We start from the raw sequence: 111,200 nt of genomic DNA, 5'->3' as shown, positions 1-111,200 counted from the left end.
GACCGTGCAGTACAAGTCCGGCACCCGCAAGCACATCGAGGACGACCTCGGGTACGAGATCGTCGCCAACTTCGGCGACCAGTACTCGGACCTGGACGGCGGTTACGCGAACCGCACGTACAAGCTGCCGAACCCGACGTACTTCGTGTCGTAGTCGTAGCGTCGTAGTCGCAGCCGGGAAAGACGGCAACCCTTTCCTGCCACGGTGGCGACTGGGAGACAGAAACGGGCCGGGGCGGCCCCTCCGGCCCGTTTCGCTCCCTCGTCGATCACGTCCAGCGCGTTCAGCACGTCACGGACGTCAAGGAAAGGAACGGCCAGTGCGCTTCAGCACCGGACGCCACCGCAGGACGCGTACCCTCTCGATCGCCGCGGCGGTGGCCGTCGCCGCGGGGGCGGGAGGCGTCTACCTCGGCCTGTCGAACGGCGGTGCCCAGGCCGCCACCAGCACGGTCACCGTCTCCACCACGGCGCAACTGCAGTCGGCCGTCGCGAACGCCACCGCCGGCACCGTCATCCAGGTGCGCGCGGGCACCTACTACCCGACCGCCACCCTGAAGTCGACCGTCAGCGGCACGAGTTCGAACCGCATCACGCTCAAGGCCTACAGCGGCGAGAAGGTGAGGATCGACGGCTCCAAGCTGCCCGCCGGCCAGTGGCTCACCGGGATCTACGGCAGCTACTGGACCGTCCAGGACCTCACCTTCCAGAACTCCCCGGCCCAGGGCTTCGTGGTCACCTCGTCCACGGGCGGGATCTTCAAGAACCTCGTCACCGCGGACAACGGGGACTCCGGGTTCACGCTGCGCGGCGACAACACCGTGAACAACCTCGTCCAGAACCTGGACAGTTACGGCAACTACGACAAGGCCGGGCACGGGCAGAACGCCGACGGCATCGCCATCAAGTTCGGCTCGGGCACGGGCAACAAGGTGACCGGCGCGCGTCTGTACAACAACTCGGACGACGGTCTCGACCTGTGGCAGTTCTCGTCGCCCGTCCGGGTCGAGCACAGCTGGGCCTTCGGCAACGGGAAGAACCGGTGGAACGACTCCGCGTTCGAGGGCAACGGCAACGGGTTCAAGCTGGGCGGCGGGGGCGTCGCCGTCGCACATGTCGTCAACGACGACGCGGCCTGGGACAACACGCTCAACGGGTTCACCGAGAACTCCAACACCGGGGCGATCGTCCTGAACCGCAACACCGCCTACGCGAACGCCCAGGCCGGGTTCTTCTTCGAGACCGGCAAGGCGCGGCTGGCGCGGAACCTCGCGGTGGGCAACGGGGGCGGGGCGGACAAGCTGGGGTCCAGGGCGGTGTCCGCCGCGAACAGCTGGGACGGCGGGGTGAGTGTGCCGACGTTCAAGTCGACGACCGCGACGACCGCGTATGCGGCGAGGACGGCGAGTGGGGCGTTGCCGGTGACGGTGTTTCTGACCACCGGGTCGGCGACGATCGGATCCACCATGGACTGACGGGTGCGTCGCGGGCTGCGCGGCCCGTCGTTGCTGGTCGCGCAGTTCCCCGCGCCCCGGAAGGGGCGCGGATGTCCCGTCGGTCTCAGGAGTCGCCCTCACCGTTTGTGTGCGTCGCGAAGTTCCCGGTCACCGCGTACTGCTTGCCGGCCGCCGTGCCGGTGATCGTGTAGGTGTCGTTCTTCGCGTCGCGGCCGCCCTGCTGGTGGTTGTACTGGCCCGCGAACACCCACTCGCCGACGGCGACCTTGCTGTCCGGCTTGAGGGTCCATGTGTAGACGAGGAAGCCGTTCTGCTCGGCGACCGACTGGGTGAAGTCGGTCTCCGGCAGGGAGCGCCAGGCGCCGGCGTCGGTCACTCCGCCCGTCTGGGCCACCTTCAGCCGCACCGTGAGCGCCGTCAGCTGTCCGGAGGTCTTCAGGGTCACGTCGGACTGGGCCCAGAAGTCGTTGCTGTGCGGGTCCACCGAGCCGTCCGACCAGAGCGGGCCGTCCGTCTCGCCCTTCGCGACGGGTGCCGCGGGGGTGGCGGAGGCCTTCGGGGTCGACGAGGGCGTCGCACTCGCCTTGGGGGAGGCGGCCTTCGAGGGGGCGCCGGAAGCCGGCGGGGCGGCCGGGCGGGACGGCGGGCGGCTGGTCGCGTCCGGGGACGACAAGGGCGTCGGCGACACCGCGACCGTCTTCTCGGTGGGCGGGTCCTTCACGGCCGAGGCGACCGCGTAGCCGCCGACCCCGAGGACCGCGGCGACCGCCGCCGTGGCACTGACCACCCGGACCCAGCCGAACACGGGGGGAAGGGTGGCGCGATGGTTCGGGCGGGCCTGCGCGGCCATGCCCCGCTCGACCCGGGCCAGGATGCGGGCGCGGTCGGGTTCGTGCGCCTCGGCCGCCTCGTGCAGCCGGGCGCGCAGCTCGTCGTGCACGTCCTGCTGCCTCATCGGTTCCTTCCTCCGCTCTCGCCGGTCCGCGGTGCCATCGCCGCGTGCACCCTCTGCGGAACACCCTGGGACTCGCCGAGCAGCCGCTGCAGCTCCGCCATGCCCTTCGACGTCTGGCTCTTAACGGTACCCACCGAGATCCCCAGGGCGAGCGCGGTGTCCTTCTCCGACAGGTCGAACGCGTGCCGGAGTACCACGCACGCCCGCTTGCGGAACGGCAGGCGGGCCAGCGCCCCCTGGACGTCGACCACTCCGGCGACGTCCGGGTTCTCGGTGGTCTCCTCGCGGTGCGACCAGAACAGGGCGATCCGGCGCCGCTCGCGCACGGCGCTGCGGATGCGGGTGCGGGCCAGGTTGGCGACGACGCCCCGCGCGTAGGCCACCGGGTGGTCGGCGGCCCGGACCCGGTCCCAGCGGTGCCACAGCGCCAGCAGGGCGTCGGCGGCCAGATCGTCGGCGGCGTCCGCCTCACCGGTCAACAGGTGGGCGAGACGCGCGAGTTCGGCGTAGTGGCGTTCGAAGAAGGCATGGAACTCCACGGAGGCGGCGTCGTCGACGACTGTGCCCACGGGTGACCTCTTCTGTGAGGGATTCTGTGTCATGTAGATGACATGCGATGGCTTGCGCGTATCCGGAGGAACGTTCCGGCGAGATCCGGAGCGTAGCAGTGATCATTTCGTGTGCGTCGTACGGGGGTTCGATGTGTCCGGTGCGAAGGGTCGGACGCGGTGTGGTCCACCGAACCACACCGAGCCCGATTCCGTAACACGGGGAAAACCTGAAACAGGTTCGGCGCGGGAACAATCCAGCCAGCATCCGCACACGCAAGCTCAGGGGACGAGGAGTTCGACCATGTCCGAGACGCAGAAGGCGGCCCCGCCGCAGGGGTCCGCGCCACCTGCCGGGAACGGCGTCGACCGGTTCTTCAGGATCTCCGAACGGGGCTCCACCTTCGGCCGGGAGATACGCGGCGGCTTCGCCACGTTCTTCACCATGGCCTACATCCTTGTCCTGAACCCCATCATCCTCGGCAGCGCCAAGGACAAGTTCGGACACAGCCTCGACACGGGCCAACTCGTCACCGCCACCGCGCTGGTGGCCTGCGTGATGACGATCATCATGGGTGTCGGGGGCAACCTCCCTCTCGCCATCGCGGCCGGACTCGGCCTCAACGCCGTCGTGGCCTTCCAGCTGGCGCCGCTGATGAGCTGGCCCGACGCGATGGGCCTGGTCGTCCTCGAAGGCCTGCTGATCTGCGTGCTCGTGCTGACCGGCCTGCGCGAGGCGATCATGAACGCCATCCCGCAGCAGCTGAAGCAGGCGATCGGCGTCGGCATCGGCCTGTTCATCGCGTTCATCGGCTTCGTCGACGCGGGCTTCGTCAGCCGGATCCCGGACGTCGCGGACACCACCGTGCCGGTGCAGCTGGGTGCCGTCGGCCGGCTCACCGGCTGGCCCGTGCTCGTCTTCTGTGTTGGCGTGCTCCTGACCATCGCGCTGGTCGCGCGGAAGGTGAAGGGCGCGATCCTGATCAGCATCGTCACGATGACCCTGGTGGCGATCGTCATCAACTCCGCCGCCGACATCAAGAGCTGGGGCCTGACCACGCCGAAGGTCCCCGACAAGGTCGTGGCCGCCCCCGACTTCGGGCTCATCGGTCACTTCAGCCTGTTCGGCGGCTTCGCCAAGGCCGGTGTCCTCACCGCCGTACTGCTCGTCTTCACCCTGATCCTGTCCGACTTCTTCGACGCCATGGGCACGATCGTCGGCATCAGCGCGGAGGCCGGGCTGCTCGACGAGCAGGGGCAGGTGCCGGGCATCGGGCGGGTGCTCTTCATCGACGGCGCGGCGGCGGTGGCCGGCGGCCTCGGCTCGGCCTCCTCCAACACGGCGTACATCGAGTCGGCGGCGGGGGTGGGGGAGGGCGCCCGCACCGGGTTCGCCAACCTGGTCACCGGCGGCCTGTTCGGTCTCGCCCTCTTCCTCACGCCGCTGCTGACCATCGTCCCGCTCCAGGCGGCGGCGCCCGCGCTGATCGCCGTGGGCTTCCTGATGATGACCCACGTCAAGCACATCGACTGGGACAGGTACGAGATCGCCATCCCGGCGTTCCTGACGATCGCCGCGATGCCGTTCACCTACTCCATCACGGACGGCATCGGGGCGGGGTTCCTGGCGTACGTCGTGATCAAGGCGGTGCTGGGGAAGGCGAAGGAGGTCAACTGGCTGTTGTGGGCCGTCTCGGCGCTGTTCCTGGTGTACTTCGCGATCGATCCGGTGGAGCAGGTGCTGGGGGTGAAGTAGGGGGAGGGGCGCGAGGGCGCGTCGCCGGCCACGGGTTCGTCGTGGCTGGTCGCGCCCACGCGGCGGTAGCCGCGAATCGGCTACCGCCCCGCGCCCCTTGCGGGGCGCTTCGGTTCGGGGCGCTTACTTGAGCGCCGCCTCCATCATCGCCTTCGCCACCGGCGCCGCCAGCCCGTTGCCGCTGACCTCCGACCGGGCCGCGTCCGACTGCTCGACCAGGACCGCCACCGCGACCTCCTTGCCGTTGCTGTCGGACTTGCCGTACGACGTGAACCAGGCGTACGGCGTCTTGCTGTTGTTCTCGCCGTGCTGGGCCGTGCCCGTCTTGCCGCCCACCGTCACGCCGTCGATGAGCGCGTTCGTGCCCGTGCCCTCCTTGACGACCGTCTCCATCGCGGACTGCAACTGCTCCGCGGTCGAGGAGCTGACGATCTCCGTGCTGCTCGCGTCGTCGTCGTAGTTCTTCAGCACGTCACCGCCGCTGTCGGTGATCTGCGAGACCATATGCGGCGAGACCAGCTTGCCGCCGTTGGCTATGGCGGCCGACACCATGGCCATCTGGAGCGGGGTCGCCGTGACGTCGAACTGGCCGATGCCGGACAGGCCGGTCTGGGCCTTGTCCATGTCCGACGGGTAGACGCTGGCGTAGGCCCGCACCGGCACGTCCTGCTTGGCGTCGTTGAAGCCGAACTTCTCCGCCATCGCCCTGACCTTGTCCTGGCCGAGGTCGACGGCCATCTTGCCGAAGACGTTGTTGCAGGAGTAGCGCAGGGCCGTGCGGATCGAGGCGTCCTTGCAGGGCGCCGAGGCGCTCTCGTTCTTCAGCGGGGTGGTCGTGCCGGGCAGGGTGTAGGGGTTGGGGCTGTCGGTCCTGTCGTCGACGTTCGCGTAGAGGCCGTCCTCCAGGGCCGCCGCCGCGACCACCAGCTTGAACGTCGAGCCCGGCGGCAGCGGCTGGCGCAGCGCCCGGTTGGTGAGCGGCTTGTCGCTGTCGGCGTTCAGCTTCTTCCAGGCCGTGCCGGCGGTGTTCGCGTCGGTGAGCGCCGAGGGGTCGTACGACGGGGTCGACACGGCCGCGAGGATCTTGCCGGTCTTCGGGTCGATCGCGACCGCCCCGCCCTTCTTGCCGCCGAGGGCCTGGTACGCCGCCTTCTGGACGGCCGGGTCGATCGTCGTGATCACGTTGCCCGGTTCGGCGCGCTGGTCGGTGACCGTGTCCATCACCGTCCGGAGCCGGCTGTCGGTGCCGTTGAGCAGGTCCTGGTACACGCCTTCCAGCAGGGTCGGGGCGTAGGCCTGCGAGGCGTAGCCCGTCACCGCCGCGTACAGCTTGCCGTTCGTGTAGGTGCGCTTGTACTTGAGGTCGCTGTTGCCCAGTGTCTGTGCCGAGCCGGTGATCGAGTCACCGGCCACGATGATGTTCCCCAGTGGTTGTGAGTACGTCTCTATGGCGTTGCGCCGATTGTTCGTGTCGTCCGCGAGAGCCTGACCGTCGTAGAACTGCACCCATGTCGCCCTGACCAGCAGGGTGACCACGAGCAGCAGTGCGAAGACGGACGCCCGCCTGATCGTCTTGTTCATCCCGCTCAGACAGACGAGCGAAGACGGGACCTCGTTCCCGTACGGCGGGATTTCTCATCGTCCGCTCATGCGGCCCGGACGGGGTCCGCTCGCCTGTGCCGTCCGGGCCGTCCGGGCCGTCCGGGCCGTCCGGGCCGTCCGGGCCGTCTGTGTCGGCTGTGCCGTCCGGGCCCCGGCCGGGTCAGAGCCGTCGCGTCGCCAGCGTCAGGCGGTCCCGGGCGTCGAACAGGGCGTCCTTGATCATCTGCTCGTGGGCGGGGGTGAGGCGGGCCACCGGCACCGAGCAGCTGATCGCGTCGCGGGCCGGGGTGCGGTACGGGATCGCGACGCCGAAGCAGCGCAGCCCGAGCGTGTTCTCCTCGCGGTCGATCGCGAAGCCCTGCTCGCGGATCTGGTGCAGCTCCTCGACGAGCTTCTCGCGGTCCGTGATGGTGTGCTCGGTCAGCGCCGGGAGCGTCTCCGGCAGCAGCTTGCGGACCTGCTCGTCGGTGTGGGTGGCGAGCAGCGCCTTGCCGAGCGAGGTGGAGTGCGCGGGCAGCCGGCGGCCGACCCGGGTGAAGGGGCGCAGGTAGTGCTGCGACTGGCGGGTGGCCAGGTAGACCACGTTCGTGCCGTCGAGGCGCGCCAGGTGGATGGTCTCCGTGGTGTCGTCGGAGAGCCGGTCCAGGGTCGGGCGGGCCGCCGCGACCACCTCGTCGCCGTCGATGTACGACGTGCCGACCAGCAGCGCCCGCACCCCGATGCCGTACCGGGTGCCGGTCGCGTCCGTCTCCACCCAGCCCAGCTCCACCAGCGTGCGCAGCAGCATGTAGAGGCTGGACTTGGGATACCCGACGGCCTCCTGGACGGCCGCGAGGGAGTGCATACCGGGCCGGCCCGCGAAGTACTCCAGCAACTCCACGGTCCGTACCGCGGACTTGACCTGTGCCCCGCCGCCTGTCTCGCCTGCCGACATCGCCCTTGACCCCTTCGTTGGACGAGAAACCGAGGTTATAGTCTCCAACAGCATATTCATCATCAGAGACAGCGTTCAGTATATCGAACGCTCCTGGTGAATGACCCGGATATGACCCGGATACTGCGGCAGAACGCAACTCATGGAGGGACCCGCGGTGGCAGCAGCACCAGTCTGGAGCGTCGACCCGCGCACCGGGAAGCAGCGTGAACAGGTTGCGGTGGAGGCCACAGCGGAGGAGGTCGACGCCGTCGTCACGGCCGCGCACGCCGTCCGCGGCTCCCTCGCCGACCGCACGGTCCGCGCGGCCTTCCTGCGCTCGGCCGCCGCCGGGCTCGACTCGGCCAAGGACCGGCTGGTCGAGGCCGCCGACGCGGAGACCGCGCTCGGCCCGGTCCGGCTGACCGGGGAACTCGCCCGTACCGTCTACCAGCTGCGGGCCTTCGCGGACATCGTCGACGAGGGCGCCTTCCTCGACGTCATCATCAACCACCCCGACGCCACCGCCACCCCGCCCGTCCCGGACCTGCGCCGCTACAAGGTCCCGCTGGGCGTCGTCGCCGTCTACTCCGCCTCCAACTTCCCCTTCGCTTTCTCCGTCGCCGGCGGCGACACCGCGAGCGCGCTGGCCGCGGGCAACCCGGTGGTCGTCAAGGCCCACCCCGACCACCCGGCCCTGTCCGAGCTGGTCGCCAAGGTGCTGCGGCTGGCCGCGGCCGAGCACGGCATCCCGGAGGCCGTCGTCGGTCTCGTGCACGGCTTCCAGGCCGGCATCGAGCTGATCGGGCACCCGCTGGTCGCCGCGGCCGGTTTCACCGGTTCCATCCGGGGCGGCCGCGCGCTCTTCGACGCGGCCGCCGCGCGGCCGGTGCCGATCCCCTTCCACGGCGAGCTGGGCTCCCTGAACCCGGTCCTCGTCACGGAGGCCGCGGCCACCGAGCGGGCCGAGGAGATCGGTAACGGGCTCGCCGGGTCGATGACCCTCGGCGTCGGGCAGTTCTGCGTGAAGCCGGGCCTGGTGCTGGTGCCGGCCGGCGCCGCCGGTGACGGCCTGGTCAAGTCCCTCACGGACGCGGTCAGCAACACCGACGCGGGCGTGCTGCTCGACCACCGGATGCGGGACAACTTCGTCGCCGGGGTCGCCGAGCGCGCCGGGCTCCCCGACGTGGAGAGCCCGGTGACGCCGGGGGCGGGCGGCGAGCACACCGTGAGCGCCGGGTTCCTGACGGTGCCGGCGGCCAGCCTGGCCGAGGAGGGGGCCCATGACCTGCTCCTGGAGGAGTGCTTCGGGCCGGTGACCGTGGTGGTCCGCTACGAGGACCGGGGCGAGGCGACGGCGGTGCTGTCGCGGCTGCCGGGGAACCTCACGGCGACGGTGCACGTCTCTGCCGAGGAGGCCGCGGGGGAGGGGCTCGGGGCGGAGATCCTCGCCGAGCTGACGCCGCTGGCGGGCCGTGTCCTGGTGAACGGGTGGCCGACCGGGGTCGCCGTGGCCCCGGCGCAGCATCATGGCGGGCCGTACCCGGCGACCACCTCCACGTCCACTTCCGTGGGCGGTACCGCCATCGAGCGGTGGCTGCGGCCGGTGGCGTATCAGGGGGCGCCCGCTGCTCTGCTCCCGGCGGAGTTGAAGGACGACAATCCCCTGGGGCTTCCCCGGCGGTTCAACGGGGTGCTGGAGCGGTAGCGCCGTGGGGGTGCGGGGTGCGTCGCGGGGTGCCGGTTCGCTGTGGCTGGTCGCGCAGTTCCTCCCCCAGCCTTCGGCCGGGGGTACCCCCAGCGCCCCTTCAAGTTGGCCTCCCCTGACCACGTCGAAAAGTTCTGCTGACACAATCCGACCATGGACGTCGAACTTCCCGAACTTCCTTTCCCCCTCCGTACCTACGGGCCCGACGGGCACTGGTTCCATGAGGACGGGGTGCTCACCGGGTGGGCCGGGGCCCGGCAGGACCGGTTCGTGTCGCCCACCGGGGAGGCACTGGATCCCGCCTCGGACGCGCCCCGGCTGCTCGGGGCGCCCGAGGGGGACTTCCAGCTGATCGCCCGGGTCACCGTCGGGTTCGGTGCCGCCTTCGACGCCGGTGTGCTGTACGTCCACGTCGGCGACCGGGCCTGGGCCAAGCTCTGCCTGGAGAACTCCCCGGACGTGCCCACCGTCTGCACGGTGGTCACCCGGGGGCACTCCGACGACTCCAACGCCTTCACGGTGGAGGGCAGTTCGGTCTGGCTGCGGATCAGCCGGACCGGGCGGGCGCTCGCCTTCCACGCCTCCCGGGACGGCAAGAAGTGGGTCTTCGTCCGGCTGTTCACCCTGGGCGGCGAGAAGGAGACGGAGGGCGCGCTGGTCGGCTTCATGACCCAGTCGCCGATGGGGGAGGGGTGCGTGGTCACGTACGACCACATCGAGTTCAGGCCCGACTGGCCGGCCGACCTGCGCGACGGAAGCTGAGGAAGAGCGGAAACGGAACCGGCACGGACGCGGGCACGTCCTCCGTTGCGTGATCAGTGACCGTGAGAAGAGTGCCCGCGTGATCCGTACGGCGCTGTCCGCCGAGGCGGAGACCATCGCCGCGCTGCACCACCGGGCCCGGTCGACGTACTACCCGGACGGACTCCCGGACGACGGCGTCGACTGGACGGCCGCCTGGCGCGGCGCCGTCGAGCGGCCGGACGGGCAGGTGCTGTGCGTGGTGGAAGCGGGGGAGATCATCGGGGTCGCCTCCTTCCGCACCCCGGAGGGCGCCGCCGCTGAAACGGTCAAGCTGTTCCAGTTCCATGTCGACCCCGACCGCTGGCGGGCCGGTGTCGGCACCGCCCTGCACGCCGCCTGTCTGGAGCAGTGGCGCGCCGACCGCAGGCGGACCGCCGTGCTGGACGTGCACGTCGACAACGGGCGGGCCCAGGCCTTCTACGCCCGCCAGGGCTGGGTGCCGGACCCGGAGAACCCGCCGGCCGAAGGTGATCACCACGTGTTCCTGCGATACGCGGTGGACGGGGAATGACGCGGGCTGTTTGAAGGTTCAGGTAGTTGAAGACCTCTTATGACTACCTGGAGAGCCGACAACATGCGCGTCGAGATCTGGTCCGATATCGCTTGCCCCTGGTGCTATGTCGGAAAGGCGCGCTTCGAGAAGGCGCTCGCCGCCTTCCCGCACCGTGACGACGTCGAGGTCGTGCACCGCTCCTTCGAGCTGGACCCCGGCCGCGCCAAGGACGACGTCCAGCCGGTGCTCGCCATGCTCAGCAAGAAGTACGGCATGAGCCAGGCCCAGGCCCAGGCGGGCGAGGAGAACCTGGGCGCGCAGGCCGCCGCCGAGGGTCTCGAGTACCTGACCCGGGGCCGTGACCACGGCAACACCTTCGACATGCACCGGCTGCTGCACTTCGCCAAGGAGCAGGGCCGCCAGGACGAGCTGATCCAGATCCTGTACCGGGCGAACTTCGCCGAGGAGCGGTCCCTCTTCAGCGAGGGCGAGGACCGGCTCGTGGAGCTGGCCGTGGAGGCCGGGCTGGACGCGGCGGCCGTGCGCGCGGTGCTCGCCGACCCGTCCCGCTACGCCGACGAGGTCCGCGCCGACGAGCGCGAGGCCGCCGAGCTCGGTGCGAACGGGGTGCCGTTCTTCGTCCTCGACCGGAAGTACGGGGTCTCGGGGGCGCAGCCCGCCGAGGTGTTCACGCAGGCGCTCAGCCAGGCCTGGGGCGCGCGTTCCCCGCTGAAGCTGATCGACGAGGGCGGCGCGGAGGCCTGCGGGCCGGACGGGTGCGCGGTGCCGCAGCACTGAGAAGGTCCAGGTCGGGGGCGTCGTATAAGCGTCGCTTGGTGGATCCGCGTAGCAATCCGCAATGGACGGGGGGTCCCCCGGGCCGCAGAGTGGACGCATGGAGACCACGGAGACGTTCGAGAGCCTCGTCCGCGCCGAGTTCGCCCCGAAGACCACCTACCTCAACACCGCCAGCAACAGCCTGCTGCCCGCCCGTACCGTGGCCGCCCTGCACCGGGCGGCGCTGCTGCGGGCCGAGGGCCGGCCCCTGACCTCGCTGTACGAGGACGTGGAGGCGTGCCGGGCCGCCTACGCCCGGCTCGCCGGCGTTCCGGCGAGCCGGGTCGCGGCGGGCGCCTCGGTCGCCGCGCACTCCGGGGTCATCGCCGCCGCGCTGCCCGCCGGCGCCGAAGTGCTCACCGCGGAGGACGACTTCACCTCCGTACTGAACCCGTTCCACGTCCGCGGCGACCTCAAGGTCCGCGCGGTGCCGCTGGAGCGCATCGCCGAGTCCGTCCGTCCGGACACCGCCCTCGTCGCGGTCAGCGCGGTCCAGTCGGCGGACGGCCGGCTCGCCGACCTGCCGGCGCTGCGCGAGGCCGCCCGCGCGCACGGGGCCCGTACCTACGTCGACTTCTCCCAGGCCGCCGGCTGGCTGCCGATGGACGCCGACGCGTACGACTTCACCGCGTCCGTCTCCTTCAAGTGGCTGCTCGGCCCGCACGGCGTGGCCTTCCTCGTGCTCCCCGAGGACTTCGGCGGGCTGACCCCGCTGCTCGCGGGCTGGGTCGCGGGCGAGGAGCCGTGGGACAGCTGCTACGGCCCGGTCGCCGAACTCGCCCACTCCGCACGGCGGTTCGACCTCACCCACGCCCTGTTCACGTTCGCCGGCCTGCGCCGTTCGCTCGACCTGATCGAGGAACTCGGCCCGGCCGCCGTGCACGCCCACGACGTGGGCCTCGCCGACCGGTTCCGGGCCGGGCTCGCGGCCCTCGGGCACCAGCCGGTGCCGGCCCCCGGCTCGGCGATCGTCTCGGTCCCCGGACTCGGCGGCCGCCAGCCCGAACTGAGCCGGGCCGGCATCGAGGTCTCCAACCGCGCGGGCAACCTGCGCGCGGCCTTCCACCTCTTCAACACCCCCACCGACGTGGACCGCCTGCTCGACGCCCTGGCGGGCTGACCGGGCCGTTCCGGCCGTTCCGGCCGTTCCGGCCGGTCAGGTCCGTGCCGTGGGGCGGGAACACAGGTTGGCCTCGACCCGGCCGAGCAGGGCGAGCAGCTGCTCGCGCTCGGCCGGGTCCAGACCGGCGAGGCTCTCCTCCTCCAGCGCGGTCCACACCCGCTCCACCTCGGTCAGCAGCCGGGCGCCGGACTCGGTGGCCTCCACCAGCACCGCGCGCCGGTCCGCCGGGTCCGGCAGCCGCCGTACCCGGCCGGCCTGCTCCAGCCGCTGCAGCATCTTGGTCACCGTGGAGGGGTCCAGGCCGAGCATCCTTATCAGGTCCGACTGCCGGGCCGGGCCGTTCTCCCACAGGTGCATCATCACCAGCTCCTGGCCCGGATAGAGGCCGAGCCCGCGCAGCAGCCCGGCGGCGGCGGTGCGGTGCAGCCGCGCCACGCGGCTCAGGGCGTGGCTGACCGGACCGCCCTGGGCGGCCGCGGGCAGCGCACAGCCGCGTCCGGCCGCGTGCGCCGCCGGTTCCTCGGTGGCCTCCATCGTCGCTCCCGCACCTCTCCGACTTCCGGGTAACCGTCCTCGAAGCCTACTCAGGCCCGGCCGCCGGGACCCGGCCCGGGGGATTTGATTGGTCGGCCAATCGTTCAGGTAGAGTGGCCCGCGACGCTTTACTTGGCCGACCAATGAAATGATCCCTGGAGACGCCGTGACCACTGCCTTCGACCCGATCGACCTCCCCGGCCACCGCCTGGCCAACCGCATCGCCATGGCCCCGATGACCCTCCCCCACGCTCGAATTCACTCGCGCGGGGGGACCCCCATCGCGCCGGGCTGGGCGGTCTGCCCACCGCGCTCATGGCGGAGTACTACGGCCAGCGCGCCTCGGCCGGCCTGATCGTGACCGAGGGCATCCAGCCGTCGGCGGTCGGCCAGGGCTACCCCGACACCCCCGGCCTGCACACCGCCGCCTGGCGCACGGTCACCGACGCCGTGCACGCCGCCGGCGGCGTGATCTTCGCCCAGCTCATGCACACCGGCCGGGTCGGCCACCCCGACCTGCTCCCGGACGGGCTGGTCAACGTCGCGCCCTCCGCGGTCACCGCCCGCGGGCAGGTGTACACCCACGAGGGCCCGAAGGACTTCGTCGAGCCGCGCGCGCTGACCGACGGCGAGGTCCACGCCACCGTCGCCGAGTACGCGGCGGCCGCCCGCGCCGCCGTCGAGGCCGGCTTCGACGGCGTGGAACTGCACGGTGCCAACGGCTACCTGATCCACCAGTTCCTGGCCCCGGGCAGCAACCGGCGCACCGACGAGTGGGGCGGCTCCCCGGCCGCCCGCACCCGGTTCGCGGTGGCGGCCGTCAAGGCGGTGGCGGAGGCCGTCGGCGCCGAGCGCACCGCACTGCGGCTGTCCCCGGGCAACCCGTTCAACGACATCGACGAACCCGAGCCGGAGCCGGCGTACACGGCGCTGGTCGACGCGGTGGAGCCGCTGGGCCTGGCCTATCTGCACGTGATGGAGGTGCCGGGCACCCGCGAGCTGACCACCGCGCTGCGCAAGCGGTTCAGCGGGGCGTTCGTCCTCAACCCGGCGACCGAGGGGCCCACCGGACCGGCGGACCTCGCCCTCGTCGAGGACGGCACGGCCGACGTCGTCTCCTACGGCCAGCTCTTCCTCGCCAACCCCGACCTCCCGGCCCGGCTCCGGGCCGGCGGCCCGTTCAACACCGCGAACCCGGCCACGTTCTACGGCGGCGGGGCCGAGGGGTACACGGACTACCCGGCGCTGTGACACGGCTCAGGGGCCGTCACGGCGGACGTGACGGCCCCTGGCCGGGTGCTCGCGCTCACCGCACGGGCGTGAAGTCCCGTGCCCCGATGAACTCCGGCCTGCGTACCGGTGCCGCGAACGGTTCGACCGCCGGGTTCTCCACGCTGTTGAACACGATGAAGACGTTGCTGCGCGGGAACGGCGTGATGTTGTCGCCGGAGCCGTGCATGCAGTTGCAGTCGAACCAGGTCGCCGAGCCGGGCCTGCCGGTGAACAGCCTGATGCCGTGCCGCGCGGCCAGTTCCGTCAGCGCCTCGTCCGAGGGGGTGCCCGCGTCCTGCATCTGCAGCGACTTCCTGTAGTTGTCCTCGGGCGTGGCGCCGGCGCAGCCCAGGAACGTCCGGTGCGAGCCCGGCATGATCATCAGACCGCCGTTGGTGTCGTGGTTCTCGGTCAGGGCGATCGAGACGGACACCGTGCGCATGTTCGGCAGGCCGTCCTCGGCGTGCCAGGTCTCGAAGTCCGAGTGCCAGTAGAAGCCGCCGGCCCCGAACCCCGGCTTGACGTTGATCCGGGACTGGTGGACGTACACGTCCGAGCCGAGGATCTGCCGGGCCCGGCCGACCACCCGCTCGTCGTGCACCAGGTTCGCGAACACCTCGCTGATCCGGTGCACCTCGAAGACGGACCGGATCTCCTCGGACCTCGGCTCGACGACGGAGCGTTCGTCGGCCCGGATCTCCGGGTCGGTGATCAGACGTTCCAGTTCCCGCCGGTACACGGCGACCTCGTCGTCCCCGATGAGCTGGTCGACGGTGAGGAAGCCGTCCCGTTCGAACGCCGCCAGCAGGTCCGCGGGTATCGGTCCGGCCGCACCGGGCGCCGACCAGACGACCGGGTCCCTGCGGGGTACGGAGACCTCGGCCGGGCCACGGCTCGGGTACAGGTCGGTGATCGTGGTCATGGTCAGCCCTCCTCCGTCAGCAGGGGATAGACGCCGTTCTCGTCGTGGTCCTCCCGGCCGGTGACCGGCGGGTTGAACACGCAGAGGCAGCGGAAGTCCGCCTTGACGCGCAGCGTGTGCCGCTCGTGCCCGTCGAGGAGGTACATGGTGCCGGGCGTGATCGTGTACGACGTCCCGGTCTCACGGTCGGTCAGTTCGGCCTCGCCCTCGACGCAGACCACGGCCTCGATGTGGTTGGCGTACCACATCCGCGTCTCCGTGCCCGCGTACAGGATCGTCTCGTGCAGCGAGAAGCCGACCCGCTCCTTCGCGAGGACGATGCGTTTGCTCTCCCAGGTCCCGGACGCGGACCTCACGTGCCGGTCGGTGCCTTCGATTTCCTTGAACGAACGGACGATCACGGTTCTGCGACGCCTCCTTGTGTGTCAGACGGTTTCGCGGACGGCCCGGGCGAGGACGCTCAGCCCTTCGTCCAGTTCGTCCGGGGTGACGGTCAGGGCGGGCAGCAGCTTGACGACCTCGCTCTCCGGCCCCGACGTCTCGATGAGCAGCCCGAGTTCGAAGGCCCGCGCGGCGATCCGCCCGGCCCGCGCCTTCTCGTGGAACTCCAGGCCCCACACCAGGCCCCGCCCCCGGTACTCGCGCACGTCGGCGAGGTTCTCCTCGACGATCGCGATGAGCCCCTGCTCGACCTGCTCGCCCTTGGCCCGGGTCTGCTTCTCCATCGCCGGGCCGTCGGCCCAGTAGCTCTCCAGGGCGGCGGTCGCGGTGACGAAGGCGGGGTTGTTGCCGCGGAAGGTGCCGTTGTGCTCGCCCGGCTCCCACACGTCCAGTTCGGGCCGGAACAGGCACAGCGACATGGGCAGCCCGTAGCCGCTGATGGACTTGGACACGGTCACGATGTCCGGGACGATCCCCGACTCCTCGAACGAGAAGAAGGCGCCGGTGCGTCCGCAGCCCATCTGGATGTCGTCGACGATCAGCAGCATGTCCTGCCGCTCGCAGAGCGCCTTGAGGGCGCGCAGCCACTCGGGCCGGGCGACGTTGATGCCGCCCTCGCCCTGCACGGTCTCCACGATCACCGCGGCCGGCTTGTTGAGCCCGGACCCCTGGTCCTCAAGGAGCCGCTCGAACCAGAGGAAGTCCGGGACGGTCCCCTCGAAGTAGTTGTCGAACGGCATCGGCGTCCCGTGCACCAGCGGGATCCCGGCCCCGGCCCGCTTGAAGGCGTTGCCGGTGACCGCGAGCGACCCGAGGGACATCCCGTGGAAGGCGTTGGTGAACGACACGATCGCCTCGCGCCCCTTCACCTTCCGGGCCAGCTTGAGCGCCGACTCGACGGCGTTCGTCCCCGTCGGCCCCGGGAACATGACCTTGTACGGCAGCTCGCGCGGCCGCAGCACCAGGTCCCGGAACGTCTCCAGGAACGACCGCTTGGCCGTGGTCGACATGTCGAGGCCGTGGGTGACCCCGTCGCGTTCCAGATAGTCGAGCAACGCCCGTTTCAGTACGGGGTTGTTGTGGCCGTAGTTGAGCGATCCGGCGCCGGCGAAGAAGTCGAGGTACTCGTGGCCGTCCTCGTCGTGCATACGGCTGCCCCGGGCCCGGTCGAACACGGTCGGCCAGCCGCGGCAGTAGCTGCGGACCTCCGACTCCAGGGTCTCGAAGACGCCGAGGTCGGGCTGGGTGATGGTCACGGGGGCTCCTCAGTGCGATGTGGGGGTCAAGGGGCCGATGCGGTACAGGACTTCGGGGTCGTGCGGACCGTCGGGGAACTCGCCGGCCTCGAACAGCACCGTGCGCTCGACGGCGGCGCCGTGCCGGGCGGCGTACGAGGTGAACAGGCGCTCGGAGGCGGTGTTGCCGGGCGTGACGGTGGTCTCGACGGCGGTGAGCGGCCGGTCGGCCGCCACCCGTGCCGTGAGCCCGTCCAGCAGTCGTGCCGCGATGCCGCGTCCGCGCTGCGCGGCGTCCACGGCCACCTGCCAGACGAGCAGCGTGTCCGGCCGGTCCGGCCGGGTGTACCCGGTCACGAAACCGACCGGCTCGCCGTCCGCGCCACGCGCCACCGCCGAGGTGCCGGCGAAATCCCGGCACCACAGCAGATAGCTGTACGAGGAGTTCAGATCGAGGCTTCCGGAATCCTTGGCGATACGCCAGAGAGCGGCACCGTCGGTCACCAGCGGGCGGTCGACGATCAGGTCTGCTTGTGGGGCAGTCATGTGCATCGAATTTAGCGAGGCAAATGCAAAAATGCACGGCAGGTGGATTTGGGGGCTCCGCCTACCGTGCCTGTATGTGCCGATATGACCCACCGCAAAGCGGGCATATAGCCCTGTTATGTGGAGTGGGTCACAGGGTTGAAACCCGGATGAAATTCCCCCGGTTTAGCTCTGCAAAAAGCGGGCAGGAGAACCCGGGAAAGCCGTCGGAAGAAAGGGAATTCGAAATCGCTCTGAATTCGGCTATCGCCAGACGGATTCCACGGCCTGCCGGGCGCCCGCCGGGTCCACCGTCAGCCCCCGCTTCGCCAGCCCCGCGCCGAGCGCCGCCAGACTCGACCGGACGGCACCGGCCGTCGCGTCCACCCCGTAGTGGTTGACCCGGACCATCTCCCCGGCCAGCGCGCCCCCGCCCGCGGCCAGCGGCAGCGTGGGGTCGTCCGCCAGCGCCTCGGCGACCAGCTCCGACGCCACCGCCTCCGACGGCACCCGCAGTGTCGTGGCGACCGGCGCCGCGTCGGACTCCGCGTACACGTACGGCTCCAGACCGCCGCCCAGGGCCACCGCCCCGGCCCGGGTGGCCAGCGCGGCCGTGCGGTGCCGGGCCATCACGGCGTCCAGGCCGGCCGCCTCGATCCGCTCCACGCACGCCTCCAGCGCCAGCATCTCCAGCTGTGCCGGAGCGTGCAGCAGCACCTTGCGGCCGCCGTCGACCCAGCGCTCCTTCCAGTCCAGCAGGGAGAGGTAGGAGCGGCGCGGGGCGTGCGGGTTCGCCGCCATCCGGGCCCACGCCCGCTCGCTCACCGAGACCGCCGAGACGCCGGCCGGACCGCCCATCGCCTTCTGCGCCCCGATCACGCACAGGTCCACGCCCCACGCGTCCGGCAGCACCGGCTCGGCCCCGACCGAGGCGACCGCGTCCAGGTAGAAGAGGGCGCCGTGCGCCCGTACCGCCTCGCCGATCTCCGCGACCGGGTTGGTGTTGCCGGTCGCGGCCTCCGCGTGCACCAGGGACACGAAGTCGATCTCCGGGTGCGCGGCGAACGCCTCCCGGACCTGTCCGGCCGTCACCGCCGTGTGGAACGGCACCGCGAGGTCGATCACCGTCGCCCCGCAGTCCCGCAGCCAGTTCCCGAAGGTCTGCCCGTACGGGCCGGTGATCACGTTCAGTGCGGTCGTCCCCGGCCCGGCCGTGGCCCTGATCGCGCCCTCCAGCGGCAGCAGCGCCTCGCCCTGCATGATCACGACGTCCTGGCGGGTGTCCAGCAGCCGGGCCACCCGGTCCTCGATCGCGGCGAAGCGGGCGGCGGTCAGCGGGGGCAGGTCGAGGAAGGGGTGGGTCACGGCGGTGCGCTCCTCAGTCACGGACAGGTGGATCAAGACGAGCGTAACTGTCACCCGACCACCCCTGAGACCGGCGACTTCTTAGGCCGGACGGCGGCTCGGCCATCGGTTTGGTTTGAGGAACCCAAACATCTCCTTATAATCGGAACCCGCAGAATCGGAATCCAAAGCTCCCTCACAGTTTCGCGGGGAGCCCGCACAGACCCACGGGAGGTCTCGTGACCACGCTCCTCGGGCGCCGCCGGGCTCGCGCCCTGGCCGCCGCCACCGCCGCGGCCGGGCTGGCCCTCGTGGCCGGCTGCACGTCGAGCGGCAACGGCTCCAGCGCCTCCAGGACGGCCGCCGGCGGGGTCGTCCTCGTCAAGGCCGGGCAGCTCACCACCTGCACCCACCTGCCCTACCCGCCGTTCCAGTCGGAGATCGACGGCAAGGTGCAGGGCTTCGACGTGTCGATGATCGACCTGGTCGCCAAGGACCTCGGCGTGAAGCAGCAGATCCTCGACACGCCGTTCGAGAACTTCAAGACCGGCGCCTTCCTCAACTCCGGCGAGTGCGACCTGGCCGCCGCCGGCATGACCATCACCGCCGAGCGCAAGAAGAACGTCGACTTCTCCGCCCCGTACTTCGACGCCACCCAGGCCCTGCTCGTCGACAGGAACAGCGGCATCACCTCGCTCGCCGACGCCAAGGCCAAGAAGGTCCAGCTCGGCGCCCAGGCGCAGACCACCGGCGAGGACTACGTCAGGAAGCAGGGCTTCGACCCGGTCTCCTTCGAGTCCTCCGACGCCGTCCTCAACGGCCTGCGCACCGGCCAGGTCAAGGCCGTCGTCATCGACTACCCGGTGGTCCAGGGCTGGCTCAAGGACAAGGCCAACGCGGACGCCTTCCAGGTCGCCGGCAACATCAACACCGGTGAGCAGTACGGCTTCACGGTGAAGAAGGGCAACACCAAGCTCCTCGCCGCCGTAGACAAGGCGATCGCCGACGCCAAGGCCGACGGCACGTACAAGAAGCTGTACGAGAAGTGGATCGGCCCCTACGACGCCTCGGCCGCGTCCCCCGCCGCCTCATGACCGCAGGCACCGGCACCGGACTCCAGCCCCGCCGGAAGGGGCTGTCCCGGCGGCAGAAACGCAGGCTGTCGCGCGGGGTCCAGTACGTCGTCTTCGTCGGCGCCGTGGTCGCGTTCGCGGCCGGCGCCGACTGGGGGCGGCTGCAGAACCAGTTCGCCCAGTGGGACATCGCCAGGCAGATGTTCCCGGACGTCATCACGCTGGCGCTGAAGAACACCGTGCTCTACACGCTGTCCGGCTTCGTCGTCGGACTGGCCCTCGGCATGGTGATAGCGCTCATGCGGCTGTCGTCGGTCGGGCCCTACCGCTGGCTGGCCGGCGTCTACATCGAGATCTTCCGCGGCCTGCCCGCCCTGCTGATCTTCATCTTCATCGGCGTCGCCGTCCCGCTCGCCTTCCCCGGCACCGAGATCGTCGGCGGCACCTACGGCAAGGTGGCCCTCGCCCTCGGCCTGGTCGCCGCCGCCTACATGGCCGAGACGATCCGCGCCGGGATCCAGGCCGTCCCCAAGGGGCAGCTGGAAGCGGCCCGTTCGCTGGGCTTCTCCCCGGCCCGCGCGATGGTCTCCATCGTCATCCCGCAGGCGTTCCGCATCATCCTCCCGCCGCTGACCAACGAACTGGTCCTGCTCTTCAAGGACTCCTCCCTGGTCCTCTTCCTCGGCGTCACCCTGGAGGAGCGCGAACTGTCCAAGTACGGCCGCGACCTGGCCAGTACGACCGCCAACTCCACGCCGATCCTCGTCGCCGGCCTGTGCTACCTGCTGGTCACGATCCCGCTCGGCTTCGTCGTGCGCCGCATGGAGGCGAAGGCCCAGGAGGCCGTCCGATGAGCCGACCCGAGATCGAGGTGAAGGGCCTGCACAAGTCCTTCGGCGACAACGAGGTGCTGCGCGGCATCGACCTGGAGATCGGCCAGGGCGAGGTCGTCTGCGTGATCGGCCCGTCGGGCTCCGGCAAGTCGACCCTCCTGCGCTGCGTCAACCTCCTTGAGGAACCCACCCAGGGGCAGGTGTTCGTCGGCGGCACCGAGTTGACGGACCCCGACGTCGACATCGACGCCGTGCGCCGCCGGATCGGCATGGTCTTCCAGCAGTTCAACCTGTTCCCGCACCTCACGGTCACCGAGAACCTCACCCTGCCGCAGCGCCGGGTGCTCCGGCGGGACAAGGCGACGGCAGCGAAGACGGCCGCGGAGAACCTGGCCCGCGTCGGCCTCTCCGAGAAGGCGGACGCCTACCCCGCCTCCCTCTCCGGCGGCCAGCAGCAACGGGTGGCGATCGCCCGCTCGCTCTCCATGGGCCCCGAGGTGATGCTCTTCGACGAGCCCACGTCCGCCCTCGACCCGGAGCTGGTCGGGGACGTCCTGGCGGTGATGCGGATGCTGGCGCGGGAGGGCATGACCATGATGGTGGTCACCCACGAAATGACCTTCGCCCGCGAGGTCGCCGACCGGGTGGTCTTCATGGACGGGGGAGTCGTGGTCGAGGACGGCACACCGGACCAGGTCATCGGCAACCCGCGGAACGAGCGCACCCGCCATTTCCTGTCACGGCTGCTGGATCCGGCGATGGCGGACGTGGAGGAGGACGGAGCTCCTTAGGCCGCGCCCGCTGGAACGCGCCCCAGAGGGCCGCGGGGCTGTATTCGATAGGCGGCTGCCGCCGCGTGGGCGCGACCAGCCACGACGCACCGCCACCCGACGAACTATCGTGCGTCCCATGACCGATCAAGCGGTGCTGCACGTAAAGGGACGGATCCTCGTCGGCCCCGACGACGTCCGCGACGAACTGTGGGTCCTCGGCGGGCGGATCTCCTACGACCGCCCCTTCGGCCTCCAGGACGTCCGCACCGTCGAGGGCTGGGCCCTCCCCGGCCTGGTCGACGCGCACTGCCACGTCGGCCTCGGCCCGCACGGCCCCGTGGACGCGGCGACGGCCGAGAAACAGGCCCTCACCGACCGCGAGGCCGGCACCCTCCTCATCCGGGACGCCGGGTCGCCCTCCGACACCCGCTGGGTCGACGACCGCGACGACCTCCCGAAGATCATCCGGGCCGGCCGGCACATCGCCCGCACCCGCCGCTACATAAGGAACTTCGCCCACGAGATCGAGCCGGCCGACCTGGTCGCCCACGTCGCCCAGGAGGCCCGGCGCGGCGACGGCTGGGTCAAGCTGGTCGGCGACTGGATCGACCGCGACCTCGGCGACCTCGCCCCCAGCTGGCCCCGGGACGCCGTCGAGGCGGCCATCGCCGAGGCCCACCGGCTCGGCGCCCGGGTCACCGCCCACTGCTTCGCCGAGAACTCGCTCACCGACCTCGTCGAGGCCGGCATCGACTGCATCGAGCACGCCACGGGCCTGACGGAGGACCTGATCCCCCTCTTCGCCTCCCGGGGCGTCGCGATCGTCCCCACCCTCGTCAACATCGCCACCTTCCCGGACCTGGCGGCGGGCGGCGAGGCCAAGTTCCCGCGCTGGTCGGACCATATGCGCCGGCTGTACGAGCGCCGCTACGACACGGTCCGGGCCGCCTACGACGCCGGGATCCCGGTGTACGTCGGCACCGACGCCGGCGGCAGCCTGGCCCACGGCCTGGTCGCGGGCGAGGTCGCCGAGCTGGTGACCGCCGGGATCCCGCCCCTGGACGCGCTCTCGGCGACCACCTGGGCGGCCCGCGCCTGGCTCGGCAGGCCCGGCCTCGAGGAGGGCGCGCCGGCGGACCTGGTGGTGTACGAGAGCGACCCGCGCGCGGACGTACGCGTTCTCGCGTCCCCCCGGAGAGTGGTGCTGAACGGGCAGGTCGTGGAGTAAGGGAACTCCTGTGCCGACCGACTCGAACAGGTTCACGGAAAGTCCACTATTGAGTGAAGTAACGCAGGATTGCCGCCCGTTCACCCACAGTGCGTAATTCTTGGCGGGTCCCGAGCAAGTTTCCTCTGGGGGTCCCACCACCTTGAACAGCTACACGTTCCGTATGCCCGCACGCCGTCTCGCGACCCTCGCGACGGCCACGGCCCTGGCCGCCGGTCCCGCGGCCCTGGCCGGCGCGGGCACCGCACACGCGACCACCGGCCACGGTCGCGCGAGCGCGGTCGTCCTGCGTACCGGGCTCGACGTCTCCCTTCTCGACAAGACCGTGAACGTCCCGCTCGCGGTCTCCCTGAACGAGGTCCACGCACCGCGGAGCGCCGACCGGACGGCGCTCACCGCCACGCTCGACGGAGTCGACGGCGGCAAGCCGTTCAACGTCCTCGGCGCGGACGTCGCCGCGGCGAAGGCGACGGTCTCCGCCGACCGCGCCGAGGCCTCCGTCCACCTCGCCCACGCCCGGCTGCACCTGCCTGGTCTGCCCCTGCTGTCCCTCGTCGAACTCGACACGGTCACGTCCAGGGCCACCTGCGAGGCCGGCAGGCGGCCGGAGGCCTCCGCCAACGTGGTCGGCGCCGTCACCGTGCTCGGCAAGCGCGTGACGCTGAGCGCGGGCGGCCCCACCGACGTCAGGGTCCCCGGCGTCGGCGAGGTCCGCCTCGACCTGTCCGAGCGCGAGACGACCTCGACCACGGCGGCGGCCACCGCCCTCGAACTCAAGGTCTCCATCAACCCGCTGAAGCTCAACGTGGCCGAGGTGGAGGGAACCCTGACCCTGGCGAAGGCGACGTGCCAGACGCCGCCCGACCCCGCGGCAGCCCCGGCCGATCCCGCCGACCCTGCCGACCCTGCCGACCCGACCGGTTCCGCCGGTTCTGCCGACCCGACCGGTTCCGCCGATCCCGCGGACCCGGCCGACCCGGTGTCCGACGTGAAGGTCCAGGGCGCCCCGGCGAAGGAGACGAAGCTGGCGGAGACGGGCGGGAGTTCGGTGACGCCGTACGTCGTGGGAGGAGCGCTGGCGCTGGTTCTGGCCGGTGGAGGAGCGGTGACGGTGGCCCGGCGCCGACGCTGACGCCCTGCTTCCAGGGGCGCGGGGCGGTAGTCGATCCGCGGCTACCGCCGTGCGGCCGCGACCAGCCAGGACGTACCCGCAGTCGGCAGTCGCATGACGGCCCGCGGTTCCCGCGCCTCACGCGCGGATGAACATCAACGCCTGATCGAGCGCCAGCAGGAACCGGTTCACCGTCACCCGGTCCCGCACCGCGATCCGCACCCACTCCTCGTCAAGGCCGGGAAACGTGTCCCCCCGCCGCACCGCGTACCCCAGCACCCGCAGCTGCCGCCGCACGGCCGCCGCCCCCGCCACCCGGACGAGCACGAACGGCCCCTCCGCGGGCCCGGCCACCCGGACCCCCTCCGGCGCGAACTCCTCAAGGCCCGCCACCAGATGGGCCCGGTCGGCGGCGACGCGGTGTGCCGCGTGCGCCGCCTCCGCCAGCGCGCGCGGTGCCACGCACGCCTCGGCCGCCGCCAGGGCCGGCGTGGACACCGGCCACAACGGCTGCGCCCGCTCCAGCTCGGCGATGATCTCCGGCGCGGCCAGCACGTACCCGATCCGCAGCCCGGCCAGCCCCCACGTCTTCGTGAGACTGCGCAGCACCACGAGACCCGGTACGTCGGTCCGCCCGGCCAGCGCCTCCCGCTCGCCCGGCACCGCGTCCATGAACGCCTCGTCGACCACCAGCGTCCGCCCGGGACGCGCGAGCCGGGCGATCGCCTCCGCCGGATGCAGCACCGACGTCGGGTTGGTCGGATTGCCGATCACCACCAGGTCGGCGTCCTCCGGGACGGCCGCCGGATCCAGCCGGAACCCGTCCGCCTCCCGCAGCAGCACCCGGTCCACGGTGTGCCCGGCGTCCCGCAGCGCCGCCTCCGGCTCGGTGAACTGCGGGTGCACCACCACCGGCCGGCGCACTTTCAGCGCCCGCGCCAGCAGGACGAACGCCTCCGCGGCGCCCGCCGTCAGCAGCACCCGCTCCACCGGCAGCCCGTGCCGGGCCGCGACCGCCGCCCGCGCCGCCCGCCCGTCCGGGTAGGCGGCGAGCCCGCCCAGCGACTCGGCTATCCGCTCCCGCAGCCAGACCGGGGGAGTGCCGGTGCGCACGTTGACCGCGAGGTCGACGAGGGCCGGACCGCCGTCCCGGACCTCGGCGTCCCCGTGGTGCCGCAGATCGTGCCCGCCCGGGGAAACCGCTGCCCCTTCGGGGTCTCTGTCGCCTCCGGGGCCGCCGGAGCCGTCCTCAGTGCGCATGCGCGTGCCCGCCATGATGATGGTGTCCGTGTCCGTGGTGGTGGCCGTCGTCGTCCGGGTGGAAGTGCGGCTGCTGCGGCAGCCCGACCTTGTCCTCGAAGCCGGGCAGCGCGATCCGGTACACGCACGAGTCGCAGTTCATCCGCAGATCACCCTCGACCGCCTCCCGGTACCGCTCCATCACCAGGTCGAGCAGTTCCGGCTCGGGCCCGATGACGTCCGCCGAACGCACTTCGGTCTCCGGGTGCGCGGCCGCCCACCCCTCGGTCTGCTGCCGCACCCGGTCCGGCAGGATCCCGGTGAAGAGAAAGTACGGCAGGACGACGATCCGGCGCGCCCCCAGTTTCAGACACCGGTCGAGCCCGCTCGGCACGTCCGGCGCGGCCAGCGACACGAACGCCGTCTCCACGCCCGCGTACCCGCGCCCCTCCCACAGCAGCCGGGCCGCCTTGTGCACCTCGGCGTTGGCGTCGGGGTCCGTCGAACCCCGGCCCACCAGCAGCACCGTCACGTCGGCGCGGTCCAGCGCGGCCCGCGAGGAACCGCCCAGCGCCTCGTCCAGGCGCCGTTCGAGGACCGACAGCAGGGCGGGGTGCGGCCCGAGCGGACGGCCGTAGGTGTACGAGATCCCCGGGTGCCGCTCCTTCTCCCGGGCCAGCGCGGCCGGAATGTCGCCCTTGGCGTGTCCGGCGGAGACCAGCATCAGCGGTACGGCGGCGAACCGCCGCACGCCCTGCTCCACCAGTTGGCCGACGGCGTCGCCGAGCGGCGGCGGGGACAGCTCGATGAAGCCGCCCGCGACGGGCAGTTCGGGGTGGCGGCGCCCCAGCTCGCGGACGAAGTCGCGGAACGCCTCGGCCCCGGCTTCGTCCCGGGTGCCGTGGCCGGCGATGAGCAGGGCGGGCGGGGTGGTCACAGGGTCTCCTCGGAAGTGGGGTGGTACAGCAGGGCGTTGAGCGCGGCGGCGGCGACCGCCGAGCCGCCCTTCTCGGACACGTTGCTCACGGCGGGCAGCCCGCTCTCCCGCAACGCGGCCTTGGACTCGACGGCGCCGACGAAGCCGACGGGCAGACCGATGACGAGCACGGGGGCGGCGTCCAGCGTCAGCAGCTCCTCCAGCGCGGTCGGCGCGTTGCCGATCACCCACAGGGCGCCGGGCCCCACCTGCTCGTAGGCGAGCCGGATCGCGTGGGCCGACCGGGTCAGGCCCGGCCCGGCCTCGGCGTCCCGCAGCCGGCACACCGTCTCCCGGCGGGTGATCCCGGCGCCGACCATCTCGACGTCCACGACGACCGGCGCCCCGGCGTGCAGCGCCGCATGGGCCTTCACCAGGTCGCTCTCGTCGGTCACCAGGTCGGCCGCGTACTCCAGGTCGGCCGCGGAGTGGACGACCCGCTCCACGACGGCCCGGGTCAGCGGCGGGAAGTGCGAGGTGTCCAGGCGGGCGCGCAGCCGCCGGTAGGACTCCTCCTCGATGGGATGGACGACCCGGTTCACCTGACCTCCTCCGAAGCGCTCTCCTGCCAGCGGTAGCCGCGCGGGGTGACCATGCGCCCGGCGATGTTCCGGGTCGCCGTGTTGCCCACGGTCACGACGGTCATCATGTCGACCCACGCCGGGTCCAGCGCGCCCAGGGTGGTCAGGCGGCTCGACTCGTCGGCGCGCGAGGCGTTGCGCACGACACCGACGGGCGTGGCCGGTTCGCGGTGCTCCGCCAGGATCGCGAGCGCCTTGGGCAGCTGCCAGTCGCGGCCCCGGGAACGCGGGTTGTAGAACGTCACGACGATGTCCGCCTCGGCCGCCGCGCGCACCCGGCGCTCGATGACCTCCCACGGTGTGTGCAGGTCGGACAGGCTGATCGAGATGTGGTCGTGGCCGAGCGGCGCGCCCAGGATCGCCCCGGCCGCGAGCGCCGCCGTGACGCCCGGCACGCCGATCACGTCGATGTCGTCGGAGGCCTCGGCGAGCGCGGGGGAGGCCATCGCGTACACGCCGGCGTCCCCGCTGCCGATCAGCGCGACGGCATGCCCGGCGCGCGCCTCGGCGACCGCGGTACGCGCCCGCTCCTCCTCTGCGCCGAGCCCCGACTCCAGGATCCGGGTGCCGGGCCGCAGCAGGTCACGGATCTGGTCGACGTACTGGTCGAGGCCGACGAGCACGGACGCGCGGCGGAGTTCGGCCAGGGCACGCGGGGTGAGCAGGTCACGGGCACCGGGACCGAGCCCGACGACCGCGAGCCGCCCGCGCGCGGGACGCCGTACGACGGCACAGGTCGCCATGGCCGGCCGCCCGTCCGCCCGCTGCGACTTCCGCTTGGGGACGAGGAGGTCGCCGCCCCGCGCGAGCGCCGCCGCCTCGGCGACCGAGGGCGTGCCGACGGCGGCGAGCGGAGCGTCCGACGGGTTCGGGACCGGGACCCCCGCCAGCTCCTCGGCGGAGTACGTCACCAGCGGGACCCCGAGCCGCGCGGCCGCCGCGACGATCCCGGGCTCCCCGGCCTTGGCGTCGACGGTGGCGAGTTCGGCGATGCTGCGGGGCGACAGTCCCGCGTCCCGCAACGCCGCCTCGACGAGGCCGAGCACCTCGTCGACGGGGGCGTCCTTCGAGGCGCCCACGCCGACGACCAGGGACGGCGGCCGCAACAGCACCTCGTTCCCGGCGGGTTCGACCGCGCGGTCGGTCAGCCGGACGGCGAAGGCACCCTCCCCGGACAGCGGCAGCGGGGGCAGCGGCCACGCCGACTCGGCGTGCAGCGCGACCGGTTCGCCGTCCAGCAGGGCCCGCGACACGGCCGCCACCGAGCCCTCGACGGGGAAGCCGAGGGTGTCGAGCCCGGGCAGCCCGACCGCGTCGGTCGCGGTGGTCACCACCGGCTGCGCGGCCAGCAACTCACCCACCTCCCGGGCGAGTTCGTTCGCACCGCCCCCGTGTCCCCCGACCAGCGACACGGCGAACCGCCCGCCCTCGTCGACGCACACCACACCCGGGTCGGTCGCCTTCTCGCCCAGCAGCGGCGCGATCAGCCGCACCACCGCACCCGTGGCCAGGAAACACACCAGCTGCTCGCACTCCGCGAACGCGAGCCGTACGGCGTCCTTGACGGGACCGTCGTACACCCGCGTGCGGTCCGGCCACGCCGCGGCCAGCCGGTCGCGTGCCGCCGCCCCCGCCGCGGTGGCGGAAATCAGGCCGATCACTGGGCAACTCCTTCTTGGGACAAGGGGGTTCGTGTTCCCCAGAGCAGGAACACGGGATTGGTCGCCGCCAGCCGGGTCACATCACCCGGCAGCGGCGCGAGACGCGACGACTGCAGCAGCACCCCGTCGCAGGAGAACCCGGCACCGGTGAGCGCCGCACGCACCGCCGGCACCCGGTCCAGGGCGGCCATCGCGACCACCACGGTCCGCCGGGCGCGCGCGGCGCAGGCACCGACGATCGCGGGCAGGTCGGTCCCGCCCCCGCCGATGAACACGGCGTCGGGATCGGGGAGTCCGGCCAGGGCGTCCGGTGCCATGTCACACACCACGTCCACGTACACCCCGTGCGCCCGCGCGTTGGCCGCGATCCGCGCCGCCCCGTCCGCCGCCTTCTCCACGGCGACGACGGCCGCGCCGAGCCGGGCGCACTCCACCGCAACCGACCCGGACCCAGCGCCGACGTCCCAGACCAGGTCGCCGAGCCGGGGCCCGAGCCGGGCCAGGGCCAGCGCCCGCACCTCGAACTTGGTGATCATCGAGTCGCGGTGTGCGAACGCGTCCTCGCCGAGGGCCCACCCGGCGGGTTCCGCCCGGCCGCCCGCCACCGTCCGCACGGCACCGAGCGCCCGTGCCTCGTCGAGGCAGAGCACCACGCTGACGTCCGTTCCCCAGTCCCGGGCGGCGGCCTCGGCGGGCGTGACCCGCTCGACGCGCTCCCGCGCGGAGCCGAGCGCCGAGGCGACGACGAGCACGCGCGCACCGGCCGCGTGCGCCACCGCGGCCGCGTGCGCCACCGCGGGCGGGGACGCCGACGCGGACGTTGCCTCCGGCGTGGACACGGCCTCCGGCGTCGACGTTGCCTCCGGCGTGGACGTTGCATCCGGCGTGGACACGGCCTCCGGCGTCGGCGTTGCCTCCGGCGTGGACGTTGCCTCCGGTGTGGGCATGGCCCCCGGCGTGGGCATGGCCCCCGGTATGCCGAAGGCGTGCCGCAGTGCCGCTCCCAGCTCCGCAGGACCCGCCCCCGGCCCCGTCAGCACGGCGACCTTCGGATGCGCCCGGCAGGCGTTGACCGCCGTCCGCAGCTCGCGCCCGTGCGCGCTCACCACCACCGCGTCGTCCCAGGGCAGCCCGACCCGCGCGAAGGCGGCGGCGACCGACGACACCTCGGCCCGCACGTCCAGCCGCTCCGCGCCGAACCGCTCGGCCAGCACCCGCACGATCCCGAAGAACCCGGGATCCCCCGAGGCCAGCACGGTCACCGGAAGGTCCTTGGCGACGTACTCCCCGATGGTGTCGAGGGCGGGGGCCAGCGGCCCGAGGACGATCCGCTCGGCCCCTTCCGGCAGCCGGACGGCGTCCAGGTGCCGCCGCCCGCCGACGACCAGCGCGGCACCGGCCAGCGCCTCCGGCGCCACGGACGCGCCCGCGCCCGTGCCAGTCCCCGTCCCCGTACCGACGACCGTGATCATGTACTGGCCCCCCGCTCGCGCAGCTCCCGCCGCGCCTCGGGGTCGGCCTTGCGGAAGCCGTGGAAGTGGCCGGGGTGGTAGAGGTGCGAGCGGGTGCCGTGGGCGGCGAGGGCCGGGCCGACCAGGAAGAGGGTGTGCTTCCAGAGCTTGTGCTCCTTGACCGTCTCCTCCAGCGTCTCGATCGTGCACCGCACGACCAGCTCCTCCGGCCAGGTCGCCTGATAGGCGACGACGACCGGGGTGGACGTCGGGTAGCCGCCCTCCAGCAGCTCGCGCACCAGCTGCCCGCTGCGCGCGGCGGAGAGGAAGACCGCCATCGTCGTCCCGTGCCGGGCGAACTCCCGCACCTCCTCCCCGGGCGGCATCGGCGTCTTGCCGCCGCCCAGCCGGGTCAGTACGACGGACTGCGCCACCTCGGGAATGGTCAGCTCGCGCTGGGCCAGCGCGGCCACGGCGGAGAAGGAGGAGACACCGGGCACGATCTCGACCTCGATGCCGATCCCGGCGCACCGGTCGACCTGCTCCTGCGTACCGCCCCAGAGCGCCGGGTCCCCGGAGTGGATCCGGGCCACCCGCAGCCCCTGCGCCCGCGCCCGCTCGTAGACGGCGACGACGTCTTCGAGGGACATCGTCGCGGAATCGAGCACCTCCGCGTCCTCGCGGGCGTGCTGGAGGACCTCCGCCTGGACCAGGCTCGCGGCCCAGATCACGACGTCGGCCTCGGCGATCGCGCGCGCGGCCCGGAACGTCAGCAGATCGGCGGCGCCGGGGCCGGCACCGACGAAGGTCACCTTGCCGGCGGGAGCGGCACCGGAGGCGGTGTCGGCGGCAGCGGCAGAGGCGGCGGCATCGGCCATGAAAATTCGGTCCTCTCTGGACAAAGGGTGTTACTGGTGGTGCTGGATGTGCGCTGGGGCGGGTCGATCGGATAGCAAGGGCACATGGCGGTCTTCGTCGCGCTCGGCGCGTTCCTGATGACGCTGGCCGGCGGCTGGACGGCACAGCGTGTGACCGACCGTCGTCACCTGGTCCTGGGCCTGGCCGGCGGTCTGATGCTCGGGGTGGTCGGCCTCGACCTGCTGCCGGAGGCGCTGCGCGCGGCCGGCCGCGAGGTCTTCGGCGTACCGGCCGCCCTGCTCCTGTTCGTGGCCGGCTTCCTGCTGGCCCATCTGGTGGAGCGGACGCTGGCCCTGCGCCAGGCCGCGCACGGTGCCGACGAGCACGGCCACCGGGCGCCGGAGGTGGGCCTGACGGCGGCCGGCGCGATGGTCGGCCACAGCGCGATGGACGGCGTGGCGATCGGCGCGGCCTTCCAGGTGGGCGGCGGCATGGGCGCGGCGGTCGCGCTCGCGGTCATCGCGCACGACTTCGCGGACGGCTTCAACACGTTCACGATCACGAGCCTGTACGGCAACGCGCGCCGCCGGGCGATAGCGATGCTGGTCGCCGACGCCTGCGCACCGGTCCTCGGCGCCCTCTCCACGATCTTCTTCACCATCCCGGAGGCCCTGCTCGGCGGCTATCTCGGCCTGTTCGGCGGCGTCCTGCTCTACCTGGCCGCCGCCGAGATCCTCCCCGAGGCCCACCACGAGCACCCGGCCCGCTCGACGCTGCTGTGCACGGTCGCCGGCGCGGCCTTCATCTGGCTGGTGGTGGGCATCTCCAGCTGACGCCCGACCGCTCACAGCTTCCCGCCTCTGCCACCGTCCCGGCGCGGGGGCGCGATGAGCGTGGAAAGGTACGGCAACGGGGAGCCGTCGAGCTCGGCGGCGGGCCGGATCGACTCCTCCTCCAGCCCCAGCGCCGACCCCCACACGGCGTCGTCCAGCCGCCCGGTCTCCCGCAGCGCCGCCACGACCGCCCCGGCCTGCCGCCCGAACTTGTACGCCACGACCGTCCCCGGCCCGCCCAGCGCGTCCTTGAGCACCTCGGCCCCCGCCGTCACCGGCACCAGCGTCAACGGCTCGGTCCCCTCGGTGAGCACGGCCCCGGACCGGGCGGCGAGATCCTGCATGGCGGTGATCCCGGGCACGGTCTCCACGACCACGTCCGGCACGAGCTCGGCGATGGTCTGCGTGAGATACGTGAACGTCGAATAGACGTTCGGGTCCCCGATGGTGGCAAAGGCGACGGCCCCGTGCTCCCGCAGCAACTCGGCCACCCTGGCCCCCGCCGCGTCCCAGGCGGCCTCCCGCCGGCCCCGGTCACTGCGCTCGTTCAGCGCGAAGACGACCCGTACGACCTTCTCCGCGCCGACGTAGTGCAGCACGGTGGCCTCGGCCCGCCCCCGCTCACCGCTGTCCATGACAGGCACCACGACGACATCGGCCGCGCGCAGGGCATTGACCCCCTTCACGGTCACCAGCTCCGGGTCACCGGGCCCCACCCCGACTCCGATCAACCTGCTGCTCATGACGTCCGGCACCTCTCCACGAACCTCCGGGCCACACCGGGCTCGGACGCCCAGTGCGTGTGCAGATAACTCGCGTGCACACCCCGCTGTACAAAACCTTCGACCCGCGGCCGGGGCGCACGCACCCCCCACGCGGGAGCCGCCCCCGCCCCCGGCTCCACCACGGTCCGGTGGAACTCGTGCCCGCGCATCCGCGTCCCGGCGACCGCCAGCACACTGTCACTCACGGCAACCGCGTCCCGGTACCCCAGCGTGAGCCGCTCCGACATGCGCGCGCTCGTGTCGAGCACCCCGCACATGGGCAGCCCGTCGAGCTCCCGGCCCAGATACAGCAGCCCCGCACACTCGGCGGCCACCGGCCCACCGCGCGCCACGAGAGCGGCGACGTCCTTCCGCAGCGCCTCGTTGGCCGACAACTCGCTCCCGTACACCTCGGGAAACCCGCCCCCGATGACCAACCCGCGCGTCCCGTCGGGCAGTTGCTCGTCCCGCAGCGGATCGAACACGACGACTTCGGCCCCGGCAGCGGCAAGCAACTCGGCATGCTCGGCGTAGGAGAAGGTGAACGCGGCCCCACCGGCAACGGCGACGCGCACCCTCTCCAGCCCGCCCGACACCCCCTCCACTCCGGCCTGCACCTCCTCCAGCCCGGCCCGCACCCCCTCCAGCCGGGCCCGCACCCTCTCCAGCCCGTCCGGCGTTTGAGGACGAGGCCCTTCGGGCCGATGCGGGGGTCCGGGGGCGGCAGCCCCCGAAGGCGGGGTCGAAGGGGCAGCGGCCCCTGGTGATGGGACGGGTAGGGGCGGCGGGGGCGAGGAACCCACGGCCTCAGCCGCATCCCACGCCGCCGCCCCCGGCACCGCCCCGGCCCCCCGCGCCAGCCCCATCAGCGCCTCCAGGTCACACCCGTCGGCGACCTGCGCGGCCATCGCCGCCACGGCGGCCACCGCCGCCCCCCGCCGCTCCGCCACCGGCACCAACCCCAGATGCCGCGACGGCGTATCCACCTGCGCCACCCGCCGCAGCACCCCGAACACCTGCACCCCGGTAGCGTCCAGCGCCTCCCGCAGCAACTCCTCGTGCCGGTCCGACCCCACCTTGTTCAGGATCACGCCCCCGACCCGTACCTCCGGATCCCACGACGCGAACCCGTGCACCAGCGCCGCCACCGACCGCGACTGCGACGACGCGTCCACGACCAGCACCACCGGCGCCCGCAACAGCTTCGCGACATGAGCGGTGGACGCCAGCTCCCCTTCCCCCGCGGCCCCGTCGTACAGCCCCATCACACCCTCGACGACGGCCAGGTCGCAGCCGCGCGCGCCGTGCGCGAACAGCGGCCCGACCAGCTCCGGCCCGCACAGGTACGCGTCGAGGTTCCGCCCCACCCGCCCGGTCGCGAGCGCGTGGTACCCGGGGTCGATGTAGTCCGGCCCGACCTTGTGCGGGGACACGGCGAGCCCCCGCGCGGCGAACGCGGCCATCAGCCCCGTGGCGACGGTGGTCTTGCCGCTGCCCGAGGAGGGTGCGGCGACGACCAGCCGGGGCACGGACGAGGACATCACCACTCGATGCCCCTCTGCCCCTTCTGCCCCGCGTCCATCGGGTGCTTGACCTTGGACATGTCGGTGACGAGGTCGGCGAACTCGACGAGCTTCTCGGGCGCGTTCCGCCCGGTGATCACGACATGCTGGGTCCCGGGCCGGTTCCGCAGCACGTCGACGACCTCGTCCGTGTCGACCCACCCCCAGTGCATCGGGTACGCGAACTCGTCCAGCACGTACAGCTGGTACGTCTCGGCGGCGAGGTCCCGCTTGACCTGCTCCCAGCCCTCCCGGGCCTTCTCCTCGTTGTCCATCTGCGCGTCGCGCTGGACCCAGGACCAGCCCTCGCCCATCTTGTGCCAGTCGACGGAGCCGCCCTCGCCGGAGGCGCCCAGCACCCGCAGCGCGTTCTCCTCGCCGACCTTCCACTTCGCCGACTTGACGAACTGGAACACCCCGATGGGCCACCCCTGGTTCCAGGCCCGCAGCGCGAGCCCGAACGCGGCGGTGGACTTGCCCTTCCCGATCCCCGTGTGCACCACGACGAGCGGCCGGTTGCGCCGCTGCCGGGTCGTCAGACCGTCGTCGGGCACGACACTCGGCTGTCCCTGCGGCATTACGCGGCCCTCCTCGAACGACCCTGAACGTTCTGAACGTCCTTCACCAGCCCGGCGATCGAGTCCGCCCGCAGTTCGTCGAGCGTCACCGCCGTACCGCCCAGCTCGCCCGCCAGCTGCCCGGCGAGCCCCAGCCGCACCGGCCCCGACTCGCAGTCCACGACCACGGAGGCGACCCCCTCGGCCGCGAACAGCCGGGCCGCCCGGCCGGCGAGCGCGACGGGCTCAGGGCCGCCGGTGGCCCGCCCGTCCGTCACGACCACGACCAGCGCCCGCCGCGCCGGATCCCGCAACCGCTCCACCCGCAGCACGTCGTGCGCCTTGAGCAGCCCGGCCGCGAGCGGCGTACGACCGCCGGTCGGCAGCGACTCCAGCCGAGCCGCCGCCGCGTCCACCGACGAGGTCGGCGGCAGCGCCACATCGGCGGCCGAGCCCCGGAAGGTCACCAGCCCCACCTTGTCCCGCCGCTGGTACGCGTCGAGCAGCAGCGACAGCACGGCACCCTTCACGGCGCTCATCCGCTGCCGGGCCGCCATCGACCCGGACGCGTCGACCACGAACAGCACGAGGTTCCCCTCGCGGCCCTCCCGGGTCGCCTGCCGCAGATCGTCCCGCCGGACCACGAGCCCCGGCCCGGACCGCCCGCGCGCCCGCTGGTGCGGGGCGGCGGCCTGCACGGTCGCCGCCAGGTGCAGCTTGGTCAGGGCACCCCGCGGCCGTCGCGCACCCGTCGTACGGCCGTGCTCGGTGCGCGCCCGGGACCGCCGCCCGGCGGCACCCTCGCCGATCCCCGGCACGCTCAGCGCCTTGGTGCGAAAGGGCTCGGACGCCCGCGCCGGAGCCTGCTCGCCCGAAGCGCCGCCGGAGGTCTGCGGTTCGCCGTCCTCCCCGGCCTCGGGCCGCGCACCGGCGTCCCCGCCCTGCGGTCCGCCGTCGTCGGGCGCAGGCTGCCCGCCGCCCCCGCCGGGACCCTCCGGACCGGGATCGTCGTCGCCCTCCCCGGAGAACTCCTCAAGCGTCTGGTCCAGCTTGTCCTCGTCGAGTCCCGGCGCGTCGAAGGGGTTGCGGCGCCTGCGGTGCGGCAGCGCGAGCAGCGCCGCCCGGCGCACGTCCTCCGCCAGCACCTCGGTCCGTCCCGCCCACGCGGCCAGCGCGGTCGCCGTCCGGGCCATCACGATGTCGGCGCGCATCCCGTCGACCTCGAAGGCCGCGCAGGTCGCCGCGATCTGCCGCAGCGCCCCGTCGCCCAGCCGCACCGACGGCAGCAACTCCCGTGCCGCCACGATCCGCTGCCGTACGGCGGCCTCGTCGCCGGCCCAGCGCGCCGCGAAACCCGCCGGATCGTCGTCGTACGCGAGCCGCCGCCGTACGACCTCCACCCGCTGGTCGGGTTCGCGGGACGCGGCCACCTCGACGGTGAGGCCGAACCGGTCGAGCAACTGCGGGCGCAGCTCGCCCTCTTCCGGGTTCATCGTCCCGACGAGCAGGAAGCGCGCCGCGTGCCGCACCGACACGCCCTCGCGCTCGACGTACGACGCGCCCATCGCGGCCGCGTCGAGGAGCAGGTCGACCAGGTGGTCGTGGAGGAGGTTGACCTCGTCGACGTAGAGGATGCCCCGGTGCGCGTCGGCCAGCAGGCCTGGCTCGAAGGCCTTCACGCCCTCCGCCAGCGCGCGTTCTATGTCGAGGGCGCCGACCAGCCGGTCCTCGGAGGCACCGACCGGCAGCTCGACCATCCGTGACGGACGGGACTCGAAGGCGCCGGGCTCGTGCGGGCCGTCCGGGCAGGCCGGGTCCGGGGCGGCCGGGTCGCAGGAGAAACGGCAGCCGGCGACGACGTCCACGGCCGGCAGCAGCGCCGAGAGGGCGCGTACCGCGGTCGACTTGGCGGTGCCCTTCTCGCCGCGCACCAGCACCCCGCCGACCGCCGGCGACACGGCGTTCAGCAGCAGCGCGAGCCGCAGGTCGTCCTGGCCGACCACGGCCGTAAAGGGGAAGGGGGTACTCACTGGTCGTCGCCCTCCAAGTCGCCTTCCAGCTCCAGGTAGGTGGCCCGCAGCCGCTCCAGGGTGTCCGCGTCCGGCTCGGCCCACAGGCCCCGGTCGGCGGCCTCCAGGAGCCGTTCGGTGATGCCGCGCAGCGCCCACGGGTTGGACTTCTTCATGAAGTCCCGGTTCTCCGCGTCGAAGACGTACTCCGCGCTGAGCTTCTCGTACATCCAGTCGTCCACGACCCCGGCGGTGGCGTCGTAGCCGAAGAGGTAGTCGACGGTCGCCGCCATCTCGAAGGCGCCCTTGTAGCTGTGCCGGCGCATGGCCGCCATCCAACGGGGGTTCACCACCCGGGCCCGGAAGACCCGGTGCGTCTCCTCGCCGAGCGTGCGGGTCCTCACCTGGTCCGGCGTGGCCGAATCACCCACGTACGCCTCGGGGTTGGTGCCGGTCAGATGGCGGACCATGGCGACCATGCCGCCGTGGTACTGGAAGTAGTCGTCGGCGTCGACGAGGTCGTGCTCGCGGGTGTCCACGTTCTTCGCGGCGACCGCGATCCGCCGGAACGCGGTCTCCATGTCCCCGCGCGCCGCCCGCCCGTCGAGCCCGCGCCCGTAGGCGTAGCCGCCCCACACCGCGTACACCTCGGCGAGGTCGGCGTCGGAGCGCCAGTTGCGGGCGTCGATCAGCGGCAGCAGCCCGGCGCCGTACGCCCCCGGCTTGGAGCCGAAGATCCGGGCGGTCGCGCGCCGCCGGTCGCCGTGTCCGGCGGTGTCCTCGTCGGCGTGCGCCCGTACGTAGTTGGACTCCGCCGGCTCGTCCAGCTCGGCGACCGTGCGCACCGCGTCGTCGATCAGCCCGACCACGTGCGGGAACGCGTCCCGGAAGAAGCCGGAGATGCGGACCGTGACGTCGATGCGCGGCCGGCCCAGCTCGCCGAGCGGGATCACCTCGAAGCCGGTCACGCGCCGCGACGCGTCGTCCCAGACCGGACGGCAGCCAAGGAGCGCCAGGATCTCGGCGATGTCGTCGCCCTGGGTGCGCATCGCGGAGGTGCCCCACACCGTCAGGCCGACGGACTTCGGGTAGGCGCCGGTGTCGCTCAGATACCGCTGGACCAGCGAGTCCGCGAGCGACTGGCCGACCTCCCAACTCAGCCGGGAGGGAATGGCCTTGGGGTCGACCGAGTAGAAGTTCCGGCCAGTCGGCAGGACGTTGACCAGGCCGCGCGTCGGCGATCCGGACGGGCCGGCCGGGACGTAACCGCCGTGCAGGGCCTTGAGGATGTGCCCGATCTCGTCCGTGGTCCGCGCGAGCCGCGGCACCACCTCGGTGCAGGCGAACTCCAACACGGCGACCGCGTCCGGGAGTTCGGTGCCGAGAACCTCCCGCACCAGCGTGCGGCTGTCGGCGGCCGCCCAGTCCCGCTCCTCCATGCCCTCCGCGACCCGGCGGCACAGCTGCTCCAGCAGGTCGATCGCGTCGGCGGCGGTGCGCGCCGGGCCCTCGACGAGATCCGTCAGCTCCACCGGCACCTTCACCGGCGCGCCCGGCTCCGCGAGCAACTCCTTCTCGACCAGACCGAAATGCGCGGCGAAGGCGGCGCGCAGCCCCGGCAGCGCGTTCGCCTGCCCGCCCCACACCTGGGAGGCGCGCAGCACGGCCAGCACCAGGTTCACCCGCGGCTCGCCGACCGGCCCGCCGCCGAGGATGTGCAGGCCGTCGCGGATCTGCACGTCCTTGATCTCGCACAGGTAGCCGTCGATGTGCATGACGAACGAGTCGAAGTCGTCGTCCCCGGGCTGCTCGTCCACGTGCAGGTCGTGGTGGAGCTCGGCCGCCTTGACCAGCGTCCAGATCTGGGCACGGACGGCCGGCGCCTTCGTCGGGTCCAGGTCCGACACCAGCGCGTACTCGTCGAGCAGCTGCTCCAGCTTGGCCAGGTCGCCGTAGGTGTCGGCGCGGGCCATCGGCGGCACCAGGTGGTCGACCACGGTGGCGTGCCCGCGCCGCTTGGCCTGGGTGCCCTCACCGGGGTCGTTGACGATGAACGGGTAGATCAGAGGGAGTTCGCCGAGGACCGCGTCCGGCGCGCAGCCGGCGCTCAGCCCGAGCCCCTTGCCCGGCAGCCACTCCATCGTGCCGTGCTTGCCCATGTGCACGACCGCGTCGGCGCCGAAACTGTTCTCCAGCCACCGGTAGGCGGCCATGTAGTGGTGCGACGGCGGCATGTCCGGGTCGTGGTAGATGGCGATCGGGTTCTCGCCGAAACCGCGCGGCGGCTGGATCATCACCACGACGTTCCCGAACTGGAGGGAGGCCAGCACGACGTCGTCGCCGTCGACGTACAGCGAGCCCGGCGGCTCACCCCACGCCTCGGTCATCCCGTCCCGCAGCTCCGGGTCGAGCTTCTCGAACCACGCCCGGTAGTCCGCGAGCGGCACCCGCGCGGGCGCGGCGGCCAGCTGCTCCTCGGTGAGCCATTCGACGTCGTGGCCGCCGGCGTTGATGAGCCGGTGGATCAACTCGTCGCCGTTGTCGGGGTGTCCGTCGACCACGTACCCGGCGTCCCGCAGCGCGTCCAGCACCCGCACCGCCGACGCGGGCGTGTCGAGGCCCACCGCGTTGCCGACCCGGGAGTGCTTGGTCGGGTACGCGGTGAAGACCAGCGCGATCCTCTTCTCCGCGTTCGGCTTGTGCCGCAGCCGCGCGTGCCGTACGGCGATCCCGGCGACGCGTCCGGCCCGCTCGGGGTCGGCGACGTACACCGGGACGTCGTCAGGACCCTGCTCCTTGAAGGAGAACGGGACCGTGATCAGCCGTCCGTCGAACTCCGGGATCGCGACCTGCATCGCCGCGTCCATGGGGGAGAGGGCGGCGTCGGACTCGTCCCAGGCCTGCCGGGAGGAGGTCAGGCAGAGGCCCTGCAGCACCGGCACGTCGAGGTCGGCGAGTGCCCCGATGTCCCAGGCCTCCTCGTCGCCGCCGGCCGAGGCCTGCGAGGCGTGCGTGCCGCCGGCCGCCAGGACGGTCGCGACCAGTGTGTCGGCCCCGGCGAGGAGCTCGTACAGCCCGGGGTCCGCCCCGCGCAGCGAACCGCAGTACACCGGAAGGGCGTTGGCGCCGCGCGCCTCGATCGCGTCGCACAGGGTGTCCACGAAGCCGGTGTTGCCGCTGAGTTCGTGGGCCCGGTAGAAGAGCACCCCGACGGTCGGCCGGCCGCTCTCCCGGGTACGGGAGCCATGGACGCCGTACTCGGGCATCTTCTGCGGCTCGGTGAACCCCTCACCGGTCAGCAGCACGGTGTCGGACAGGAACCGGGCCAGCTCGGTGAGGTTGCCGGGGCCGCCCTCGACCAGGTACCGGAGCGCCTCGGCGACCACGCCCGCCGGCACCGACGACTCGGCCATCAGCTCGGCGTCCGGCACCGTCTCGCCGCCGAGCAGCACGGTCGGGATCCCGGCGGCCTTCAGGGCCGCGAGCCCGTCCTCCCAGGCCCGCTTGCCGCCGAGCAGCCGTACGACGGCGATGTCCGCGCCCTCGACGAGCGCCGGCAGCTCCGCCGTCACGTCGACGCGCGCCGGATTGCCGATCCGGTAGCCGGCACCGGAGGCGGCCCGGGCCGCCAGCAGATCGGTGTCTGCGGTCGACAACAACAACACAGTGCTCATGCGGGCGCTCCCGGTGGAATGAAAGGCAGTCCTTGCGGCGCGCCCGACTCGATGAGCCGCCAGAGCGCGTCCGTGTCCGCGTGCTGTTCGATCAGGTCGCCGAGCCGGTCGAGCTGCTCCTCGCGCAGCGCGGCGAACGAGGTGTCGGGGGCCGGCACGAACCGGCGGCCCGCGGCGGCCGCCACCTCGCGCAGGAAGGCCCGGCGGAAACCGTCCGACTCCAGGGAGCCGTGCCAGTGCGTGCCCCAGGTCTGCCCGACCCGGCAGCCGTCCAGGAAGGGCTCGCCGCCGGTCACCTCACCGACGCCGTGATGGATCTCGTACCCCTCGACCCGCTCGCCGAGGGCCTCGCCGACGGGCCGGGTGAGGGTCTTCTCGCGGGCGAACCGGACGCGCACGGGCAGCACACCGAGCCCCGCCACATGTCCGCGCCGGCTCTCGACGTCGTCCTCGATGTGCTCGCCGAGGATCTGGAAGCCGCCGCAGATGCCGAGCACGGGCCGCTGTTCGGCGGCCCGGCGCCGCAGCGCGTCCGCGAGCCCCCGCTTGCGCAGCCACTCCAGGGCCCGGACCGTCCCCCGGGTCCCCGGGATCACGACCAGGTCGGCGTCGGCGAGCTCCTCCGGCCGGTCCACGAACCGCACCACGACGCCGGGTTCGGCGGCCAGCGCGTCCACGTCCGTGAAGTTGGACATCAGCGGGATCGCGCAGACGGCGACCCGGAGCACGTCCTCCCCGACGGGCGGGGCGGTGTTCGACTCCCGGACGGTCCCGCGCGGGGACACCCTCCCCCACGCTCGGCTTCGCTCGCGCGGGGGGACCCCCATCCCGTCCTCCTCGTCGATGCCGAGGCCGTGCCGGAAGGGGAGGACGCCGTAGGTGGGCCGCCCGGTGAGCCCGTGCAGCATGTCGAGGCCCGGCTCCAGCAGGGAGACGTCCCCGCGGAACTTGTTGACGAGGAACCCGGCGACCAGGGCCTGGTCCTCCGGCGAGAGCAGCGCGACGGTCCCGAAGAAGGAGGCGAAGACGCCCCCGCGGTCGATGTCCCCGACCACGAGCACGGGCAGCCCGGCGTTCCGGGCGATCCCCATGTTCACGATGTCGGTCCGGCGCAGGTTGATCTCCGCCGGACTGCCGGCCCCCTCACAGATCACCGCGTCATACGTGCCCCGCAACTCGGCGAGACAGTCGAGCACGGTGCCGAGCAGCTTCTGCTGCCGTCCGCCGTGGTAGCCCCGCGCGCTCAGCTCACCGACCGGCTTGCCGAGCAGCACGACCTGACTGCTCTGCTCGCCGCCGGGCTTGAGCAGCACGGGGTTCATGAGCGCGGTCGGCTCCACCCGGCAGGCCTGCGCCTGCATGGCCTGCGCCCGGCCGATCTCGGCACCCTCGCGCGTGACGAAGGAGTTGAGGGACATGTTCTGCGCCTTGAACGGCGCGACCTTCACACCCTGCCGCACCAGCCACCGGCAGACACCCGCGGTGACGACGCTCTTCCCGGCGTCGGAGGTGGTACCGGCCACGAGGAGACCACCGTTGTTCATGACGCCCTTCCCGGGAGCGCTCCGCGCAGCAGGGCACCCGCCGCGCTCACCCCCAACGCCAGCCACCCCACCCGCCGCGACAACCGCACCGCCCGTTCGATGTCCGCGACCTGCACAGTCCGCCCCTCCCCGTTCAGCACCGGCCGGTGCTCGACCCGCCCGCCATACGACAGCGTCCCCCCGAGCCGTACCCCCAACGCCCCGGCGAACGACGCCTCCACCGGCCCCGCGTTGGGACTCGGATGCTTCACCGCGTCGGTCCGCCAGGCCCGTACCGCTCCCCTGGTGTCACTTCCGGCCACGGCGGCCAGGACGGCGGTGAGCCGCGCTCCCGGCCACCCGGCCACGTCGTCCAGCCGCGCCGAGGCCCACCCGAACCGCCGGTACCGGGCGGACCGGTGTCCCACCATCGCGTCCAGGGTGTTGACGGCCCGGAACCCCACCAGCCCGGGGACGCCGGCCACGGCCCCCCAGACCAGCGCCCCCACGACTGCATCGCTGGTGTTCTCGGCGACGGACTCCACGACCGCCCGGGCGATCCCGTCCGCGTCCAGGGCCTGCGGATCCCGGCCGCACAGATGCGGCAACCGGGCGCGGGCCGCCTCGACATCACCCGCCGCGAGGGCCCGCCCGATGCCGCGGGCCTCGCGCGCGAGCGAAGTGCCCCCGACGACGGCCCAGGTGGCGGCCGCGGTGAGTGCGACGGACGCGGCGGCGGACGGCCGTACGGCCCGCTCGGCCGCGGCGCCCAGCGCCACGGCGCCGCCGGCGCACACGGCGGTGTGCAGCGCGCCCCACCCGCGGTGGTCCCGCCACAGCACCCGCTCCACGGCCCCGGCGGCCCGCCCGAACACGGCGACCGGATGCCCCCGGCGCGGATCGCCGAGCAGCAGATCACCGAGAAGGCCGGCGGCGGCACCGTACGCGAAGACGCGATCGGCACCCATCGGCTCAGCCGGCCGCGGGGTCGGGGACGGGCCGGGTACTCAACCTCGTTCGGCAGCCGCGCATGGCGTTATGTCCTCACTCAGGGTGTCCGCGCCCTGGTTCGACGAGACCGGCGGTGGGAGTTCCTGGCTTCCGGGGATTGCTACCCCGGTGACAGTGGCGGGACCGCGCCGGATTCACACCGGCTTCCTCCCTTGCCGCGGTACATGGCTCCGGAAGTCCACCACGCCCCCGGAAGACCCGTCAACTTGCCTTTGACCTGCGAGGGGAGTGTGTGGGAAGGCCCACACCGGTTGCCCAGCGGGGCCCGTGGGGCATGCGGAAGGCTCCTCTCCGTACGGACGGAGAGGAGCCTTCGAGGCGCCGACGAGGCCCTTTGCGGCGGACCTTGTGGTGTCAGGCCTTCGCCACGATCAGATGGATGCCCCATGCCACGGCGGCCGCACAGGCGGCGAAGCAGAGGTAGGCGGCCGTCACGGCCAGGACCGCGGAGTCGCCCTGGGCGGCGGCGCGTTCGCGGGCGGACAGGCCCTTGATGCCGAGGGTGAAGAGGGCCACCAGGCCCACGGTGGCCACGAGGCTGACGCCGAAGACGGAGCCGATGGCTGCCCAGTCGATGTTCATGTCGGTGCTTCCTCGGGGTCAGACGGTGGCGGCCGGGTCGGTCGCGGGAGCGGCCGGGGCGGAGGCGGGGGCGGGGATGGTGGCGGTCAGGCCGTCCGTGACGGTGACCGGGGCCGGGCCCGCGGGCGGCGGGGTCACGGCGGCGATCGCCGTGGTGACCACGCCGGCCGGCTCCTCGGTGCCGAGGACGTTGCTGCTGTCCACGACCTCGCGGCGGGAGAGCTTCCAGATCGCGGCGCAGGCGGCCACGAGGAAGACGGCGACGGCGGCCGTGCCCCAGTCGCCGAGGTCCGTCACGGACTCGGCGAGCGCGCCGACCAGCGCGGCGGCCGGGAGCGTGAGCACCCAGGCGATCATCATGCGGGTCGCGGTGGACCAGCGGACCGTGCCGCCCTTGCGGCCGAGGCCCGCGCCCATCACGGAGCCGGAGACGACGTGCGTGGTGGAGAGCGAGAAACCGAGGTGCGAGGAGGCCAGGATGGCGGTGGCCGCGCTGGTCTGGGCGGCGAAGCCCTGCTGCGGGCGGAGGTCGGTCAGGCCCGTGCCCATGGTGCGGATGATCCGCCAGCCGCCGATGTAGGTGCCGAGCGCGATGGCGAGGCCGGCGGAGAGGATGACCCAGGTGGGAGGGTTCGAGCCGGGGGCGATGGCACCGCCCGCGATCAGCGCGAGGGTGATGATGCCCATCGTCTTCTGTGCGTCGTTGGTGCCGTGCGCGAGCGAGACCAGGCCGGCGGAGGCGATCTGGCCGGCGCGGTAGCCCTTGCGGGTGGCCTCGTCCTCGGCGTTCTTCGAGAGCGTGTAGGAGAGGCGGGTGGAGAGTGCCGCCGCGAGGCCCGCGACGACCGGGGCGGCGACCGCCGGGAGCAGGACCTTGGTGACGAGCACGTCGCCGTGGACCGCGCCGAGGCCGGCGGAGGCGACGGTGGCGCCGATCAGACCGCCCATGAGGGCGTGCGAGGAACTGGAGGGCAGGCCCACCAGCCAGGTCACGAGGTTCCAGAGGATGGCGCCGACGAGGGCCGCGAAGATGACCTCGGGACGAATGCCGTTCTCGTCGACGAGACCCTTGGAGATCGTGTTGGCGACCTCCACCGAGAGGAAGGCGCCCACCAGGTTGAGCGCGGCGGACATGGTCACCGCGATCTTGGGCTTGAGCGCACCGGTCGAGATGGTGGTGGCCATCGCGTTGGCGGTGTCGTGGAAACCGTTCGTGAAATCAAACGCGAGTGCGGTGACTACCACAATCGCGAGGATCAGCGAGAAGTTTTCCATTTACCCAGGCAATCTTTCGAGGTCATTGGCTGTTGGACCGTAGGCAACCTGGATGAACGGAAGGTGAACTGGGGCGGTCATGGGGGTGTATGGGATCGACTTCGGGGTGGCCCCGGACGGGGTGGGGCGTGGCCGCCGTCCCGGTTCCGGTCCGGCGGCCCGGTCGCCCCTTGGCTAGAGGCCCATGGCGAACGACTTCAGCCGTCCCGCGGACCCGTTGAAGAGATTCTGGTCACCCGGCAGGCTGCCGCTGTTGTCGTACTGCCAGAAGGTCCACGACGACCATCCGGCCGGCAGCGTCCCGGCGTCCGCCGAGCCGTGGCGGGCGATCCACAGCGCGTGATCGGCGGCGAAGGCGCTGCTGCCGCCGGTGCAGAGGTTCCACCAGTTCGTGGTCGTGTAGATCACCGGCCGCCGGCCGGTCTCCCGCTTCAGCTCGTCACTGAAGGACCTGATCCAGTCGACCATCCGGGAGTTGCTCAGCCCGTAGCACTTGTGCTTCTTGTCGTACGGGTTGTACTCGACGTCGAGCGCGGGCGGCAGCGTCCAGCCGTCCGCCGTCCAGGTGCCGCCGTGGCTCACGAAGTACGCGGCCTGCCGGGCGCCCGACGACTTGTCCGGCAGGGCGAAGTGGTACGCGCCCCGCCTGATGCCCGCCTTGCGCGAGCCGTCGTACTGCTGGTCGAAGTAGGGGTTGCGGTAGGTGGTGGACTCGGTGGCCTTGATGTAGACGAACCTGGCGCCCTTCGCCCTGGCGCCCGGCCAGTCGACGTTCTTCTGGTGCGAGGAGACGTCGTGCCCCTTCGGCAGGCTCGCCGCGGAGGCCGGTGTGCCGGCGAGCGCGGTGGCGGTGCCCATGAGGGCGAGCGCCGCCGCGGACGCCGCGAGGGCGCGGACGCGGACGCGGTGGCGGGACGGCGTAATGCGGTCACGGGCCATGTTTCCCCCCGGAATGGCAACGTGTACGAAAAATCGTCCAGAGATTATTGGAAGATCGGCGTATCCTCGGCGATCTTCGGCCAAGCCAGGAAATGGAACTCTTTGCGGCGGTTTGCGCTCTACTGGATTCGGGACGTACGGCCTAAAGTGCCCTGCCGTGCAGGCCGGTTGGGGCCCCGCCTGACAGGATCGGGCCATGGCTGAGCAGCGGCGGGACGAGCGTGACGGACGGGATGGACGGGCCGGCGCACAAGGTGTGTCGGAGCCGCGAAGGCGGGATGTACGCGCGGAGGAGGCGGATGCCTGGCGCGAACTCGTCGCCACCGCCCGCCGCACCGTCGCCGACGGACTGGTCGTCGGCACCTCCGGCAACGTCTCGGTCCGCGTCGGCGACACCGTGCTGGTCACGCCCTCGGGCGTCCCGTACGACCGGCTCGGTCCGGACGACGTGACGGGCGTGGACCTCGCCGGCCGCCAGGTCCTCGGCACCCTGGTCCCGACCAGCGAACTGCCGATGCACCTCGCGGTCTACGGCAGCACCGGCGCCGGGGCCGTCGTCCACACCCACGCCGTCCACGCGACGGCCGTCTCCACGCTCGTCCCCGAGCTGCCGGCGATCCACTACATGTCCGCCGCCCTCGGCGGCGCGGTCCGGGTTGCCCCGTATGCGGCGTACGGCACCGACGAGTTGGCCGAGAACATGCTCCGCGCCCTGGCCGACCGCTCCGGCTGCCTCCTCCAGAACCACGGCACGATCACCTACGGCGCCACCCTGACCCAGGCCTACGACCGCACCGCCCAGCTGGAGTGGATGTGCCGCCTGTGGCTGACGGCGTCCGCGGTGCCCGGCCTGACCCCGAGCCTGCTCTCCCCGGAACAGCTGGCGGAGGCGGGCGAGCGGCTCCGCGGCTACGGGCAGCAGGAGAAGTGAACCGGGGCCGGCCCGCCGCCCCCGCCTCCACTGGCCGCCGCCCCGCTCCGCCCCGACACTGGACAGGTGCGCCCAGTCAAAGTCACGGCCGCTGCCGTCGGTGCCGTACTCGCCGCCGGTGCGGCCGGCGTGGCCGCGGGGCGGTTCGCCAGTGACGCCGCGCTGAAGGCACCGCCCGGCCGGCCACTGCCCACCGAACCCCGGCTCACCGTGCACGGCACCGCGGCCGGCCGCATCACCCTCACCCGCGACCTCGCCTCACTGCGCCCCGGCACCTACGGGCTGGCCGGCGACGGTTCGCACGCGGTCGTCGGCGCCGTCCTGGAGTCCGCCGCGAACACCCCCGACACCGTCGTACGGCGGCTGGAGCGGGTGACCCACGGCACCTTCGAGACCGGCGACAGGGCCTGGCTCACCGCCAACGTCCACATCGGCAACCCGGGCACCGCCCTCGGCCTGGAGTACGCCGACATCGACCTGCCCGGCGAACTCGGCCCGCTGCCCGCCTGGTTCGTGCCCGGCCACCGCGACACCTGGGTGATCGCGGTGCACGGCCTCGGCACCACCCGCGAGCACCCCATGAACGTCATGGCGTTCCTGCACGCCCGTCGCCTGCCGGTCCTCGCCCTCGCCTACCGCGGCGACCTCGGCGCCCCGCGCCCCCCGGACGGCCTGAACCACCTCGGCGAGAGCGAGTGGCGCGACCTGGACGCGGCGATCCGCTACGCCGTCCGCTACGGCGCCCGCCGCGTCGTCCTGCACGGCTGGTCCACCGGCGCCACCATGGCGCTGCGCGCCGCCGCCCACTCGGCACTGCGCGAGCGGATCTCCGGCCTCGTCCTGGACTCCCCGGTGCTCAGCTGGGAGGCCACCCTGCGCGCCCTCGCCCAGGCCCGGCACATCCCCGAGCACCTGCTGCCGCTCGCGGTACGCGCCGCCCAGGGCCGCGCCGGGCTGCACGCCGACCACGCCGCCGACCCCGCCGACCCGGGACAGCCCACCGTGCCCACCCTGATCGTGCACGGCCCGGACGACACCGTGGCCCCCTGGGTGTTTTCCCGCCGGCTCGCCGAGCGCCGCCCCGACCTGGTGGCCCTGCACACCGTCCCGGACGCCCCGCACGGCGCGATGTGGAACGCCGGCCCGGAGGAGTACGACGAGCGACTGCGCCGGTTCCTCACGCCCCTGATGTGATGCGCTCCGGCGCGTGCGCCCCCGGACGGGCACGCCCCGGCATCCGACGGCACCCCGGATCGGCACCCCCGGCCGACACCTCCCATGGGCCGGTGTGATTCTTCCCGCACCCGCCGGTCCTTCCCCTCCCCGTCCCCGGCCGCCCTCCGTCCCAAGCCGGAAACCCCGGTTCCGGCCGGTTCCGGAGGTTCCGTTTAACGCCGTACCACTGGCCTGAACATGTCTCTTCGCCTCCTCTCGCACCCCGTGCGTTGGCCAGCCCCGTCGCCCGCCGTGACATTCCGTTTGGGTTTTCGGACCGTCAACCGGAAGACTGCACCCGTGACGTCCCGTATCCCGCGCGACTCAAGGCTTCGACTCGTCCGAACGCGACCCCTGGCCGCCGCCCCCCGAGCGATGAACCAGCGGCCCGCGCGCCGCCCCGCACCCCGCCCGCCCGAGGGCACCCCGGCCCCCGCCGAGCTGGCCAGAATGGCTCGCTCCGGGCTGGCCGGCGCGGCCCGCGTCGCCCACTGGGCGGACACCGCCCTCGGGCCCGGCAGCGACGGCGCGACCGCCGACGGCAAGGCCACCCTCTCCGACGCGTCCGCCGAACGCGCTTCCGACGACCTGGGCCTGACCGCCGCTCAGGTCCGCGCCGACTGGGACACCGCCCGCCTCGCCGGCCTGGTCGAGGTGCACGGCGACAGCGCACGCCCCGGCTGGCGCCTGCGCGCCTGGGACCGCGACGACAGCGCCGTGCTGCGCGGCTGGGTCGCCCTCTTCGACGCCTGGTCGCTGGCCCACCCGGAGCCCGCCGAGTTCGAGCCCGCCGCCGTCGCCGAGGTCGTCTCGGCCATGCCCCAGGTGCTCTCCTTCCTCCAGCTGTCCGCCGGTCCCGTCCCGGTCGAGCAGCTCCTGGACCTGCTGGGACAGCGGGTCACCGAACTGCGCACCGAACGCTGCGAGGTCCCCTACGACACCGAGAACGGCACCGGGACCGCCAGGCCCCTCGCCGCCGTGCGCTCCGCCGACGCCGACCCGGCGGAGCACGCCCAGGCGGAGGACCCGGCCCCCGCCGACGAGGCCGAGCTCGCCCCCCTCCTCGACTGGTCCCTGCACGCCCTCGCCTCCGTGGGCGCGCTGACCTACGGCGACGGCCAGGCCACCCTCACCCCGCTGGGCAGCTGGGCGGTCTGGGTCAAGCTGGAGCAGATCTGCGTCGCCGCGCAGAGCCCTGCCGGCAACATCGAGGTCGCCGCCGAGGAGATGCTGCGCGGCTGCGCCCAGCTGCGCCCCAACGCGGCCCGCGCCGAGTACCGCGCCTGGCTCGCCGCCCGCCCCGTCGGCGGTGCCGTCACCGAACTCGTCGACGCCGCCCGCGGCGAGGACGCCCTGCTGCGCGGCCTCGCCTTCGAGGCGCTGCGCGTCGTCGGCGCCCCCGCCGAACCGGACGTCCGCGCGGTCGTCGACGAGCCGACCCTGCGGCCCTACGCCCTGCTGTGGCTGGCCGAGCACGACGGGGTCGACCCCGAGGACGCCCACGAGGTGCTCACCCGGGAAGAGGCCACCTGGCTCTGGGTGGACACGGCCGCCGCGGTCGCCGACCACGGCGAGGCCCCGCTGCTCGTCCGCCACCTGGAGTCGGCGCTGCAGCCCACCGTCCCCGCGCTGCTCGACGAGGTGCGCGCCGTCGGCCACCCCCGTACCGTGCAGGTCCTGGTCGCGCTCGCCGCCGCCCACCCCGACCCGGCGCTGGCCAAGGCCGTCCGCCGGGCCGCCTTCCAGGTGCACACCGGCGGCTGAACGCTCCGCCGGCAGCGCCCCGACCCGCTCTGCCGTCCGTCGGCCGCGGCGCCGTCGTGGGCTCAGCCGGCTATCTCCGGGGCGTACGTGCCGAAGCTCCAGATGTTGCCCTCGACGTCCCGGGCCATGTAGTCCCGCGAACCGTAGTCCTGGTCGGTCGGGGGCATCAGGATCTCGGCGCCGTGGTCGACGGCGCGCTGGTGGTGTGCGTCGACGTCGTCCACGACGATGTACACCCCGGTCGGGCCGCCGCCCTCCATCGCCGCGTCGAACCGGCCGCCGCGGCCCCTGGAGCCGAGCATGACCGCGCCGTTGCCCTGCACCAGCTCGGCGTGGAGCACCATGCCGTCCTCGCCCTCGTACACCGACAGCTCGGTGAAGCCGAAAGCCTCCGTCAGCTGCTTGATCGCCGCCTTCGCGTCCGTGTACAGCAGCGACGGATAGATGCTCGGCCGCCCGCCACTCGTGCCCGCCATCCCGATCACTCCCTCGTGTGCCGGTCCCCCCGAAAGCCGTCGTTCCGGCCTGGTCCCCAGTCTCGCACCCGGCACTGACAACGCCCCCGGACCGTACCGTCGTTGCAGGTCAGCCGCTCATCGGAAGGTGTTGCAGCGCGCCATGTCGCCGGTCCGGTACCCCTGGTAGAACCACTGCTGCCGCTGCTCGGCCGACCCGTGCGTCCACGTCTCCGGCGTCACCCGTCCCTGGAACCGCTCCTGGATCCGGTCGTCGCCCACGGCCGCCGCCGCGTCCAGCCCGTCCTGGATGTCCGCGGCCGTCAGGCTGGTGATCAGCGGCCGGCCGGTCGACTCGTCCTTCGTGGTCGTGGCGTGGTGCGCCCACACCCCGGCGTAGCAGTCGGCCTGCAGCTCCACCCGCACCGAATTGCTGTTCACCCCGGTCATGTTGGACTGCGACCTGCTCAACGTGCCCATCAGGTCCTGCACATGGTGCCCGTACTCGTGCGCCACGACGTACGCCTGGGCGAACGGCCCGCCGCTCGCGCCGAACTTGGACCGCAGCTCGTCGAAGAAGCCGAGGTCCAGATAGACCCTCCGGTCGCCGGGGCAGTAGAACGGCCCCACCGCCGAGGTCGCCGTCCCGCACGCGGTGCCGACCCGCCCGGTGAAGAAGACCGTGGGGGCGGCCGTGTAGGTGCCGTGGCGGCGCCGGAACTCCTGCGTCCAGTAGTCCTGCACGCTGTTGACCACCGCCACGATCCGGCAGTCCTCCTTGGTGTTCGCGTCCTTTCCGGTACGGCAGCTCTGCTGCACCTGCGCCAGCGAGGAGGAGGCGGGTGCGGGCGAGCTGTCCCCGGAGGAGAGCCCCAGCTGGTCCGGGCCGACACCGAGGAACACGGCCAGAAGCAGCGCGATCAGGCCGACCAGACCGCCGCCGACGGTCTTCCTCCCGCCCGGGATCCGGCTGCCCCGCACGTCCCGCACCTCGGAGGTGTCCAGGTTCGCGTCGTCGTCGAACTGCATGGGGCACCGCCTTCTGCTCGCACCGTCCCCCACCACCACCTTGCGCCATCCGCGCCGCCACTTCGCGCCGATCACCGCACCGACGCCCGAACGGGCGACGTCCCGCCCCGCCCCCGCGTCACGCCCGTCCGCCCGTCGCGGGCGTGGCTACGCTCTGCGCCTGACGCGTGGCACAGGGCGCCCGGCCGGGCGCCGAAGGGGGAAGGGGTGGCCGTTCTGCAGCGCAGGAGAACCGGGCCACCCGACGCCGAGGCACTCCTGGAGCAGTCCGCGACAGCCTGCCGGGAGCGGTCTCCGGCCACCCTCCCGCACCGGCCTCCGGGTGCCCTCCCGGGCGCGCCCCCCGCCCGCAGGCCCGTCAAGCGCGTCCTCGCCCTCGCCCTGCTCCTCGCGGCCGGTCTCCTCGCCGTCGCCCACGAGATCCGCCCCGCCCCCTACGGCGACCACCTCACCTCCGGCCCGCCCGCGCCCACCGCACGCGCGCGTGGCGGCGCCGTCGAGGCGTACGACGGGCGGACCCTGCGCTGGCGCTACGCGCGCGTGGGCCGCCGTCCGCTCAGCGTGCTGCCCACGCGCGGGCAGGCGATCACCGTCTGGGACGACGGGCTCGTCACCGACACCGACGGCCGCTCCGTGCGCTGGCACCGTGCCCTGCCCGCGGCGACCGGCTGGCTGCGGGCCCGGGGCGGTGCCGGCGTCCTGCGCCCCCTGGGCCGCGGCATCCTCGCCGTCGTCACCCCGTCCCGCATCACCGCGTACCGCACCGCCGACGGCGACCTGCGCTGGGTGCTGCCCGCCCGCGCGGGCTGCGCGTTCCGCCCCGAACGTGCCGTACGTCACGGCCACGCCCTGCTCGTCGCCCAGCCGTGCGCGGACGGCGCCTGGACCGCGCAGCTCGTCGCCGTGGACGACCTGGGCGGAATCGCCCCGCACCGCACCCCGCTGGGCAACGAACGGCCCCGCGCGGGCCGTCCCGAACACCCGCGCACCGAAAAAGCGCTTGCGCCGCCCCGTTAGACTTGGCCCATGGCCATTCTCCTCGCGCATTAGACGGCGGGAACGTCCTCAGCCGCCCACCCGTCACTATCCGTACGCTCTGGAGTCTGTCCGTGATCTCCGCCTCCGGTATCGAGCTGCGCGCCGGTGCCCGCATCCTCATCGAGAACGCCACGTTCCGCGTCGCCAAGGGCGACCGCATCGGTCTGGTCGGCCGCAACGGCGCCGGCAAGACCACCCTCACCAAGGTCCTGGCCGGTGACGGCATCCCCGCCGCGGGCACCGTCACCCGCTCCGGCGAGGTCGGCTACCTCCCGCAGGACCCCCGCACCGGCGACCTCGACGTCCTCGCCCGCGACCGTGTCCTCTCCGCGCGCGGCCTCGACGTGCTGATCCGCAAGATGCGCGAGAACGAGCAGCGCATCGCCAACGGCCAGGGCGCCACCCGCGAGAAGGCGCTCAAGCAGTACGAGCGCCAGGAGACCGAGTTCCTCACCAAGGGCGGGTACGCCGCCGAGGCCGAGGCCGCCACCATCGCCGCCGCGCTCAACCTGCCCGACCGGGTGCTCGGCCAGCCCCTGCACACGCTCTCCGGCGGTCAGCGCCGCCGTATCGAGCTGGCCCGCATCCTGTTCTCCGACGCGGACACCCTCCTGCTCGACGAGCCGACCAACCACCTCGACGCGGACTCGATCGTCTGGCTGCGCGACTACCTGAAGACCTACCGCGGCGGCTTCATCGTGATCTCCCACGACGTCGACCTGGTCGAGACGGTCGTCAACAAGGTCTTCTACCTGGACGCCAACCGCTCCCAGATCGACGTCTACAACATGGGCTGGAAGCTCTACCAGCAGCAGCGCGAGGCCGACGAGAAGCGCCGCAAGCGGGAGCGCGCCAACGCCGAGAAGAAGGCCGCCGCGCTGCACTCGCAGGCCGACAAGATGCGCGCCAAGGCCACCAAGACGGTCGCCGCGCAGAACATGGCCCGGCGCGCCGACAAGCTGCTGGCCGGCCTGGACGCCGTCCGCGTCTCCGACAAGGTCGCCAAGCTGCGCTTCCCGGAGCCGGCGCCCTGCGGCAAGACCCCGCTGACCGCCGAGGGCCTGTCGAAGTCGTACGGCTCGCTGGAGATCTTCACCGACGTCGACCTGGCTATCGACAAGGGGTCGAGGGTCGTCATCCTCGGCCTCAACGGCGCGGGCAAGACCACCCTGCTGCGCCTCCTCGGCGGCGTCGAGCAGCCCGACACCGGCGAGGTCGTCGAGGGCCACGGCCTCAAGCTCGGCTACTACGCCCAGGAGCACGAGACCCTGGACCCGGAGCGCACGGTCCTGGAGAACATGCGCTCGTCGGCGCCCGACATGGACCTCGTCGAGGTCCGCAAGGTGCTGGGCTCGTTCCTGTTCTCCGGCGACGACGTCGACAAGCCGGCCGGGGTTCTCTCCGGCGGCGAGAAGACCCGCCTCGCCCTCGCCACCCTGGTCGTCTCCTCCGCGAACGTCCTGCTCCTGGACGAGCCGACCAACAACCTCGACCCCGCCAGCCGCGAGGAGATCCTCGGCGCCCTGCGCACCTACAAGGGCGCGGTCGTCCTCGTCACCCACGACGAGGGCGCCGTCGAGGCGCTCCAGCCGGAGCGGATCATCCTGCTGCCCGACGGCGTCGAGGACCTGTGGGGCGCCGACTACGCCGACCTGGTCGCCCTCGCCTGACCGCAGGTCGCGTCGCCGTCGTTTGATCGAATGCCTGATCCACTGGCTATGGATCATTCGGCCTATCGGTGATCCATCATCTGTGTGAGATCTCCTCGTATCGAGGTGTGTCCTACATCGAATATGCGGCCGATCCCTTTGTCGACAAGGGATCGGCCGCTTTGCGTGCCTGACCTGGCACTTCACAGAAGAACCCGTTCGGCCTCATGGACGACCCGCGACGGAATCACAGATTCCGTATGTGGGGATGCGCTCCTGTCGTCACAACGATGTCTCACGGACCTTGCCGAATGGGTGGCCATCACGCCCCGGAGGGGTGATCATGAGGGGACCAGAGCGCACTTCCCATGAGGAGGCACGGGTGGCCGAGACTCTGAAGAAGGGCAGCCGGGTTACCGGCGCCGCGCGCGACAAGCTCGCGGCAGACCTGAAGAAGAAGTACGACTCCGGTGCGAGCATTCGGGCACTGGCCGAGGAAACCGGCCGCTCGTATGGCTTCGTCCACCGGATGCTCAGCGAGTCGGGTGTCACGCTGCGTGGGCGTGGCGGGGCGACGCGGGGCAAGAAAGCCGCGTCCTGACCCCGGGCGGCCCATCGGCTTCGATGGTGGCCACCCGGTCGGTCGAGTGATCGGCCGGGTGGTTACTGTGCAGTCACTTAGCATGCCGTACGGCAATGCGTGATGACCGCACACATCGGAGGCGCCCCATGGCTTCGCCCGACCAGGACCTCGCTCCTGTTCTCGACAAGGACGGCGTACGGCTCACCGTCGACGACGCGCTCGCCACGGTGACGCTGACCAACCCGGCCAAGCGCAACGCCCAGAGCCCCGCACTGTGGCGGGCGTTGGCCGAGGCCGGGCGGTCGCTGCCGGGGTCGGTCCGGGTCGTCGTGCTGCGCGGTGAGGGGCAGTCCTTCTCCGCGGGCCTCGACCGGCAGATGTTCACGCCGGAGGGGATCCCGGGCGAGCCGACCTTCATCGAGCTCGCGCGCCGGGACGACGCCGAACTCGACGCGTCCATCGCCGGGTTCCAGGAGGCGTTCACCTGGTGGCGGCGGAGCGACATCGTGTCGATCGCCGCCGTGCAGGGGCACGCCATCGGGGCCGGCTTCCAGCTGGCCCTCGCCTGTGACCTGCGGGTCGTCGCGGACGACGTGCAGTTCGCGATGCGCGAGACGAGCCTCGGGCTGGTGCCCGACCTGACCGGCACGCACCCGCTCGTCTCCCTCGTGGGCTACGCCCGCGCGCTGGAGATCTGCGCGACCGGGCGCTACGTCCAGGCCGCGGAGGCGGTGGCTTCCGGGCTGGCCAGCGTTGCCGTACCGGTGGGCGAACTCGACGCGGCGGTTCAGGACCTGGCGGGCGCGCTGCTGGCCGCGCCGCGGGACGCCGTGGTGGAGACCAAGGCGTTGCTGCGGGGTGCGAGTGGCCGTACCTACGACGAGCAGCGGGCCGCGGAGCGGCAGGCGCAGGCCCGGCGGCTGCGGGACCTTGCGGGGCTCGGGGAGTAGCGGTTCGAGTGCGGGCCGGTGGGGGCTGGTCGCGCAGTTCCCCGCGCCCCTTACGGGGCGCTGCAGCTGACGTCCGCCACCACTACTGCCTCGCCTCTGACGGGGCGCGTTTCAGGCGACGCCCGTCACCAGCACAGCCACCGTCGGCTCATCGCCCAACACTTCGCCGACCGCCGCACGGACCCGTCGGGCCACTTCCACGGCCCGCGGGCCGTCGCTGAGCGCGACCTCTACCCGCACGTGCCGGCGCGGCAGCGCGGCGTCGAAGTGGATCTCCCGGCTCAGGGCTCCGGTCACCCGGGCCACTCCCGGCACCGCAAGCGCCGCCGCCGTCACCCGGGCCCCGTCGGGATCCGTCCCCTCCCGGACCGACGGCGGACCGGGCGCCTTCACGGCCTCCGCCGCAGGCTCCTCCTCCAGCAGCTCGGTCACCCGCAGGTCCACCTCGGTCACCGTCAGCCCGAGCCGTTCCACGGCCGCCGCAAGTGCCCGCCGCAGCCGGGCCGCCGTCGCCGGCAGGGGCTCGGCCGCCGTCGCCGCGAGCTCCGCCGACAGCCGCAGCGGCCCCGGCGGCACCGCCCCGGGCGGCGCCGGGACGACGGCCTCCGCCGCGTCCGCCGGATCCGCCAGGGCGATCCGCACCGTACCCAGCCGCACCCCCGCCACTCCGGCCGCCGCCCGCCGCAGCACCGCGTCCGCCGCCGCCTCGGTGAGCCACGCCCCGTCCTGCGGCCCGCCCAGCGGAAGGAGCCTGCCCAAGCCCAGAAGGTGCCGTACCGTCTCTGTCCGTCGGTCCGCCGTCATTGCTCCAGCCTGCCGCATCTCCGGGGCACGACAGGACATCCGCACGTACCGTGGTCGCAGGACGACGACGGGAAGGGACGCACGGCGATGACCGAGATGGCGGCGGAGCCCGAGAAGGACCCGACGGTACAGACCCGGAAGACCGTCAGGCGCGGCGGCGGCGACCCGGCGACCCGCGGACGGACGACGATCGCCGACGGAGTCGTGGAGAAGATCGCCGGACTGGCCGCCCGGGACGTGGTCGGTGTGCACGCGATGGGCAGCGGCCTCGCCCGCACCTTCGGCGTCGTGCGCGACCGGGTGCCCGGCGGCTCCAAGTCCGTGAGCCGGGGCGTGAAGGCCGAGGTCGGCGAGGTGCAGACCGCGCTCGACCTGGAGATCGTCGTGGACTACGGCGTGTCGATCGCCGACGTGGCCCGCGCGGTCCGGGAGAACGTGATCGCCGCCGTGGAGCGCATGACCGGACTGGAAGTGGTCGAGGTCAACATCGCGGTGAGTGATGTGAAGCTTCCGGAGGAAGAGGAAGAGGAAGAGGAGCCGGAGTCCCGGCTCCAGTGACCGCCGACCGGGACCGTCGACCGGGACCGCTGACCGGGACCGCTGAGGGGAGCGCACCATGAGCATGGCCGTGGTCGGCATGATCGCCGGCATGGCGCTGGGCTTCGCCGGGTACTTCGGCGGCTTCGGCGCCTTTCTGCTGGTGGCGGCGCTCGGGGCCATCGGCTTCGTCGTCGGCCGGTTCGCGGAGGGGGACCTCGAACTCGGTGACTTCTTCCGTACCCGCGACGACCGGCGCGACCGCCGGCGATGACCTCCGCGAGCGGTGAGACGCGCCTCGCCCCGGCGGCCGTGGCGCCCGGCGAGCGCGGTGCCCTCCGGGTCGCCGACCGGGTGGTGGCGAAGATCGCCGCCCAGGCGGCCCGCGAGGCGCTCGGCGCCCTCCCCGGGGAAGCCGTGCCCCCGCACGCCACCGTGGTCACGCACCACGGCACGGCCCGTGTCCGGGTCCACCTCGAACTGGACTACCCGTCCGACATCGGCGCCCGGTGCGCGGCCGTGCGTCGGCATGTGGTGGAGCGGGTAGGCGCGTTGGTGGACATGGACGTCCGGGAGGTCGCCGTCCACGTCGAACGGCTGCACCCGGACCGGACCCAGGGGAGGGCGTGATGAGCACGGACCGGACACCGGTCGTCATCGAAAAGCCACCGGCACCGGCCGCCGCACCCCCGGCCGGCCACGAGCCCCGCTTCTGGTCCCCGCGCCGCGTCCCCGCCACCCTGGTCGCGGCGCTCGTCCTGGTGACCGCTGGCGCCTTCCTGTACGACATCGCCGCCGTACGGGCCCACCACCCCGCCATGCACTGGCGCCGTGAACTGGCCCGCCAACTCGCCCGGCAGCCCCTCGACGACACCTGGGTCCTGGTCGGCGCGGGCATCGCCGCCGCCCTCGGCCTGTGGCTGCTCACCCTGGCGGTCACGCCCGGGCTGCGGGACCTGCTGCCCATGCGCCGCACCCACCCCGACGTCCGCGCCGGGCTGCGCCGTGACGCGGCCGCCCTGCTGCTGCGCGACCGGGCCATGGAGATCTCCGGCGTGCGCCGGGTGCGCGTTCGGCTGCGCCGGTCCCGCGCCCACGTCCTCGCCGTCTCCCACTTCCGCGAACTCGACGAGGTGCGCGGCGACCTGGAGGCGGCCCTGACCGACGCGATCCGCGCCATGGGGCTGGCCCGCCCACCCGCACTGACCCTGCAGGTGATCCGCCCCGGCCGGAAGGGGTGACGCCGTGCTCGGCACCGTCAACCGCGTCCTGATCGCCCTCGCGGGCCTCCTGCTCCTCGCTCTCGGCGGCGCGGTCCTGGCCGTCGGCCTCGGCGCCCCGCCCCCGTCCTGGTGGATCCACGACGGCCGCCACGACGTCCTGCTCACCCCGGCCGAGCGGACCCATTGGCGCGCCGCGGGCTGGTGGTGGCCGACGGTCCTGGCCGCACTGGCCGTGCTGTTCCTGCTCTCCCTGTGGTGGCTGACCGCGCAACTGCGCCGACGCCGCCTGACCGAGGTCCTGGTGGACACCGGAGACGGCGAGAGCGCGCTGCTGCGCGGCAGGGCCCTGGAGACGGTCCTGGCCACGGACGCGGCCCACCAGGAAGGCGTCTCCCATGCCCAGGCGGTGCTGAAGGGCACGCGTACCCACCCTGAGGTACGGGTGTGGCTCCAACTGGAGCCGGACGTGTCCCCGGGTGCGGCTCTGGACACCCTGACGGCTCAGGCCCTGACACATGCCAGAGAGTCGGCGGCCCTGGAAAAGCTCCCCGCGGAGGTCCGACTGACGTCGGTCAGGCACCGTGCGGAGCGGGTCACCTGACATCGTCGCCGTCGGGCCGAGCGCGGTCCGGCCGACCGCACCGGGCGGGCTCCGGTCTCAGGACAGCTTCGCCCCGGGAGCGAAGGCGGGCAGCTTGTCGAGGCTGCTGCGCACGGCCTCGGCGCCGTACTCGAACATCTGCCGCTCGTAGTCGGCGACCGCGCCGAGCAGGTCCTGGCGGCCTTCGCCGGCCTCGACCAGGCGGCGGCGCAGCAGGTCGGCGTCGCGCAGGGCGGTGTTCGCGCCGTTGCCGCCGGTCGGGGAGGCGGCGTGGATCGCGTCGCCGAGCAGCGTGACCGGGCCGGACGCCCAGCGCTCACCGGGCCTGACCACCCGGATGGACAGCAGCGTGCTGTTGTCCGGGTCGGCCTGCTCGATCAGCGCGCGCAGCACCGGGTGCCGGCCTTCCGTCCTGGACAGCACGGCGTCCTGCGCGGTCAGGTCCGCCGGCGAGCCGTTCGGCGGCAGGATCACGGCCCAGCGCACGGAGTCGCCGATCTCGGGCAGCGTGACTTCGGGGGCCAGTTGCCCGGCGGCCCGGTGCGGCGGGGTACGGAAGCGCATCGCGCCGAGCAGCAGGCTGACGCCGTCGCCCGCGGTCTTCGAGTCCGCGCTGCCTCCCGAGAAGTTCCCGCAGACCCGGCGCCATGCCGCCGAGCTGATCTCCGGCACCGGACACGACCGCTTCGGGTCCGCCCTCGGCCTGCTCATGAACAGCCTGCGGCCCGCACCCGGTTGACCCGCGGGGTGTGGCGTCGCCCGGCGCCGGGACGGTCAGCCGTACGAGGGCTCGCCGGCCGGGTCAGAACCCGTGCCTCATGCCCCCGTCCACCGGCACCATGATCCCCGTCAGGTAGGAGGCCGCCGGCGACATCAGGAACGCCGCCACCCGCCCGAACTCCTCCGGCGCCCCGTACCGCCGCAGCGGAATCCGCGACTCGTGCTCGGCGCGCGTCGCCGCCGGGTCGGCGGACATCGTGTCCAGTTCCCGCACCCGGTCCGTGTCGATCCGGGACGGCAGCAACCCCACCACCCGGATCCCGCGCGGCCCCAGTTCGTCCGCGAGCGACTTGGCGAACCCGGCCAGTCCCGGCCGCAGCCCGTTGGAGATCGTCAGCCCGGGAATCGGCTCGTACACCGACGCGGACAGCACGAACCCGATGACCCCGCCGTCCCCCAGCTCCGCCGCGGCCGCGCGGGCGAGCCGTACGGCCCCCAGGAACACCGACTCGAAGGCGCTCTGCCACTGCTCGTCCGTGTTGTCGGCGACGAACCCGGCCGCGGGCCCGCCCACGCTCACGAGGATCCCGTCGAACCCTCCGAACCGCTCACGCGCGGTCGCGATGAGCCGCTCCGGCGCCGCCGGGTCCGCGTTGTCGACGGCCACGCCCACGGCGTTCGGCCCCAGTTCGGCCGCCACGTCGGCGGCCCGCTTCTCGTCCCGGCCGGTCACCACGGCCTTCGCCCCGTCGGCGACCAGCTCGCGTGCGGCCGCGTGGCCCAGCCCGCGGGTGGCTCCGGTGACGACGTACACCCGGTCCTTCAGTCCAAGATCCATGGTCCCTATCCTGCCTGCTCGCCGCCGAAGAGCGTGAGGGCGGTGTTCACCAGACCGATGTGACTGAACGCCTGCGGGAAGTTGCCCAGCTGACGGCCGGTCTCCGGGTCGTACTCCTCGGACAGCAGTCCCACGTCGTTGACGAGCCCCACCAGCCGTTCGAACAGCTTCTTCGCCTCGTCGGTGCGGCCCGTCATGTGCAGCGCGTCGGCGAGCCAGAACGAACAGGCCAGGAAGGCGCCCTCGCCGCCCGGCATCCCGTCGACGCCGATCGCGTCGGTGTCGTAGCGGCGCAGGAACCCGTTCTGGCCCAGGTCGTCGCGGATCGCGTCCACTGTGCCGATCACCCGGGGGTCGTCCGGCGGCAGGAAGCCGACGCGCGGGATCAGCAGCAGGGAGGCGTCGAGTTCGCGCGAGCCGTAGTACTGCGTGAAGGTGTTGCGCTGCGTGTCGAACCCCTTCTCGCACACCTCCCGGTGCACCTCGTCGCGCAACGCGCGCCAGCTCATCAGCTCGCCCTTGAGCTCCGCGTGGTCCTCCAGGGTCCGCACCGCGCGGTCCGCGGCCACCCACACCAGCACCTTGGAGTGCACGAAGTGCCGGCGGCCGCCGCGGACCTCCCACAGGCCCTCGTCCGGCTGCCGCCAGGCCTTCTCCAGGAACTTCATCAGCGCGCACTGGATGGCCCACATGTGCGGCTTGGTGGGCAGCCCGGCGGTGCGGGCCAGCGACAGCGAGTCCATCACCTCGCCGTACACGTCCAGCTGGAGCTGGTCGACGGCGCCGTTACCGACGCGCACCGGCCGGGAGTCGGCGAAGCCGGGCAGCCAGGGCAGTTCGAACTCGGGCAGCCGGCGCTCGCCCGCGAGGCCGTACATGATCTGCAGGTCCGCCGGGTCGCCGGCGACCGCCCGGACCAGCCAGTCGCGCCAGCGCTCGGCCTCCTTGTGGTAGCCGGCGGCGAGCAGGGCCCCGAGGGTGAGGGTGGAGTCGCGCAGCCAGCAGAAGCGGTAGTCCCAGTTGCGCACCCCGCCCAGCTCCTCGGGGAGCGAGCTGGTGGCAGCGGCGACGATGCCGCCGGTCGGCGCGTAGCTGAGCGCCTTGAGGGTGATCAGGGAGCGCACGACCGTGTCCCGGTGGGGGCCCGAGTAGGTGCAGCGGGCGGTCCAGCGCCGCCAGTCGGTGACGCTGGCGCGCAGCGCCTCGTACGGGTCAACGAGCGGCGGGCGCGGCTCGTGCGAGGGGTGCCAGGTGAGCACGAACGCGACCCGCTCGCCCTCGGCGACGGTGAACTCCGAGTGCGTGCCGAAGTCCTCGCCCCAGGTCCGTACCGACGGATCGCTGCGCAGCCACACCGCGTCCGGACCGGCGACCGCGACCCGGTGGCCGCCGGAGCGGCGCATCCACGGAATCACGGAGCCGTAGTCGAAGCGGAGCCGGAGCGTGCTGTGCACGGTGACCCGGCCGCTGACGCCCTCGACGATGCGCACGACGTCCGGCGCGCGGTCGCGCTGGGGCATCAGGTCGGTGACGCGGACCGTGCCCTCGGCGGTCTCCCACTCGGTGTCCAGGACCAGGGTGTCGGGCCGGTAGCCGCGCCGGGTGCAGGTCGTGGCGCCCGCGGGGGCGATCCGCCAGTGGCCGTGGTCCTCGTCGCCCAGGAGCCTGGCGAAGCAGGCGGCCGAGTCGAAACGGGGCAGGCACAGCCAGTCGATGGAGCCGTCCCGGCCGACCAGGGCCGCGGTCTGCTCGTCGCCGATGAGCGCGTAGTCCTCGATGCGTCGGTCCACGGGAGCCGGTTTCCCGGCAGGCCGGAGGACCAACCAGAGCGTGGGCCGGGGGAGTGACGGGGCATCCGCGCGACCGGCCGGCCCGGCGGTCTCAGACGGCGGCCGGTTCCGCTTCCGCGGCCGGCTCCCGCTCCGCCGCCTCCGCACGCGTGCGTGCCTCGCGGCGGGCCAGCACGAAGAAGCCGTAGGGGACACCCGCGGCGAACAGCCACCACTGGATCATGTACGCGTAGTTCAGCGGGGCGTCTTCCTTGCCTGGGTCGGAGATCTGCTCCGGGGTGTCGCCCTTGGGCTCGGGCGCCGTCTGCTGGATGTAGCCGCCGAGCACCTGCTTGCCGAGCCGGCGCGCCTGCTCCTCGCTGTTGATCAGCATGATCTGGCGGGCGGGCAGGCCCTTGAGGTCCTTGATGCCGCTCGCCGCGGTGGTCTCGTCGGGCATCAGCCGGCCCTGGACGGTGACCTTGCCGGCCGGTGGCGCCGGGATCTTGGGGAAGGCGGTCTGGCTCGGTCCGTCCGACGGGATCCAGCCCCGGTTGACCAGCAGCACCTTGCCGTCGGTCAGCACGAAGGGGGTGAGGACGTGGTAGCCGACCTCGTCGTCGGAGTTGGTACGACGGCGGACGACGACCTCGTCGGCGGTGTCGAAGGTGCCGGTCGCGGTGACCGTGTGGTACCGCTCCTTGCGGGTCACGGCATGCCCCGGCACGGTCACCTGCTCGACCGGTACCGGCTTGGCACCGAGGGCGTCGGCGACCAGCTGGTTGCGGGCGCTGCGTTCCTCGTACCGGTGCTTCTGCCAGAACCCGAGCCGGATCATCGTCGGGATCAGAAGCAGCGAGATGAGGGTGAGGATCACCCACTGCCGAGTCAACAGGAAGCGGTACACCCCACGACCGTACAACTCGGTCGTGGGGCGCGTTCGGGCGGGTACCGGGTCAGACGCGGTCGACGATGCCCGCCTTCCCCGCCTCGCGGGCGCAGTGGGCGCCGCAGAACCACTGGTTGTCCGCCTCGACGCCCTGGCCGATGATCGAGACCTTGCAGTGCTCGCAGAGCGGGGCCATGCGGTGGATCGCGCAGGAGAAGCAGTCGAAGACATGGACCGCGCCCTGCGCGTGCACCTCGAAGGTCATTCCGTAGTCATTGCCGCAAACTTCACATTTCGCCATGCGCCACAGGGTGGGCGCTCGCCCGCGCGCGGGCGAGCGGGCGCCGGGCGAGTCGTACGGCAATCACCCGTCCGTACGGCCCGCGCGGACGGATGCGCGGCCGCCGCCCGCGGACGGTGCCCGGCGCGCACCCGCGGTCACTTCTCCGCGGCCGGCGCCACGTCCCGCAGCAGCTGCCCGAAGGCCGCCTCGTCGACCACCGGCGTCCCGAACTGGCGGGCCTTGAGGACCTTCGACGTGCCCGAGTCGGGGTCGTTGGTGACGAGCAGACTGGTGAGCCGCGAGATGCTCGTCGAGACGTGCAGACCGGCCTCGACGGCCCGGTCCTCCAGCAGCTCCCGCTCGATCGAGGTGTCCCCGGAGAACGCCACCCGCATGCCCTGCTGCAGCGGCCTGCCGTCCTCGTACCGTCCCGGGTTCGGGTAGGGGCACGCCGGCCGCTTGCGGGACGGCCGCCAGCTGGTCGGCCGGTAGCCGCCGTACCCGCCGCTCGCCTGCGGCCCGATCCGGGGCGCGTCCGACCACTCGGTCAGGGGACGGCACTCCAGCAGCGGCAGCCGTACGTTGCCCGCCGCCGCGGCCCGCAGACTGGGCCGGAACGCCTCCGCGAGCACGCGCGCGTCGTCCAGCGCGTGGTGCGCCCGCCGCTGCACGACGCCGAAGTGCGCGGCCAGGGTCTCCAGTTTGTGGTTGGGCAGCGGCAGGGCCAGCTCCTTGGCGAGCGCGATGGTGCACAGCCGCTGCCGCACCGGGGCCTCGGCCTTCGCGCGCGCGTACTCCCGCGCGATCATCTGCCAGTCGAAGACCGCGTTGTGCGCGACCAGCACCCGGCCGTCCAGTCGGGCCGAGAACTCCTCGGCGATGTCGGTGAAGAGCGGCGCGCCTTCGAGCACCTCGCTCGTCAGACCGTGGATCCACACGGGCCCCGGATCGCGCTCGGGGTTGACCAGCGTGTACCAGTGGTCCTCGACCTCGCCGCGCTCGTCCAGCCGGTAGACGGCCGCGCTGATTATCCGGTCGTCCCGGGCCAGTCCGGTGGTCTCCACGTCGACGACGGCATACCCCTTGGGGTAAGCGGCCGGCCACGGGGTGCCGGGGGACACTGCGGTCGTACGGTCTTCGAGCATGGTCATTGAGGATACGGGCCCGCACCGACAGCCCGGTCCGTCAGGTCGCCCGCCGCAGCCGCCCGTTCGCATGTCCTGATTCCCCGTCCGCCCGGTCTCCCGGCGCCGGGCCCGTCCCGACCGCCCGTCCCGACCGCCCTTCGCGCGGCCGCGGATTTCGTCCCGATCGCCCTTCGCGCGGCTATGGACCTTTTCACCGCCCGGTGCAAGCGTGCACCCCGCCCGGAGCACGGACGGCCGACGGAAGGGCGGTACGGCGGATGGCACGCGTACGGTACGGCGCTCGGACCGAGGCGGAGATCGCGGCCGCGCGCACCACGAAGCTCCCCGACGTCTGGTCCACCGGGGTGGTGGCCGTCTGGGAGACCGACCCGGACGCGGTCGCGGCCGTCCTGCCGCCACCGCTCAAACCCACCGGCCGGCCCCTGGCCCGCGTCAGCATCAGCAAGGTCGAACTGCCCGGATACCCGCTCGGCGCGGGCTCGTTCGCGGTCGCCGCCGCACACGGCGCGGTCGAGGGCTGGTACCCGCTGGTCATGCCGATGACCCACGAGCGCGCCCTGACCGGCGGCCGCGAGGTCTTCGGCGAGCCCAAGAAACTCGGCGAGGTCACCGTCGAGCGCGAGGGTTCCGCCGTCCATGCGGTCCTCGCCCGGCACGGGATCGCCTTCGTCGAGGTGCGCGGCACGGTCGACGGCCCGCTGCCGCTGCCCGAGCCAGCCCCGAAGATTGACTTCTACTTCAAGTTCCTCCCGGCGGTGGACGGTTCGGGCTTCGACGGCGACCCGCTGCTGGTGCACTGCGTCCGCGAGGAGAGGGTCCGCCGGCTGGAGCGGGTCACCGGAGAGGTGGTCCTCCGTGAGTCGGCGTACGACCCGGTCGCCGACCTGCCGGTGCTGCGCCTGCTGGACCTCACCCTCGGCGAGAAGACCAGCGGCCAGCGCGGCCGGGTCGCCGAACGGGTCGACGCCCAGACCCTGCTGCCCTACGTCCACCAGCGCTACGACGACCCGCGCCAGGTCCACGACGCGCCCCCGGAGGGCAGCGAGGGGAGCGGGGTCTGATGGAGCTGCGCGAAGGACAGGTCGCCGTCGTCACCGGCGCGGCGAGCGGCATCGGGCTCGCGATGGCCCGGCGGTTCGCCGCCGAGGGGCTGAAGGTGGTCCTCGCCGACGTGGAGCCGGCCGCTCTGGAGAAGGCCGCTGACGGGCTGCGCGCGGAGGGCGCCGACGTGCACGCGCGCGTGGTCGACGTCGGCGTCCGCGAACAGGTCCTGGAACTGGCCGAGTCGGCCTACGACACCTACGGCGCGGTGCACGTCCTCTGCAACAACGCCGGGGTCGGCTCCGGCGCCGAGGGCCGGATGTGGGAGCACGAACCGAACGACTGGAAGTGGGCGTTCGAGGTCAACGTGTGGGGTGTGTTCCACGGCGTCCAGGCTTTCCTGCCCAGGATGATCAAGTCGGGTCAACCCGGTCATGTGGTCAATACGTCCTCCGGTGACGGCGGTATCGCACCGCTGCCCACGGCCTCCGTGTACGCGGTCACCAAGGCGGCCGTCGTCACGATGACCGAGTCCCTGTACGCCCATCTCAGGGCGGAGCACGCGCGCGTGGGCGCCTCGGTGCTCTTCCCCGGGCCGCACATGCTGCGCACGGGCCTGTGGGAGTCGCACCGCAACCGCCCCGACCGCTATGCCAAGGAGCGGCCGCGCCGGACTCCGTACCGCAGTCTCGGCCAGTGGGAGGCGGCGATGCGTGCGGCCGGCAAGGAGGTCGCCTTCACGCCCGTCGAGGAGGTCGCCGAGTTCGTCGTGGCGGGCATCCGCGCGGACCGCTTCTGGCTGCTGCCGCCCGGCGAGCACAGCGACGCCCAGATCAGGGCGCGGGCCCGCTCGATGCTGGACCGGACGAACCCGTCGTACCTCGAAAGCTTCATCCTGGACTGAACGGACCAAACGGATAAACCGACAAGCGGGCCGAACGGACCGAACGGACTGCACGGACTGCACGGAACCGAACAGGGGGCAGTGGTGACCGCGTACGACGACCCATACCTGATCATCTCCTCCGACTGCCACGCCGGGCTGCCCACCGAGGAGTACCGGCCCTATCTGGACGCCCGGTTCCACCGGGACTTCGACGGGTTCCTCGCCGGGCGGGAGCGCCGCCGGGAGGAGATGACCCGGCTCGGCATCCGCAACGAGGCGTTCGCGGCCAAGTGGTTCCAGGACAACGAGGAGGGCCTGCGCGGCGGCTGGGACAGCGCGCAGCGCCTGAAGGAGCTGGACGGCGACGGGGTGGCCGCCGAGGTGGTCTTCCCGGACGCCGACGCGGTGGACAGCCGGACCGCGGCGCCGTTCGGGGTCGGCCTCGGTCTGTCCGGGGACCAGGACCCGGAGCTGGGCATGGCGGGCGCGCAGGCCCACAACCGCTGGCTGGCCGACTTCGTGTCCGAGCACCCCGAACGGCACTGCGGGGTGGCCCTGCTGCCGGTCACGGCCCCGGCGGACCGGGTCGTCGCCGAGGTGCACCGCGCGAAGGAGTCCGGCCTCGGCGCCCTGATGATCCCGTCCATGTGGGTCGACAAGGAGCCCTACCACGACCGCCGTTACGACCCCGTCTGGGCGGCCGCCGCCGAGTGCGGGATGCCGGTCCTCACCCACTCCGGCGCGGCCCCGCGCCACGAGTACGGCGACCATCTCGGCATCTACGTCAGCGAGGTGACGTGGTGGCCGGCCCGCCCGCTGTGGTTCCTGCTCTGGTCCGGCGTCTTCGAACGCCACCCCGGACTGCGCTTCGGTGTCGCCGAGTCGGGCTGCTGGTGGCTGCCGAACCTGCTGTGGTTCATGGACCGCCTCTACCTCGGCGCGCACGGCGGCAAGAAACTCTCCCCGTTCGAGGAGCTGACCCGCCCGCCGCACGAGTACCTGGACCGGCAGGTGTTCGTCTGCGCCACCAACACCAAGCGCCGGGAACTCGCCCAGCGCTACGAGATCGGCGTCGACAACATCCTCTGGGGCAGCGACTTCCCGCACCCCGAGGGCACCTGGCCCGACACGCGCGCGTGGCTGCGCAGCACCTTCCACGACATCCCGGTGACCGAGACCCGCCGGATGCTGGGCCTCGCGGCCGCCGAGGCCTTCGGCTTCGACGTGGACCGCCTGACCCCGCTCGCCGGGCGCATCGGCCCGACCCCGTCCGACCTCGGCCAGCCGGCCGACCAGGCGGCCGTGGAGGCCTCCTGGGCCCGTTCGCGCGCGGTGGGCCGCCACTGGCTGACCGGCAACGACTTCCCGGCTCTGGGGGTGACGTCGTGAGCGAGGACCGCTACACGGTGATCTCGGCCGACTGCCACGCGGGGGCGGACCTCCTCGACTACCGCCCCTACCTGGAGAAGCGGTACCACGACGACTTCGACGGGTGGGCGGCGACGTACGTCAACCCGTACGAGGACCTGCTCGCCGACTCGGCGGACCGGAACTGGAACTCCGCGCGGCGGCTCGCGGAGCTGGAGGAGGACGGGATCGTCGCGGAGGTGATCTTCCCGAACACCATCCCGCCGTTCTTCCCGTCCGGCTCGCTGATGGCCCCCGCGCCGACGGCGGCGGAGTCCGAGCTCCGCTGGGCGGGCCTGCGCGCCCACAACCGCTGGCTGGCCGACTTCTGCGCCGCCGCACCGGGGCGCCGGGCGGGCGTCTTCCAGATCCTCCTCAACGACGTCGAGGAAGCGGTGAAGGAGATCCGCCGGGCGGCGGAGGCGGGCCTGAAAGGCGGCCTGATGCTCCCGGGCACCCCGCCCGGCTCGGGCCTCCCCGAACTGCACGCGCGCGTGTACGACCCGATCTGGGCCGTCTGCACGGAACTCGGCGTCCCCGTCAACCACCACGCGGGCTCCGCGTCCCCGCCGCTCGGCGACGAACCGGCCGCCCGCGCGGTCTTCATGGTCGAGACGACCTGGTTCTCGCACCGCGCGCTGTGGCACCTGGTCTTCGGCGGCGCCTTCCGCCGCCACCCGGACCTCAGACTGGTCCTGACCGAACAGGGCTCCGGCTGGATCCCCGGGGTGCTGGCCATGCTGGACTACTACCACGGCCGCATGCTGGCGGCGGCCACGAAGGCGACGACCGCAGAGTCGAAGTTCGGAGTCGGCCTGGCGGAGGCGATGGGCGAACCGCCGTCCTCGGTCTGGCACGAGAACTGCTTCGTCGGCGCCAGCTTCATGCGCCCGCACGAGGTGCCGCTGCGCGACCGCATCGGCGTGGACAGGATCATGTGGGGCAGCGACTACCCGCACGACGAGGGGACGTACCCCTACACCAGGGAGGGCCTGCGCTTCGCCTTCGCAGGTGTCCCGCGCGACGAGCTCGCGGCGATGCTCGGCGGCAACGCGGCCCGTGTGTACGGCTTCGACCTGGACCTCCTGGACCCGATCGCGGCGAAGGTGGGACCGACGGTGGCGGAGATCGCCGAGCCGCTGCCGGACCCGCCGGCGGACGCGACGAGCCCGGTGTTCGCGCGGGGCGCCTCGGTACGGGTCTGGTGACGTCGGTACGGCGCCCGTGGGCCCAGGGGTGCGATCCTCCCTGCTGTGACCGAACCCACGCACGACAACGAGGCCCACGGGGGAGCCCTCGGCTCCCGGCTGAACTGGCTGCGGGCGGCCGTACTGGGCGCGAACGACGGCATCGTGTCGACGGCGGGCATCGTCGTCGGCGTCGCGGGCGCCACGGCCGACCGCAACGCCCTGCTGACGGCGGGCCTGGCGGGCCTGCTCGCCGGATCCATGTCGATGGCGGCGGGGGAGTACGTCTCGGTCTCCACCCAGCGCGACTCCGAACTCGCCGCACTCGCGCAGGAGAAGCGGGAGCTGAAGGAGCAGCCCGAGGCCGAACTGGAGGAGCTGACCGAGCTGCTGGAGCGCCGCGGCCTGTCCCGGGAGGTGGCCCGTGAGGCGGCGGTCCAGCTGACGGAACGCGACGCCCTGAAGGCCCACGCGAGCGTCGAGCTGGGCATCGACCCCGACGAGCTGACCAACCCCTGGAACGCGGCCCTCGCCAGCTTCCTGGCGTTCACGGTGGGGGCGCTGCTCCCGCTGCTCGCGATCGTGCTGCCGCCTTCCGACTGGCGGCTCCCGGTGACGGTGGGGTCGGTGCTGGCGGCGCTGGTCCTGACCGGCTGGGCCAGCGCCCGCCTGGGCGCGGCCGCGGCGGGTCCGGCGGTGCTGCGGAACGTCCTGGGCGGCGCGCTGGCCATGGGGGTCACGTACGCGGCGGGGAGTCTGCTGGGGGCGGTCGGGATCTAGCGCGTTGGCGGAGATCGCCAACAAGCAAGCGCATACCCCCGGCAATACTTGTGGGTAACAACGTCTAGCCGCGGCCGACCGGCGGTTCTACGGTGCCCACATGCCGAACCTGCCCGATGTCGTGACGTGGTCGATACCCGCCTTCGTGCTGCTCACCGTGATCGAGGTGATCAGCTACCGCATCCATCCCGACGACGACGAGGCCGGGTACGAGGCCAAGGACGCGGCCACGAGCATCGGCATGGGACTGGGATCGCTCGTCTTCGACTTCGTGTGGAAGATCCCGATCGTCATGATCTACACGGCGGTGTACGAACTGACCCCGCTGCGCGTCCCCGTCCTGTGGTGGACGGTCCCGCTGATGCTGCTCGCGCAGGACTTCTTCTACTACTGGTCCCACCGCGGCCACCACGTCATCCGCATCCTGTGGGCCTGCCACGTCGTGCACCACTCCAGCAAGAAGTTCAACCTCTCCACCGCGCTGCGCCAGCCCTGGACCTCGCTGACGGTCTGGCCGTTCTACGTCCCGCTGGTGGCCGTGGGGGTGCACCCCGCCGCGCTCGCCTTCTGCTCCTCGGCCAACCTCGTCTACCAGTTCTGGATCCACACCGAACGCATCGACAAGATGCCCCGGTGGTTCGAGTTCGTGTTCAACACGCCGTCCCACCACCGCGTGCACCACGCCTCCCAGGGCGGCTACCTGGACCGCAACTTCGGCGGGATCCTGATCGTCTGGGACCGGCTGTTCGGGTCCTGGGTGCCGGAGACCGACCGGCCCGTGTACGGGTTGACCAAGAACATCGACACGTTCAACCCCGTCAAGGTGGCCACCCACGAGTACGTCGCCATCGCCAAGGACATCAGGGCCGCGCGCAGCTGGCGGGAGCGGGCCGGGCGGGTGTTCCGGGGACCTGGCTGGGCGCCGGCGCCCGCCGTGGCGCAGACCGAGGAGTCCGTGGCCGCGTGAGGGCGTCCCGGGAGCTGCTCGCCGCCTTCGCCCTCGCCGTCCTCCTCGACCTCGCCTTCCTGGCCGTCGGCTTCCGCACCGGTCATGTCGTCGCCAAGGTGCTCCTGATGCCCCTGCTGGCCGCGTCGGCGGCCCGCGCGGGGGCCCCGCGGCTCCTCGTCGCCGCGCTGCTGTGCGGCTGGGGCGGCGACGTCCTGCTGCTCTCCGACGCCGACCCCGCCTTCATGGCGGGCATGGCCTCCTTCGCCGCCGGGCACGTCTGCTACCTCGTCCTCTTCCGCCGCCAGGGCCCGCCACACGCGCGTGCGCGCCTCCTCGCCCTCGCCTACGCCACCGCCCTCGTCGCCCTGGTCGCCCTGCTCTGGCCCGACCTGCCCGCCGGCCTGCGCGTCCCCGTGGCCGGCTACAGCACCCTGCTCACCGCCATGGCGTACACCGCCGCCACCCGGCTCGGCCCTCTCGCCGGGCTCGGCGGCGCGCTCTTCATGCTCTCCGACACGCTGATCGCGACCGGCGTCGCCGACTGGCCGCAGCTGCCGCGGCCCGACCTCTGGATCATGCTCACCTACGCGGCGGCACAGTTCCTGCTGGTCCGCGGCACCCTCGACGCGCGCCCCGCACCGGCCACGGCGTACCGTGAAGTGCGCTCGACCACCCCCTGAGCGCACCCACGCCACCGCACGAGAAGGACCCTCGCCATGCGCGCCACCACCATCCACGCCCCGTTCGACATGCGCGTGGAGGACGTGCCCGAGCCCGTGGTGCAGCTGCCCACCGACGCCGTCGTACGGGTGCTGCGCGCCTGCATCTGCGGCAGCGACCTGTGGGCGTACCGCGGTGAGTCGGCCCGGCAGCCGGGGCAGCGCATCGGCCACGAGTTCCTCGGCGTGGTCGAGGAGACCGGCTCCGAGGTGGACACCGTGCGACGCGGCGACCTCGTGGTCGCCCCCTTCATGTGGTCCGACGGCGTCTGCGACTACTGCCGCGAGGGCCTGACCACGTCCTGCGAGCACGGCGGCTTCTGGGGCGCCGTGGGGTACGACGGCGGCCAGGGCGAGGCCGTCCGGGTCCCGTTCGCCGACGGCACCCTGGTCCGGCTGCCCAAGGACGCCGCCTCCGACGACCACCTCCTGTCCGCCCTGCTGACGCTCTCCGACGTGCTCGGCACCGGCCACCACGCGGCCCTCGGCGCGGGCGCCCGGCCCGGTGCCACGGTCGCCGTCGTCGGCGACGGCGCGGTCGGCCTGTGCGCCGTGTTGGCCGCCAAGCGGCTGGGCGCCGAGCGGATCATCGCGCTGGGCCGGCACGAGGTCCGCACCGACATCGCGCGCCGCTTCGGCGCCACCGACGTCGTCGCCGAACGCGGGGAGGCGGCCGTGGCGGCCGTACGCGAACTCACCCGTGGCCAGGGCGCCCACTCCGTGGTCGAGGCCGTCGGCACCGAGCAGTCCATGCGGACGGCCGTCGAGATCACCCGCGACGGCGGCGCGATCGGCTTCGTCGGCGTCCCGCACGGCAGCGGCACCGGCCTGGACCTCGGCGTCATGTTCGACCGGAACATCGCCCTGCGCGGCGGCGTCGCCCCGGTCCGCGCCTACATCCCCGACCTGCTGCCCGACGTCCTGGACGGCACGATCGACCCGTCACCGGTCTTCGACCTCACCGTCGGCATCGAGGGCGTGCCCGACGGCTACAAGGCGATGGACGAGCGCACGGCCCTGAAGGTCCTCGTCACGAACGGCTGAATCAACCCGAATCAACCCGAATAAACCCGGATCAACCCGCCGATCAATACTTGATCGAGCCGGCAACCGATCAAGTCCACCTGATCGGCAGCGGCAGCGCCGTCAGCACCCCCGACACCGCGACCACCACCCCGAGCACGGCCACCTCGGCCCGTGCGGGGACGTACGCGGTCAGCGGGTCGGCCGCCCGGCGCAGCCGGAACCGGGCCCACAGCGCGAGTACGACGACGGCGGCGACGAGGATCACCTTGGCCAGCAGGGTGCGCCCGTAGGCCGTCGTCGTCAGCTGGTCCAGGACCGTGCCCGGGGGCATCCGCCGCAGCGAACTCCACACGCCCGTCGCGGTGATGGCCGCGAGCAGTACGGCCGCCACGCGCGCGTAGAGCCCGAGCAGCGCAGCCCCGGCCGCCCGGCCGCGCCACCGGCGCAGCACGCGCAACGCGTGCAGCAGACCGCCCGCCCACAGCGTCGCGCACGTCAGGTGCACCAGGGTCAGCGCGGAGCCGAGCAACGGGCTGTGCTCGGGCGCGGGATGGGCGCGCAACGCCTCGGCGACGGCCACCGCCGCCAGCGGCCACACCTGGGCCGCCGGCCGGCGCGAGCGGGCGCACAGACCGGCCAGCAGAAAGGCGTTGACCTCGATCAGCGCCAGCTTGCCGTCGCGCGACTGGTACAGGCCGCCCACGTCGATGTCGGCGAGCGAGCGCGGCACCAGGTTGCCCGTCGACACCACCGACGCCAGTCCCAGGGCGGCGACGAAACCGGCGACCGCCGCGAATCCGGCCCAGCCGGACGGCCGTTCGGGCGGCGCACCCGGCAGCCGACGCGCCAGCCGGTCCACGAACAGCTCACCCGCCGGTACGCACAGCGCGGCGAACAGCATCCCGCGCAGCAGGGCGATACCGCCCACCCCCGGCGCCGCGGCCTCCCCGGTGCCGCGCAGCGCGACGGACGGCCCGAGCAGCGGTACCAGCGCGGCCGCCGCCACCAGTACCAGGACGGCGACGGCCCGCCAGGTCCCCGGGCGTCTCGCGGGGCCGCGCGCGGCCACCTCGGCGGTCGGTCGTGTCAACGGCCCCCCGATCTCCACCGGCCATGACAGAAGCGGGCAAGTAAAGGAAAACAGCCGGCGGAACTGCATTCCACCTATTCGTGCGTTTCCGGCCATCTGACGCGCGGTCATGCCCAGCGGGCCGGATCCGACCCCCAAGGCACCGGATTCCGGGCCCAGTCGGCCGGCCCGCCCGCGAAGGACACCGGCGGCCGTGCGTAGCGCAGCCGCCCCAGCGCGCTGTCCGTCTCGGCGAGCCAGGCGTCCGGCCCGTCGTACGGCTCACCGGTCCCGGAGCCCGGCTCCACCTCCTCCGTGAGCCACCGCGCGGTCCGCGCCAGAGCCAGCCGTACGAACCTGCTCCCGCCGTCGTACGACTGCTCGGTCAGCGCCCGCAGCACACCGGCCGCCAGCAGGTAGCCGGTGCCGTGGTCCAGCGCCTGCGCGGGCAGCGCGCCCGGCCGCTCCGCCGAGCCCTCGATCTCCGCGATGCCGGTGGCGACCTGCACCAGGCTGTCGAAGCCGCGCCGCCCGCCCCACGGCCCGTACGCGCCCCATGCCGACACCTGGGCCACGACCAGCCCGGGCCGCCGTTCGGCCAGCGCCTCCGGGGAGAGCCCGAACCGGTCCAGGGCGCCCGGCCGGTAGCCGGTGACCACGACGTCCGCCGCGGCGAGCAGCTCCTCGAAGGCCGCCCGGTCCGTCGTCAGGCCGAGCGTCGCCGAGCGTTTGCCGAAGCCCGTGTCGGCGTGCTGGTCGGCAAGTTCGGGCAGCCATGGCGCGTCCAGCCGCAGGACGTCGGCGCCCAGCAGCCCGAGGGTGCGGGTGGCGACCGGGCCGGCGAGGACCCGGGTCAGGTCCAGGACGCGCAGCCCGGCGGCGGGCAGCAGGGGAGCGGCGCCGACGTCGAGCGGCGGGAGCACGCGCGCGTGCGCCGTGTCCAGGCGGCCGCGCTCGATCAGGGGGCGCGCGGCCACCGCGACCGCCTGCTCGTGCCCGGCCCACGCCCCGGGCGAGCGCAGCGCCACGGCGAGTCCGCCGGCCGCGTGGACCGCGTCCTCCACATCCAGTCCGGGCCGCGCGGCGATCCGGGCCGCGACGTGCTCCGGGGCGGCGTCCGCCGGCAGGCCCAGCGCGCCCAGCAACCGGGCCCTGTGATGCGGATAGTTGGCGTGGGTGCGCACCCACCCGTCGGCCGTACGCCAGAACCGGGACAGCGGGGCGAACTGCACCGGCGCCCGCCCGTCGACCAGCAGCCGCCGCTCGCTGGTGAACGCCGTGGCCACGGCCCCGTCGTCCACCCGGACCCGGGGCACCTGAGCGGCCCCGGTCCGCCGTGCCCCCAGCTCGGCGGCGGCCAGCGCGCACCCGCCGACGCAGGCGCGGGCGAGCTGCCGCACCGGAAGGCGCGCCAGGAGCGTGCTCTCGCGTGTCACCGTCGTGACACGCGAGAGCAGTGCCGGATCGCCGCCCAGTGCGGACCACGCATAGTTGATCCCAGTCATGACTTAACTATGCATTATTGACTGGATCAATATATGCGCCTCGGGGCTACCTGGTCACCGCCGCCAGTGCGTCGGCCGTGCCCCAGCCGTAGAAGCCGTTGCGGTTCTTGGAGCCCTCGCACACCGCGTCGATCTTGCCGTCGCCGTTGATGTCGTAGGGGTCGGTGCACGGCGTGGCGGTCGCCTCGGCGTACAGCAGGGCCTTCACCAGCGCGGCGGAGGCATGCGGATGGGTTGACTTGATCAATGCGGCGACACCGACGACATGCGGGGTCGCCATCGACGTGCCCGCCATGTAGCCCCACCTGCCGCCCGGCAGCGGGCCCAGGATCAGGCCGCTGGTGGCCGGGGGCTCCGGTGTCTGGTAGGCCGTCGCGTCGCCGCCGGGCGCGGCGATGTCGATGACCCCGAGGCCGTAGTTGGAGAACGACGACTTGAGGCCCTTCGCGCCGGTCGCCGCGACCGTGACGACACCCGGCAGCTGGGTCGGTATGTCGAAGCACGTGTGCGGGTCGATCACCCGGTCGACGGGCGTGCCGTCGTTCGGCGAGACCGGATCGGTGATCGAGTGGGAGGCCAGGTCGTAGCTCTCGTTGCCGGCCGCCGCGACGTTGACCGTGCCCTTGCGCTCCGCGAACTGCGAGGCCCGGGTGATGGCGTCGACGAGCGCCTTCTGGTCCGGGTCGTCGGTGCAGTTGAAGTACCAGGGGTCGGTGTAATAGCTGTTGTTGGTGACGTCGATGTGGTGCTCGGCCGCCCACACGAACCCGCAGACCACGGCCTCCGTGTAGAAGTACCCGGCGGTGGTGGCGACCTTGATGCCGGCCACCTTGACGCCCGGCGCCACACCGGTGATGCCGATCCCGTTCTTGGCACCCGCGATCTCGCCCGCCACGTGGGTGCCGTGCGGGCTCTCGGCCGCGGTGGGCCGCCAGGCGCCGTAGGTCGTGTCCGGCCTGCCCGTGACGCAGTTGGTGGACTGCGAGGCGGAGAAGTTGGGGGCGATGTCCGGGTGGGTGTCGTCGACGCCGGTGTCGATGACGGCGACGGTGACCTTCGAGCTGCCCAGGGTCTTCTCGTGCGCCTTGTCCGCCTTGATGGCCGGCAGGTCCCACTGCAGCGGCTCCAGCGGGTCCTGCCCGTCCGTCGCCTGCGCGTCCGCCTCCGCGACCTGCTCGGAGCTGAGCACCTCCGGCGTGCCGACGTCGGTGGTCGACTGGGCGGGCAGCGGCGCGTTGCGGGTGTTCCCGGCCGAGTCCACGCCCGGCACCTTGCGGATGGTCTTGGCGAAGTCGGCGTTCGACGAATGGACGACGATCACGCCGATCTCGTCGTACGCGATCACCACCGAACCGCCGGCCTGCGCGATCGCCTTCTGTACGCGCTTGGAAGTGCCGTGTCCGGGACGGACGTTGACGACATAGCTGAGGGACGTCGTGCCGTCGGTGGCGGCCGCGGACGCAGCCGCGCCGGTGTCGGCGGCGGATGCCGAGACGTTGGGCAGGAAGGCGAGGGCCGTGGCCATGGCCATACCGAGCGGGAGGGCGAGGACGCGACGGTAGCGCGGCTTGGGCGCGGTCATCTGAGGTCTCCAGTTCGTTCGCGGAACGGGCATGCCGTGCGGGAAGTCCTGCTCTGCGGTGACTACTTGACGGCGCGCAGCGCGTCGACGACACCGGCGCCGTAGAAGCCGTTGACGTGCTTGCCGCCCACGCAGGTGGCGTCGACGACGCCGTCGCCGTTCCCGTCGTACGGGCCCGCCGGGCAGCCCGGGTTGTCCGCCTCGGCCTTCAGGAGGGCCAGCAGCTGGGCCGGGGTGGCGTGCGGGTGGGCCGACTTCAGCAGCGCGGCCACCGCGGCCACGTGCGGGGACGCCATCGAGGTGCCCTGGAGGAAGCCGTACTGGTCGTTCGGCAGGGTGGACAGGATGCGGCCGTTCTTCGACGGTGTGTCAGGGATCTGGTACTTGTCGCCGCCCGGACCCGCCACGTCGATGACGCCCTGGCCGTAGCTGGAGTAGTACGACTTCGTGTTGTTGACGCCGACCGCGCTCACGGTGACCACGCCGGGCAGCTGGGTCGGTACGTCGAAGCACTCGTGCGGGTCGACCGTCCGGGTGGTGGCCGTCGAGTCGTCGGGGCTGGAGTCGTCCGTGAGGGCGTGCGAGTCGAGGTCGTCGTTCGTGTTCCCCGCCGCGGCCACATTGAGCGTGCCCTTCCGCTGGGCGTACAGCTGCGCCCTGTTGACCGCGTCAACGATGGCACGTTGATCGGGGTCGTCCATGCAGTTGTACAGCCACGGGTCGACGTAGTAGCTGTTGTTGGTGATCTCGACGCCGTGGTCGGCGGCGAAGACGAAGGCGCAGACCACGCTCTCCGGGTAGAACAGCTGCGTCGCGTCGGGCTGTGCCACGGTGATGCTCGCGACCTTCACGCCCGGTGCCACGCCGGCCACACCGATCCCGTTGCGGGCCGCGGCTATCTCACCGGCGACATGGGTGCCGTGGTAGTGGTCGGCGTCCACCGGACGCCAGGCGCCGTACGTCGTGTCCGCCTTGCCGCTCACGCAGTCGGCGGACTGCGAGGCGGAGAAGTTCGGGGCGATGTCCGGGTGGGTGTCGTCGACGCCGGTGTCGATGATGCCGACGGTCACCGAGCGGCTCCCCGGGTTGATCGCGGCGGCCTTGTCGGCGCCGATCGTCCGCAGGTCCCACTGGTCGGCCTCGAGAGGCTCCTGGCCCGCCGTCGCCCGCTGCTCGGCCTTCGCGGCCGCCGCCTTCGAAAGGACCTGCACGGCGCCCTCGTCCGTGGTCCCCGCCGCGCTCAGCGGGGCCGTCCGGGTGGCGCCCGCCGACTGCACCCCGCGCACCGCGCGCATGGCCGCGCCGAAGTCCGGGTTCGCCGAGTGCACGACGAGCACGCCGATCCTGTCGTACGTCGCGATGATCGTGCCGCCGTTGCGGGCGACCGCCCGCTGCACCGACTCGATGGTGCGATGGTCCGTCCTGGTGTTGACGACGTAGGCCAGGTTCGGCCCGTCCGCCGACCGGGTGGCCTGGGTGGCCTGGGTGGCCCCGGTGGTCAGCGGGGCCGCGGAAGCCGCCGCGGGCACGAGGCCCAGCGAGGCGGTCAGCGACAGGACGACCGGGACGGCGAGCGCGAGCCCGCGTCTGGAACGCAGATGAGCCATGGGGTCTCCACATCATCCGGGACATCAACCGAAAACGGGCCTGCCCGAGCCGTGAGTGCTGCTTGGGCAGGTACATGACGGGTGGTGCAGGGCCGAAGCTATCTCCCGCACTCACCGGCCAGCAATGACCGGAGGTGACTTGCGCCGACGACTTCCGAAAGAACCCTGGCGAGTTGAACCTGTCCACGCGTGGCGCCGTGACCTTGAGGAGGGAGCCGCAGCAGGATCGAGGCCCCCCGTCGGAATCACGCACCGCAGTCGCGTCAGCACTCCGCGTGCGTGGTCCAGATGTCTGTGAGGTCAGAATCCGCATGTCCGTATCGCGAGGAGACTCCGTGGCCACCGAGACACCACCGCCCTCGAACACGCAGACCCGGCACCCCTCCGGCGAGGAGTTCGCCGAGATGCAGCAGAGTCCGGAGTTCGCCGAACTGCGGCACTCCTACCGCTCCTTCGCCTTCCCCCTGACCTTCGCCTTCATCGCCTGGTACCTGCTGTACGTCCTGCTCTCCAGCTACGCGGACGGCTTCATGGGCACCAAGGTCGTCGGCAACATCAACGTGGCCCTGGTCCTCGGCCTCGCCCAGTTCCTCACCACGTTCCTCATCGCCTGGTGGTATGCCCGGCACGCCGCCGCCAAGCTCGACCCCAAGGCCGAGGCCATCAAGTCCCGGATGGAGGGCGGCGCATGAGCCCCGCGATCACCCCGCTGGCCGGCGGCTCCGCGATCACGCTGGCGGCCGGTGAGGCCAGTGAGCACCGAACCCTGATCATCACCCTGTTCGCGGTGTTCGTCGCCGCGACCCTCGTCATCACCGTCTGGGCGGGCCGCCAGACCAAGGACGCCGCCGACTTCTACGCGGGCGGCCGCCAGTTCACCGGCTTCCAGAACGGCCTCGCCGTCTCCGGCGACTACATGTCCGCCGCGTCCTTCCTGGGCATCGCCGGCGCCATCGCCCTCTTCGGCTACGACGGCTTCCTCTACTCCATCGGCTTCCTGGTCGCCTGGCTCGTCGCCCTGCTCCTGGTCGCCGAGCCGCTGCGCAACTCCGGCCGCTACACCATGGGCGACGTGCTGGCCTACCGCATGCGCCAGCGCCCGGTCCGCACCGCCGCCGGCACCTCGACGATCGTCGTCTCGATCTTCTACCTGCTGGCCCAGATGGCGGGAGCGGGCGTCCTCGTCTCCCTCCTCCTCGGCATCACCAGCGACGGCGGCAAGATCGGCATCGTCGCCCTGGTCGGCGTCCTGATGATCGTCTACGTCACCATCGGCGGCATGAAGGGCACCACCTGGGTCCAGATGGTCAAGGCCGTGCTGCTCATCGCGGGCGCCCTGCTGCTGACCCTCATGGTCCTGGCCAAGTTCCACTTCAACGTCTCCGACCTGCTCGGCAAGGCCGCCGACAACAGCGGCAAGGGCAGCGCCTTCCTGGAGCCCGGCCTGAAGTACGGTGCCACCGGCACCAGCAAGCTGGACTTCTTCTCCCTCGGCCTCGCCCTGGTCCTCGGCACCGCCGGACTGCCGCACATCCTGATCCGGTTCTACACCGTGCCCACCGCCAAGGCCGCGCGGAAGTCCGTCCTCTGGGCGATCGGCCTGATCGGCACCTTCTACCTGATGACCCTCGCCCTCGGCTTCGGCGCGGCCGCGCTGATCAAACCCGACGAGATCATCGCGTCCAACAAGTCCGGCAACACCGCGGCCCCCCTCCTCGCCCTGCACCTGGGCGGCGTCGACTCCAACTGGGGCGCGATCCTGCTGGCCACGATCTCGGCGGTGGCCTTCGCGACCATCCTCGCGGTGGTCGCGGGCCTGACCCTGGCGTCCTCGTCGTCCTTCGCGCACGACATCTACGCCAACGTCATCAAGAAGGGCCAGGCCACCGAGAAGCAGGAGATCAACGCGGCCCGCTACGCCACCGTCGGCATCGGCGCCGTCTCCATCCTCCTCGGCGCCCTCGCCCGCGACCTGAACGTCGCCGGCCTGGTCGCGCTGGCCTTCGCGGTCGCCGCCTCCGCCAACCTGCCGACCATCCTCTACAGCCTCTTCTGGAAGCGGTTCACCACCGCCGGAGCCCTCTGGTCGATCTACGGCGGCCTGGTCACCGCGGTCGGCCTGGTGCTCTTCTCGCCGGTGGTGTCCGGCAAGGAGACGTCGATGTTCCCGGGCGTCGACTTCCACTGGTTCCCGCTGGAGAACCCGGGCATCATCTCGATCCCGGTCGGATTCCTCCTCGGCGTCGTGGGCACCCTGCTCTCCAAGGAGGCCCCGGACGCCGCCAAGTACGCGGAGCTGGAGGTGCGGTCCCTGACAGGCACCGGAGCGCACTGAGCTTCGTACGACTGGCCGCGTCGACCGGATCATAGGATCCTACGACGCGGCCGCGTCGTACCTCGTGGTATCAGGCCTCTCCCGATGTCGGTGCCGTCACGTAGGCTCGCAAGTGACGGCAGAGATCTGATCCGCTACGAGGGAGGGGGCCCGCGTGCTCATCGACACCTATGGCCGGGTGGCCACCGACCTGAGGGTCTCGCTGACCGACCGGTGCAACCTGCGCTGTACGTACTGCATGCCCGAGGAGGGCCTGCAGTGGCTGGCCAAGCCCGACCTGCTCACGGACGACGAGATCGTCCGGCTGGTCGACATCGCCGTCCGCCTGCTGGGCGTCGAGGAGGTCCGCTTCACCGGCGGCGAGCCGCTGCTGCGCCCCGGCCTGGTCGGCATCGTCGAGCGGGTGGCGGCCCTGGCCCCCCGCCCCCGGATGTCCCTGACGACCAACGGCATCGGCCTGCGCCGCACCGCGACGGCCCTCAAGGCGGCCGGCCTGGACCGGGTCAACGTCTCCCTGGACACCCTCCGCCCGGACGTCTTCAAGACCCTGACCCGCCGCGACCGCCACCAGGACGTCCTGGACGGACTCCGGGCCGCCCACGACGCCGGCCTCACCCCGGTCAAGGTCAACACGGTCCTGATGCCCGGCCTGAACGAGGACGAGGCCCCCGACCTCCTCGCCTGGGCGCTGGCCCACGGCTACGAGCTGCGCTTCATCGAGCAGATGCCCCTCGACGCCCAGCACGGCTGGAAGCGCGACAGCATGGTGACGGCCGGGGACATCCTCGCCTCCCTCCGCACCCGCTTCGACCTCACCCCCGAGGACGCCGACGACCGCGGCTCGGCCCCGGCGGAGCGCTGGCTGGTCGACGGCGGCCCGCACCGCGTCGGCGTCATCGCCTCGGTCACCCGCCCGTTCTGCGCGGCCTGCGACCGCACCCGCCTCACGGCCGACGGCCAGATACGGACCTGCCTGTTCGCGCGGGAGGAGACGGACCTGCGCGGCGCGCTCCGCTCGGACGCGCCGGACGAGGAGATCGCCCGCAGGTGGCGGCTGGCGATGTGGGGCAAGAAGGCGGGGGCGGGACTGGACGATCCGCAGTTCGTGCAGCCGGACCGGCCGATGTCCGCGATCGGCGGCTAGCCGGGCCTACGCGTCCCGCTCGGGCGACTCCGCCTCCGACTCCCACTCCTGCAGCAGCACCACGTCCTTCAGGAACCCCCGCACCCCCAGGAACTGCGAGAGATGCTCCCGGTGCTCCTCACAGGCAAGCCAGGTCTTGCGCCGCTCCGGCGTGTGGATCTTCGGGTTGTTCCACGCCAGCACCCACACCGCGGCGGCACGGCAGCCTTTTGCGGAGCAGACGGGGGAGCCGGGTTCGGAACCAGGGGCGTTCGGGATCACGTCGCTGACCTTAGCCGAGGCTCCGGTCAGTGCTGTCGTGCGGTCGTCCCACGTCCGGACACCAGCACCTCGACGACCTGCCGAAGGATTCCCATTGCGCGAAACGCACTCTGGTGACGCGACTGGGGCAGAACCAGCACGGCCAGCCCGAGCACCAGCAAGGTCAGACAGACGAAGGCCAGAGGGACCAGCACTGTCACAGCGGCGACAAACCTGACATTTTGCCAGATAGCGAGCATACGAATCCTCCTGGCACATGATCAGGGGGGGTGGGCGGGCGCATATTCTGATGTGGTCGTCCGCCTGAAATGGCGACGCCGAGCAGCCACGGGGGGAGCTGCCCGGCGTCGGTCCGTCGCTCCGACGGGGGATGCGGAGCGCGTACGCAGTATGTCACGGGTCACCCTTGGCCCGGCACTGGAACAGCACGATAGATCTGAGCATTTCTTGAGCTTCGGGCGGGGGCGCCGCCCGCCCGTGCCGCGGCCCCGAGCTCAGACCGACTCCGGCCGCTCGCCCCGCACGGCCCCCGCCGCCGGGTCCGCCACCACGTCCTCCGGGACGGATTCCGCCTGCGTCTCCTCCGCCCGCGGAGGTGCGATCATCAGCCGGGTAGGTGCGACCCCGAAGGTGGACGGAAGCGACTGCGGCCGCTCCCGCCCGGCGTTGGCGATGACGACGGCGACATAGGGGAGCAGCGCTCCGAGCACCAAAGCCACGACGGCGACGTACCGTTCGACGTTCCACAACGTCACGGCGAGGATCACCGACAGGGTCCGGACGCCCATCGAGATGACGTACCGCCGCTGCCGGCCGCGTACGTCCTCCGCCAGGCCGGTACGGGCTCCGGTGATCCGGAACACCTGGACGTTGCCGTCGCCGCGCTGCTTCCGCATCACATTCCACCATCCGCCCGCATCGGACTCTCCCCGGCCCGTACCCGGTCCGCACCCGCTCGGGGAACCGGGCCAGGACCTTCTCCACGGTACGCCGCGCCTGCGCCGCCTTCGAGACCGGGTCGCCCTCCCGCCTGCGTGAACGCCCTGCGCCGTAGCGCGTACGGGCGTACCGACATGCGCCGTACGGCCTACGGACCCAGACTTGGCGTAATGCTCACGTCGAGCCGTACGAGGAGGCAGTCATGGGCTGGTTGTGGGCGATCATCGTGGGTTTCGTGCTGGGCCTGATCGCGAAGGCGGTCATCCCGGGCAAGCAGCACAGCCCCCTGTGGCTGACGACCATCTTCGGCATCCTGGGCGCCATCGCAGGCAACGCGATCGCCCGCGCGGTGGGCGTGGCGGAGACGAGGGGGATCGACTGGACCCGTCACCTGTTCCAGCTGGTGGCGGCGATCATCATCGTCTTCCTGGGCGACATGGCGTACACGGCGACCCTGGGAAAACGCAAACAACAGCGCATCTGACGCTCCCCGCGCTTCACGGCGCCCCGCACCGAAGCGCCCCGAAAGGGGCGCGGGGAACTGCGCGACCAGCCACGACGGACCGGCACTCGCAACGTACCCGCACCCCCACGGCGCTCAAGAACCGACGACCTCCACGGCCGCCAGGTTCTTCTTCCCCCGCCGCAGCACCAGCCACCGCCCGTGCAGCAGCTCCTCCGCGGCGGGTACCGCGTCCTCGGCGGCCACCTTCACGTTGTTCACGTAGGCCCCGCCCTCCTTCACGGTCCGCCGCGCGGCGGACTTGCTGGCCACCAGCCCGACCTCGGCGAACAGGTCGACCACCGGACCCAGCTCGGCGACCTTGACGTGCGGCACCTCGGACAGCGCGGCGGCCAGCGTCCGGTCGTCCAGCTCCGCCAGCTCGCCCTGCCCGAACAGCGCCTTGGACGCGGCGACCACGGCAGCCGTCTGGTCGGCGCCGTGCACCAGCGTCGTCAGCTCCTCGGCCAGCGCCCGCTGCGCGGCCCGCGCCTGCGGCCGCTCCTCGGTCTGCTGCTCCAGCTCCTCGATCTCCTCGTGGGACCTGAAGCTGAAGATCCGCAGGAACTTGGAGACGTCCCGGTCGTCCGCGTTCAGCCAGAACTGGTAGAAGGCGTACGGCGTGGTCATCTCCGGGTCGAGCCAGACCGTCCCGGACTCCGTCTTGCCGAACTTGGTGCCGTCGGCCTTGGTGATCAGCGGCGTGCCCAGTGCGTGCACCGCGGCGTCGGGCTCGACCTTGTGGATCAGGTCGGTGCCCGAGGTGAGGTTGCCCCACTGGTCGCTGCCGCCGGTCTGCAACGTGCAGCCGTACCGCCGGTACAGCTGCAGGAAGTCCATGCCCTGCAGGATCTGGTAGCTGAACTCCGTGTAGCTGATGCCCTCCTGGGACTCCAGGCGCCGGGCCACGGCCTCCTTCGCGATCATCTTGTTCACGCGGAAGTGCTTGCCGATGTCCCGCAGGAACTCGATGGCCGACAGGCCCTGCGTCCAGTCCAGGTTGTTGACCATGACCGCCGCGTTCGGACCCTCGAAGTCCAGCAGCGGAGCGATCTGGGCGCGCAGCCGCTCGACCCACTGGGCGACGACCTCGGGGGCGTTGAGCGTGCGCTCGGAGTTCGGCTTCGGGTCACCGATCAGGCCGGTGGCACCCCCGACCAGGCCCAGCGGGCGGTTCCCCGCCTGCTGGATCCGGCGCATCGTCAGGATCTGCACGAGGTTGCCGAGGTGCAGGCTGGGCGCGGTCGGGTCGAAGCCGCAATAGAACGTGACGGGACCGTCCGCGAACGCCTTGCGCAATGCGTCCTCGTCCGTGGAGAGGGCGATGAGCCCCCGCCACTTCAGTTCGTCGACGATGTCCGTCACGGTTCTCGTATCTCCTTGGGTGGTCTCGTGGTCAGGTACGAGGTTATACGCCCTGGCTGACAGAGCTCATATTGAAGTCCGGCACCCGCAGCGCGGGCATCGCAGCCCTAGTGAACCAGTCGCTCCACTCCCTGGGCAGCGTCTTTTCCGTGCGCCCGGCCTCGGTCGCCCGCCCCAGCAGGTCCACCGGCGACTCGTTGAACCTGAAGTTGTTCACCTGCCCGGTGACCTGGCCGTTCTCCACCAGGTAGACGCCGTCCCGGGTCAGGCCCGTGAGCAGCAGTGTCGCCGGGTCGACCTCGCGGATGTACCAGAGGCAGGTCAGCAGCAGCCCGCGCTCGGTGGCGGCGACCATGTCCTCCAGGGAGCGGTCCAGGCCGCCGTCCAGGATCAGGTTCCCGCCCGCCGGGGCGACCGGGAGCCCGGTCAGGCCGGCCGTGTGCCGGGTGGTCGTCAGGTGCTTCAGCTCGCCCTCCGACACCCACTCGGTGGCGCCGGCCGGCAGCCCGTTGTCGAAGACCGACTGGTCGCCGCCGGAGGAGTGCGCGACGACGAAGGGCGCGGACTCCAGGCCCGGCTCGTTCGGGTCGCTGCGCAGGGTCAGCGGCAGGTCGGTCAGCTTCTCGCCGACCCGGGTGCCGCCGCCCGGCTTGGAGAACACGGTCCGGCCCTCGGCGGCGTCCCGCCCGGACGCCGACCACAGCTGGTAGATCAGCAGGTCGGCGACGGCGGTCGGCGGCAGCAGCGTCTCGTACCGGCCGGCCGGGAGGTCCACCCGCCGCTCGGCCCAGCCGAGCCGTACCGCGAGCTCGGCGTCGAGCGTGCCGGGGTCGACGTCCTTGAAGTCCCGCGTGGAGCGCCCGGCCCAGGCCGAGCGGGTACGGTCCGGGGACTTGGCGTTCAGCTCCAGCGTGCCGGTGGGCTGGTCGTGCCGCAGCCGCAGCCCGGTCGAGGTGCCCATGTACGTCGACACCAGCTCGTGGTTGGCGAAGCCGTACAGCTCGCGACCGCCGGCACGCGCGCGTGCGAAGGCCTCGCCGAGCGCCGGGGCGAAGTCGGCGAACACGGCGGAGGAGGTCTCGGCGGGCGCGTCCGTGAAGTCCGGGGCCTCCGGTACGCCGGTGACCAGCGGCTGGGCGTCCTCGGCGGGCCCGGCACCGCGGGCGGCGGCCTCGGCGGCCCGCACCAGCGGCTCCAGGTCGTCCGCGGTCACCGCGGACCGGGACACGACGCCCGAGGCGGTGCCCTCCTTGCCGTCGACCGTCGCGATGACGGTGAGCGAACGGCCGCGGGTGACGCCGTTGGTGGTGAGCGCGTTGCCGGCCCAGCGCAGGTTGGCGGTGGAGTGCTCGTCGGCGATGACCACGCAGCCGTCGGCCCGCGACAGTTCCAGAGCGCGCTCGACGATCTCGTGCGGCTTGTTGCTACGGGCGCTCATCGACCGGCCTCCTGCGTGGTGTTGAGGATGTTGACGCCCTTGAAGAGGGCCGAGGGGCAGCCGTGCGACACGGCGGCGACCTGCCCCGGCTGGGCCTTGCCGCAGTTGAAGGCGCCGCCGAGGACGTACGTCTGGGGGCCGCCGACGGCCGCCATGGAGCCCCAGAAGTCGGTCGTCGTCGCCTGGTAGGCGACATCGCGCAGCTGCCCGGTGATCCGGCCGTTCTCGATCCTGAAGAACCGCTGGCCGGTGAACTGGAAGTTGTAACGCTGCATGTCGATGGACCAGGAGCGGTCGCCGACCACGTAGATCCCGCGGTCGACCCCGCCGATCAGGTCCTCCGTCGCCAGCCCGGCCGGGTCCGGCTGCAGGGACACGTTGGCCATGCGCTGCACCGGGACGTGCCCGGGGGAGTCGGCGTACGCGCACCCGTTGGAGCGGTCGAAGCCGGTCAGCTTCGCGATCCGGCGGTCCAGCTGGTAGCCGACGAGCGTGCCGTCCCTGACCAGGTCCCAGGACTGGCCCGCGACGCCCTCGTCGTCGTAGCCGATGGTCGCGAGGCCGTGCTCGGCGGTGCGGTCGCCGGTGACGTTCATCAGCTCGGAGCCGTACTTCAGCTTGCCGAGCTGGTCGAAGGTGGCGAAGGAGGTACCGGCGTAGGCGGCCTCGTAGCCGAGCGCGCGGTCCAGTTCGGTGGCGTGCCCGATGGACTCGTGGATGGTCAGCCACAGGTTGGAGGGGTCGACCACCAGGTCGTACAGACCCGCCTCGACGCTCGGCGCCCGCATCTTCTCGGCCAGCAGCTCCGGGATCTGCTCCAGCTCGGTGTCCCAGTCCCAGCCGGTGCCGGTGAGGTACTCCCAGCCGCGGCCGACCGGCGGCGCGATGGTCCGCATCGAGTCGAACTCGCCGCTGGACTCGTCGACCGACACCGCGGTGAGCTGCGGATGCAGCCGCACCCGCTGCTGGGTCGTCACGGTCCCGGCCGTGTCCGCGTAGAACTTGTTCTCGTGCACGGTGAGCAGCGAGGCGTCCACGTGGCTGACGCCGTTCGCCGCCAGCAGCCGCGCGCTCCACTCCGCGAGCAGCGCCGACTTCTCCTCGTCGGGCACGGTGAACGGATCGATCTCGTACGACGAGACCCACGTCTTCTCGGCGTGCACCGGCTCGCCGGCCAGCTCCACCCGCTCGTCCGAGCCGGCCGCCTTGATGACCTGTGCCGAGAGCTTCGCCATGGCCACCGCCTGCGAGGCGACCTTGGCGGCCGCGTCGAGGGTCAGGTCCACCCCCGACGCGAAGCCCCACGTGCCGCCGTGCACGACCCGGACCGCGTACCCCAGGTCGGTGGTGTCCGAGGATCCGGCGGGCTTGGCGTCCCGCAGCCGCCAGGACGCGCTGCGCACCCGCTCGAACCGGAAGTCCGCGTGCTCGGCCCCCAGCGCACGCGCGCGTGCCAGCGCGGCGTCGGCCAGGGCCCGTAGCGGCAGCGCCGTGAAGGCTTCGTCGATGGAATGAGGCACGGAGGTCTCCCTGCTGTCGTGGCCTGTCCGTCCGATCATGTCGCGCCCGCGGGCGCACGGACCACAGGTTTCGGCCCGGCGTCGCGGCTTTCTGTAGGGACCCGACAGTGACACCCCCGAGCCACTGTCGGTGCCCGCTTGCCCGCGGCGATGGCGGGACCGATAGGTTTTCGATGAAGCCGCCTGTCGTGTCAGCTGTTCGGGCGGGTGGTCAGACCGAACGAAAGGGTGATCCGTTGAGCCGCTCGGTTCTCGTCACTGGAGGCAACCGGGGCATCGGCCTCGCCATCGCCCGCGCTTTCGCCGACAACGGCGACAAGGTCGCCGTCACGTACCGCTCCGGTGAGCCGCCGGCCGTCCTCAAGGAACTGGGCGTCCTGGCCGTCAAGTGCGACATCACCGACTCCGAGCAGGTGGAGCAGGCCTACAAGGAGATCGAGGACGCGCACGGCCCGGTCGAGGTCCTGATCGCCAACGCCGGCATCACCAAGGACACGCTCCTGATGCGGATGTCCGAGGAGGACTTCACCTCGGTCCTCGACACCAACCTCACCGGCACCTTCCGGGTCGTCAAGCGCGCCAACCGCGGCATGCTGCGCGCCAAGAAGGGCCGTGTCGTCCTCATCTCCTCGGTCGTCGGCCTCTACGGCGGCCCCGGCCAGGCCAACTACGCCGCCTCCAAGGCCGCCCTGGTCGGCTTCGCGCGCTCCCTCGCCCGTGAGCTGGGCTCGCGCAACATCACCTTCAACGTCGTCGCGCCGGGCTTCGTGGACACCGACATGACCAAGGTGCTCACCGACGAGCAGCGCGCCACCATCGTGTCGCAGGTGCCGCTCGGCCGGTACGCGGAGCCCGAGGAGGTCGCCGCGACGGTGCGGTTCCTCGCCTCGGACGACGCCTCGTACATCACTGGAGCCGTCATCCCCGTTGACGGCGGACTGGGAATGGGTCACTGATCACCATGAGTGGAATCCTTGAGGGCAAGCGCATCCTGATCACGGGTGTGCTGATGGAGTCCTCCATCGCCTTCCACGCGGCCAAGCTGGCCCAGGAGCAGGGTGCCGAGATCATCCTCACCGCGTTCCCGCGGCCCACGCTGACCGAGCGCATCGCCAAGAAGCTGCCGAAGCCCACCAAGGTCATCGAGCTCGACGTGACGAACGACGAGCACCTCGGCCGCCTTGCCGACCTCGTCGGCGAGGAGCTCGGCGGCCTCGACGGCGTCGTCCACTCCATCGGTTTCGCCCCGCAGGACGCGCTCGGCGGCAACTTCCTCAACACGCCGTTCGAGTCCGTCGCCACCGCCATGCACGTCTCCGCGTACTCCCTGAAGTCGCTGACCACGGCCTGCCTGCCGCTGATGCAGAACGGCGGCTCGGTCGTCGGCCTCACCTTCGACGCCCAGTACGCCTGGCCGCAGTACGACTGGATGGGCCCGGCCAAGGCCGCCCTGGAGGCCACCAGCCGCTACCTCGCGCGCGACCTGGGCAAGCAGAACATCCGCTGCAACCTGATCTCCGCCGGCCCGATCGGCTCCATGGCCGCCAAGTCCATCCCGGGCTTCAGCGACCTGGCCGCCGTCTGGGACCACCGCTCCCCGCTGGAGTGGGACCTCAAGGACCCGGAGCCGGCCGGCAAGGGCATCGTCGCCCTGCTGAGCGACTGGTTCCCCAAGACCACCGGCGAGATCATCCACGTGGACGGCGGCCTGCACGCCATCGGTGCCTGACCCGCACGCGCTCTTCGAGGCCCGCATCCCGCGAGGGGTGCGGGCCTCACCCGTTCGGCCCACCGGCCGGGTGATCACCTGCCGGGCGGCGCACCCTGGAGACGCGGCCGCGCACCCCGGTTGCGTGTGCACCGCGCGATGTCCCTCCCCAGCCCGGCCGAGGAGGTCCCCCTTGTGCGCCTTTCCCGCAGCCTGGCCCCGGTGACCCTGGCTCTCGCCCTCGTGGTGTCGCTGCCCTGCGACGCCGAGTCCCACACGCGCGTGCCGAACGGGCACGGGCCGGCCCCGCAGCTGTTCGGCGCGTCCTGCCGGACCACCGTCCGCGGCTCCCACGTGGTGGTCTACTGCCACAACCCCTACGTCGACACGGACCGGGTCCGGCTGCACATCGAGTGCGCCCAGTGGTGGGACATCGACACCGACGGCTCCCCGGTCGACACCGGCCCGGCGATGACCGTACGGCTCTCCGGCCGCTGCTGGAAGGACGTCCGCGCGGTGTGGATCAGTCACCAGAAGGTGGACTGAACCGGTCCGGACGGCACAGGAACGGGTAGCTCGCCGCCTCCTTCGCGGCCGCGTCCGCGTCGCCCGCGCGGATCGCCTCGACCAGCCGGGCGTGGTCCATGTACGACTGCGGCGTCAGCTCGGCGCCGACGTCCGCGCGCAGCCAGTCCCGCAGCACCTCGCCCAGGTCGGCGTACATCGCCGTCAGCACGTCGTTGTGCGAGGCGGCCACCACGGCGAGGTGCAGGGTCGCGTCCGCCGTCACGAAGGCCTCCGCGTCACCCGAGCGCCAGGCCTGCTCGCGGCGGGCCAGGAGGGCGTCGAGCTGCCCGAGGTCCTTCTCGGTGCGGCGTACCGCGGCCAGCCGGGCGGCCGACGACTCCAGGGTGGAGCGCAGCTCGGCGATGTGCCGGGGGTCGGCCTCGGCGAACCGGCGGTGCATCACTCCGGCCAGCTCACTGGTGGCCGCGACGTACGTCCCCGAGCCCTGGCGGATGTCCAGCAGGCCGTTGTGGGCCAGCGCCCGGACGGCCTCCCGGACGGTGTTGCGGGCCACCCCGAGCTGTTCGACCAGCTCCGGTTCGGTGGGGATGCGCGAGCCGACCGGCCACTCGCCCGAGGTGATCTGGTTCCGCAGCGCGGCGATGACCTGTTCGGACAGCGCCGAGCGGCGCGGATGGCTCAGAGGCATGACACACCTTCGCACGCGGGGGCCCGGCGGGAGCGGCCAGGCCCGCCCGGGGATGGACAACCATTCATCCCATGATTCTATGATGGGCCTCATGGCAGGCAAGAAGACCGGCACCACGACCTCTGAGGCACCCGAGGCACCCGAGACGGCCGAGGCAACCGATACGGCTGCGACAGCCGATACAGCACGCGCGACGGCATCCGGCGGCAGTCCCGCGTCCACGACCGCCACGCGCGCGTGGACGACACGGCTGGTCGTCGTCGGCATCGTGCTGTCCGCCGTCAACCTCCGGCCCGCCATCACCAGCCTCGGCGCGCTCCTGGAGGAGGTCCGCGACGGCCTCGGCATGAGCGGCAGCGTGGCCGGGGTGCTCACCTCCGTGCCCCCGCTCTGCTTCGCCGTCTTCGGCGTCATGGCCCCGCGCCTCGCCCGCCGCTTCGGTCCGGCGGCCGTGGTCTGCGCGGGCATGGCGGCCGTCGCGGCAGGCCTGCTGATACGGCCGTACGTCGGGAGCACCGCCGGGTTCCTGGCCGGCAGCGCGCTCGCGCTCATGGGCATCGCGGTCAGCAACGTGCTGATGCCGGTCATCGTCAAGCGCTGGTTCCCGGACCGGGTCGGCGCCATGACCGGCCTGTACTCGATGGCCCTGGCCGCCGGCACCTCGGTGGCCGCCGCGGTGACCGTGCCCCTGACCGACGCCCTCGGCGGCAGCTGGCGGACCGGGCTGGTGGTCTGGGCCGGGCTCGCCGCGGTCGCGGTGCTGCCCTGGGTTCCGCTGGTCAGGGCCCGGGGAACGGCGCCGGTCCCCGAGCCCGAGGCCGAGGCACGCGCGCGTGCGGAGCGCCGGCCGCCCGCCCTGCGGATCACCCGCAGCCGCACCGCCTGGGCGCTCGCCGTGTTCTTCGGGCTCCAGGCCACCGCCGCCTACATCACGATGGGCTGGATGGCGCAGATCTTCCGGGACGCGGGCGTCTCCGCGAGCACGGCGGGACTGCTGCTGGCCGTCACCATGGCGATGGGCGTTCCGCTGGCCTTCGTCATCCCCCGCGTGGCGACCCGGCTGCCGCACCAGGGCCCGATCGTGATCGCGCTCGGCGTCTGCGGCCTCGCCGGATACGCCGGCCTGTACCTCGCGCCCGCCGCCGGCGCCTGGGCCTGGGCCGTCCTGCTCGGCATCTCGAACTGCGCCTTCCCGCTGGCCCTCACCATGGTCGGGATGCGGGCCAGGACCGGCGCGGGCGTCGCCCAGCTCTCCGCCTTCGCCCAGAGCACCGGATACCTGATCTCGATCCCCGGCCCGCTGCTGGTGGGCGTGCTCTACCAGCACAGCGGCGGCTGGGGCCTGCCGATCGCCCTCATGGTCGGCCTGATGATCCCGCAGATGGCCGTCGGCGTCCTGGCGGGCCGGGACCGCACCGTGGAGGACGAGGCGACGGCCGCGGCCGCCTGAGCGCGCACCGGTCCCGCCGGCCCCGCCGCCCTCTCGGCCGCCCCCGCGCGCCGGCCCCACCGACCCCTGTCTGCCCCTGCCGACCCCTGTCCGCCCGTGTCGGCCGGCCCCCGTCCGCCGATGCCGGCCCGTGTCGCGGCCACCCCGCGCGGTCCTTCCGCTCCCCGGGGTGCCAGACTGACCCCATGCCAGTGCTCGACCCGAACCCCCAGAACGGTCAGAAGAAGATGCTGATCGTCTTCGGCTCGTTCTTCGCCATCTTCATCGTCATCGCCGTCATCGCGACCCTCGCGTCCCCCTGACCACAGCCGGCCACGGCCCCCGCGGCCGGCTGTGGGGCTAGCCCCACCATCCCCTAGGGGGTGAGGGTCAGGGTCAAGTGGGTGGATCACCGGATGGGGCGGCGGCCCCGGATTCCGTAGTTTCGAGGTGTGGCCGCGAGGGCGGCCGACAGACCCCGGAGACCAACGGAGGCGACCATGCCGGCCCCTACGCACACCCGGTCCCACCCGGCGACCCCGGGCAGCGTCGACATCCGGCTCCCCTGGTGGGCGCTCGCCCTTCCCGCGCTCGCCTTCGTCGCCCTGCTGATCCTCATACTGAACCCGGCGGACGCCCACGCGGCCACCGGCGACCCCGCCGTCACCCATCTTTTCGAGCGCGTCCAGCAGATCGTCACCCGCTAGCGCAGCCGACGGCTCGGCACCCGCGGACCGGGCGAAGCCGCATGTCAACTACCTGCGCCCGATGGCCTGTTTCATGCGAAGCTGGGTGCCATGAGCGTCGCAGAACCCCGCAGGATTGTCCTCTTCCGCCATGCGAAAGCCGACTGGCCACAGGTGACCGACCACGAGCGACCGCTCGCTGAGCGGGGCCGAATGGACGCCGCCGTCGCCGGACGCAAGCTCGCGGACACCGGCATGACCTTCGACCTGGCACTGTGCTCCACCTCCGTGCGTACCCGGGAGACCTGGAAGCTCGCCGTCCACGAGCTCGCGCACCGGCCGAAAACCGTCTATGAGGAGCGGGTGTACGAGGCCTCGCCCGGCGAGCTGATCGCCGTGCTCAACGAGGTGCCCGACGACGTACAGACCGTGATCCTCATCGGCCACAACCCCGGAGTGCACGGCGTCGCCGAGATCCTCGCGGGCGCCGCCGACGACGACGCCCGCGAACGGATGAACCGCCGGGGCTTTCCCGCCGCCGCCTTCGCCGTCCTGACGCACGAGGGCTCCTGGAAGACCCTGGAACCCGGTGTGGCCACGCTCGCGGACTACTGGGCGCCTTCCGAGTGACACGCGGGGCCGCCGCACCGCCACCGACGTGACACGCCGAGGGCCCGGCACCGTGGAGACCGGTGCCGGGCCCTTGTGACCGGCCCCTGGTGTTCCTGGGCGGCCGCGTCCGGGTCGGCCGCGTCCGGGCCGATCGGACGGCTCAGCTCTCGTCGTGGGTGTCCGCCGCCTCGACCTCTTCGCGGGTGACGCCCAGCAGGTACAGGACCGTGTCGAGGAACGGGAAGTTCACCGCGGTGTGCGCGGCCTCGCGGACCACCGGCTTGGCGTTGAAGGCGACACCGAGACCGGCCGCGTTCAGCATGTCCAGGTCGTTGGCCCCGTCACCGATGGCCACCGTCTGCACCAGCGGCACACCCGCCTCGGCGGCGAACCGGCGCAGCAGCCGCGCCTTGCCCGCCCGGTCCACGATCTCGCCGGTCACCCGGCCGGTCAGCTTCCCGTCGACGATCTCCAGCGTGTTGGCCTGGGCGAAGTCCAGCCCCAGCCGCTCCTTCAGGTCGTCGGTGACCTGGGTGAAACCGCCCGAGACGACCCCGACTTGGTAGCCGAGCCGCTTCAGCGTACGGATCAGGGTCCGCGCGCCCGGCGTCAGCCGGACCTCGGCGCGCACCTTCTGCACGACCGACTCGTCCAGCCCCTTCAGCAGCGCCACGCGCGCGTGCAGCGACTGCTCGAAGTCCAGCTCGCCGCGCATCGCGGCCGCCGTCACCTCGGCGACCTGGTCCTCGCAGCCGGCGTGCGCCGCGAAGAGCTCGATCACCTCGTCCTGGATGAGCGTCGAGTCCACGTCCATGACGACCAGCCGCTGGGCCCGCCGGTGCAGGCCCGCCGAGACCACCGCGATGTCCACGCCGAGCTCGGCCGCGTCGGAGGCCAGGGCGGTGCGCAGCGGTTCGGTCTCCACGCCGGACACCGCGAACTCGACCGCCGTCACCGGGTACTTGGCGAGCCGGAAGATACGGTCGATGTTGCCGCCGGTCTTGGCGATCCGGGCGGCGATGGCGGCCGTCGACTCGGCGGTCAGCGGGTGGCCGAGGACGGTGACCAGGGAACGGCCGAGGCCGCGCGGGCGGTTGTCGCCGTGGCCGGAGATGATCTCCGCCTGCATCTTCATCGACTCGGCCCAGCTGTGCACGGTCGCCCTGAGGTCGCCCTCAAGGCCCGCCGGGGGCTGGGTCACGAGCGCGCACAGCACCAGGCGGCCACGCGTGACGACCTGCTCGATGTCGACCACGTCGACCATGTAGGCGGCAAGCGTGTCGAAGAGGCCGGCCGTGATGCCCGGCCTGTCCTTGCCGAAAATCTTGACGAGGAGAGTGGGGACCTCGGAGGTCTGCGGATCGCTCATGGTGTAACCAAGGTAACCGGCACCCAGTGCCTGCGGCGCAGGTGGTCCGCCTGACGGACACGGAACAATAGGTGTCGGGCCGGTGTCGGACGCCTTGCCTCCGCCCTACGGGCGAACGTGCGTGCGATGTATACGGCCGGGGCCGAGGTGCATCCCGCCGCGTCTTCGCACACGGTCCAGCGCCGTGACATGCGCGTGGCGGACACCGGGACATGCGTGTGGCGACCGCCGCGCCCCGTACGCGGCGGTCGCCTTGACGCGCGGACGACGCAGCGAACCCGCGCCGGTGGCGTGGCGTGGCGAACCGCGCCGGGTGGCGCCGTGCGCCACGTGGAGCACGCGATCTGCGTGGCCGCCGCCACCCGGCCCGGCGACCCACCCGCCGGGTCTACCCACGGGGCCGCCTGGGCGGCGGCGGAGACGGCGGGGGAGGCGGCGGGGGAGGAGGCGGCGGGGGCGGGGGCCCGGCGCCCGGACCGCTCTGGGGCCCGTCGGGTCGCCGTGCGCCCGGCCTGGGCCGCGGGGAGCGAGGGGGCGGATCGAAGGGGCGCGCCATGGTGGGAGCGCCGTACACGTCGCCCGAGCCGGACCGCGGTACGTCGGAGGGGCCGCCGCCCGACCCGCTCTTCTCCGGCGCGCGACGGTCGTCGTCCGCCGGGGGCGGTGCGCCCGGCGGACGACGACCCGGGACGGCGGAACCGCCCGGCGGTGCCGTCCCCGCCCCCTGCGCCGCACCGGACCGGGCCCCTCGGCCGCCGGTCTCCCGCAGTTCCTCCGGCACCCGGAGATACGGGTTCGTGTTCGGATTGGGCGGCCGATACGGCGTACCCGGCGCGTAGGGACCCGTCGTCCCGCTCCCCACCCGCCCCGGAGCCCAGTCGGCGCCCGCACCGGCGGGCCCGCCGCCCGCCGCGCTGTCACCCAGTGCCAGCGGAGCCGCCCGTGACCCCGCCGCCCCGGTCGCCCACGCCAGCAGCGCCCCCGCGGCCCCCGCGGCCGCGCCCCAGGCCCCGCCGAGCAGCAACGCCATCCCCAGCTGCCCGTGCAGCTGGATCCCCGCCCCGAACGCGTCGAAGCCCAGCACCGACAGCGAGGCGTCCACCGACACGTCCGCCAGCCAGGCCAGCAGCGGCAGCGTGAGCGCGGTGGCGATCCCCAGTCGTACGGCACACCGCCCGGCGAAACCGAGCGCACCGGCCGAGCCGCCCGTCCGGCTCGCCGGAGTCCGCCCCGCCGGAGTGTTCCCCACCGGCGTCCGGACCGCCGTGAACACCCCGGCCAGCAGCATGAGCAGGGCCGCCGCGACCCCCAACAGCCACACCCGTCCGTCCAGGCCGGCCAGATGGCCCAGCGTCACCGACTGGTCGGACTTCGAGTTCAGGAGCTCGTCGAGGGGGTGCGGCAGGAACATGGTCAGGACGCCCGTGGCCCGGCCGTCGAAGGGGACGAAGAGCCCGATCGGGATGCCGAGCCAGACGCCGTTCGGGGCGCCGAGCAGGGCCGCGCCCAGGATCCGGGCCGGATGCGGGTCGCCGATCGCCGCGTAGGCCGCCGCCGCCCAGCCGGCCGCCACGGCCACCAGCATCACCGTCACCAGCGCCGAGGCCGCCGGCCGTACCACCCGGTGCACAGCCGCCCAGCCGCGCGGCAGCGGGGTCCGGCGCGAGGCCAGCAGGGCGATCAGCAGGATGCCCACCGACCAGCCGAGGCCGCCGAGCAGGGTCGCCGCCGTGTCCACGGTGAAGCCGACCGCGGCGTTCGCGTTCGCGAGGTCGCCGAGGCGGTCCGGGAGCAGCCCGCCGATGTCACCGATGCCGGGGATCTTCAGCCCGCCGCCGCTTCCGCCGCCCGGGAGTTTGTCCAGGCCGAGCGCGCCGCCGTCGATCGTCACGACGGAGTGACCCGCCCAGGCCAGTCCGCCGAGCATCGCCACGAACAGCGCCACCACCGAGCCCGCGCGGGCCAGCAGTTCGGCCGGCGCGATCACAACTCCGGCCGTGCGCAGGGACCGTAAGAAGAACCATGACAAAAGGAGCGCACCGACCAGGCTCACGCCCAGTGGCGTGATCTCGATGGCCGTGGTGGCCTGCGCCCCCTTCAGGCCGAAAGCGGACAGATCTCCGTCCGGGGTGACCGAACCACCCGCCCCGAGCGCCACAACGGCCGCGGTCATCGGGCCCAGCGAGCCCGCCGCGTCGGCCCGCAGCAGATGCAGACCCAGCGCCGCCGTACCCGCCATTCCGATCAACGCCCAGCTCACGGCGGCTATCGAGGACAGCAGGATGTCGGCCCACGGCAGTCGCCCGCCGCGCCCCGTGCGTTCGACTCCCGTACCTGACGCATCAGCACTCATGGCAGACCCCCCGATCCGCGGGCGCACCGGACCACTCCGTCGCGCTTGTCCCCCTCGCGTGGATTACCACTCTCCGGGCCGGTTTCAACCCCGTCAACGGAAAGAGTTGAAGCGCTCGTCCGAGGCCTCCACAAGGCCCGGCTTTCGGTCAGAGGGCCGAGCCTGAAATAGTTCCCGACGATGTTCGACATCCCTAGACTCCCTGTGATGGGGGTAACTCGGGGGACTACTCATGGGGCTTGGAGTGCCGGAACTCGTACTGGAATCAAACGGACGCACCTGGACGCTCGATCCGTCCAGGTCATACACCCTCGGACGCGATCCGCAGGGGGACATCGTGTTCGACGACGCCAGGGTCTCCTGGCGGCACGCCACGATCAGCTTCGACGGCCGCAGTTGGGTCATCGAGGACCACGGCAGTACCAACGGCACCTTCGTGCAGAGCCAGCGGGTCCAGCGGTCGGAGATCGGTCCGGGCTCGGCCGTCCATCTCGGCAACGCGAACGACGGACCGCGCCTCGGCCTCTCCGGCGCCGCGGCCGCCGTCGCCCGACCGCAGCCCCAGCAGCAGCCGTTCGCGGCGCAGGGCGCGGGCGGCGCGGGCTGGTCCCAGCCGCCGGCTCCGCAGCCGTCGGCCGCGCAGCAGCCGGCTCCGCAACAGGGCTGGCAGCAGGCCCCGTCGGCGATCCCGCAGCAGCAGGGCGCCCCGGCCATGGCCTCCGGCGGTGGCGCGGGGGCGCCGCCGGTCTACGGCGACCGCAGCCCGACCACGTTCCACCAGTTCTCCATCGGCCGCGTGATGCGCATCGGCCGTGCCCTGGACAACGAGCTGGTGGTTTCCGACCTGCAGGTCTCTCGGCACCACGCGGAGTTCCACTCCGCGCCCGGCGGCCGCATGGAGATCCGCGACCTCGGCTCGCACAACGGCACGTACGTCAACGGCATGCCGATCGCCAAGAGCGGCAGCGCGCTGCTCGACGCGGACGACATCGTGGGCGTCGGACACTCCACCTTCCGGATCGTCGGCGACCGGCTTGAGGAGTTCGTCGACACCGGTGAGGTCTCCTTCTCCGCACGCCATCTGACCGTCACGGTCGACGGTGGCAAGCAGATCCTGAGAGACGTCTCCTTCGGCGTCCCGGAGAAGTCCGTGATCGCGGTCATCGGCCCCTCGGGATCCGGCAAGTCGACCCTGCTCAAGGCGCTCACGGGCTACCGCCCCGCCAACGAGGGCGAGGTGCTGTACGACAACCGCAACCTGTACAAGCAGTTCGCGGAGCTGCGCCAGCGCATCGGTCTGGTCCCGCAGGACGACATCCTGCACAAGGAGCTGACGGTCAAGAAGGCCCTCAAGTACGCGGCCAAGCTGCGCTTCCCCGCCGACACCACGGCCGAGGAGCGCGAGGCCCGCATCGACGAGGTGCTGCGCGAGCTGAAGCTCGACGTCCACAAGGAGAAGAAGGTCACCTCCCTCTCCGGCGGCCAGCGCAAGCGCGTGTCGGTGGCCCTTGAGCTGCTCACCAAGCCGTCGCTGATCTTCCTCGACGAGCCCACCTCGGGCCTCGACCCGGGCATGGACCGCGATGTCATGCAGCTGCTGCGCGGCCTCGCCGACGACGGCCGCACGGTCCTCGTCGTCACCCACTCGGTGGCCGAGCTGGCGCTGTGCGACAAGCTCCTCGTGATGGCACCGGGCGGCGCGGTCGCCTACTTCGGGCCGCCGGAGGAGGCGCTGAACTTCTTCGGCTACGACACCTGGGCCGACGTCTTCTCCGCCTTCGAGAACTACCGCGACTACGACTGGGCGGGCCGCTGGAAGGGCTCGCAGCACTACCAGATGTACGCCGCGGACATCGACGCCGTTGCCCCGCAGGCCGTACAGATGCCTGCGATGCAGGCGTTGAAACCGCCCAAGCCGCAGGGCTGGCTGTCGCAGTTCGGCACGCTCGTGCGTCGGTATGTGTCGGTGATCGCCTCCGACAAGGGCTTCCTGGCCCTCACGGTGATCCTGCCGCTCGTCCTCGGCTCGGTGAGCCTGCTGATCGACTCGGGCAAGGACCTGCTGGTCAACACCGAGATCAATCCGACGACCCAGCAGCCCGTCCCGAACGGCACGGCCACCACGGTCCTGCTGATCCTGGCGGTCGGCGCCTGCTTCGCCGGTGCCGCGAACTCCGTCCGCGAGCTGATCAAGGAACGGGTCATCTACGAGCGGGAGCGCGCGACCGGCCTCTCCCGCTCCGCGTACCTGATGTCCAAGGTCTTCGTGCTCGGTATCGTCACGGTCCTGCAGGGACTGCTGGTCGGCGTCATCGGCTTCGCCAGCCGGAAGATCCCGGCGGAGGGCGTGGTCTTCGGGCACCTCACGCTCCTGGAGCTCTGCCTGCCGGTCATGGCGCTGGGCTTCACCTCGATGATGTTCGGCCTGGTCATGTCGGCCCTGGTGAAGACCTCCGAGAAGACCATGCCGCTGCTGGTCATGTTCGCGATCATCCAGGTGGTCTTCACCGGCTGCCTGTTCGCCCTGAACGGCGCGGTCGGCGTCAACCAGTTCTCGTACCTGATGCCGTCGCGCTGGGCCGTCGCCGCCGCGGGCGCCACCCTGGACTTCAACGGGATCGCCCCGCCCGGCAAGGGCAAGCCCGACGACCCGCTGTGGGCGCACACGGCCGGCGCCTGGACCCTGGACATGGTCGCCCTGCTCGCCCTCGGAGTGGTCTGCGCCTTCCTCGTGGCCCGCTTCCTGCGCCGCCACGAGCCCGAGGTCATGCGGAAGTAGCACGCCGGTGCCCGTAGGACGCCCGAAGGGCGGCACCCCGCAGTGGGGTGCCGCCCTTCGGCATGTGCGTGAAGAGGTCCGCGCAGGCCTCAGTACGCGCTGTTGACGTTGTCCATCGAGCCGTACCGGTGGGCGGCGTAGTTGCAGGCGGCCGTGATGTTGGCGACCGGGTCGTAGATGTTCCACGAGGTGCCGGCCACGTGGTAGGTGGCGAAGGTCGGCGGGATGACCTGGAGCAGACCCTTGGAGGGGATGCCGTTGATGGCGTTGATGTCCCAGTTGTTGATGGCGTTGGGGTTGCCGGAGGACTCCCGCATGATGTTGCGGTACAGGCCGTTGTAGGAGCCCGGGATGCCCTTGGAGTGCATGATGTCCAGGGACTGGCGGATCCAGCCGTCGAGGTTGTTGCTGTAGGTCTTCGCGGCGACCGGCTGGAGCTGCGGGCGCTGCGCGGACCGGCTGGCGGCCTGCTGGGCGGCGCGCTTGGCGGCGGCCTTCTTGGCGGCGGCCTTCTTGACGGCGGCGGCGTGCTTCACGTGGGCCGCGTGCAGCTTCTTCGCGTGGGCCTGCTTCACGTGGGCGACGTGGGCCGCGTGGACCTTCTTCACGTGGGCCACGTGCAGCTGGTGGGCGGAGGCCTTCTTCTTGGCGGCGATGGCCTCGACCTTGACGTTCTGCAGGGCCAGCTGGTCGGTGACCTTGCCCGTGACGTTCTTGACCTGCGCGGCGGCCTGGGGGGTACCGGACGCGATCGTCTCGGCGCTGCTGGGCACCGCCGAGAAGGCGAGGGCGGCGGCGCCGAGCGTGGCGACACCGGCGAGCGCGATCTTGTGGTGCTTGGTCAGCGTGGGACTGTGAGCGTGCTTGGGCATGGCAGTGGACCTCTTCGAATAGCGCGGAGTCGCTCGTTGTCCGTGGGGGGAGACCGGCTCCTCCTGCACGAACACCGCCGGGGGAACCCGCGGTGCTGAGCGACGGCTGCCATTCTTAGCGGCCGCAAAATGCTGTGGCAAAGGTGTGACGTACGATCCCCGGTAGTGGAGCCCGGATGGGCAAATCGGGACAGACTAGAACGTCTGCCCCGTTCGCGCCGTGACTGTTTATCTCCTATGTCCGTTCGTACGTGATGTGCGCCCTATGTGCGGCCTCACATCGGCCGCACATGAATCTCACCGCTAGTTGCTGGCGCAATGCTCTGTGTGAGGGGCCTGCTCCGGGAGGATGAGGTGCACGTCGCCGAACTCGTGCCACAGGTAGAGACCGTGCACCGCCTCCTCGTAGCTGCGGTCGACGGCCGGCCGCCCGGCGACCGCCTCCAGCATCAGCAGATGCGAGGCCTCCGGCTCGTGCAGCCCGGTCAGCAGCCCGTCCACCACCCGCACCCCGCGCTCCGGCGTCACGACGAGCTCCGTCCACCCCTCGGCCGCCCGCACCACCCCGTCGGGCCCGGCGGCCGACTCCACGGCCCGCACGGCGGTCGTCCCGACGGCGATCACCCGGCCGTCGCCCGCCCTCACGTTGTTGATGAGCCGCGCCGACGCCTCCGGCACGGCGAACCGCTCCGGATACGGCGGCTCGTGCGCCTCCGCCGACGACACCCCCGTATGCAGGGTGATCGGCGCGAACTGCACCCCCCGGCTCACCAGCTCCGCCACCAGCCGCGCGGTGAAGGGCCGCGCCGCGCTCGGCATCTCCGCACTGCCCGCCCCGTCCGGCGACGGCAGCGCGAACACCGTCTGGTAGACGGACAGCGGCTGGTCCCGCTCCGTGTACGAGTAACGGATGGGCCGCCCGTGCTCCCGCAGCACCCCGCACACGTCCACCGAGGCCCGCGCCCACCACAGCCGCTCGCCCTGCTCGCTCAGCGGCTCCTCCAGGACCAGCCGCCCGCCCCCGGGCAGCCGCACCCCAGTACCCGCGCGCGTACCCGCACGCGCGCGTGTGGTGCCGTTCCCGTCCGGCTCCCGCAGTTCGACCGCCCACCGCCCGTCGTCCCCGCGCGCGGAGAAGTGCACCACCACGCGCGCGTGCCCGCTCCGCCCGGTCACGGCGGCCGCCAGCGTCGGCGAGGTGTTCACCACCAGCAGGTCCCCGGCCCGCAGCAGGCACGGCAGCTCGGCGAAGGCGTGATGCGACACCGCCGTCCCGCGCGACACCAGCAGCCGTACGGCATCCCGTTCGAGACCCGGCCCGCGCTGCTCGGCCGGCACCCGCGCGGACAGTTCGTCGGGCACCCGCACCACCGTCGTCATCGCCCCTCCACCAGGGCCGGCGCCCCGTACCGCCCGCTCGCCGGCCGCTCCTCCAGCAGCCGCAGGAAGGCCGGTACGACACTCACCGGTGCCGGCCGCGGATCGTCGTCGTCCGGTACGGCAGCCGCGTACAGGCCGGTCGCCATGTCCCCGGGATCCACCGCCCACACCCGCAGCCCCGGCTCCTCCACACCGAGCACCGCCGCCAGCTGGTCCAGGGCCGCCTTCGAGGCGCCGTAGCCGCCCCAGGTCTCGTACGCCTCGGCGCCCGCGTCCGAGCTGACCGTGACCACCGCGCCGGCCGCCGACTCCCGCAGCAGCGGCAGCGCCTCCTGGACCAGGCCCAGCGCGGCCACCACGTTCACCTCCAGCGCCCGGCGCAGGCCCGCCAGGGGCAGCTCGCCCAGGCGCACCAGCGGCTCGGCGCCCAAGGCGCTGGCGTTGCTCACCAGCAGGTCGACCCCGCCCAGCTCCCGCGCGGCGGCCACCAGGTCGGCCCGGTGCCCGGCGTCCGTGACATCGCCGGGCAGCGCCGCCACCCGCGTCCCGTGCTCCGCGACGGCCTCCGCCGCCTCCTTCAGTACCCCGGCCCCTCTGGCGTCCAGCACCAGATCCCAGCCGCGTGCGGCCAGCGCCTCGGCCAGCGCCCTCCCCAGCCCCTTCGAGGCCCCCGTGATGATCGCTACCGGCATGACAACCGTCCCCTCGGCTCGTCCGCCCGCGTCGGCGGTGATCCCAACGTAGGAACCGGACCGCCCCGGCCGCCTCGGACGCGGGCCGCAACCGGGCGGGGTCCTTCGGACTAAGCCGCGGGTCCGGGCCGCGCGCCCTAGGTCCCGGGACCTACGGCCGACGGCCCGGACCCGGCCGCCGTCGGCCCGATCCGCGCGGTCGGACCCCGCCGGTACCGTGAGGACATGAGTCAAGGTCCCCGGTCCGGCCTGGCGGCGGTGAGTTCCGCGCTGCTGGCCATGAGCAGGCATCTGGAGGTGCGCGACGTCCTCAAGACGATCGTCGCCTCCGCCCGCGAGCTGCTCGACGCCCAGTACGCCGCGCTCGGGGTCCCGGACGACCACGGAGGCTTCGCCCAGTTCGTCGTGGACGGCGTCACCGACGCCCAGTGGAAGGCCATCGGCCCGCTCCCGCGCCAGCACGGCATCCTCGCCGCGATGCTGCGCGAGGCGAAGGTCGAGCGGCTGGCCGACGTCCGCGCGGACCCCCGCTTCGAGGGCTGGCCCTCGGCCCACCCCGACATGTCCGACTTCCTGGGCCTGCCGATCCGGGACGGCGACGAGGTCATCGGCGCGCTGTTCCTCGCCAACAAGCTGCGTTCCGTGGAGGGGCACCCCCCACGGACCCCGTGCCCGAAGCCCGAGAGCGGCTGCGGCTTCACCGCCGAGGACGAGGAACTCCTCTCCATCCTCGCCCAGCACGCGGCCATCGCCCTCACCAACGCCCGCCTCTACGAGCGCAGCCGCGAGCTGACCATCGCCGAGGAGCGCTCCCGGCTCGCGCACGAGCTGCACGACGCGGTGAGCCAGAAGCTCTTCTCGCTCCGCCTGACCGCGCAGGCCGCCGCCGCCCTGGTCGACCGCGACCCCTCGCGTGCCAAGGGCGAGCTGCACCAGGTCGCCGTGCTCGCCGCCGAGGCCATCGACGAACTGCGCGCCGCCGTCGTGGAGCTGCGCCCCGCCGCCCTCGACGAGGACGGCCTGCTCGCCACCCTGCGCACCCAGGTCCAGGTCCTCGACCGCGCCCACACCGCGCGCGTGACCTTCGCCGCGAGCGGATTCCGCGCCCTGCCCGCCGCCCAGGAGGAGGCACTGCTCCGGGTGGCCCAGGAGGCCCTGCACAACGCGCTCAGGCACGCCGGGGCGGAACATGTCGACGTGACGGTCAACCGGCGCGGCGGCGGAGCCGTCCTGCGGGTCACCGACGACGGCAGCGGCTTCGACCCGCACCTCACCCGGCGCGCCGGGCGCCACCTCGGCCTGGTCTCCATGCGGGACCGGGCGAGCGGCGTCGGCGGCACGCTGACCGTGGAATCGGCGCCCGGCAAGGGCACCACGATCGAGATGGAGGTCCCCGGTGGCTGACGCAATCCGGGTGCTGCTGGTCGACGACCACCAGGTCGTCCGCCGTGGCCTGCGCACCTTCCTGGAGGTGCAGGACGACATCGAGGTCGTCGGCGAGGCCGCCGACGGCGCCGAAGGGGTCGAGCGCGCCCAGGAGCTGACCCCCGACGTCGTCCTCATGGACGTCAAGATGCCCGGCCTGGACGGCGTGGCGGCGCTGCGCAGGCTCCGCGAACTCGACAACCCCGCGCGCGTGCTGATCGTCACCAGCTTCACCGAACAGCGCACGGTGGTCCCGGCCCTGCGCGCGGGCGCCGCCGGATACGTCTACAAGGACGTCGATCCCGACGCGCTCGCCACCGCCATCCGCTCGGTGCACGCCGGGCACGTCCTGCTGCAGCCCGAGGTGGCCGGCGCCCTGCTCTCCCAGGAGGAGGCCAACTCCGGCCAGGGCAGGGGCGGTTCACTCACCGAACGGGAGCGCGAGGTGCTCGGGCTGATCGCCGACGGCCGCTCCAACCGGGAGATAGCACGCGCCCTGGTGCTCTCCGAGAAGACCGTCAAGACGCACGTCTCGAACATCCTGATGAAACTCGACCTCGCCGACCGCACCCAGGCCGCCCTGTGGGCCGTTCGCCACGGCGTGACCGGCTGAAACGCCCTCCGCAACGCTTCACCGGCGGCAACATAGAGGGTCGTCCTACGGGCTGAGATTCATACCGTCGTGGGAATGTCACCCGGACGGCGCATCCTCGTCGCGGCCGCCGCCGTTCTTCAGTGCGTGCTGCGGCGACCGCCGTGGCGATCGCCAAGGAGGGCTCAAGAAGTGAAGAACCTGAAGAAGGCAGCGGCCGTGACGATGGTGGCCGGCGGGATCGTGGCCGCGGGCGCGGGGCTGGCCTCCGCCCACACCGGCGGTGCCGCCGCGGCTGGCGCGGCCCACGGTTCTCCGGGCGTCGTCTCGGGCAACGTCATCCAGGTCCCGGTGGACGTCCCGGTCAACGTGTGCGGCAACAGCGTCAACGTCATCGGCGTTCTGAACCCCGCGTTCGGCAACTCCTGCCTCAACCACTGACACCGCGCCGCACGGCGGCATCGACCTCCGGCCTTCCGGGCGCCCCGGAAGGCCGGTCGGCTTGCCCGCGGTCGGGAAGCACCCCGAAGGGGGCGCTGGGGGTCCCCCGGCCGAAGGCTGGGGGAGGAACTGCGCGACCAGCCACGACGTTGCCGCGCACGACCGACGACATCCCGCGCCACTTCGCGGCATCCCCAGCGAAGGGCTCAGCGCCCCCGCTCACGCTCCTCCACAACGGAGTTGTACGCCGCGACCTGCGCGCGCCGGGCCGTCCGCTCCACCGGGCGCAGCGCCAGCGACCGCGCCGCCATCTCCGACGCGCTCACCGCCCCGCCGTGTCCGTTGTCGTACGCCAGCGAGACCAGCAGCCCCACCCGCTGCGCCAGCTCCAGCACCCGTACCGCCCGCGGCGGATACCCCGGGGCCAGCACCTCCCGGCCCCGCTCCGCACGCGCCCGGTACGCGTCGATCGCCGCCTCCGCCACCGGCCCCGACCCGGCGACATCCAGCTTCGACAGCACCTCCGTCGCGTCCCGCAGCGCCTCGGCCAGCTCGCGCTCCGCCTCGCCGAGCGACGGCACGTCGGCCGGCGGCGCCTCCCGCACCGGCAGCACATGCCAGACCACCTCGACATGCACATCGCCTGCGGGCCCGGCCTCGTACACCTCCGGCACCAGGCCGAACGCGGCGCCGTGGCAGATAACCGCCTCCTCGGCCTCCAGCGCCCGCGCGTTGAACTCCGGCGGCCCGCTCAGCCCCAGCGGATGCCCCGACGCCGGCAGCGCGACCCGCAGCCCGGTCGCCCCCAGCGTCCGCAGCCGCCCCAGCGCCAGCGTGAGCCCGACCGGAGCGGACTCACCGGGCAGCCCCTCCACCCGGTGCACCGCATCCTCACCGACGATGGCGAGCACGGCGTCGTCCGGAGAGACAAGTCCGGCCAAAAGGGCGTTTCCCCAAGCGGTGAGGCGTCCTGAACGCGGTTCCGAGAGCATGCCCCCACCCTAAGGACAGGACCGATGGAATGGAGCGGCGCACTCGTGGCGTAGATTTCATGAGGGCTGCGCCCACCGGCGCCGCCACCCGGGCCACAGGCGTACGCGACAGCCGAGAACGGCGACACTGCAAGGGGAGACAACGCGCTCATGAGCGATGTTCTGGAGCTTCAGGACGTATCCGTGGTCCGGGAGGGCCGGGCTCTGGTGGACCAGGTCTCCTGGTCGGTGAAGGAGGGCGAGCGCTGGGTCATCCTCGGCCCCAACGGCGCCGGCAAGACCACCCTCCTCAACGTCGCCTCCAGCTACCTCTTCCCCAGCAAGGGCACCGCCACCATCCTCGGCGACACCCTCGGCAAGGTCGACGTCTTCGACCTGCGCCCGCGCATCGGCATGGCCGGCATCGCCATGGCCGAGAAGCTCCCCAAGCGCCAGACCGTCCTGGAGACCGTGCTCACCGCCGCCTACGGCATGACCGCCCACTGGCAGGAGGAGTACGACGAGGTCGACGAGCAGCGCGCCCGCGCCTTCCTGGACCGCCTCGGCATGACCGAGTACGTGGACCGGAAGTTCGGCACCCTCTCCGAGGGCGAGCGCAAGCGCACCCTGATCGCCCGCGCCCTCATGACCGACCCCGAGCTCCTCCTCCTCGACGAGCCCGCCGCGGGCCTCGACCTCGGCGGCCGCGAGGACCTGGTCCGCCGCCTCGGCCGGCTCGCCCGTGACCCGATCGCCCCCTCCATGATCATGGTCACCCACCATGTCGAGGAGATCGCCCCCGGCTTCACCCACGTCCTGATGATCCGCCAGGGCAAGGTCCTCACCGCCGGCCCGCTGGAGCTCGAACTCAGCTCCCGCAACCTCTCCCTCTGCTTCGGCCTCCCGCTCGTCGTCGAGCAGCTCGGCGACCGCTGGACCGCCCACGGACTGCCCCTGTCCTGACGGCTCCTGACGGTTCCTGACGGACCCAGACCCGGCAAAGCACTCTGTCGGGGTCGGCACCCCCGGCCCTACCATGACTATGTGAACAGCATCGACGCATGGGTGTGGTGGCTCGTCGTCGCGGCGGCGCTCGGAATCCCGCTCGTGGTGACCGCCATGCCGGAATTCGGCATGTTCGCGGTCGGCGCCGTGGCCGCCGCCGTTACCGCCGGGCTCGGCGCGGGCACTGTCATCCAGGTGCTCGTCTTCGTCGTCGTCTCGGTCGCGCTGATCGCCGTCGTACGGCCCATCGCGAACCGGCACGCCGCCCAGCGCCCGCAACTCGCCACCGGCGTCGACGCGTTGAAGGGCAGACAGGCCGTCGTACTCGAACGCGTCGACGGCGGCGCGGACGGACGGATCAAGCTCGCCGGCGAGATCTGGTCGGCACGCTCCCTCCACCCGGACCGCGCCTACGAAGTGGGCCAGGAAGTCGACGTCGTGGAGATCGAGGGGGCCACGGCGATTGTCATCTGACCTCGTAAGACTCAACTGAACAGAAGAGTCCCCGAGTTGCGCGTGCGTCTGTCAGACTCATCCAGCAAGATCTTCAACAACCATAAGATCTGCCGAAGCGCCGAGGCGGAGAAGGGTACGGGGAGCGACGATGGAACCGGTCATCATCGTCCTGGTCATTCTGGTGGTGTTGGTCTTCATCGCCCTGATCAAGACGATCCAAGTCATCCCACAGGCGAGCGCCGCCATCGTCGAGCGCTTCGGCCGCTACACGCGGACCCTGAACGCGGGCCTGAACATCGTGGTCCCGTTCATCGACACCATCCGCAACCGCATCGACCTGCGTGAACAGGTCGTACCGTTCCCGCCGCAGCCGGTGATCACCCAGGACAACCTGGTCGTGAACATCGACACCGTCATCTACTACCAGGTGACGGACGCCCGCGCGGCCACCTACGAGGTCGCCAGCTACATCCAGGCCATCGAGCAGCTCACGGTCACCACGCTCCGCAACATCATCGGCGGCATGGACCTGGAGCGCACCCTGACCTCCCGCGAGGAGATCAACGCGGCCCTGCGCGGCGTCCTCGACGAGGCCACCGGCAAGTGGGGCATCCGCGTCAACCGCGTCGAACTCAAGGCGATCGAGCCGCCGACCTCCATCCAGGACTCGATGGAGAAGCAGATGCGCGCCGACCGTGACAAGCGCGCCGCGATCCTCACCGCGGAAGGCACCCGCCAGGCGGCGATCCTCACCGCCGAGGGCGAGAAGCAGTCCCAGATCCTGCGCGCCGAGGGCGAGGCCAAGGCGGCGGCCCTGCGCGCCGAGGGCGAGGCCCAGGCGGTCCGTACGGTCTTCGAGGCGATCCACGCCGGCGACCCGGACCAGAAGCTCCTCTCCTACCAGTACCTCCAGATGCTCCCGAAGATCGCCGAGGGCGACGCCAACAAGCTCTGGATCGTCCCCAGCGAGATCGGCGACGCCCTCAAGGGCCTCTCCGGCGCGATGGGCAACTTCGGCTCCCTGGGCGGCGGTTCCAACAACGGCGGCGGCAACGTCCCCGCCCAGGAACGCCGCGAGAAGCCGAACATCGACTGAGGGTCACTGAAGACAAACGTTCCCCGCGCCCACCTTCTTCTCAGGGGCGCGGGGAACTGCGCGACAAGCCACAACACGGCCGTACTCGCCCGGCAAGCTCAGCCAGGCACACGACTAGGCGGCGACATCCCCCGCCAGCCACTCGGGAAGCGCCGCCAGATCCTCGGCCCCCATCGCCAACAGCATCGCGTCCTGCGGCGAAGGCTCGAACGGCTTCCGAAGCAGCGGCATCCCGGCCTGCTCCGGCGTCCGGTCCGCCTTGCGGTGATTGTCCTCCGCGCAGGACGCCACCGTGTTCAGCCAGGAGTCCGCCCCGCCCTGAGCCCGCGGCACCACATGGTCCACGGTCGTCGCCCGCTTCCCGCAGTACGCGCACCGGTGCCGGTCCCTGACCAGCACCCCCCGCCGCGACCACGGCGCCTGTCTCCGGAAGGGCACCCGTACATACCTGCACAGCCGTATGACCCGGGGCGCAGGTATGTCCACCTCGGCACCGCGCATGCGCAGCTCGGGGTGGGCCTGCTCGACGACGGCCTTGTCCTGGAGCACCAGAACAACGGCGCGGTTCAACGTCACCGTAGACAGCGGCTCGAAGCTCGCGTTCAGCACCAGCGTGTCACGCATCCAGCCCACCTCCCATGTGCACCGTGCCCACCGTCGGCGGGCGTGGATCAACTCTGGACGGGCGCGCCGAGATGGACAACGCAATAAAAACTGCCCGCCCCTGATCACTTCCATGACCAGAGACGGGCAAACGTTCAATGAACGCTCAGCTGATTTCGCGCACCGCGTCAGCCCTGTTCGGGGTTCTCGTACTCCCCGATGAGCTGCGCCCGCGCGATCGCGTGGAACCGCAGGTTGAACCCGACGACGGCAGGCGACACGTCGGCGTCCGGACCGAGCTTCTCCTGGTCCACCGCGTACACCGTGAAGACGTACCGGTGCGGCCCGTCCCCGGGCGGCGGCGCGGCACCGCCGAAGTCCTTCGACCCGTAGTCGTTGCGCACCTGCACCGCGCCCTCGGGCAGCCCCTCGAACTTGCCGCTGCCCGCGCCCGCCGGCAGCTCGGTCACCGAGACCGGGATGTCGAACAGGACCCAGTGCCAGAACCCGCTGCCCGTGGGGGCGTCCGGGTCGTAGCAGGTCACGGCGAAGCTCTTGGTCCCGTCCGGGAAGCCCTCCCACCGCAGCTGCGGCGAGACGTTCCCCTTCGCGTAGACCTGAGCGTCCTTGAGCGTCGCCCCTTCCACGATGTCCTCGCTCGTCACCGTGAACGACGGGACGGGCGGATGGAAGTCATGGGGGAGAGGCCGCCGCTTGAGCTCGGTCACCTCGGTACCTCCTGATCGGTACTGATCGATTACGGAGCCCGCTACGGAATCCGCGGTTCCCGAGCCTAGAACCAGTTGCGCTTGCTGCCGACCTCGGACAGCCACTGGTTGAGATACGCCGCCCAGTCGGTCCCGTGGAAGTCGTGCAGACCCACCTGGAACGACCGGAACGTGTCACTGCCCTCGCTGAACAGCCCCGGCTTCTTGTCCATTTCGAGGATGACGTCCATGGCGTGCGCGTCCGCCACGAAGCTCAGCTCGACCTGGTTCAGCCCCCGGTACTGGGACGGCGGGTGGAACTCGACCTCCTGGTAGAACGGCAGCGTCTGCCGGGTCCCCCGGATGTGCCCCTTCTCCAGGTCCGCGTTCCTGAACCGGAAGCCCAGCTGGATGAAGGCGTCCAGGATCGCCTTCTGCGCCGGCAGCGGATGCACGTTGACCGGGTCCAGGTCCCCGGAGTCGACGGCACGCGCGATCTCCAGCTCGGTGGTCACCCCGATGTGCATCCCGCGCAGCGCCTGCCCGTCGATCATCGTGACGGGCGTCTCCCACGGGATCTCCAGCCCGAACGGCACCGCGTGCACGGCCCCGGCCTGCAGCTCGAAGGCACCGCCGAGCCGCACCTTGCCGAAGCCGATGTTCTCCTTGTACTCCTCGTCGCCGCGCTCCACCTCGACACGCGCCTGGAGCCCCACGGACAGACCCTGGATCTCCTGGTTCACCGAGCCGCCCTGGATCCGCACCTCGCCCTGGACGACACCGCCCGGTACGACGTTCACCTCGGTGAGCACCGTCTCGACGGACGCCCCGCCGGCCCCCAGGCTCGCGAGCAGCTTCTTGAACCCCATGACTCTCCCTCTACTACGTACGGACTACTGGGTACGGACCCTTGATCCCTACAAACGCGATCCGGTCACCACCGGTTCCGGCCCACACCCTGGCAAGCAGACGAATCCTTGACCAGCCCTTGGCGTCTCCGGTCTGGACTAGGCTCGGACGCCATGATCGTGCCCCCGGACCGTACGCCACTCCCGAGAAGCTTCTTCGACCGCCCTGTCCTGGAGGTCGCCCCGGACCTCCTCGGCCGCACCCTCCTCCGCACCACCCCGGACGGCCCGATCGCGGTGCGCCTCACAGAGGTGGAGGCGTACGACGGCCCGAACGACCCCGGCTCGCACGCCTATCGCGGCCGCACCCCCCGCAACGACGTGATGTTCGGTCCGCCCGGACACGTGTACGTCTACTTCACCTACGGCATGTGGTTCTGCATGAACCTCGTCTGCGGCCCGGAGGACACCCCGTGCGCGGTCCTGCTCCGCGCCGGAGAGATCATCGAGGGCGCCGAGCTCGCGCGCAAACGTCGACTTTCGGCCCGATACGACAGAGAACTGGCCAAAGGGCCGGCCCGCCTGGCCACCGCCCTGGGCGTCGACCGGACCCTGGACGGCACCGACGCGTGTGCCGTCGGCGAGACCCCGCTGCGGATACTGACCGGCACCCCCGTCCCCTCCGACCAGGTACGCAACGGTCCGCGGACCGGAGTCGCCGGCGAGGGAGGCGACGGCGACGTCCATCCCTGGCGCTACTGGGTCGCCAACGACCCCACCGTGAGCCCCTATCGGGCCCATGTACCGAGGCGCCGCTCAAGTTGACGCGTCCCTGGAAGGTGCGTAATGTAGCCCGAGCCGCTGAACCGGGTACGGCAATCGCCAGCAACCGGAAGTGGCCACCCACTACCTACGACTTCCCCTGACGGGGTCGATTTCGGCATGCCTGCATGCCCGAATTCGAACTCACGGAACTCGATTATGAGTCCCGGCGGGAATCGGCTAACGTAGTGAATGTCGAAAGGCCGACGAGCGAAAGCCGGAAAGCCCGAAGACAAACCCGCTGACTGGGAATCAGACGCCGAAAGGATCTGATAGAGTCGGAACCGCCGGAAAGGGAAACGCGAGAGCGGGAACCTGGAAAGCACCGAGGAAATCGGGTCGAGAAAAGATCTGATAGAGTCGGAAACGCAAGACCGAAGGGAAGCCCGGAGGAAAGCCCGAGAGGGTGAGTACAAAGGAAGCGACCGTTCCTTGAGAACTCAACAGCGTGCCAAAAGTCAACGCCAG

At 72.2% G+C, this 111,200-nt stretch carries 109 protein-coding genes, 1 pseudogene and 1 riboswitch (1 of these 111 running past the window's edge); of the genes and pseudogenes, 54 read left to right on the top strand and 56 right to left on the bottom strand.

The window, feature by feature from the left end; all coding sequences use genetic code 11:
- Both ACFZB3_RS20455 and ACFZB3_RS20450 read left to right on the top strand, forming a co-directional pair.
- On the top strand, positions 1 to 154 hold the final stretch of the coding sequence (locus ACFZB3_RS20455; RefSeq protein WP_391377056.1) for an HAD family acid phosphatase. It extends 644 nt beyond the left edge of the window; the window shows 154 of its 798 coding nt (coding positions 645-798); its start codon lies beyond the left edge, outside the window; the stop codon is at positions 152 to 154.
- Positions 155 to 320: 166 nt separating this feature from the next.
- The gene (locus ACFZB3_RS20450; protein WP_391377055.1) at positions 321 to 1,475 is read left to right on the top strand and encodes a right-handed parallel beta-helix repeat-containing protein; all 1,155 of its coding nucleotides are present in this window, start codon (positions 321 to 323) and stop codon (positions 1,473 to 1,475) included.
- 85 nt (positions 1,476 to 1,560) lie between these two features.
- On the opposite strand, the gene ACFZB3_RS20445 is transcribed toward ACFZB3_RS20450, so the two are convergent.
- Complete coding sequence (locus ACFZB3_RS20445) at positions 1,561 to 2,412, bottom strand: hypothetical protein (protein ID WP_391377054.1); 852 nt, start codon at positions 2,410 to 2,412, stop codon at positions 1,561 to 1,563.
- Positions 2,409 to 2,981, bottom strand: coding sequence for a SigE family RNA polymerase sigma factor (locus ACFZB3_RS20440; protein WP_351705498.1), 573 nt, complete (start codon positions 2,979 to 2,981; stop codon positions 2,409 to 2,411). The genes ACFZB3_RS20445 and ACFZB3_RS20440 overlap by 4 nt, the downstream gene beginning before the upstream one ends.
- A 283-nt stretch (positions 2,982 to 3,264) precedes the next feature.
- Here ACFZB3_RS20440 and ACFZB3_RS20435 point away from each other — a divergent pair, with 283 nt between their 5' ends.
- On the top strand, positions 3,265 to 4,716 hold the full coding sequence (locus tag ACFZB3_RS20435; protein WP_391377053.1) for a solute carrier family 23 protein: 1,452 nt from the start codon (positions 3,265 to 3,267) through the stop codon (positions 4,714 to 4,716).
- A 123-nt stretch (positions 4,717 to 4,839) separates the two neighbouring features.
- On the opposite strand, the gene ACFZB3_RS20430 is transcribed toward ACFZB3_RS20435, so the two are convergent.
- Positions 4,840 to 6,297 (bottom strand): penicillin-binding transpeptidase domain-containing protein, encoded by a 1,458-nt coding sequence (locus ACFZB3_RS20430; protein WP_391377052.1) that lies wholly within the window; start codon positions 6,295 to 6,297, stop codon positions 4,840 to 4,842.
- Between the two features lie 181 nt (positions 6,298 to 6,478).
- Entirely contained in the window at positions 6,479 to 7,252 is a 774-nt protein-coding gene (locus ACFZB3_RS20425) for an IclR family transcriptional regulator C-terminal domain-containing protein (RefSeq protein WP_391377051.1), read from the bottom strand.
- Positions 7,253 to 7,409: 157 nt separating this feature from the next.
- Between ACFZB3_RS20425 and ACFZB3_RS20420 the strand changes: the two genes are divergently transcribed.
- The 5 genes from ACFZB3_RS20420 to ACFZB3_RS20400 all read left to right on the top strand — a co-directional run bounded on the left by ACFZB3_RS20420 (position 7,410) and on the right by ACFZB3_RS20400 (position 12,193).
- Complete coding sequence (locus ACFZB3_RS20420) at positions 7,410 to 8,939, top strand: aldehyde dehydrogenase family protein (protein ID WP_391377050.1); 1,530 nt, start codon at positions 7,410 to 7,412, stop codon at positions 8,937 to 8,939.
- A gap of 153 nt (positions 8,940 to 9,092) precedes the next feature.
- The gene (locus tag ACFZB3_RS20415; protein ID WP_391377049.1) at positions 9,093 to 9,701 is read left to right on the top strand and encodes a DUF1349 domain-containing protein; all 609 of its coding nucleotides are present in this window, start codon (positions 9,093 to 9,095) and stop codon (positions 9,699 to 9,701) included.
- A gap of 79 nt (positions 9,702 to 9,780) precedes the next feature.
- Positions 9,781 to 10,254 (top strand): GNAT family N-acetyltransferase, encoded by a 474-nt coding sequence (locus ACFZB3_RS20410; RefSeq protein ID WP_391377048.1) that lies wholly within the window; start codon positions 9,781 to 9,783, stop codon positions 10,252 to 10,254.
- Between the two features lie 63 nt (positions 10,255 to 10,317).
- Positions 10,318 to 11,034: a DsbA family protein gene (locus ACFZB3_RS20405; RefSeq protein ID WP_391377815.1), complete on the top strand. Its 717-nt coding sequence runs from the start codon at positions 10,318 to 10,320 to the stop codon at positions 11,032 to 11,034.
- Between the two features lie 97 nt (positions 11,035 to 11,131).
- Positions 11,132 to 12,193, top strand: coding sequence for an aminotransferase class V-fold PLP-dependent enzyme (locus ACFZB3_RS20400; RefSeq protein WP_391377047.1), 1,062 nt, complete (start codon positions 11,132 to 11,134; stop codon positions 12,191 to 12,193).
- 36 nt (positions 12,194 to 12,229) lie between these two features.
- On the opposite strand, the gene ACFZB3_RS20395 is transcribed toward ACFZB3_RS20400, so the two are convergent.
- Positions 12,230 to 12,730, bottom strand: coding sequence for a MarR family transcriptional regulator (locus ACFZB3_RS20395; protein WP_391377046.1), 501 nt, complete (start codon positions 12,728 to 12,730; stop codon positions 12,230 to 12,232).
- 166 nt (positions 12,731 to 12,896) lie between these two features.
- Between ACFZB3_RS20395 and ACFZB3_RS20390 the strand changes: the two are divergent.
- Positions 12,897 to 13,981 (top strand): annotated as a pseudogene (locus ACFZB3_RS20390) (alkene reductase).
- A gap of 55 nt (positions 13,982 to 14,036) precedes the next feature.
- Here ACFZB3_RS20390 and thpD read toward each other — a convergent pair.
- The 5 genes from thpD to ACFZB3_RS20365 all read right to left on the bottom strand — a co-directional run bounded on the left by thpD (position 14,037) and on the right by ACFZB3_RS20365 (position 18,490).
- Positions 14,037 to 14,924, bottom strand: coding sequence for an ectoine hydroxylase (gene thpD / locus ACFZB3_RS20385; RefSeq protein WP_391377045.1), 888 nt, complete (start codon positions 14,922 to 14,924; stop codon positions 14,037 to 14,039).
- Positions 14,925 to 14,926: 2 nt separating this feature from the next.
- Positions 14,927 to 15,325 (bottom strand): ectoine synthase, encoded by a 399-nt coding sequence (locus ACFZB3_RS20380; RefSeq protein WP_391377044.1) that lies wholly within the window; start codon positions 15,323 to 15,325, stop codon positions 14,927 to 14,929.
- Between the two features lie 24 nt (positions 15,326 to 15,349).
- Entirely contained in the window at positions 15,350 to 16,621 is a 1,272-nt protein-coding gene (gene ectB, locus ACFZB3_RS20375; protein WP_391377043.1) for a diaminobutyrate--2-oxoglutarate transaminase, read from the bottom strand.
- A 9-nt stretch (positions 16,622 to 16,630) separates the two neighbouring features.
- Entirely contained in the window at positions 16,631 to 17,146 is a 516-nt protein-coding gene (gene ectA, locus ACFZB3_RS20370) for a diaminobutyrate acetyltransferase (RefSeq protein ID WP_391377042.1), read from the bottom strand.
- Between the two features lie 243 nt (positions 17,147 to 17,389).
- Positions 17,390 to 18,490, bottom strand: coding sequence for an aminotransferase class V-fold PLP-dependent enzyme (locus ACFZB3_RS20365; protein ID WP_391377812.1), 1,101 nt, complete (start codon positions 18,488 to 18,490; stop codon positions 17,390 to 17,392).
- 218 nt (positions 18,491 to 18,708) lie between these two features.
- Between ACFZB3_RS20365 and ACFZB3_RS20360 the strand changes: the two genes are divergently transcribed.
- The 5 genes from ACFZB3_RS20360 to ACFZB3_RS20340 all read left to right on the top strand — a co-directional run bounded on the left by ACFZB3_RS20360 (position 18,709) and on the right by ACFZB3_RS20340 (position 23,508).
- Positions 18,709 to 19,563 (top strand): transporter substrate-binding domain-containing protein, encoded by an 855-nt coding sequence (locus ACFZB3_RS20360; protein ID WP_391377041.1) that lies wholly within the window; start codon positions 18,709 to 18,711, stop codon positions 19,561 to 19,563.
- Positions 19,560 to 20,396 (top strand): ABC transporter permease subunit, encoded by an 837-nt coding sequence (locus tag ACFZB3_RS20355; RefSeq protein WP_391377040.1) that lies wholly within the window; start codon positions 19,560 to 19,562, stop codon positions 20,394 to 20,396. Before ACFZB3_RS20360 ends, ACFZB3_RS20355 begins: the two co-directional genes overlap by 4 nt.
- Positions 20,393 to 21,166, top strand: coding sequence for an ATP-binding cassette domain-containing protein (locus ACFZB3_RS20350; RefSeq protein WP_391377039.1), 774 nt, complete (start codon positions 20,393 to 20,395; stop codon positions 21,164 to 21,166). The genes ACFZB3_RS20355 and ACFZB3_RS20350 overlap by 4 nt, the downstream gene beginning before the upstream one ends.
- A 118-nt stretch (positions 21,167 to 21,284) precedes the next feature.
- Positions 21,285 to 22,376 (top strand): amidohydrolase family protein, encoded by a 1,092-nt coding sequence (locus ACFZB3_RS20345; protein WP_391377038.1) that lies wholly within the window; start codon positions 21,285 to 21,287, stop codon positions 22,374 to 22,376.
- Positions 22,377 to 22,518: 142 nt separating this feature from the next.
- Entirely contained in the window at positions 22,519 to 23,508 is a 990-nt protein-coding gene (locus ACFZB3_RS20340; protein WP_391377037.1) for an SCO1860 family LAETG-anchored protein, read from the top strand.
- A gap of 117 nt (positions 23,509 to 23,625) precedes the next feature.
- Here the strand turns inward: ACFZB3_RS20340 and cobC are convergent, their stop codons facing one another.
- The 6 genes from cobC to cobM are packed head-to-tail and all read right to left on the bottom strand — an operon-like array spanning position 23,626 to position 30,273.
- Positions 23,626 to 24,747: an Rv2231c family pyridoxal phosphate-dependent protein CobC gene (gene cobC / locus ACFZB3_RS20335; RefSeq protein ID WP_391377036.1), complete on the bottom strand. Its 1,122-nt coding sequence runs from the start codon at positions 24,745 to 24,747 to the stop codon at positions 23,626 to 23,628.
- Positions 24,737 to 25,663: a CbiX/SirB N-terminal domain-containing protein gene (locus tag ACFZB3_RS20330; protein WP_391377035.1), complete on the bottom strand. Its 927-nt coding sequence runs from the start codon at positions 25,661 to 25,663 to the stop codon at positions 24,737 to 24,739. Before ACFZB3_RS20330 ends, cobC begins: the two co-directional genes overlap by 11 nt.
- A complete protein-coding gene (locus ACFZB3_RS20325; protein ID WP_391377034.1) occupies positions 25,660 to 26,244 on the bottom strand; it encodes a precorrin-8X methylmutase in 585 nt (194 codons plus the stop codon). Before ACFZB3_RS20325 ends, ACFZB3_RS20330 begins: the two co-directional genes overlap by 4 nt.
- Positions 26,241 to 27,944, bottom strand: a complete 1,704-nt coding sequence (cobJ, locus tag ACFZB3_RS20320) for a precorrin-3B C(17)-methyltransferase (RefSeq protein WP_391377033.1) — start codon at positions 27,942 to 27,944, stop codon at positions 26,241 to 26,243. The genes ACFZB3_RS20325 and cobJ overlap by 4 nt, the downstream gene beginning before the upstream one ends.
- Positions 27,941 to 29,416, bottom strand: coding sequence for a precorrin-6y C5,15-methyltransferase (decarboxylating) subunit CbiE (cbiE, locus tag ACFZB3_RS20315; protein WP_391377032.1), 1,476 nt, complete (start codon positions 29,414 to 29,416; stop codon positions 27,941 to 27,943). Before cbiE ends, cobJ begins: the two co-directional genes overlap by 4 nt.
- Positions 29,413 to 30,273 (bottom strand): precorrin-4 C(11)-methyltransferase, encoded by an 861-nt coding sequence (cobM, locus tag ACFZB3_RS20310; RefSeq protein ID WP_391377031.1) that lies wholly within the window; start codon positions 30,271 to 30,273, stop codon positions 29,413 to 29,415. Before cobM ends, cbiE begins: the two co-directional genes overlap by 4 nt.
- Positions 30,274 to 30,357: 84 nt before the next feature.
- Here cobM and ACFZB3_RS20305 point away from each other — a divergent pair, with 84 nt between their 5' ends.
- Complete coding sequence (locus ACFZB3_RS20305; protein WP_391377030.1) at positions 30,358 to 31,086, top strand: ZIP family metal transporter; 729 nt, start codon at positions 30,358 to 30,360, stop codon at positions 31,084 to 31,086.
- A gap of 11 nt (positions 31,087 to 31,097) precedes the next feature.
- On the opposite strand, the gene cobI is transcribed toward ACFZB3_RS20305, so the two are convergent.
- The 10 genes from cobI to ACFZB3_RS20255 form a co-directional block, all read right to left on the bottom strand.
- Positions 31,098 to 31,829 (bottom strand): precorrin-2 C(20)-methyltransferase, encoded by a 732-nt coding sequence (gene cobI / locus ACFZB3_RS20300; protein WP_391377029.1) that lies wholly within the window; start codon positions 31,827 to 31,829, stop codon positions 31,098 to 31,100.
- Entirely contained in the window at positions 31,826 to 33,391 is a 1,566-nt protein-coding gene (locus ACFZB3_RS20295) for a cobyrinate a,c-diamide synthase (RefSeq protein ID WP_391377028.1), read from the bottom strand. Before ACFZB3_RS20295 ends, cobI begins: the two co-directional genes overlap by 4 nt.
- On the bottom strand, positions 33,391 to 33,990 hold the full coding sequence (cobO, locus tag ACFZB3_RS20290) for a cob(I)yrinic acid a,c-diamide adenosyltransferase (protein ID WP_391377027.1): 600 nt from the start codon (positions 33,988 to 33,990) through the stop codon (positions 33,391 to 33,393). The genes ACFZB3_RS20295 and cobO overlap by 1 nt, the downstream gene beginning before the upstream one ends.
- Positions 33,990 to 35,999: a putative cobaltochelatase gene (locus ACFZB3_RS20285; RefSeq protein WP_391377026.1), complete on the bottom strand. Its 2,010-nt coding sequence runs from the start codon at positions 35,997 to 35,999 to the stop codon at positions 33,990 to 33,992. The genes cobO and ACFZB3_RS20285 overlap by 1 nt, the downstream gene beginning before the upstream one ends.
- Positions 35,996 to 39,652 carry a cobaltochelatase subunit CobN gene (cobN, locus tag ACFZB3_RS20280; RefSeq protein ID WP_391377025.1) on the bottom strand — a complete coding sequence of 1,219 codons (3,657 nt, stop codon included), beginning with the start codon at positions 39,650 to 39,652 and terminating at the stop codon, positions 35,996 to 35,998. The genes ACFZB3_RS20285 and cobN overlap by 4 nt, the downstream gene beginning before the upstream one ends.
- Positions 39,649 to 41,196: a cobyric acid synthase gene (locus tag ACFZB3_RS20275; protein WP_391377024.1), complete on the bottom strand. Its 1,548-nt coding sequence runs from the start codon at positions 41,194 to 41,196 to the stop codon at positions 39,649 to 39,651. Before ACFZB3_RS20275 ends, cobN begins: the two co-directional genes overlap by 4 nt.
- Positions 41,193 to 42,143: a cobalamin biosynthesis protein gene (locus tag ACFZB3_RS20270; protein ID WP_391377023.1), complete on the bottom strand. Its 951-nt coding sequence runs from the start codon at positions 42,141 to 42,143 to the stop codon at positions 41,193 to 41,195. The genes ACFZB3_RS20275 and ACFZB3_RS20270 overlap by 4 nt, the downstream gene beginning before the upstream one ends.
- Before the next feature lie 100 nt (positions 42,144 to 42,243).
- Positions 42,244 to 42,384: riboswitch (cobalamin riboswitch) on the bottom strand.
- A 156-nt stretch (positions 42,385 to 42,540) separates the two neighbouring features.
- Positions 42,541 to 42,768, bottom strand: coding sequence for a hypothetical protein (locus tag ACFZB3_RS20265; RefSeq protein ID WP_391377022.1), 228 nt, complete (start codon positions 42,766 to 42,768; stop codon positions 42,541 to 42,543).
- A gap of 18 nt (positions 42,769 to 42,786) precedes the next feature.
- The gene (locus tag ACFZB3_RS20260) at positions 42,787 to 44,043 is read right to left on the bottom strand and encodes an inorganic phosphate transporter (RefSeq protein WP_391377021.1); all 1,257 of its coding nucleotides are present in this window, start codon (positions 44,041 to 44,043) and stop codon (positions 42,787 to 42,789) included.
- 174 nt (positions 44,044 to 44,217) lie between these two features.
- Positions 44,218 to 44,982 carry a GH25 family lysozyme gene (locus ACFZB3_RS20255; protein WP_391377020.1) on the bottom strand — a complete coding sequence of 255 codons (765 nt, stop codon included), beginning with the start codon at positions 44,980 to 44,982 and terminating at the stop codon, positions 44,218 to 44,220.
- Positions 44,983 to 45,178: 196 nt separating this feature from the next.
- Between ACFZB3_RS20255 and ACFZB3_RS20250 the strand changes: the two genes are divergently transcribed.
- The 3 genes from ACFZB3_RS20250 to ACFZB3_RS20240 all read left to right on the top strand — a co-directional run bounded on the left by ACFZB3_RS20250 (position 45,179) and on the right by ACFZB3_RS20240 (position 48,892).
- Entirely contained in the window at positions 45,179 to 45,913 is a 735-nt protein-coding gene (locus tag ACFZB3_RS20250) for a class II aldolase/adducin family protein (RefSeq protein WP_391377019.1), read from the top strand.
- Between the two features lie 66 nt (positions 45,914 to 45,979).
- Positions 45,980 to 47,107 (top strand): alpha/beta fold hydrolase, encoded by a 1,128-nt coding sequence (locus ACFZB3_RS20245; protein WP_391377018.1) that lies wholly within the window; start codon positions 45,980 to 45,982, stop codon positions 47,105 to 47,107.
- A gap of 396 nt (positions 47,108 to 47,503) precedes the next feature.
- A complete protein-coding gene (locus ACFZB3_RS20240) occupies positions 47,504 to 48,892 on the top strand; it encodes a hypothetical protein (protein ID WP_391377017.1) in 1,389 nt (462 codons plus the stop codon).
- A 62-nt stretch (positions 48,893 to 48,954) separates the two neighbouring features.
- Here ACFZB3_RS20240 and ACFZB3_RS20235 read toward each other — a convergent pair whose 3' ends face one another.
- Both ACFZB3_RS20235 and ACFZB3_RS20230 read right to left on the bottom strand, forming a co-directional pair.
- Positions 48,955 to 49,368 (bottom strand): VOC family protein, encoded by a 414-nt coding sequence (locus ACFZB3_RS20235; RefSeq protein WP_294013794.1) that lies wholly within the window; start codon positions 49,366 to 49,368, stop codon positions 48,955 to 48,957.
- 117 nt (positions 49,369 to 49,485) lie between these two features.
- Entirely contained in the window at positions 49,486 to 50,376 is an 891-nt protein-coding gene (locus ACFZB3_RS20230; RefSeq protein WP_391377016.1) for a neutral zinc metallopeptidase, read from the bottom strand.
- A gap of 207 nt (positions 50,377 to 50,583) precedes the next feature.
- On the opposite strand from ACFZB3_RS20230, the gene ACFZB3_RS20225 reads away from it, so the two are divergent.
- From ACFZB3_RS20225 to ACFZB3_RS20210, 4 genes are all read left to right on the top strand, one after another.
- Positions 50,584 to 51,393: a hypothetical protein gene (locus ACFZB3_RS20225; RefSeq protein WP_391377015.1), complete on the top strand. Its 810-nt coding sequence runs from the start codon at positions 50,584 to 50,586 to the stop codon at positions 51,391 to 51,393.
- Between the two features lie 92 nt (positions 51,394 to 51,485).
- Positions 51,486 to 53,084 carry an ATP-binding cassette domain-containing protein gene (locus ACFZB3_RS20220; RefSeq protein ID WP_391377014.1) on the top strand — a complete coding sequence of 533 codons (1,599 nt, stop codon included), beginning with the start codon at positions 51,486 to 51,488 and terminating at the stop codon, positions 53,082 to 53,084.
- A 361-nt stretch (positions 53,085 to 53,445) separates the two neighbouring features.
- A complete protein-coding gene (locus ACFZB3_RS20215) occupies positions 53,446 to 53,664 on the top strand; it encodes a helix-turn-helix domain-containing protein (protein WP_046727957.1) in 219 nt (72 codons plus the stop codon).
- 128 nt (positions 53,665 to 53,792) lie between these two features.
- Positions 53,793 to 54,596 carry an enoyl-CoA hydratase-related protein gene (locus ACFZB3_RS20210; RefSeq protein WP_391377013.1) on the top strand — a complete coding sequence of 268 codons (804 nt, stop codon included), beginning with the start codon at positions 53,793 to 53,795 and terminating at the stop codon, positions 54,594 to 54,596.
- A gap of 111 nt (positions 54,597 to 54,707) precedes the next feature.
- On the opposite strand, the gene ACFZB3_RS20205 is transcribed toward ACFZB3_RS20210, so the two are convergent.
- Positions 54,708 to 55,400 carry a nucleopolyhedrovirus P10 family protein gene (locus ACFZB3_RS20205; protein ID WP_391377012.1) on the bottom strand — a complete coding sequence of 231 codons (693 nt, stop codon included), beginning with the start codon at positions 55,398 to 55,400 and terminating at the stop codon, positions 54,708 to 54,710.
- A gap of 87 nt (positions 55,401 to 55,487) precedes the next feature.
- On the opposite strand from ACFZB3_RS20205, the gene ACFZB3_RS20200 reads away from it, so the two are divergent.
- From ACFZB3_RS20200 to amaP, 5 genes are read left to right on the top strand one after another with little or no spacing between them, the layout of a single operon-like run.
- Positions 55,488 to 55,958, top strand: coding sequence for an Asp23/Gls24 family envelope stress response protein (locus tag ACFZB3_RS20200; protein ID WP_391377011.1), 471 nt, complete (start codon positions 55,488 to 55,490; stop codon positions 55,956 to 55,958).
- 58 nt (positions 55,959 to 56,016) lie between these two features.
- The gene (locus ACFZB3_RS20195) at positions 56,017 to 56,211 is read left to right on the top strand and encodes a hypothetical protein (protein WP_053654947.1); all 195 of its coding nucleotides are present in this window, start codon (positions 56,017 to 56,019) and stop codon (positions 56,209 to 56,211) included.
- On the top strand, positions 56,208 to 56,567 hold the full coding sequence (locus ACFZB3_RS20190) for an Asp23/Gls24 family envelope stress response protein (protein ID WP_391377010.1): 360 nt from the start codon (positions 56,208 to 56,210) through the stop codon (positions 56,565 to 56,567). Before ACFZB3_RS20195 ends, ACFZB3_RS20190 begins: the two co-directional genes overlap by 4 nt.
- Complete coding sequence (locus ACFZB3_RS20185; RefSeq protein ID WP_391377009.1) at positions 56,567 to 57,178, top strand: DUF6286 domain-containing protein; 612 nt, start codon at positions 56,567 to 56,569, stop codon at positions 57,176 to 57,178. Before ACFZB3_RS20190 ends, ACFZB3_RS20185 begins: the two co-directional genes overlap by 1 nt.
- A 4-nt stretch (positions 57,179 to 57,182) precedes the next feature.
- Positions 57,183 to 57,761: an alkaline shock response membrane anchor protein AmaP gene (gene amaP / locus ACFZB3_RS20180; RefSeq protein WP_391377008.1), complete on the top strand. Its 579-nt coding sequence runs from the start codon at positions 57,183 to 57,185 to the stop codon at positions 57,759 to 57,761.
- A 57-nt stretch (positions 57,762 to 57,818) separates the two neighbouring features.
- On the opposite strand, the gene ACFZB3_RS20175 is transcribed toward amaP, so the two are convergent.
- The 6 genes from ACFZB3_RS20175 to ACFZB3_RS20150 form a co-directional block, all read right to left on the bottom strand.
- Positions 57,819 to 58,472: an FAD-dependent monooxygenase gene (locus tag ACFZB3_RS20175; RefSeq protein ID WP_391377007.1), complete on the bottom strand. Its 654-nt coding sequence runs from the start codon at positions 58,470 to 58,472 to the stop codon at positions 57,819 to 57,821.
- A gap of 91 nt (positions 58,473 to 58,563) precedes the next feature.
- Complete coding sequence (locus ACFZB3_RS20170) at positions 58,564 to 59,319, bottom strand: SDR family oxidoreductase (RefSeq protein WP_391377006.1); 756 nt, start codon at positions 59,317 to 59,319, stop codon at positions 58,564 to 58,566.
- Between the two features lie 5 nt (positions 59,320 to 59,324).
- A complete protein-coding gene (locus ACFZB3_RS20165; protein WP_391377005.1) occupies positions 59,325 to 61,109 on the bottom strand; it encodes a glycoside hydrolase family 15 protein in 1,785 nt (594 codons plus the stop codon).
- 91 nt (positions 61,110 to 61,200) lie between these two features.
- A complete protein-coding gene (locus ACFZB3_RS20160) occupies positions 61,201 to 61,995 on the bottom strand; it encodes an SURF1 family cytochrome oxidase biogenesis protein (protein ID WP_391377004.1) in 795 nt (264 codons plus the stop codon).
- Between the two features lie 49 nt (positions 61,996 to 62,044).
- On the bottom strand, positions 62,045 to 62,278 hold the full coding sequence (locus ACFZB3_RS20155) for a hypothetical protein (protein WP_089101588.1): 234 nt from the start codon (positions 62,276 to 62,278) through the stop codon (positions 62,045 to 62,047).
- A gap of 137 nt (positions 62,279 to 62,415) precedes the next feature.
- The gene (locus tag ACFZB3_RS20150) at positions 62,416 to 63,405 is read right to left on the bottom strand and encodes a DEDDh family exonuclease (RefSeq protein WP_391377810.1); all 990 of its coding nucleotides are present in this window, start codon (positions 63,403 to 63,405) and stop codon (positions 62,416 to 62,418) included.
- A 260-nt stretch (positions 63,406 to 63,665) separates the two neighbouring features.
- Here ACFZB3_RS20150 and ACFZB3_RS20145 point away from each other — a divergent pair, with 260 nt between their 5' ends.
- The 8 genes from ACFZB3_RS20145 to ACFZB3_RS20110 all read left to right on the top strand — a co-directional run bounded on the left by ACFZB3_RS20145 (position 63,666) and on the right by ACFZB3_RS20110 (position 71,421).
- Positions 63,666 to 64,469, top strand: coding sequence for an acetoacetate decarboxylase family protein (locus ACFZB3_RS20145; protein ID WP_391377003.1), 804 nt, complete (start codon positions 63,666 to 63,668; stop codon positions 64,467 to 64,469).
- The gene (locus tag ACFZB3_RS20140; protein ID WP_391377002.1) at positions 64,469 to 65,353 is read left to right on the top strand and encodes an SDR family NAD(P)-dependent oxidoreductase; all 885 of its coding nucleotides are present in this window, start codon (positions 64,469 to 64,471) and stop codon (positions 65,351 to 65,353) included. The genes ACFZB3_RS20145 and ACFZB3_RS20140 overlap by 1 nt, the downstream gene beginning before the upstream one ends.
- Before the next feature lie 84 nt (positions 65,354 to 65,437).
- Positions 65,438 to 66,724: an amidohydrolase family protein gene (locus ACFZB3_RS20135; RefSeq protein WP_391377001.1), complete on the top strand. Its 1,287-nt coding sequence runs from the start codon at positions 65,438 to 65,440 to the stop codon at positions 66,722 to 66,724.
- Positions 66,721 to 67,950 (top strand): amidohydrolase family protein, encoded by a 1,230-nt coding sequence (locus ACFZB3_RS20130; protein ID WP_391377000.1) that lies wholly within the window; start codon positions 66,721 to 66,723, stop codon positions 67,948 to 67,950. Before ACFZB3_RS20135 ends, ACFZB3_RS20130 begins: the two co-directional genes overlap by 4 nt.
- A 45-nt stretch (positions 67,951 to 67,995) precedes the next feature.
- Positions 67,996 to 68,709 (top strand): VIT1/CCC1 transporter family protein, encoded by a 714-nt coding sequence (locus ACFZB3_RS20125; protein WP_391376999.1) that lies wholly within the window; start codon positions 67,996 to 67,998, stop codon positions 68,707 to 68,709.
- Between the two features lie 100 nt (positions 68,710 to 68,809).
- Positions 68,810 to 69,676, top strand: coding sequence for a sterol desaturase family protein (locus ACFZB3_RS20120; protein WP_391376998.1), 867 nt, complete (start codon positions 68,810 to 68,812; stop codon positions 69,674 to 69,676).
- A complete protein-coding gene (locus ACFZB3_RS20115; RefSeq protein ID WP_391376997.1) occupies positions 69,673 to 70,338 on the top strand; it encodes a lysoplasmalogenase family protein in 666 nt (221 codons plus the stop codon). The genes ACFZB3_RS20120 and ACFZB3_RS20115 overlap by 4 nt, the downstream gene beginning before the upstream one ends.
- A gap of 36 nt (positions 70,339 to 70,374) precedes the next feature.
- Complete coding sequence (locus tag ACFZB3_RS20110) at positions 70,375 to 71,421, top strand: zinc-binding dehydrogenase (RefSeq protein ID WP_391376996.1); 1,047 nt, start codon at positions 70,375 to 70,377, stop codon at positions 71,419 to 71,421.
- 70 nt (positions 71,422 to 71,491) lie between these two features.
- Here the strand turns inward: ACFZB3_RS20110 and ACFZB3_RS20105 are convergent, their stop codons facing one another.
- From ACFZB3_RS20105 to ACFZB3_RS20090, 4 genes are all read right to left on the bottom strand, one after another.
- The gene (locus tag ACFZB3_RS20105) at positions 71,492 to 72,493 is read right to left on the bottom strand and encodes a CopD family protein (RefSeq protein ID WP_391376995.1); all 1,002 of its coding nucleotides are present in this window, start codon (positions 72,491 to 72,493) and stop codon (positions 71,492 to 71,494) included.
- Between the two features lie 107 nt (positions 72,494 to 72,600).
- The gene (locus ACFZB3_RS20100; protein ID WP_391376994.1) at positions 72,601 to 73,977 is read right to left on the bottom strand and encodes a CoA transferase; all 1,377 of its coding nucleotides are present in this window, start codon (positions 73,975 to 73,977) and stop codon (positions 72,601 to 72,603) included.
- A gap of 46 nt (positions 73,978 to 74,023) precedes the next feature.
- Entirely contained in the window at positions 74,024 to 75,559 is a 1,536-nt protein-coding gene (locus ACFZB3_RS20095) for a S8 family serine peptidase (RefSeq protein WP_391376993.1), read from the bottom strand.
- 62 nt (positions 75,560 to 75,621) lie between these two features.
- Positions 75,622 to 77,166, bottom strand: a complete 1,545-nt coding sequence (locus ACFZB3_RS20090; RefSeq protein WP_391376992.1) for a S8 family serine peptidase — start codon at positions 77,164 to 77,166, stop codon at positions 75,622 to 75,624.
- A gap of 335 nt (positions 77,167 to 77,501) precedes the next feature.
- On the opposite strand from ACFZB3_RS20090, the gene ACFZB3_RS20085 reads away from it, so the two are divergent.
- From ACFZB3_RS20085 to moaA, 3 genes are all read left to right on the top strand, one after another.
- Positions 77,502 to 77,858 carry a DUF485 domain-containing protein gene (locus tag ACFZB3_RS20085; RefSeq protein ID WP_391376991.1) on the top strand — a complete coding sequence of 119 codons (357 nt, stop codon included), beginning with the start codon at positions 77,502 to 77,504 and terminating at the stop codon, positions 77,856 to 77,858.
- Positions 77,855 to 79,501, top strand: coding sequence for a sodium/solute symporter (locus tag ACFZB3_RS20080; RefSeq protein ID WP_391376990.1), 1,647 nt, complete (start codon positions 77,855 to 77,857; stop codon positions 79,499 to 79,501). The genes ACFZB3_RS20085 and ACFZB3_RS20080 overlap by 4 nt, the downstream gene beginning before the upstream one ends.
- 154 nt (positions 79,502 to 79,655) lie before the next feature.
- Complete coding sequence (moaA, locus tag ACFZB3_RS20075) at positions 79,656 to 80,645, top strand: GTP 3',8-cyclase MoaA (RefSeq protein WP_391376989.1); 990 nt, start codon at positions 79,656 to 79,658, stop codon at positions 80,643 to 80,645.
- A 6-nt stretch (positions 80,646 to 80,651) separates the two neighbouring features.
- Here the strand turns inward: moaA and ACFZB3_RS20070 are convergent, their stop codons facing one another.
- The 3 genes from ACFZB3_RS20070 to ACFZB3_RS20060 form a co-directional block, all read right to left on the bottom strand.
- Positions 80,652 to 80,906 carry a hypothetical protein gene (locus ACFZB3_RS20070; protein ID WP_391376988.1) on the bottom strand — a complete coding sequence of 85 codons (255 nt, stop codon included), beginning with the start codon at positions 80,904 to 80,906 and terminating at the stop codon, positions 80,652 to 80,654.
- 26 nt (positions 80,907 to 80,932) lie between these two features.
- Positions 80,933 to 81,145: a hypothetical protein gene (locus ACFZB3_RS20065; RefSeq protein ID WP_294008432.1), complete on the bottom strand. Its 213-nt coding sequence runs from the start codon at positions 81,143 to 81,145 to the stop codon at positions 80,933 to 80,935.
- Between the two features lie 255 nt (positions 81,146 to 81,400).
- A complete protein-coding gene (locus ACFZB3_RS20060; protein ID WP_391376987.1) occupies positions 81,401 to 81,802 on the bottom strand; it encodes a DUF3099 domain-containing protein in 402 nt (133 codons plus the stop codon).
- A gap of 245 nt (positions 81,803 to 82,047) precedes the next feature.
- On the opposite strand from ACFZB3_RS20060, the gene ACFZB3_RS20055 reads away from it, so the two are divergent.
- Entirely contained in the window at positions 82,048 to 82,329 is a 282-nt protein-coding gene (locus ACFZB3_RS20055; protein ID WP_391376986.1) for a GlsB/YeaQ/YmgE family stress response membrane protein, read from the top strand.
- A 114-nt stretch (positions 82,330 to 82,443) separates the two neighbouring features.
- Here the strand turns inward: ACFZB3_RS20055 and tyrS are convergent, their stop codons facing one another.
- Genes tyrS through ACFZB3_RS20040 form a run of 3 tightly spaced genes read right to left on the bottom strand, consistent with a single transcriptional unit; the run spans position 82,444 to position 86,709 of the window.
- Complete coding sequence (gene tyrS, locus ACFZB3_RS20050) at positions 82,444 to 83,712, bottom strand: tyrosine--tRNA ligase (protein ID WP_391376985.1); 1,269 nt, start codon at positions 83,710 to 83,712, stop codon at positions 82,444 to 82,446.
- Between the two features lie 43 nt (positions 83,713 to 83,755).
- A complete protein-coding gene (locus tag ACFZB3_RS20045; protein WP_391376984.1) occupies positions 83,756 to 85,150 on the bottom strand; it encodes a metallopeptidase TldD-related protein in 1,395 nt (464 codons plus the stop codon).
- Positions 85,147 to 86,709: a metallopeptidase TldD-related protein gene (locus ACFZB3_RS20040; RefSeq protein ID WP_391376983.1), complete on the bottom strand. Its 1,563-nt coding sequence runs from the start codon at positions 86,707 to 86,709 to the stop codon at positions 85,147 to 85,149. Before ACFZB3_RS20040 ends, ACFZB3_RS20045 begins: the two co-directional genes overlap by 4 nt.
- 197 nt (positions 86,710 to 86,906) lie before the next feature.
- On the opposite strand from ACFZB3_RS20040, the gene fabG reads away from it, so the two are divergent.
- The 3 genes from fabG (at position 86,907) to ACFZB3_RS20025 (ending at position 88,924) form a co-directional block, all read left to right on the top strand.
- Positions 86,907 to 87,626, top strand: a complete 720-nt coding sequence (gene fabG / locus ACFZB3_RS20035) for a 3-oxoacyl-[acyl-carrier-protein] reductase (RefSeq protein WP_384030692.1) — start codon at positions 86,907 to 86,909, stop codon at positions 87,624 to 87,626.
- 5 nt (positions 87,627 to 87,631) lie between these two features.
- Positions 87,632 to 88,399 (top strand): enoyl-ACP reductase FabI, encoded by a 768-nt coding sequence (fabI, locus tag ACFZB3_RS20030; protein WP_391376982.1) that lies wholly within the window; start codon positions 87,632 to 87,634, stop codon positions 88,397 to 88,399.
- Between the two features lie 174 nt (positions 88,400 to 88,573).
- On the top strand, positions 88,574 to 88,924 hold the full coding sequence (locus ACFZB3_RS20025) for a hypothetical protein (RefSeq protein WP_391376981.1): 351 nt from the start codon (positions 88,574 to 88,576) through the stop codon (positions 88,922 to 88,924).
- Here ACFZB3_RS20025 and ACFZB3_RS20020 read toward each other — a convergent pair.
- Positions 88,902 to 89,594: an FCD domain-containing protein gene (locus ACFZB3_RS20020; RefSeq protein ID WP_391376980.1), complete on the bottom strand. Its 693-nt coding sequence runs from the start codon at positions 89,592 to 89,594 to the stop codon at positions 88,902 to 88,904. The two genes, ACFZB3_RS20025 and ACFZB3_RS20020, sit on opposite strands and share 23 nt — an antisense overlap.
- Before the next feature lie 79 nt (positions 89,595 to 89,673).
- Here ACFZB3_RS20020 and ACFZB3_RS20015 point away from each other — a divergent pair, with 79 nt between their 5' ends.
- The 4 genes from ACFZB3_RS20015 to ACFZB3_RS20000 all read left to right on the top strand — a co-directional run bounded on the left by ACFZB3_RS20015 (position 89,674) and on the right by ACFZB3_RS20000 (position 92,339).
- Positions 89,674 to 91,044, top strand: coding sequence for a CynX/NimT family MFS transporter (locus ACFZB3_RS20015; RefSeq protein WP_391376979.1), 1,371 nt, complete (start codon positions 89,674 to 89,676; stop codon positions 91,042 to 91,044).
- A 185-nt stretch (positions 91,045 to 91,229) separates the two neighbouring features.
- Positions 91,230 to 91,346: an SGM_5486 family transporter-associated protein gene (locus ACFZB3_RS20010; protein WP_089107830.1), complete on the top strand. Its 117-nt coding sequence runs from the start codon at positions 91,230 to 91,232 to the stop codon at positions 91,344 to 91,346.
- 177 nt (positions 91,347 to 91,523) lie between these two features.
- Positions 91,524 to 91,730, top strand: coding sequence for a hypothetical protein (locus ACFZB3_RS20005; protein ID WP_391376978.1), 207 nt, complete (start codon positions 91,524 to 91,526; stop codon positions 91,728 to 91,730).
- A gap of 90 nt (positions 91,731 to 91,820) precedes the next feature.
- On the top strand, positions 91,821 to 92,339 hold the full coding sequence (locus tag ACFZB3_RS20000; RefSeq protein WP_391376977.1) for a histidine phosphatase family protein: 519 nt from the start codon (positions 91,821 to 91,823) through the stop codon (positions 92,337 to 92,339).
- A gap of 142 nt (positions 92,340 to 92,481) precedes the next feature.
- Here the strand turns inward: ACFZB3_RS20000 and serB are convergent, their stop codons facing one another.
- Together serB and ACFZB3_RS19990 are read right to left on the bottom strand one after the other, a co-directional pair.
- Positions 92,482 to 93,690 carry a phosphoserine phosphatase SerB gene (serB, locus tag ACFZB3_RS19995; protein WP_391376976.1) on the bottom strand — a complete coding sequence of 403 codons (1,209 nt, stop codon included), beginning with the start codon at positions 93,688 to 93,690 and terminating at the stop codon, positions 92,482 to 92,484.
- Positions 93,691 to 94,078: 388 nt separating this feature from the next.
- Positions 94,079 to 96,043, bottom strand: coding sequence for a streptophobe family protein (locus ACFZB3_RS19990; RefSeq protein WP_391376975.1), 1,965 nt, complete (start codon positions 96,041 to 96,043; stop codon positions 94,079 to 94,081).
- A gap of 244 nt (positions 96,044 to 96,287) precedes the next feature.
- Here ACFZB3_RS19990 and ACFZB3_RS19985 point away from each other — a divergent pair, with 244 nt between their 5' ends.
- A complete protein-coding gene (locus ACFZB3_RS19985) occupies positions 96,288 to 98,822 on the top strand; it encodes an FHA domain-containing protein (RefSeq protein WP_391377807.1) in 2,535 nt (844 codons plus the stop codon).
- Between the two features lie 89 nt (positions 98,823 to 98,911).
- On the opposite strand, the gene ACFZB3_RS19980 is transcribed toward ACFZB3_RS19985, so the two are convergent.
- From ACFZB3_RS19980 to ACFZB3_RS19970, 3 genes are all read right to left on the bottom strand, one after another.
- Entirely contained in the window at positions 98,912 to 99,694 is a 783-nt protein-coding gene (locus ACFZB3_RS19980; RefSeq protein ID WP_391376974.1) for a transglycosylase SLT domain-containing protein, read from the bottom strand.
- Between the two features lie 303 nt (positions 99,695 to 99,997).
- A complete protein-coding gene (locus ACFZB3_RS19975; RefSeq protein ID WP_391376973.1) occupies positions 99,998 to 101,074 on the bottom strand; it encodes an S-adenosylmethionine:tRNA ribosyltransferase-isomerase in 1,077 nt (358 codons plus the stop codon).
- Complete coding sequence (locus tag ACFZB3_RS19970) at positions 101,071 to 101,766, bottom strand: SDR family NAD(P)-dependent oxidoreductase (RefSeq protein ID WP_391376972.1); 696 nt, start codon at positions 101,764 to 101,766, stop codon at positions 101,071 to 101,073. Before ACFZB3_RS19970 ends, ACFZB3_RS19975 begins: the two co-directional genes overlap by 4 nt.
- A gap of 225 nt (positions 101,767 to 101,991) precedes the next feature.
- On the opposite strand from ACFZB3_RS19970, the gene ACFZB3_RS19965 reads away from it, so the two are divergent.
- The 3 genes from ACFZB3_RS19965 (at position 101,992) to ACFZB3_RS19955 (ending at position 104,224) form a co-directional block, all read left to right on the top strand.
- Positions 101,992 to 103,170 (top strand): GAF domain-containing protein, encoded by a 1,179-nt coding sequence (locus tag ACFZB3_RS19965; protein ID WP_391376971.1) that lies wholly within the window; start codon positions 101,992 to 101,994, stop codon positions 103,168 to 103,170.
- On the top strand, positions 103,163 to 103,804 hold the full coding sequence (locus tag ACFZB3_RS19960; protein ID WP_351705757.1) for a response regulator transcription factor: 642 nt from the start codon (positions 103,163 to 103,165) through the stop codon (positions 103,802 to 103,804). The genes ACFZB3_RS19965 and ACFZB3_RS19960 overlap by 8 nt, the downstream gene beginning before the upstream one ends.
- A 171-nt stretch (positions 103,805 to 103,975) precedes the next feature.
- Positions 103,976 to 104,224 (top strand): chaplin family protein, encoded by a 249-nt coding sequence (locus tag ACFZB3_RS19955; RefSeq protein WP_391376970.1) that lies wholly within the window; start codon positions 103,976 to 103,978, stop codon positions 104,222 to 104,224.
- Positions 104,225 to 104,430: 206 nt separating this feature from the next.
- Here the strand turns inward: ACFZB3_RS19955 and ACFZB3_RS19950 are convergent, their stop codons facing one another.
- The gene (locus ACFZB3_RS19950) at positions 104,431 to 105,216 is read right to left on the bottom strand and encodes a hypothetical protein (protein WP_391376969.1); all 786 of its coding nucleotides are present in this window, start codon (positions 105,214 to 105,216) and stop codon (positions 104,431 to 104,433) included.
- Between the two features lie 150 nt (positions 105,217 to 105,366).
- Here ACFZB3_RS19950 and ACFZB3_RS19945 point away from each other — a divergent pair, with 150 nt between their 5' ends.
- The 3 genes from ACFZB3_RS19945 to ACFZB3_RS19935 all read left to right on the top strand — a co-directional run bounded on the left by ACFZB3_RS19945 (position 105,367) and on the right by ACFZB3_RS19935 (position 107,752).
- Positions 105,367 to 106,158 (top strand): ATP-binding cassette domain-containing protein, encoded by a 792-nt coding sequence (locus ACFZB3_RS19945; protein ID WP_391376968.1) that lies wholly within the window; start codon positions 105,367 to 105,369, stop codon positions 106,156 to 106,158.
- A gap of 81 nt (positions 106,159 to 106,239) precedes the next feature.
- Positions 106,240 to 106,674: an NfeD family protein gene (locus tag ACFZB3_RS19940; RefSeq protein ID WP_391376967.1), complete on the top strand. Its 435-nt coding sequence runs from the start codon at positions 106,240 to 106,242 to the stop codon at positions 106,672 to 106,674.
- A gap of 130 nt (positions 106,675 to 106,804) precedes the next feature.
- On the top strand, positions 106,805 to 107,752 hold the full coding sequence (locus ACFZB3_RS19935; protein WP_391376966.1) for an SPFH domain-containing protein: 948 nt from the start codon (positions 106,805 to 106,807) through the stop codon (positions 107,750 to 107,752).
- A 114-nt stretch (positions 107,753 to 107,866) separates the two neighbouring features.
- On the opposite strand, the gene ACFZB3_RS19930 is transcribed toward ACFZB3_RS19935, so the two are convergent.
- The 3 genes from ACFZB3_RS19930 to ACFZB3_RS19920 all read right to left on the bottom strand — a co-directional run bounded on the left by ACFZB3_RS19930 (position 107,867) and on the right by ACFZB3_RS19920 (position 109,931).
- Positions 107,867 to 108,376: an HNH endonuclease gene (locus ACFZB3_RS19930; RefSeq protein ID WP_391376965.1), complete on the bottom strand. Its 510-nt coding sequence runs from the start codon at positions 108,374 to 108,376 to the stop codon at positions 107,867 to 107,869.
- Between the two features lie 167 nt (positions 108,377 to 108,543).
- Positions 108,544 to 109,083 (bottom strand): YbhB/YbcL family Raf kinase inhibitor-like protein, encoded by a 540-nt coding sequence (locus ACFZB3_RS19925; RefSeq protein WP_384052139.1) that lies wholly within the window; start codon positions 109,081 to 109,083, stop codon positions 108,544 to 108,546.
- 65 nt (positions 109,084 to 109,148) lie between these two features.
- Positions 109,149 to 109,931 carry a sporulation protein gene (locus ACFZB3_RS19920; protein WP_391376964.1) on the bottom strand — a complete coding sequence of 261 codons (783 nt, stop codon included), beginning with the start codon at positions 109,929 to 109,931 and terminating at the stop codon, positions 109,149 to 109,151.
- 153 nt (positions 109,932 to 110,084) lie between these two features.
- Between ACFZB3_RS19920 and ACFZB3_RS19915 the strand changes: the two genes are divergently transcribed.
- A complete protein-coding gene (locus ACFZB3_RS19915; RefSeq protein WP_391376963.1) occupies positions 110,085 to 110,735 on the top strand; it encodes a DNA-3-methyladenine glycosylase in 651 nt (216 codons plus the stop codon).
- A 249-nt stretch (positions 110,736 to 110,984) separates the two neighbouring features.
- Here the strand turns inward: ACFZB3_RS19915 and ACFZB3_RS19910 are convergent.
- Positions 110,985 to 111,200 (bottom strand): hypothetical protein (locus ACFZB3_RS19910; protein WP_388718458.1); only part of this gene is annotated, 216 nt, incomplete at its 5' end.

It is taken from the genome of Streptomyces sp. NPDC008092 (assembly GCF_042957285.1).
Classification (GTDB): Bacteria; Actinomycetota; Actinomycetes; order Streptomycetales; family Streptomycetaceae; genus Streptomyces.
This window is presented reverse-complemented; position numbering and strand designations above follow the sequence as displayed.

Excerpts from the sequence above, each read along its gene's own strand:
- ACFZB3_RS20445 (WP_391377054.1), bottom strand. The coding sequence starts at position 2,412 with ATGAGGCAGCAGGACGTGCACGACGAGCTGCGCGCCCGGCTGCACGAG.
- ACFZB3_RS20435 (WP_391377053.1), top strand. The coding sequence starts at position 3,265 with ATGTCCGAGACGCAGAAGGCGGCCCCGCCGCAGGGGTCCGCGCCACCT.
- ACFZB3_RS20430 (WP_391377052.1), bottom strand. The coding sequence starts at position 6,297 with ATGAACAAGACGATCAGGCGGGCGTCCGTCTTCGCACTGCTGCTCGTG.
- ACFZB3_RS20425 (WP_391377051.1), bottom strand. The coding sequence starts at position 7,252 with ATGTCGGCAGGCGAGACAGGCGGCGGGGCACAGGTCAAGTCCGCGGTA.
- ACFZB3_RS20415 (WP_391377049.1), top strand. The coding sequence starts at position 9,093 with ATGGACGTCGAACTTCCCGAACTTCCTTTCCCCCTCCGTACCTACGGG.
- ACFZB3_RS20405 (WP_391377815.1), top strand. The coding sequence starts at position 10,318 with ATGCGCGTCGAGATCTGGTCCGATATCGCTTGCCCCTGGTGCTATGTC.
- ACFZB3_RS20400 (WP_391377047.1), top strand. The coding sequence starts at position 11,132 with ATGGAGACCACGGAGACGTTCGAGAGCCTCGTCCGCGCCGAGTTCGCC.
- ACFZB3_RS20395 (WP_391377046.1), bottom strand. The coding sequence starts at position 12,730 with ATGGAGGCCACCGAGGAACCGGCGGCGCACGCGGCCGGACGCGGCTGT.
- thpD (WP_391377045.1), bottom strand. The coding sequence starts at position 14,924 with ATGACCACGATCACCGACCTGTACCCGAGCCGTGGCCCGGCCGAGGTC.
- ectA (WP_391377042.1), bottom strand. The coding sequence starts at position 17,146 with ATGACTGCCCCACAAGCAGACCTGATCGTCGACCGCCCGCTGGTGACC.
- ACFZB3_RS20355 (WP_391377040.1), top strand. The coding sequence starts at position 19,560 with ATGACCGCAGGCACCGGCACCGGACTCCAGCCCCGCCGGAAGGGGCTG.
- ACFZB3_RS20350 (WP_391377039.1), top strand. The coding sequence starts at position 20,393 with ATGAGCCGACCCGAGATCGAGGTGAAGGGCCTGCACAAGTCCTTCGGC.
- ACFZB3_RS20345 (WP_391377038.1), top strand. The coding sequence starts at position 21,285 with ATGACCGATCAAGCGGTGCTGCACGTAAAGGGACGGATCCTCGTCGGC.
- cobC (WP_391377036.1), bottom strand. The coding sequence starts at position 24,747 with ATGCGCACTGAGGACGGCTCCGGCGGCCCCGGAGGCGACAGAGACCCC.
- cbiE (WP_391377032.1), bottom strand. The coding sequence starts at position 29,416 with ATGATCACGGTCGTCGGTACGGGGACGGGGACTGGCACGGGCGCGGGC.
- cobM (WP_391377031.1), bottom strand. The coding sequence starts at position 30,273 with ATGGCCGATGCCGCCGCCTCTGCCGCTGCCGCCGACACCGCCTCCGGT.
- ACFZB3_RS20305 (WP_391377030.1), top strand. The coding sequence starts at position 30,358 with ATGGCGGTCTTCGTCGCGCTCGGCGCGTTCCTGATGACGCTGGCCGGC.
- cobI (WP_391377029.1), bottom strand. The coding sequence starts at position 31,829 with ATGAGCAGCAGGTTGATCGGAGTCGGGGTGGGGCCCGGTGACCCGGAG.
- ACFZB3_RS20295 (WP_391377028.1), bottom strand. The coding sequence starts at position 33,391 with ATGTCCTCGTCCGTGCCCCGGCTGGTCGTCGCCGCACCCTCCTCGGGC.
- cobO (WP_391377027.1), bottom strand. The coding sequence starts at position 33,990 with ATGCCGCAGGGACAGCCGAGTGTCGTGCCCGACGACGGTCTGACGACC.
- cobN (WP_391377025.1), bottom strand. The coding sequence starts at position 39,652 with ATGAGCACTGTGTTGTTGTTGTCGACCGCAGACACCGATCTGCTGGCG.
- ACFZB3_RS20275 (WP_391377024.1), bottom strand. The coding sequence starts at position 41,196 with ATGAACAACGGTGGTCTCCTCGTGGCCGGTACCACCTCCGACGCCGGG.
- ACFZB3_RS20270 (WP_391377023.1), bottom strand. The coding sequence starts at position 42,143 with ATGGGTGCCGATCGCGTCTTCGCGTACGGTGCCGCCGCCGGCCTTCTC.
- ACFZB3_RS20265 (WP_391377022.1), bottom strand. The coding sequence starts at position 42,768 with ATGAACATCGACTGGGCAGCCATCGGCTCCGTCTTCGGCGTCAGCCTC.
- ACFZB3_RS20260 (WP_391377021.1), bottom strand. The coding sequence starts at position 44,043 with ATGGAAAACTTCTCGCTGATCCTCGCGATTGTGGTAGTCACCGCACTC.
- ACFZB3_RS20255 (WP_391377020.1), bottom strand. The coding sequence starts at position 44,982 with ATGGCCCGTGACCGCATTACGCCGTCCCGCCACCGCGTCCGCGTCCGC.
- ACFZB3_RS20250 (WP_391377019.1), top strand. The coding sequence starts at position 45,179 with ATGGCTGAGCAGCGGCGGGACGAGCGTGACGGACGGGATGGACGGGCC.
- ACFZB3_RS20240 (WP_391377017.1), top strand. The coding sequence starts at position 47,504 with ATGAACCAGCGGCCCGCGCGCCGCCCCGCACCCCGCCCGCCCGAGGGC.
- ACFZB3_RS20235 (WP_294013794.1), bottom strand. The coding sequence starts at position 49,368 with ATGGCGGGCACGAGTGGCGGGCGGCCGAGCATCTATCCGTCGCTGCTG.
- ACFZB3_RS20230 (WP_391377016.1), bottom strand. The coding sequence starts at position 50,376 with ATGCAGTTCGACGACGACGCGAACCTGGACACCTCCGAGGTGCGGGAC.
- ACFZB3_RS20210 (WP_391377013.1), top strand. The coding sequence starts at position 53,793 with ATGGCTTCGCCCGACCAGGACCTCGCTCCTGTTCTCGACAAGGACGGC.
- ACFZB3_RS20205 (WP_391377012.1), bottom strand. The coding sequence starts at position 55,400 with ATGACGGCGGACCGACGGACAGAGACGGTACGGCACCTTCTGGGCTTG.
- ACFZB3_RS20200 (WP_391377011.1), top strand. The coding sequence starts at position 55,488 with ATGACCGAGATGGCGGCGGAGCCCGAGAAGGACCCGACGGTACAGACC.
- ACFZB3_RS20195 (WP_053654947.1), top strand. The coding sequence starts at position 56,017 with ATGAGCATGGCCGTGGTCGGCATGATCGCCGGCATGGCGCTGGGCTTC.
- ACFZB3_RS20190 (WP_391377010.1), top strand. The coding sequence starts at position 56,208 with ATGACCTCCGCGAGCGGTGAGACGCGCCTCGCCCCGGCGGCCGTGGCG.
- ACFZB3_RS20185 (WP_391377009.1), top strand. The coding sequence starts at position 56,567 with ATGAGCACGGACCGGACACCGGTCGTCATCGAAAAGCCACCGGCACCG.
- ACFZB3_RS20175 (WP_391377007.1), bottom strand. The coding sequence starts at position 58,472 with ATGAGCAGGCCGAGGGCGGACCCGAAGCGGTCGTGTCCGGTGCCGGAG.
- ACFZB3_RS20170 (WP_391377006.1), bottom strand. The coding sequence starts at position 59,319 with ATGGATCTTGGACTGAAGGACCGGGTGTACGTCGTCACCGGAGCCACC.
- ACFZB3_RS20155 (WP_089101588.1), bottom strand. The coding sequence starts at position 62,278 with ATGGCGAAATGTGAAGTTTGCGGCAATGACTACGGAATGACCTTCGAG.
- ACFZB3_RS20150 (WP_391377810.1), bottom strand. The coding sequence starts at position 63,405 with ATGCTCGAAGACCGTACGACCGCAGTGTCCCCCGGCACCCCGTGGCCG.
- ACFZB3_RS20145 (WP_391377003.1), top strand. The coding sequence starts at position 63,666 with ATGGCACGCGTACGGTACGGCGCTCGGACCGAGGCGGAGATCGCGGCC.
- ACFZB3_RS20140 (WP_391377002.1), top strand. The coding sequence starts at position 64,469 with ATGGAGCTGCGCGAAGGACAGGTCGCCGTCGTCACCGGCGCGGCGAGC.
- ACFZB3_RS20120 (WP_391376998.1), top strand. The coding sequence starts at position 68,810 with ATGCCGAACCTGCCCGATGTCGTGACGTGGTCGATACCCGCCTTCGTG.
- ACFZB3_RS20110 (WP_391376996.1), top strand. The coding sequence starts at position 70,375 with ATGCGCGCCACCACCATCCACGCCCCGTTCGACATGCGCGTGGAGGAC.
- ACFZB3_RS20100 (WP_391376994.1), bottom strand. The coding sequence starts at position 73,977 with ATGACTGGGATCAACTATGCGTGGTCCGCACTGGGCGGCGATCCGGCA.
- ACFZB3_RS20095 (WP_391376993.1), bottom strand. The coding sequence starts at position 75,559 with ATGACCGCGCCCAAGCCGCGCTACCGTCGCGTCCTCGCCCTCCCGCTC.
- ACFZB3_RS20090 (WP_391376992.1), bottom strand. The coding sequence starts at position 77,166 with ATGGCTCATCTGCGTTCCAGACGCGGGCTCGCGCTCGCCGTCCCGGTC.
- ACFZB3_RS20080 (WP_391376990.1), top strand. The coding sequence starts at position 77,855 with ATGAGCCCCGCGATCACCCCGCTGGCCGGCGGCTCCGCGATCACGCTG.
- ACFZB3_RS20065 (WP_294008432.1), bottom strand. The coding sequence starts at position 81,145 with ATGCTCGCTATCTGGCAAAATGTCAGGTTTGTCGCCGCTGTGACAGTG.
- ACFZB3_RS20060 (WP_391376987.1), bottom strand. The coding sequence starts at position 81,802 with ATGCGGAAGCAGCGCGGCGACGGCAACGTCCAGGTGTTCCGGATCACC.
- ACFZB3_RS20055 (WP_391376986.1), top strand. The coding sequence starts at position 82,048 with ATGGGCTGGTTGTGGGCGATCATCGTGGGTTTCGTGCTGGGCCTGATC.
- ACFZB3_RS20045 (WP_391376984.1), bottom strand. The coding sequence starts at position 85,150 with ATGAGCGCCCGTAGCAACAAGCCGCACGAGATCGTCGAGCGCGCTCTG.
- ACFZB3_RS20040 (WP_391376983.1), bottom strand. The coding sequence starts at position 86,709 with ATGATCGGACGGACAGGCCACGACAGCAGGGAGACCTCCGTGCCTCAT.
- fabI (WP_391376982.1), top strand. The coding sequence starts at position 87,632 with ATGAGTGGAATCCTTGAGGGCAAGCGCATCCTGATCACGGGTGTGCTG.
- ACFZB3_RS20020 (WP_391376980.1), bottom strand. The coding sequence starts at position 89,594 with ATGCCTCTGAGCCATCCGCGCCGCTCGGCGCTGTCCGAACAGGTCATC.
- ACFZB3_RS20015 (WP_391376979.1), top strand. The coding sequence starts at position 89,674 with ATGATGGGCCTCATGGCAGGCAAGAAGACCGGCACCACGACCTCTGAG.
- ACFZB3_RS20010 (WP_089107830.1), top strand. The coding sequence starts at position 91,230 with ATGCCAGTGCTCGACCCGAACCCCCAGAACGGTCAGAAGAAGATGCTG.
- ACFZB3_RS20005 (WP_391376978.1), top strand. The coding sequence starts at position 91,524 with ATGCCGGCCCCTACGCACACCCGGTCCCACCCGGCGACCCCGGGCAGC.
- ACFZB3_RS20000 (WP_391376977.1), top strand. The coding sequence starts at position 91,821 with ATGAGCGTCGCAGAACCCCGCAGGATTGTCCTCTTCCGCCATGCGAAA.
- serB (WP_391376976.1), bottom strand. The coding sequence starts at position 93,690 with ATGAGCGATCCGCAGACCTCCGAGGTCCCCACTCTCCTCGTCAAGATT.
- ACFZB3_RS19990 (WP_391376975.1), bottom strand. The coding sequence starts at position 96,043 with ATGAGTGCTGATGCGTCAGGTACGGGAGTCGAACGCACGGGGCGCGGC.
- ACFZB3_RS19980 (WP_391376974.1), bottom strand. The coding sequence starts at position 99,694 with ATGCCCAAGCACGCTCACAGTCCCACGCTGACCAAGCACCACAAGATC.
- ACFZB3_RS19975 (WP_391376973.1), bottom strand. The coding sequence starts at position 101,074 with ATGACGACGGTGGTGCGGGTGCCCGACGAACTGTCCGCGCGGGTGCCG.
- ACFZB3_RS19970 (WP_391376972.1), bottom strand. The coding sequence starts at position 101,766 with ATGCCGGTAGCGATCATCACGGGGGCCTCGAAGGGGCTGGGGAGGGCG.
- ACFZB3_RS19965 (WP_391376971.1), top strand. The coding sequence starts at position 101,992 with ATGAGTCAAGGTCCCCGGTCCGGCCTGGCGGCGGTGAGTTCCGCGCTG.
- ACFZB3_RS19950 (WP_391376969.1), bottom strand. The coding sequence starts at position 105,216 with ATGCTCTCGGAACCGCGTTCAGGACGCCTCACCGCTTGGGGAAACGCC.
- ACFZB3_RS19945 (WP_391376968.1), top strand. The coding sequence starts at position 105,367 with ATGAGCGATGTTCTGGAGCTTCAGGACGTATCCGTGGTCCGGGAGGGC.
- ACFZB3_RS19935 (WP_391376966.1), top strand. The coding sequence starts at position 106,805 with ATGGAACCGGTCATCATCGTCCTGGTCATTCTGGTGGTGTTGGTCTTC.
- ACFZB3_RS19930 (WP_391376965.1), bottom strand. The coding sequence starts at position 108,376 with ATGCGTGACACGCTGGTGCTGAACGCGAGCTTCGAGCCGCTGTCTACG.
- ACFZB3_RS19920 (WP_391376964.1), bottom strand. The coding sequence starts at position 109,931 with ATGGGGTTCAAGAAGCTGCTCGCGAGCCTGGGGGCCGGCGGGGCGTCC.
- ACFZB3_RS19915 (WP_391376963.1), top strand. The coding sequence starts at position 110,085 with ATGATCGTGCCCCCGGACCGTACGCCACTCCCGAGAAGCTTCTTCGAC.